The organism is Acidobacteriota bacterium (genome assembly GCA_038040445.1).
Lineage (GTDB): Bacteria > Acidobacteriota > Blastocatellia > UBA7656 > UBA7656 > Onstottus_A > Onstottus_A frigus.
In genome coordinates this window covers 1-115,343 of sequence record JBBPIG010000011.1, presented here as the reverse complement: position 1 = coordinate 115,343, position 115,343 = coordinate 1, and the positions used below count along the sequence as shown (strand labels likewise).

Sequence of the window (115,343 nt, the reverse complement as noted above, 5' to 3'; positions counted from 1 at the left end):
TGGCTACGACTTCAGCCTGGCGAGACGCATAGAAAGTGCGTTGAGCGTCGAAGTATTGACCGCTGTCGTAAGCCGCGCGCCGCCGCGGATCGCTCAGCACTTGATAGGCGCGGTTGATGCGCACAAAGCGCGCGGCGGAATCGGGCGAAGCGGAAACGTCCGGATGATATTTGCGCGCCAGCCTTCGATAAGCCGACTTGATTTCGTCGGAGGTCGCGCGAGGAGTTAGTCCAAGAATGCCGTAGAGGTCCGTCATGGTTCCAGCATCAATCCATAAAGTGGGCGCTCTACCTTTGAGGGCCTGCCGGCGGTGCTACTGATCGCGCTTTAGGAACTGGATGGTTCCGAAAGCGCTCGCCGTTCGCAACCTGCCTCGGGGAAGCCACCTGGCCCTGTTGACAAGCTTATATTACTACCGGTGTGCGCCGCGCTCAATAGGGCTAAACCGTGCCGCGGTCGAAGCCGTGTTTGCGTGGCAGATCGCCGTTGCCAGCGCATCGGACGCGTCGAGCGGGCGAGGCGGCTGCTCCAACTTCAGAAGCAAGCGCACCATCTCCTGCACCTGTTGCTTTTCGGCGCGCCCGTAGCCGACAAGAGCCGACTTTATCTCGAGCGGCGAGTACTCAAACACCTCGACTCCCGCCCGCGCGGCCGCCAGCAAGACCACTCCGCGCACGTGGCCGAGCTTGAGCGCCGTATTCACGTTGACGGCATAGAACGTCTCTTCAACGGCGCAGGCCTGAGGCATAAGCCGCGCGATTACTTCTTCCAGCTTCTCGCTGATGACCAGCAGCCGTTCGGCGAATGCCAGCCTGGCCGGCGCGCGTATGCCCGCGTATTCAATCAGCTCGTAGCTGCGCCCGTCACTTTCAATGACGCCATAGCCCGTCGTATCGCTCCCGGGATCAACGCCCATCACGCGCAGGAGAGTTCCCTTTGCCGCGAACGAGCGTCGTGATACAGGCTCATTGCCGAAATTGGAAGTCAACCCGCCGCCTCCATCTCCTCCGCCGGTATGTCGAAGTTGGCTGCAACGTTCGAGACATCGTCGTTGTCTTCGAGCGCTTCCATCAAGCGGAGAACCTGCTGAGCCGTGGAGCCGGTGACTTGAACGGAGTTTGCCGGACGCATCATGACGTCTGATGAAATCGGCTCGAGGCCGGCGGCTTTGATAGCATCGAGCACCGCGTTGAAGTCCTCAGGCGAGGTGATGACTTCCCAGGCCTCTTCATCGCCCGCAACATCTTCGGCGCCGGCTTCGAGCGCAAGTTCCATCATCTTCTCTTCGTCGGCCGCGTTCTTTTCGATGATGATCGCGCCCTTCTTCTGAAACATCCACGCGACCGAGCCCGACTCGCCGAGGTTGCCGCCGTTCTTCGAGAAGATGTGCCGAACCTCGGCGACCGTGCGAACGCGATTGTCAGTCTGGCACTCGACAAAGACGGCAACACCGCCGGGCCCGTAGCCCTCATAGGTAATGTCCTCGATGGCTGCGCCCGCGATCTCGCCGGTGCCACGTTTGACCGCATTCATCATTGTGTCCTTGGGCATGTTGAGCGCTTTGGCGTCGTCCATCGCTTTGCGAAGCCGCGGATTGCCAAAAGGATCACCGCCGCCTCTCGCCGCTACTGTCAATTCCTTTATCAGCTTCGAGAAAGCCCTGCCGCGCTTGGCGTCAAGCGCTCCCTTCTTATGCTTGATCGAACTCCACTTTGAATGTCCCGACATTGAGTCTACCTCCCTAGCGCCTCATTAACGCGCCGGGCGCTGATGTCGCGAATGCGAATCACCTTGTCGCGCGATGAATCTCCCGAGATGATTTCAACCGATGTTGCGCTCACCTTCAGCAGCTTTGCAAGGAAGCGTCTGCATTCTTCGTTCGCCTTGCCGTCGACGGGCGGCGCCGCGACCTTCAACTTTAGCCCGCCGGCGTACTCGCCGGCTATTTCAGTTCGTGGCGCGCGAGGTTGAACTCTTAACTTGATAGTGACCGCGCCATCTTTTTCATTGAGTTCGAGCACCGTCTCACCAACTTGATCGGCCTACCAGCTCTGCCAGGAAGCCGGTGAGAATCTGCACAAGGAACATAGCTACGATCGGTGAAAAATCAAACATGCCTGCGACGAAAATTCGGCGAAGCGGCTTAAGTAACGGTTCGGTGATTACGAACAGGAAATGAAACGATTTGTTCCTATAGCCAACGCCGAAGAATGGCAGGAATAACCTTAAGAAAATCGCCACAACATAGAGGAGTCCCACCAGCCTTATCAGCTCGCCCACCATCCCGCTCGACGCTATTGCGCCCAACTGAGTGTTCCTTCCGATAGCGCCAAGAATGCTGCCAAGCTGTCCGATCGTGCCGGAGATGAACAAGCCTGTGACTAGAATCAGCACGCCCATCACGAGCGGGATCAAATCATAGCGCAGGTAGCGGCCGCCGCCGAATTGAGCCCGTGCCGGACGAACCAGCGGCTCGGTTATGCGCGTCAGGTGATAAGGGATTCGCCCGAACGGATTCGCTCCCAGCCATGTCAGCAGCACTCGCAGGAATAAAAGCGAGGCGACGGCAATCGTCCCCCAGAAGACAACCAGTGATATACCGTATAACGCAAGTACGATTAGATTCAATCTCACTCCTCAGTAGTTAGAAGGCAGAAGGCAGGAGGGAGAAGGCAGAAGGCAGAAGGCAGAAGGCAGAAGGCAGAGGACAGTTTGCCGACCCGCGGCGTGCAACTGCATTCTGCCCTCTGCATTCTGCTTTCTGCCTTCTGCCTTCTGCATTCTCCCTCCTGCCTACTCCCTCCTGCCTTCTGCTTTCTGTCTTCTGCCTTCTGTCATTCCCGTGATCCAAAAATCGCAGTGCCGACTCGAACCATCGTCGCGCCTTCCTCGATCGCTTCCTCAAAGTCGTGGCTCATTCCCATCGACAGTTCGGTCAGCCTTTGCTCCGGCCGGCGACCCCGGTTCATGCCTTCCATTATCTCGCGCAGTCTTCGAAAGTAAGGTCGCGTCTGCTCGGGCGAATCGAAAAAAGGCGGCAATGTCATCAGTCCGCGGAACTCGAGGTGACTAGCTGAATCCAGAGCTTCGATGATTGCCGGCAACTCGCCTTCGTCAGCGCCCGACTTAGTCGACTCGTGTGCGAGATCGACCTGCGCAAGCACCACGGGCCTTAGCCCCATCTCGCCTGCGATTCGGTCGAGCCGCTCGGCCAACTGGCCGCTATCAATCGTATGAATCACATCGAAGGTCTCAACTGCTTGCCGGGCCTTGTTCGACTGCAAATGGCCTATTAGATGCCACCGGACGTCTCCCTTGATCATCGCAGCTTTCGAGATGCCCTCTTGCACGCGGTTCTCGCCGAGGTCGCTCGCGCCTGCAAGCACCGCCTGCTGCACGGTCGCTGGATCGAATGTCTTGGAGACGGCGATGAGGGTTATGTCTTCGGCGCTTCGGCCGGCGCGTTCAGCTGCTCGCGCGATCTGATCACGAACTCGCGCGAGCCGCTCTCGGATTTCTTCGGACATTGCGCGGGAATCTTATCAGCGGCCGTCAGATGGTGACAAGCAAGCTGACATTGGCGCGACTGGGCCAAGCCACAGTTATGTTGAAAACCTCTTCGTGTCGGTGCAAAATGCCCGCATGCCTGGCGTCGAAAAGCGCGAAGATCTGGTCGTGTTCATATTGCGCCGCACCTCCTCAACCTGCGGGGAGTGCGGAAGGGATCTGCTTAAGGGAAATCTGATCCGGCTTCAAGGTGAGAAAGGTGCGCTGTGTTTGGAGTGCGCGGATCTGGATCATCTCGAGTTCCTGCCGCGAGGTGACGCGGCAATAACGCGAAGATCGACAAAGTATTCAAAGCTCTGGGCTGTCGTGGTCGAGTGGTCTCGCAGCCGCAAGCGCTATGAGCGTCAAGGAATCCTTGCCGAGCCAGAAGCCATCGAGCGCGCGCTGGCCGAGTCGGAGGCCGACTCCGAAGAGCGCGCCAGGCGTCGCGAGAGAGAAGCGGTGCGCCGTGAGAGTCTCGATCGCAAATACGTAGCCGAGTTTGCTCAGGCGATTCGCGAACAGTTTCCAAGCATCCCTTCCGGGGCGGATATCAAGATCGCAGAGCACGCTTGTTTGAAGCACAGCGGACGAGTCGGCCGTTCCGCTGCGGCAAAGTCGTTCGAGCCCGACGCTGTGTTCCTCGCAGTTCGAGCTCACGTGCGGCACGCGTACACCGACTATGATGAGCTACTGTTCAAGCACGATGATCGGCAGCTTGCGCGCGACAGAGTGAGAGACAAAATTGAAACGGTCTTGGATGAATGGAGGATGTCGACTTGATCGACTTGGGGTGCCGGGTACCCTATTTCTTATTTTTGCCTTTTTACTTTCTTGCCCCCATCCCCCGCCGCCGGGCGTCTCGATGCGAATGCGATCGCCCGCGTTGGCGTGAACGGAATCCTTTCCAGCCAGGACTAGCTCGCCGTTCTTGGTGACCAGCACAGTTCGGCCCGGCGCCCCCGGCTCGCCGCCGTTCAAACCATAAGGCCGGGTCTTTCGCCGATCAGAAAGGATCGTCACCCGCGCATCGGTTAGCAATTCCAGCTCGCGTACGATTCCGTCGCCTCCCCGAAATTGGCCCCCACCGCCGCTTCCGCGGCGTATCGAATATCGGAGCACACGCATCGGGTATGCGTATTCCATCGCCTCGGCAGGCGTGTTAAGCGAGTTGGTCATATGCGTATGAATCCCGTCTATGCCATCTAATCCGGGCCGCGCACCCAGGCCGCCCGCAACGGTTTCGTAATAAGCGAACGGCTTACCGGTGCGCCGGTCCGTTCCGCCTATCGTGAGATTGTTCATCGTTCCCTGGCTCGCCGCGGGTACGGGCGCGCCGGCTTTCGACAGCGCGAGCAGCACCGTGTCTACTATTCGCTGAGAAGTCTCAACATTCCCACCGGCCACCGCGGCAGGCGGACGAGCGTTGACCACCGTTCCCATCGGAGCGATTACCTTGATCGGTTGCAGGATGCCCCAACTCGCGGGAACGTTCATCGGGATCAAGCAGCGAAAGACGTAATAGACCGCCGAAACGGTGATCGCTTCGACGGCGTTGATGGGGCCGCGCACTTGCGGGGCGCTGCCAGTGAAATCGACGGTGGCGCGATCGCCTTTAATCTCTATGCGAACCGCTATGCGCACAGGATCGTTCGAATAGCCATCGTCGTCGAGAAAGTCTTCGGCCTCGTAAACGCCGTCGGGCAAGTCACGAATGACGCGGCGCATCATCTCGGCGGTGTAGTTGACCAGGTGCGTCGCGTAAAGATCGGCTTCTTTGAAACCATAGCGCTCTACTATTTCGAGCAGCCGCTTTTGGCCGGTTGCAATCGCGCCGAGCTGCGCGGTCAGATCGCCTTCGCGTTCTTCGGGGATTCGAACGTTAGCGGAGATCAGCCTCATCACGTCGTCGTTGACCAGGCCGCCGATCATCAATCGCACTGGAGGAATCCGCAAACCCTCTTGATAAATCTCATCCGCGCGACCCATCGAGCCCGGCGTCGCGCCTCCGATGTCCGCGTGGTGAGCCCTGTTGGCCACGTAAAACAGGGGCCGGTCAGAAGGCAGAAGGGGTTCGTCAGAAGGCAGTCGTTCGCTTCTACTCGCCTGCCTCCTGCCTTCCGCCTTCTGCCTTCTGCTTTCTGCCTTCTGCCTTCTTTCGCCGTACACCGCGGCCACCATTGTTACATCGGGTAGATGAGTTCCCCCTGCGTATGGGTCGTTGAGAACAACGATATCGCCGGGGCCGAGATCGACGGTCTCAAGCGCGGCCCTCACGGACATAGGCATCGAGCCGAGGTGAACAGGCATGTGATCGCCCTGCGCGATGAGCGTGCCTTCGCTGTTGAAGACGGCGCACGAGTAGTCTCGGCGCTCTTTGATATTGGGCGAGAAGGCCGAGCGGCGAAGGCTAACGCCCATCTCTTCGGCGACGGAGGAATAGAGTGATTTGAAGATTTCGAGCTTGACCGGGTCAGCTTTCATTAGAGCGACAGTTTACCACGGAGACTTCAAAGACGTATCCGCGCAAATCAGGCGAATCAGCGGCATCCGTGGTCTATTCGGCGTTGGCAATGCGATTCTCACGAACTCATAGACCACCGATGACGCGGGTTTGACGGATTCGCGCCGATTTTTGATCGCTTTGCGACCCGGTAGCTTTGTGTTGAAATTGTGCCTTGTGAGCAAGAACATCACTCCGCGAATGGGCGTTCACACCTCGATAGCCGGAGGCCTGCTGAACGCGATCACCCGGGCCGACGCGCTAGGCTGCGACTGTCTTCAAATCTTCGCTCGCAATCCCCGAGGTTGGGCGGCTCGTGAGCTGACGCATGCCGAGATCACCGAGTTCCGCGATGCGCGCGCGAAAACCGGCCTGTGGCCGCTGGTGATTCATTCGGTCTACCTGATCAACCTTGCTGCGACCGACCCAATGCTGCTGGCAAGGTCTCGCGCCGCATTCCGAGAAGAGCTCGAACGTGGGCTGGCGCTCGGGGCTGATTACCTGGTCGTTCATCCGGGCAATCCCGGAGTAGCGCCAGTCGATATCGGAATCGCAACCGCCGTCGAATCAATCCGCGAGGCGGCGCGGGGTCTCAAGTTGAAAGGCGCTGCGCCGAAAGCCGCCGGCGCTGGGCGCAAGAACGCTCTTACAATATTGATCGAGAACACAGCCGGGCAAGGCACGTCTATCGGCAGCGACTTCAATCAAATGGCGAGCTTGCTCGAGGCGCTTGGTGATCTGCCGGTGGATGTATGTCTCGATACCGCGCACACATTCGCATCGGGGTACGACATCTCGACGGGTGTTGGATTGAAGACGACAATCGCGGCAATCGACCGGTCGTTTGGAGTCGACCGGATCAAGGTCATCCATTGCAATGACTCAAAGGCTCCGCTTGGCTCGCGCGTCGATCGACACCAGCATATCGGGCTCGGTCACATCGGCGCGGATGCGTTCCGGCGTGTGACGCATAACGCTAACCTTCGGGGAATCCCTTTTATCCTGGAGACTCCCGTCGACAAGGAGAGAGGTTACGAGTGGAATCTCGCTCGCCTTCGCGAAATTGCAGAAGAGCATGGAGTTCAGCTTTAGCCTGCGTTCGTTCTGATTGACCGAGCAAGAGCAGGCTAAAGCCTGAACTCCATGCTCTTCTGATAGTCTCGAGTATCAGCGGATGTAGATTGGGTTCGAGTAGATCCACGGGCGCTGCTCGCCGTCCACCTCGAGCCAGGCTTCGATGCGATACACGCCGGACGTCTTCACATCGAAATCGACGCGGCTTGTCTTCGCGGACTGAATCACCTCGCCGTTGCGGATCAGCTTCATTGTGCACTCAACGGGAGTTGCCGCGGTCAGCTTGAGCTCACTGCCGAGCTTAACCTCATCGCCCATTATCAAGTTGGGTTGCTTGCCGGTTCGAGCAATGAACGCGAAGCCGGTCGAGTCGCAGAGCCAATCGTGCGCGACGTAAGCGTGACCGCGCCTGAGCGCCTCGCGCACGGCGGGTTCCGTAAGCTCGCGCGCCAGAATATGAGTTGATACGTAGCTCAAGCTGCGCTCGTAAGGATCGAAGTCTAGTCGCGCAATCAACTCGCCCGGCTTTCTTCCTTTCACCAGCGCGGCTACGCCGGGAAGCTTGTCGACAGTCACGCGAGTCGTCGTCGGTTTGCTTGTGATGTAGCCGACTTCGACTGTGTTCTCATCGATCGCGGTAACGGTGAACACCTGGTTGTGATGACAATCGTTTGCCGCGACTCCGGTGAGCTTATGCTGCTGCGCATCGCGGTCCCACTTGGCGATGATGTCTGCCAGGTAATCCTGCTGCGCGCCGAAGACTTCTTCCGGGTATTCATTGAGCGCGGCGACAAGCTCCGGCAGCCGCACCGCATCGGTGAGCGAGCCTTGCAGCCAGAGGTTGAATGCGCCCTCGCCCTTCACATCGGTGTGATGATTGTAGATCTCGAGCCCATCGAGTTGATCGGTTGGCCAGTCGGCGCGCTCTTCGACGTGAGACAGAAAGATGTTTCCGCCGCCCTTGCGAACCAGTTCGACATACTGTTCGCGTGAACCGGGTTCCAATCCCTTGATCGACTTGATCGGGAACGACAAGAAACCACGGTCTTCGGAGCCGGGAATGAACAGCACTCCTTCGTGAAGACCCCGCCAACTGTCGTTGATAACGTCGCGTTCGGGCCGGACGTGATCGGTGAGCATCACGATGTGAACGCCGGCTCGCCTGGCCGCGGCAAGCAACTCCGGCCGCGTCCCGCCGGTGTGCGTCGAGTCCTCGGCGTGAGCGTGCAGGACGGCGCGATAGTCGTTGTAGCCGGTTTCCAGCGAGACTGGTTTGCGTTCGGCGGCGAAACGCGTGCGGTCGGCGTGAACGGCTCTGAGTCGCTCGATCTTCATTCGTTCGATGCTTGTGTATTTTCGCCCGGGTCCCAGGCGCGGCGCGGTCTGCGCAGCGAGTGACCCGGCAAAAAGGGTGGCTATCAACAATGCCGAATTGGTTTGCTTGATCATTGAGCGTATTGGGTCGAAGCCTGTCTCGTCGCTAACGTAGTATCGGCATTCGCACGCGCGTCCACAAGAGCGTGAGCAATAACTTTCGCGTTCAGACGACCGGAGTCTGCTGGGTGAGCCGGTGAACAGGGCCAGCCGGGTCACGGGAGTTTTTGAAGACGCCTTTCACCTTCACGTACCTTGAAGTTCCGTCGTGTACCATTTATCTTAGAGACTCCTGGGGATAAGGAGCGAGCTACGACCGGAAGGTTGCACGACGGCGTAAGTTGGCTGGTTTAAGCGGAGCGTCGATGGCAGATGATGGCCGGAACATACATCCCCACGCATTACCGAATTACCAGAATGCCGAGATCGCTCGCGAGAAGCTCGAAGGCTATGCACTGAACCCAAATCATGAGGCCGCGCGACCTGATGGCTCTAGTGGCAAGGATAAGGCAAGAGTATTCAAGGCTGCGCTTGGATTTGATCAGTCAAATTGGGAAATCCTGAAGCAACGCATATTGGATGAGCTACCATATCACGAAGCCGTTTTTGAGGCTGAGAGGAAAAACTGGGGGAAGGCGTATCGGGTCGATATGCCGATATTGGGAGTAAATGGCAGCACGAAGAATGTGCGGACGGCTTGGATAGTAAGGCACGGTAAGGATGATCCGAGCCTAGTTACCCTGTTGGTACTCCCATAAAGGAGGTTGACCATGCTCAAAACCAGAACAGCGAATCTGCTGGATAACGTGGAGTTGGTCGAGGATCTGCCTGAGTACGGTGTGACGCGTGGCGAGCAAGGGGTTGTAGTCGAAGTCTTTGATGAGCCTGAGGAAGGGTATATCTTGGAGTTCGTGGACCCATCGGGAACGTCATCGAGACTCGCCTACTGGGTGACGCCGAGCCAGATCAAGAGGGTGACTCCAAGGAAAGCCCAGGAGCTTGAGGTCGTAGAACTCGCTGAGGATTTGCCGGAGTACGCCGTCAAGAAGGGGGAGCGAGCAGTTGTCACAACGGCATTTAGCGAGCCGGACGAAGCATACGATCTGGAATTCGTCGATGAGTCCGGCACGTCGTCGAGGTTCGCCTATTCGGTAAGGCCGAACCAAATCCGGACGCAAGAGGAAGTCGCCAAGGAAGTCTTCGAAGCGGGTAGAACTCTTTTCGGTCAAGGCAACCACCTGGAGGCGGAGTCGAGGTTCAGAGAAGCCGTCGCGCTAAGCCCAGGTTACATAGGCGTTCTGCACAACGACCTCGTTAGAACTCTTAGCGATTCCGCCGATTGGCCGCGTCACATTTGGGCTATGCGATTCGTGCTTAGAATCGATAGTACCTACGAACTCGCGCGATATAATCTCGCAATTGCATACCTCAAGTATGGTGTTGAACAAGCAGGCCAGGAGAACCTAAGGTTTGCGGGAGAGATCTTTCTAGAAGCGATTGCTGTTCAGCCAAACCCGGATCCTGGGTTTGAAGAACTGATACAAACAAACCTAGCGTGTGTTCACACGTCGTTAGGAATTCAGGCGTACGAGCAGGGCAGGTTGGAACAGGCTGTTGCAGATATGCTTCGGGCTTGTGCGTATCGACCGGGCGAGGCAACCAGACGGAATGTTGGATTGGCTCATGCGATGCTGGCCGTCTCCGATGTTGAAGCAAACAGATTCGAGAAAGCAATCCAAGAGTTTGAGCGGGCCGAAGACGCTGGTTTCATTGCGCCTGAGTCACTTAACGATTATGGCGTCGCGCTAGCTAGAGTAGGGCGGACTGCTGAGGCTGTCGCAACGTTCGAGAGAGCATTAGTGCTGGCGCCAGACGACGAAGTTGTGAAGGCTAACCTTGGTTTAGCAGAAGCCCAACAGGCAGCCGCGTTAACCTTGTCTGTCATCCCAGCGAAGTTCGAGCCCACTCTCGCAGCGCAGACCCGGCAATATGAATTAGCCGCATAGGCGACGACTGATTATGGCAGGATGAAAGAAAAATACTTCCCCCAAGAGATCGAACAAAAGTGGCAGAAGCGCTGGGCCGATGAGAAGACCTTTGAGGTCAAAGAAGACCCCGGCCGTGAAGAGTTCTATTGCCTCGAAATGCTCGCCTACACCTCCGGGCGCGCGCACATCGGGCACGTCTCAAACTTTGCGATCGGGGACGCACTAGCCTGGTACAAGCGGATGCGCGGCTTCAACGTGCTTCACCCGTTCGGATGGGACGCGTTCGGCCAGCCTGCTGAAACCGCGGCAATCAAGGACGGCACCGATCCCGAGAAGTTCACTCGCGACGCGATCGCTTACATGAAGTGGCAGTTTCAGCGCATGGGCCTCAGCTATGACTGGTCGCGCGAGATTGCCACTTGCGATCCCGAGTACTACAAGTGGAACCAGTGGTTCTTCATTCGAATGTGGGAGCGCGGGATGCTCTATCGCAAGCTCGCGCCGGTCAACTGGTGCCCCAAGGAAAATATCTCGCTGTCGAATGAGCAAGCGTCGGGCGGAGTCTGCTGGCGATGCGACACGCCGGTCATTCAGAAGCAGTTGTTGCAGTGGTTCGCGCGAATCACCGACTACGCGGATCAACTGCTCGAAGGATTGAATCAACTGGAAGGCGGCTGGCCCGAGCGCGTGCTCTCCATGCAACGCAACTGGATCGGCAAAAGCCTGGGCGCAGAGGTTCGTTTCGAGGTTGATGCCGCAGACGAGTCGATAACAGTATTCACGACACGCATCGACACGATCTTCGGCGCCAACGCGATCATTCTGGCGCCCGCGCATCCGTCGCTGTTGAAGATCCTCGAAGGCAAGCCGCAGCGCGGCGAAGTGTTGGCCTTCGCCGAGAAACTCAAGCAAGAGCAACGCAGCGGCCGCATCGACGAGCTCGAGAAGCACGGCATCTTCACCGGATGCTACGCGATCAATCCGTTCAACCAGGAGCGCGTACCGATATGGATCGCGACCTTCGTGCTGATCGAGTACGGAACGGGCGCGATTATGTCCGTGCCGTCGGGCGATCAACGCGATTTCGAGTTCTCGCGCAAATACAACTTGCCGTTTCGCCAGATCAAGCTGAACGCCGAGGGCCGAGAGATTCCAGCGGAAGAAATGGAATCGGCCGACGAGGCGTGGACTAATACGGTGAACACCGGTGAGTGGAGCGGGTTGCCTTCAGCGGAAGCGAATCGCTTGATGATCGAGTACGCCGAAGCTCACGTGTTTGGACGCGCGTCGATCACCTACAAGCTGCGCGACTGGGGAATTTCCCGCCAGCGATACTGGGGCACGCCGGTGCCGATGATTCACTGTGAACGCGACGGCATCGTTGCGGCGCCGGACGAGCAGCTTCCAGTGGTCTTGCCCAAGGGAGTCAATCTGAAAGTGGAAGGCGGGTCGCCGCTTGATCACGTGCCCGACTTTGTAAACGTGAACTGCCCGAAGTGTGGCGGCCCGGCGAAGCGCGACACCGATACGATGGACACGTTCGTCGATTCGAATTGGTATTACTTTCGTTACTGCGATCCGCACAACGACCAGATGTCGTTCGATCCGGCGAAGGTCCACTACTGGATGCCGGTCGATCAGTATATCGGCGGGATCGAGCACGCGGTGATGCACCTGATCTACACGCGTTATTGGTGCAAGGTGATGCGCGATATGGGGCTGGTGAAGTTCGATGAGCCGATCAAGAGACTGCTCACTCAGGGGATGATCTGCAAGGAGACTCTCAAGTGCCCCGAGCATGAATGGCTCTTTCCCGAGCAGGTGACCGAGGAGAGAACTTGCCGGATTTGCGGAAAGCCGATCGAGGCCGGGCGCAGCGAGAAGATGTCAAAGTCGAAGAACAACGCGGTCGACCCGATCGAGATGATCAACATTCACGGCGCGGACCCGCTGCGCATGTTCGTGCTGTTTGCCGGCCCTCCCGAGAAAGACAAGGAATGGTCTGACACCGGATTCGAAGGCGCTTCCAGGTACTTGCAACGCGTCTGGCGAATCGCTTACAAGTGGCAGAGCCGCTTTGCGGGAGCCAGCGGCGGATCGACGAACCAAATCGAGCTTGACGAGCTTAACGGGCATCAGCGGGCTCTGCGTCGCCGCACGCATCAGATCATCCGCTCGATAACCGAGAACTTTGAAGAGCGGCTGCACTTGAACACGTGCATCTCGTCGTTGATGGAGCTGACCAACGCGATCTACGCTTTCGATCAAGCCGTCGAAAAGAACGGCGCGCCGGGCGAACTGGATGCACAAGTCGCGCGTGAAGCATTCGAGGCCTTGATGCCGATGCTGGCGCCTTTCGCTCCTCACATATCCGAAGAACTGTGGGAGAGCTTCGGCCATTCTGAGAGCCTGTCGCGCGCCAGATGGCCGGAGTTCAGCGCCGAGCTTGCGCGTGAAGAAGAGATCGAAGTCGCCGTGCAAGTAAACGGCAAGCTGCGCAGCCGCATCGTCGCAAGCCCGGACGCCAGCGAAGACGAGTTGCGCGCGGCGGCGCTCGCCGATGAAAAAATCAAAGCCGCCACTGCCGGCAGCGAAGTTGCGAAAGTGATTGTGATCCGGCGGAAACTCGTTAATGTCGTGGTCAAGTGACCGACTGGAACGATGTTTACTTCGAATGAAGGCTGCAAAGCTCGCCAAGATCAGAATAGATTCTCGGATCCTGGCGAGCTTGCCGTATTGGTCGCAGAACCGCGAAACTCGAGCGATGTGAGCATCGCTAGTTCTACTTGCTCTTGTCCTCCCTCTGGCTTGCCTGCCTGGGTGTTTCTCCGGGCTCAGGAGGCGTCTGCGTCTGCTTTGGAGACTTCTGTCCTTCTTCCGGCGCTTTGCCAGCCGAGCGGATATTGATAACTTTATTGAGCATGTCGAACCAGAACGGCGCGCCCAGGGAAACGGCTATTGCCGTAAGCAGCAGACCAAGAAGCTTCTTTAGCCAACCTCCCCAGTCAAATGGATTAACCAGTGGCGGATATCGGGGATCCTGGACATCCGGGTGGTTAGGATCCCTCTGAGCCCAGCCGATAGGAACGCCGAGGTTTTGTATCTGCTGTTTGTACCCGTCTAGTTTCTTTTTAGCTTTAGCCTCCTCAGAATCTGCCGTAGGCTCTTTTGGAGTCAGAAGCGTAGCTTTATTTTCCTCAACAAATTTCTGCGCTTCGGCGACAACTGAAGCGCGCAATGCGGGGTCGCTTGACAGGCTCTTGCCAATCAGGATGCTATCGGCATTGGCGAGTATCGTGACCAGAGCGGCCAGGATGATGGTTATTATTTGCGACTTTCTCTTGTACCAACCAGAAACGCGTTCCATCGCGTTATTGAACCAGATTTCGATAGCCTCCTCGAACTTTTTGAGGTCATGCCCAGCCTCGTCCAACAATACTGCAAGCGTTTTCTTGAGGTCACCATTGGGCAGCCCATTGATCGCATCCTGAACCTTGGCTAAGGCTCTGGGGCCTGAGGGATCAACAGGGCAGATGATGTCCAACAAAGAAAGAACAAACGTGCGAGAAGGGATATATGAAGGCCCCTTCTTACCCTTGTAGAGGCTCTTGACCAGAGGATGCTCGTAGAGCTTCTTCGCGAAATCCTGATCACCCGCACCATTGAGGATGTTTCGGACTCCCACAGCAAGGTTCGTCGCCCGCCATTTCAACCAGGCGGCAATCAACTCGCTGAGCGAAGTGACTATCAAGGCCAACAGCAAATAGATGAAGATCATGCCGGTGGCAACGTCAAGTATCGCTGAACCAAACATCGGTTTTTCCTCCTTCACCCACTAATGCCATTGGGTGTGAATTCATTTCACTTTTGTTTAACGAAAACGCTAAAGGACAATGTAAATGGAGCAGCCCGTTTTTGTCCTTTAGAAAGGCCTCATAGATCGCGACAAAAACCACATTTCAAAAGAAGGGGGGCAAGGATAGCATCTCCCCGGTTTGAGTGCAATCTGATGCTCTCAACGTAGTTCTCATCTGATCTCGTATGGAGTTCGGTGACGACTCAAGCGATCGGCACATCCGGGGTGCCGGCGCACTCAGCGGCTCTTTCCCCTCGTTCGGTCAAGTCCGCAATCATTTAAACTACGCGAATGAATCTAGTCAGTTTGACCGAAGACTGACTGCGACGATCTTCAACGCCTTCTACGGCGCTCAAGATCTCGGTCGCGTCGCCGGTCAAAAGCAGAGTTACCGCCCTCGTAAGTAGGCTGGGTTAAGTGTTTGCTTCTGTGGGAGAAAGCTGGGCCTTTATTAGCTGCAACTTGCGTTAGCCAAGCCGGTCAAAGCGTCTGTTCAATCCTTTCGGCGATCCTTCGATTCATCCGGCACGGGTCTTGATAAAGACAATCTTGCTGATTGCAAATACCTCTGGGATCAGCAGCAGTGAACGCGGTATCGGAGACCACAGAATGAAATTCCCCACGAGATGGTTGATAGCAGTTCTGCTCGTGTCCCCCACGATGACAGGCATTCCGTTAGGGCAGCTCCTCACGCCCAAAGTCCACGCCGAATCCAGCCCGCAAGAAGAGAGGCGGGCGCGCAGGATATCGGACGACGTGCGGGAAGCCGTCAACCAAGTGTCGGATGAACTGGTTTCAGTTATCATCGACACCAAGGCCCACGGAACCAGTCGGGCGTTCAGAACCCTCTCAGCGAGAGTGAGCCAGTTAGGCGGGACTGTTCCAAAGAGCTTGAACAATGATCAACAACTCGCGGCGCGCGTGCCCGCCTCGGTCATAGACCAGTTGGCTTCCGACAGCGCGGTTAACTATATTTCGCTCGATCGACCGATTCAAGTGACCGGTCATCTCGAAACCACGACTGGCGCTGCTTTAGCCAGAAACTCCGGGTCGCCGCGCGCGATCACCGGCTCGGGGGTTGGAATTGCGATTCTCGACTCCGGCATTTATTCATCCCATCACTCCTTCAAAGGCGGTCGAGTGGTCGCCAGCGTTGACTTTACCGGTGAGGGAAGAACGGATGACCCATACGGTCACGGCACCCACGTCGCGTCAGTTGCGGCAGGCAACGATCACGTCTCGGGCGGCGCATATACCGGCATAGCTCCCGGTGCGAAGATCATCAACGTCAGAGTTCTGAACTCCGAGGGTCAAGGTTCGGTCTCGAGGGCGATTGAAGGGATAGACTGGTGCATAGCTAACAAGGACGCCTACAACATTCGCGTTATGAATCTCAGCTTCGGCGCTGTTGCTGTCGATTCCTACGTCGACGATCCCCTGTGCAAGGCGGTGAGGCGAGCCTTCAATGCCGGAATCGTCGTATGCGTTGCGGCTGGAAACTCGGGCAAGGACGCTGGCGGGAACAAAGTCTACGGCGCGATACACTCGCCGGGTATTGAGCCTTCGGCGATCACCGTAGGCGCGGCCAACACATTCGGCACGGACGCGCGGGCCGACGACGGCGTCGCAACTTACAGTTCTCGCGGGCCGACGCGCGGATACTACACCGATGACGCCGGGGTCAAGCATCACGACAATCTGATCAAGCCTGATCTGGTAGCTCCAGGCAACAAGATCATCGAGGCAGAGTCTCCCGACAACCGAATTCTGAGCCAGTCTCCAGCGCTGGGCGCTAACGTAAGCAGCATAGCCGTCCACGGGATGATGTATATGAGCGGCAGCTCGATGGCGACGCCCGCGGTTGCCGGAACGGCGGCTTTGCTTATACATCGAAACCCGAGCTTCACTCCCAATCTGGTCAAGGCTGCGCTCGAGTACACCGCACAGCCGCTTGCCGGATTCAACATGCTCGAGCAGGGCGCGGGTGAATTGAACGTGGAAGGCGCGGTTCGTTTGGCGGGGCTCATCAAGTCGAAACTGTGGAAGCTGAAGTCGGGTGCGCCTATGCTTGTGGGCGCGGCGCCGAATGAGTCGACCACGATAGCGGACGCAAGCTTCGAATGGGGCGGCAAAATCATTCAGAGGTGGAACGTCGTTTCCGGAGCCAAGCTGATGCTCGAATATCAGGGCATCTACGCCGAGGGAGTGTTGCTATCGGACGGCGTGCTGCTGTCGGACGGAGTGCTGCTGTCGGATGGCGTGTTGCTTTCCGACGGGGTGTTACTATCGGACGGCGTGCTGCTTTCGGATGGAGTGCTGCTTTCGGATGGAGTGTTGCTTTCGGATGGAGTGTTGCTGTCGGACGGGGTGCTGCTTTCGGATGGAGTACTGCTGTCGGATGGCGTGCTGCTGTCAGACAGCTACCTTGCATCGATGCTTGCAGCCTCAACTTCAAGCGCAATGGCGATGGCGGCGCTTAACGGCGACAACAGCGAAAGCATGTCTCCGGCGCCTGACTCTGATTCGTTTCACTGATACCAGGCGGCTTTCGCGCCTTTGCGAGACGTTCTTACGCAAAGGCGCGAAGCCGGCGCCCGACACCATGCTTCTTCAACTCACCCTGCTTGCCCAACTCACTTAACAAAAGCTAGTATCAAGGCGCAATGTTCAAGCCGGTCGTTTTAGCTCTTGCGCTGGGTATGATTGTCGACGTGTGCGGCTACAAGCAGGCCGGCAAGGGCAAGAGCCTGCCAGTCAACATCAAGACGATTGCCGTCCCGGTCTTTCAGAACTCGAGCCTCAAGTATCGCGTCGAGCAGCGATTCACACACGCGGTGATCGACGAGATATTGAAGCGCGCCCGCGCCCTTCGCGTGGTCAACGACCAGGAGGATGCGGATGCCGTACTCAACGGTGACATTCGCGGTTTTCGAGCAGTGGGTTCGATCCTCGACGATCGCGGCCGCACTCGCGTGTGGGATGTTCGAATCGTCGTCAGCATCGTAGTACGCGACCTCAAGACTCACAAGATCATTTTCGAGAACCCTCGCATGGCTTTCGAGGGCGAGTACCAGCTTTCAGACGATCCACAATCGTTTTTCAACGAAGAGAATCCCGCAGTCGACCGCATCGCAAAGGATTTCGCGCAGACCATCGTCTCCACGATCATGGAAGGACTGTGAGCGGGCGCCCCAGGAAGAAAACCAGCGGACGTACGTACGAAGATCTTCGCCGTGAAGTTGAAGATGGGCGAATCGAACCCCTGTACCTGTTTGTCGGCGAAGAACAGTACCTTCAGGAGCGCGCGCTTCGACTGCTGCACGACACCGTTGACGAAACGCTCCGGGTGTTCAACCTGTCGGCATACTCTATAGGCGCGGACAACGGCACTGGCACAAAGACGACCGCGGCAATGGCGTTCGATACCGCTAACCAGATGCCGATGATGTCCACCCGCCGCATAGTGGTCGTTCGTGATTTCGACAGGATCAAAGAGGACGAGCAGGAGATGGTCCTCACCTATCTAAAGCATCCGGCGCCCACAACGACAGTAGTGTTTCAAGCCGTTTCGCCGGACAAACGTCGCAAGCTTACGACCGCGCTCACGAAGAGCTGCGCGGTTGTAACGTTTGATTTGCTTGACGAGGCTCGCGCTGCGCGGTGGGCCGAAGACCGCCTGAAGCGGAACGGATGCACTATCGAGCCGGGCGCGCTTCGACTATTGCTTGGGCTTGTAGGCACCCGGCTAAACCGGCTGGTGAACGAGCTCGACAAGCTTTACGCCTACGCGGGCGGCGGCGCGATCACCAGCGCAGCGGTTCAGGAACTTGTGCCGCGTGCCCGCGAACACACGAGCTGGGAGCTCTGGGACGCAATCAACGCGCGAGACCGCAAGCGCGCGTTCAAGCTTATGGAGCGCTTGCTGGACGATAGCGATGCGCTTCCCATACTCGGTTCGCTTGCCAGTCTTTATCGAAGGCTGCTGACAGGAAAGGAACTCATCGATCGGGGCGCGTCGGCGCAGGAGGTAACAAAAGCCACGGGGCAATGGAGCCCGGCTTTTTTCAAGAAATTGCGCGGCACGCCGCGCGCCGAGCTGGTCCACGGGCTTCGCCGCATCGCCGAAGTTGACAATGCGATAAAGAACTCCGAGGCGACGCCTCGGCTCCAGATGCAATATCTGGTCGCCGAACTGACTTTGCCCCCCACCACGAGGCCGTAGAGTGTGTTTTCGGGTGAGCCGTTTGCAGCTTGGTCGAAATGAGGTTCTAGTTCGGCAGGAAATTCGCGGGTGCGTATGCCAGCGCGCGCTTGGCTACACAGACATCCCGTTCACGCTGGAGGTAAGCCGCGATTTGTATCTGGCGGCGGCGTTCTGGTGAATGATCCCCTTTTGAATCGACTTGTCGATCAGCGATACGGTCCCGCCTAGCAGGGACTTCGCCTCTTCTTGGTTGCCCGCCTCGATTGCGGCGCGAAGTTTCTTTATCTCGGTGCGGAGCCGGCTGCGATTGCGGCGATTAGCTTCATTCCGTCTGTCCGCCTGCCGCGCGCGCTTCTCCGCTGATTTGTGGTTAGCCATGCTTCCAGTCTCTCCTCGTTACTACTGCCAGATTTGCTCAAAAAGACCAGTAGGATAGCGGGCCGAACAAGAGAGTGTCAAGCAATACCCTGACAATGCGACTGAGACAAAGCACGATCATCTCTTGATCTTCGCTTCACCGAAAACTGTCGTCGCGTCGATGTGAAGGCGCCGCGCTGCATTAGCGTAATCTGGCGTCTCGTAGCTGTTCAGGCTGAAGATCCCGTTGTTCAACTCACGCCCTCGAACTTTGACTCCGCCAAAAACTGAGACCCCGGTGACGCGAATGGCTACATCGTCCGGAACAAACACCTCTGTCCCGCCGAAAACTGAAATAACACTGATCCTCGTCTCGCCGACTGCGAAAGGCGCGGCGGTCAGGTCGAGCCTAGTGCCGCCGAAAACTGATACGGCCGTGTGCCCGTCGAGGTCCCTTTCGTTCGACAGCTTCGAAGAGTGAAACAGATTCAGTGTCGTTCTACCGCCAAGGGCTACGGTGCGCAGGCGAGATGGTTCACCTTCCCCGAGTGCGTTCGACACGACAGCCAGGTTAGTGCCGCACGATCTGCAGAATCTGGTGGTACCGGCTTCGGCGCCACATTTTGGGCAGAACATTGTGACCTCCGTTTAAGCTTGCGCTGGCTTATGCTACTTACCGGAGCAATTAGTGACAAGTGAAGATCGTGAAGTTTAAATCGTGATTTGCGCGAGGCGGGTGACCGACCCGCACTACCCGCGGCGAATAACATTTCCGCCTGCTGACTTCCGGCATTTTGGTTTATAATGTCCCCACCCAGGGCCGGCGGAGGGACATTCCTATGAAGCGGCAAACATTCCTAATTGCATTCGCGCTCGCGTCGCTATTCAACTCGGCTGCTTTCGCGCAGACTAACACGCTTCGGGGCAAGGTTCGTTCGACCAGCGGCGTAACCGTCAACAACGCGATAGTGGAATTAACGGTTGGCGGGGGAGGAATGATCGGTCAGACGGTGACTCGCAACGATGGAGACTTCGCTTTTTCAAACCTGAGGGCTGGAGAATACGAGGTGGCGGTGACCATCGCGGGATACGAGCCGGCAGTTCAAGTGGCTCGCTTCAATAACGACGATCGGATGGGTTTCGCGGCGGTGATGAACATTGAAGTATTGATAAGAGCTAAGAAGGAACTTGTGCTCCCCCCTCCCGGAACAAATTTCGCCCAAGACGTTCCTAGGCCCGCACGCGCAGCTTACGAAAGAGCCGTGGCCCGGCTCCGCGAAGGCAAGTCCGATGAAGCAGTGGCCTCGTTTCGAGAAGCGATCGCCAGTTTCAATGACTACTTCGACGCGCACTTCGCGCTCGGCGCGGAACTGTTCCGCACCGGGAAAGACAAGGAAGCCCTCGATGCGCTCGAGCGCGCGCGCCAGATCAACGACCGTCAGGATGCCGTCTACTACCTGTTCGGTCTGGTGATGATGAGGCAAGGAAAGTTCGCGGTTGCCGAATACGCGTTCCGTGAAGCAACACAGCTCAACGCCAATAGCTACGCTTCCCGGTTTTATCACGCGTACGCCCTGATCGAGCTTGCGGTTCGAGGAAGCGACGCGCAACAGAGCGCGGCAGATCTAAGCGCAGCCGAGAAGGAACTGGATCGCGCGTGGGAGACAAGCGGGAAGCGGTTGACCGCTGTTTACCTGCAGCGCGCTCGGATACACGAACAACGGGGTGACAAAGAAGCTGCCGCGCGCGACCTTGAGACTTACTTGAAGGCAGAACCTGACGCCAGGAATGGCGCTGTCATCCGCGCGGCGATAACCAGACTCCGTAGTCGATAACAAGTAATCCTATCAGTCGGTCACGCTAGCCATTCCTCTTTGCCGGCAACACCCTAATTCTTGTTCGCGGCTTCGACTCTCGCGAGCATCCCATCGAGCGATGCTCTGTCAATCAACTTGCCGCCGACGATAACAGCATTGATCTTTTTGGTATTGCCGATGTCTGCCAGCGGATTCGCATCGAGCAATACCAGATCGGCCAGCTTGCCTTTCTCCACTGTGCCGAGAGAATCGAGCAGACCGAGATAGATGGCGGCGTCGCGGGTTGCAGCTTGCAAAGCCTCCATCGGCGTCAGTCCGGCTTTCACAAGAAGAGCAAGCTCGTCGTGCAAACTGAATCCGGGAAACACGTAGGGATTGGGCGTGTCGGTGCCTGCGATTATAGGAACGCCAGCGCGTTTCATGGCTCCGACTATCTCGATGAGTTTCTGAAAGACTCGCTTCGCGTTTGCATCATCTTCAGAAGTTCGGCTCTTGAGCCCGAAGGCATCCGCTCCCCACATCGTATTTCTCAGGTAACCCGGAATGTAATTGAGCCGCGGGTCATTTCTGAAATCGGCGTTGCCTACAAGCACGATGGCCCGAAGCACTGTGAGTGTCGGAGTCATCCACGTACCGTTTTTGACGAAGCGAGCAAACAGCGCATTAGCCTTCTTCTCGCTGAAACTGTCCAGAGCTGCTGCCTGGTCTCGAATGTAGGAAGTTATGATTCGATTAGCGCCTGAAAGTTTTCTTTCGGCGGCTTCCTGTCTAACCTGGTCTTCTTTTAATGAGCACGCGAGCAAGACACCCGTAAGGTGCTCGATGCTCTTTTGTCTTGCGTCGGATGCTTCGGCTGCGGTTATCGAATCAGGCACGTGCCCGGCGAAGCCCATGCCCTGACGCTTCGCTTCGTTGGCAATCGCGAAGTACGCATCGCGAGGAAGCAGGCTGTAGACTTTTACGAAATCGGAGCCGCCTTGCTTGACCGTGTTCACGGCTTTGACACCTTCGGCTGCGTTACTCACGGCGATCGAGCCGGGCACCACAGGCTTGGGTCCATCGACGATCGGTCCGGCGGCGACGATTTGCGGGCCGATGAGCGTTCCGGCTTTGATTTCCTTCCGCCATTGGTTGATCGCCGCAAGCGGGCTAAACATATCGCGGATTCCAGTGATTCCGTTGGCGATGAACAGGGGAGAGAACAGATTCTTGTCAAATGCGTGGACGTGCATATCCCACAGCCCGGGGATCAAGAACTTTGCTGTGGCGTCCACAACCTGAGCGTTTTCCGGAACGCGAACTCTCTTGCTTGAATTGATACTGGCGATACGATCGCCAACAACGACGACGGTCATGTCCGGCTTCGCCCGCGCCCCTGTCGCGTCGATGATAGTCACGTGAGTGAAGACTAATGGCCTGGGCGCAGTTTCCTTCGTTTGCGCGAGGCTGCCGGCGCTCAGAACGAGCAGAACTATGATGGAGTGAACCTTTGTCACGAGCATCGCCTCCGTTTGTGAGCAAGAGGTTGATCAATATGCGTCAGGTTTCTCATCACTGAACCGCTAGAGTCGACGTGCCTCAGGATCCGACTTAAGTGTAGTGTGCCCGTTACAACTGCGCCAGGAACTCACGCACCACTTCTTTTACATCGCGCTTCTCGCCGTCAACCGCATAGTTCAGCTTGCGCATCTGCTCGTTGGTGATCTTTCCAGCCAAACTGTTGATCGCCTCTCCGAGTTGCGGGTAGCGCTCAAGCGTTTCGCGTCGAACGACCGCAGCCGCTTCGTAGGGCGGGAAGTAACGCCTGTCGTCTTCGAGCTGATAAAGCCCGAGCTTATCGATCACCCCGTCCGTTGAGTTGCCGGCTATCAGATCAACCTGGCCCCCAGCCAGCGCGCGATAGGTGAGCGATAGGTCCATCTCGCGCGGCGGCTCCGAAAACTTCAATCCATAAGTGCGAGCGAAACCGGGATAGCCGTCTTCTCGTGACATGAAATCCTGGCCGAAGCCCGCGCGCCAACGCGGCGCATATCTCGCGGCTTCAGAGATCGTCTTGAGGTTCAATCGGCGAGCGTCTTCGCCTCGAACCAGAATCGCGAATGTGTTGTTGAAACCGAGCGGCTCGAGCCATTCCAGGTTGAAGCGTGACTCGTAGTCGTGTTTGACCTGATTGTACACCGCAACTGGATCGCTGATGGGCGGATGCTTCAGGATAGCCGTGAAAGCCGTGCCGGTGTATTCGACGTATGTGTCGATCTCTCCAGCAAGCAACCCGCGATGGCACAGATCGCCGCCCAGCTCGAATCGACGCTCGACTTGGAGATCGGTCCTCGCTTCGATTGTTTGGGCGATCAATTCGCCGAGGATTACTTGTTCAGTGAAGTCCTTCGATCCGACCACCACGCGCCGCTCACTCGAAGAAAACAATCCTCTGCTCAAAGAGAAGACCACGACGACGGCGATCAGGCCGGCGCATGTTGCCAGCGCCAACCTTTTGGCTCTGCCGGCAGCGGCGGCAGTTCCGGGGGAAAGCACGCGCTCGATCCAGCCTAGCGCGAAATCGGCGCCCAGAGCCATTAGCGCGGCAGGGACCGCGCCCGCAAGTATCAGCGTGTTGTCATTCATCCGCAGACCGCGGAAGATGTAGGTGCCCAGGCCCCCGGCTCCTATTGCAGCCGCGATGGTAGCCGTTCCGATTGAAATCACCGTCGCCACCCGCACGCCGGCAACGATCACGTTCATCGCAAGCGGAAGCTCGACCTGGGTCAGCATCTGCCAATCGGTCATACCCATCCCGCGCGCCGCTTCGCGCACCGCCGGATCTACTCCGTTGATTCCGGTGAAAGTGTTTCGGATTATTGGAAGCAGCGAATAGAGAAACAAGGCTATGATTGCAGGCACTCGCCCGATGCCGTAAGAACCCAGCACCGGTATCAGAAATCCGAAGAGCGCCAGGCTAGGAATAGTTTGAAGCACGTTCGCAATGGCGAGCACCGGCTTCGCAAGCGACGTTCGGCGAGTCAACACGATGCCGACGGGCACACCGACTACTGCCGCCGCGCCGGTTGCGACGAGGACAAGCAGCAGGTGCTCGAAGGTGAGCTGCAGCACCTCGCTGCGATTGCGAATGAAAAAGTCCAGTAAGCTCATGCTTCAACACCGACCGCCGACCACCGACCACTGACCACTGACCACTGACCACTTCTCACTTCATCGAATCGTTGAACGCCTTTGCTTCGGGATCAGTCGAAGCCGCGAACTGCTCGGGTGTTGCAAGCTCGATCAAGCGGCCGTCCTTGAACAACCCAATTCGCGACGCCAGCGTAAACGCTTCGCGGATGTCGTGCGTCACGAACACAATGGTCTTGTTGAGTCTCTTCGTAAGCGCCGCAAACTCGCGCTGCAGCTCGGCACGTGTAAGCGGATCGAGCGCGCCGAACGGCTCATCCATCAGCACGATCGGAGGATCCGCGGCCAGTGCTCGCGCGACGCCCACGCGTTGGCGCTGGCCGCCCGACAACTCGCGCGGATAGCGATGAGTGAATACCTCGGCATCGAGCCCCACCAGGTCAAGAAGCTCGCGGACGCGCTGGTTAGTCTTCTGCTCCGGCCAGCCCTTCAGCCTGGGCACCAGAGCAACGTTGCGCTCGACGGTGAAGTGCGGAAACAACCCGGTGTCTTGAATGACGTAGCCGATATGCCGGCGGAGCTCGATCGGGTCCCAGTCGATGGCCGGCTTGCCTTCGACTCGAACCTCGCCGCTGGTCGGTTCGAGCAAGCGATTTATCAGTTTCAGGGTAGTCGTCTTTCCGGAGCCGCTTCTTCCCAGCAGCACCAAGGTCTCGCCTCGGATGACGTCGAAGCCCAACTGCTCGACAAGCGGCTTTCCGTCGCGAATAGTGAGGCTCACTTTGCGAAACTGAATGGCGGGTTCGGTTGAGGACTTCAAATCTCGGATTGCCGATTGGTGGTCGTGATTGCGAGGTTCGCTCAACGCGTCATCCTTCTAGTTATTTTCCTGTGCGACGAACAGATTGAAGCTGAACAGACGGCCGCTGTCGAACCATGTTTTCGCAAGCGAGAACCCGGTGTCTCGTGCGATGACCGAGAGCAGTTCCAGGTCGAACTTGTAGGAGTTCTCGGTGCGGATCGTCTCGCCCTTGTCGAAGGTTACTTCGAGATCGATCGCCCGGATGCGGACGATTTGCGGCTCGCGGCTTACCAGGCGTATCTCGATTCGCCCAAGTTCGTCGTTGTAGGTGGCGCTGTGCTGAAACTTCTTTACATCGAAGTTTCCCTCGAGCTCGCGATTGATTCGCGCGAGCAAGTTGAGATTGAACGCGGCAGTTACGCCAAGCGCATCGTCGTAAGCCGGTATGAGAACCTCGGGCGATTTCTTCAAATCAGCGCCAAGCAACAACGCGTCTTGCGGGCGGAGAAGCTTGCGGACCGCGCGCAGAAATTCGCGCGACTCGTCGCGGCCAAAGTTTCCGATGTTTGACCCCAGAAACACCGCGACGGTGCGGCCATTGGGGTCCGCCGGCACCCGCCTCGCCAATGCTTGCAGCGCGGTGAAATAATCTGCGGCGAAGGCTGTGATGCGAAGCCCCGGATAAAGACGCAACAGCCGCTGGCTTGCGATCTCGAGGCTTGAATCCGAAATGTCTACGGGCAAGTAGTGAAGCTCCGGCTGCTTTGCCAGCAACGCTTCGATCAAGTATCGGGTCTTCTCGGCACTGCCGCTGCCCAACTCCAGAAGCCGAGCGGGTCCGTCAACCGCCGCGACTATTTCACCGGCGCTGGTCCGCAGAATCTCGCCCTCGGCTCTTGTCAGGTAATACTCGGGCAGAAAGCAGATCGCTTCAAACAGACGCGACCCGAGCTCGTCGTAAAAGTATTTCGGCGAAAGCGACTTCGCTTTTGCTGAGAGCCCGGCGCGAACGTCGCTGGCGAAGGCGTTCGAGTCCCCGCCTTCGGCGAGGCGGTGAATCGTAAAGCGGTCGTCCGCAGGGGAAGTTGCGTTAGGGGGCATCCTCGATCTCCTTAGCCGGCTGTCCACGCAAACGGTAATGCTATATTACAGGCCGCTCGCGTGGCTAGCCGTCAAAGGTCAGATCCAAGATTAAATTGAAAGACGGAAAACGCCTGTCGTTCTGTCCTGCCGCGCATCAATCTTCTACGGCAGAGCGCTCGTGTTCAAGCAACGCCTGCTTGCGCTCGATGCCCCAGCGATATCCGCCGAGGCTCTTATCTTCACGAACCACTCGATGACAGGGAATCGCCAACGCGACCGGATTCGTCGCGCAAGCGCGAGCCACGGCGCGGGTTGCCGTTGGACGGCCCATAGCGCGTGCAATGTCGCTGTACGAGCGCGTACTTCCGTAGGGAATCTCTCGCAGCTTTTCCCACACGCGCCACTGAAACGCGGTCGCTCGCACGTCCAAAGGAAGATCCAGATGAGGAGATTGACCATTGATGTGACTCAAGAGTTGCGCAACCCACTTGCTCAGAGTTTCGTCGTCGCGGTGAACATCGGCGGCGGGATACTCGCTTAGGAAGTCCGCTTCAAGCGCGGCGTCGGAGTCTCCGAGACGTATCGCACACACACCTTTCCCGGTTGCCGCTACGAGCAGCCGGCCCAAAGAGCAGCCGGCAATCGTGTAGTTGATTCGCACCCCTTTGCCGCCGCGGCGATAGTCGGCGGGCGTCATCCCAAGCTGATCGGGCGCGCGCTCGTATAGTCGGCTGCTCGAACCGTAGCCGGCATCGTACATCGCTCCAGTCACGGTTTCTCCTTTCTTCACATTCGCTTTGAATCGCGAGAGCCTGAATGCGCCTGCGTACTGACGCGGCGTGATTCCGACTATGCGTTTGAAGACGCGCTGCAAATGATAAGGGCTCACCCCGGTGTGCGCGCTCAGGTCCTCTAGAGTCGGTGACTCGTCCAGGTGACTTTCAATGTAGCTGCAGGCTCGTCGAGCCATCTCGGCTTGAGGGTCAGTCGTTGCGGCGGCGCGAGGACGGCAACGCCGGCACGAACGAAAGCCAGCGCTTTCGGCGGCTTCGGGAGCGCGAAAGAAAACGACTTGTTCGCGGCGCGGTCGTCGCGCAGGGCACGAGGGCCGGCAGTAGATCCCGGTTGAGCGCACGGCGAAGAAGATCGTCCCGTCAAAGCGTGGGTCTCTCTGGAGCACTGCTTGCCAGAACGTTTCGTCGTCTTCAACCTGCGCGCCCGCATAAGTGTTTCGTTTCGCGTTTACCGGCATCGCTTGGCTCACCTTAATTACCTCCACGAGCATACTAAAGCAAAGCTCGAATTTGAATCTATCCGGTTCTTGCGCTCAAACTGCAAAGGTTGGCCGCGCGTTTGCCTACTCGCAATGTTCATCGTAGAGTACACGAACAATGAGAACAATCATCTCGCTGCTCATAGGAGTCATTCTGCTTTCAGCGGCTGCCGCTGCCCAATGGGTAACGCAACCCTTCGACACGCGAGCGCGCTTCCGCGGAGTTAGCGCCGCGAGCCGAGCGGTCGCCTGGGCGGGTGGCAGTATTGGCACGTATGCGCGAACAACCGACAGTGGCGCGACCTGGCAAAGCGCTGTCGTGCCCGGCGCATCGCAGCTCGACTTCCGCGATGTGCAAGCCGTCGATGCGAACACTGCGTATTTGCTCAGCATCGGCCCCGGCGAAGCGTCGAGGATCTATAAGACTACCGATGGCGGACGTGGTTGGACTCTTCAGTTCACCAATCAGAATCCGAAGGCGTTCTTCGATGCTTTCGCTTTTTGGGATGCTCGAACCGGCATAGCAATGAGCGATCCGGTGGATGGGCGATTCATCTTGATCAAGACAACCGGCGGCGGCGCGACATGGAATGAGCTTCCGCAAGAGACTTCGCCTCCGGCGCTTGAAGGTGAAGGAGGGTTCGCAGCGAGCGGCACCTGCATAGCTGTTCAAGGAAGAAGGAACGTTTGGTTTGGCACGGGCGGCGGAGCTACGGCTCGGGTGTTCAGGTCTACGGACGGCGGCGGCACGTGGAAGGTCGCTTCGACGCCGATCACCGCCGGCAACCCGTCGTCCGGGATATTCTCGATAGCGTTCAAAGACGCGAGAACCGGCGTGATAGTCGGCGGCGACTATCAGAAGGAAAACGAGGCGAGTGACAACGTGGCGACGACAAGCGATGGGGGCGCGACTTGGACTCTCGCGAAAGGTCCTCGGCCGGCGGGATTCAGATCAGCGGTAGCTTATATGCCTGGAACCCGCGGCCCGCTGCTTGTAGCTGTCGGGCCAAGCGGTTCCGACTACTCGGTTGATAACGGCGCAAGCTGGGCGAGTATTGACTCGACCGGTTTTCACGCGGTCAGCTTCGCCGGAGTTGATGCTGGTTGGGCCGTTGGAGAGGGCGGGCGCATCGGGAAATACACAGGCGCGCTGCCGGGCAATCGCAAGCGTTAGCAGGTCCGACGATCGATGACTAGAGGCAAAATGTTGACTCGCCCACGTACTCAGCCCGCAAGCTAAAGCTTGAACTCTGAGCTTCGGATCACTTGCCCTTGAAATGCGGTGCGCGGCGCTCGCGAAACGCAGTCATCGCTTCTGCAAGATCCGCCGACTGCAAGAAGGCCGAGTTCCAAGCGGCGACGTAACCTAACCCGTCCGCTACTGACTTGTCCGCGCAATAATTCATCACTCGCTTGATACCTTGCACAACGAGCGGCGGATTGTCAGCAATCTCACGCGCGAGTTTGCGCGCGGCTTCCAGCATCTCGTCTCGCGTTTCGCACACCTCGCTCACAAGCCCGATTTGAAGAGCGCGCGAAGCAGAGATGTCTTTGCCGGTGAAGGCGAGTTCGCGCGTGGCGCCCTGGCCGATGATTTGAGGCAGACGTTGAAGGCTGCCGAGGTCCGCGACTATCGCGACCTTCACCTCGCGCAGGCTGAAGCGCGCATCAGACGAGCACAAACGAACATCGCACGCCGCGATCAAGTCGAGCCCGCCTCCTACGCACCAGCCGCTGATGGCTGCGATGACCGGCTTGCGGCAAACGGCAACGTTGTCGAAGGCTCTTTGCATGTCCCCCACAAGATCGAGCAAGCGCGTGCGCTCGGCAGCGAGGTTCTCTCTGCCGAAGTCGCCCAGGCCGCCCATCATCGCCGGGAGGTCGAGCCCGTAGCTGAAGTTGTCGCCCTCGCCTCGAACGACGACTGCGCGCGTGTCGTCGTCGCGGTCGAGCGCGGCGAACAGCTCAGGCATGTCGCGCCAGAAGTCCGGCCCCATCGCGTTGCCCTTGCCCGGACCGATCAACGCGACTTCAGTTAAGCCTTCGTTGGTTTGAAGCTTGAGCGACTTGTATTCGGCGGTCATTGTGCATTGCTCCTTGATTGAAACGATTGAAACTTGAGCAGCTAGGCTGCCGTGAATGCGGCTCCAAGTCAAGGTGAAGGGCTCGGCCGTAACGCTCGGGTGTGATCCGCGAGAAATAGCCTGCCAAAAATATTCCGCCCTTCGCGTCATCTGCTTCGTCTTATCAAACGTCAGACGGATGCCTCGATTCTATGAAGAGAGGTAACGGAGTATGAGAAAGATAGTCAGTCTTTTTTTCGCAGCCGCGTTTGTTCTTGGCGCGAGCGCAGTGTCCATGGCCGGTTCCCGTGGGATCAACAAGCGCGAGTACCGCGAGCAGCAACGTATTAATCAAGGCATCCGCAGCGGCGAGTTAACGCGGCGCGAAGCCGCGCGGCTCCAAGCCGGGCTCGCCAGGATCAGAATTCATGAGAGGTTTGCCCGAGCTGATGGCAACGTAACCCCGCGCGAGCGCGCTCGCCTGGAGCGCGAGTTGAGCCGTGAAAGCCGCGCAATCTACCGTCAGAAGCACGACGCGCAGGATCGCAATCCGTAGAGTAACCCAACCTTGAAATGGTGAAGCGCAGAGAACGATCTCGCGCTTCACCATTTCGTCTGCTTGCCTTATGTAGGCAGGCAGTTCTATCAACCCAACTAAATCAGGAGGAAAAATGAAGAGATTCGTTAGCATTTTAATATCGGTTATGTTTGTGCTTGCGCTTGGAGCCAGTGTGCCGGCGCAAAGAACGCCGAGCGTTGACCGGCGCCAGCATCGGCAGCAGGGGCGAATTCGGCAGGGAGTAAGAAGCGGCTCATTGACGAGACGCGAAGCCGCGAGGCTGGAGAGACAGCAAGCAAGGACGCGGGCCCTCGAAGCCAGGGCGAAATCTGATGGTACAGTTACTCGAAGGGAGAGAGCGCGTTTGCAAAGACGGGAGAATCGAACCAGCCGGCGTGTCTACAGGCAAAAACACGATCGTCAGAGACGTCCGTAGCTCGAATAAGACTCGAATAAGAAAGGTGAAGCACGGACGAGTCTGTGCTTCACCTTTTTCTTGCGTGGCTGATGGCCCGCTCCTAATCTGCGCCGCTCGGCGCTAAAGTCGATTCTTCCGCTCCCAGTGCTACTCTCATCTCTGCCAGCAACTCGTCGCGGCTGAAGCTCCCTTTCTGGATTATTCGCGCGGTGCCAATGTCGAGCGCCCGGCGTTCCTCGTGTGAGAGGTCACGCGCGGTCAAGAGTATCACCGGTATCGTGCGCCAGTCGGGATTCAGGCTTAAGCGATGCACCACTTCGAAGCCGTCTATTTCCGGCAGCATCAGATCGAGAATAATCGCATCAGGTCGATGGCGCTCGATCGCGTCCAAAGCCTCGCGCCCGGTGGTCGCCGTTTGTGTCTCGTAGCCGCTGTCTTCGATCATCGCGACTACCAATTCGAGCGCATCCGGATCGTCGTCAACCACCAGTACGCGTTTCTGCGAGGGCGACTTCGCTCGTTCGAGCACCGCGATCAAAGCTGACCGCTCGACGGGCTTGCGCAAGAAGATTCTCGCTCCTGCGCCCAGCGCGCGGCTTTCAGCGACGGCATCGGCTGAGAAAGCGATTATTGCGCTCGCCTTATTACTGTTGGCTATGCGCTCGATGATGCCGGCATCGCCGTCAAACGCGTCCAGATCGATTGTGATGACCGCGGGTTTCGCCTTGCCGGCGATCTCAACTGCGCGAGCGAGGTCGTCCGTAGCGGCAACCGAGTAGCCCGCTTCGGTGAGATATTTCTTGGCCAGGTAAAGCGAAGCCGGATCGGTGTCGATCACAAGAGCGGTGCGCTCGGGATCGGTTAGCGGGATTTCAGCTTCACTCGCCGGCGCCACCCGGCCTGCTATCTCGAACGGCAACGTCACGGCAAAGACCGAACCTTCGCCCTCGCGGCTCGATACGCTTATCTCTCCGCCGAGCATTTCCACCAACCGCCGCGTGATCGCGAGGCCAAGACCGGTTCCCGTCCTTGCGCCGCGTCCGGTGGTCGCAATCTGCCGAAACTCTTCAAAGATTCTCGCGATGTCGGATTCGGCGATCCCGATGCCGGTGTCGCTCACCGCTATGCGAAGACGCTCGGGAGAGACGCTTTCGGCGGTGACTTTCACTTCGCCTTCACGTGTGAATTTGATCGCGTTCGACAGCAGGTTGATCAGAATCTGCTGGAGCTTCGTTCGATCAGTGCGCATCGCCGGCAACCCGTCTTCCACATTGAAGCTGAGTTTGACAGGACGTCCTTCCTTGAGCTGTTCGACCACGGCGAGAGCGCGTTCGATCAGATCGCGCGCGTCGGCAGGCTCGGAATAGACATCCATGCGTCCGGCTTCGATCTTCGATAGATCCAGTACGTTGTTGATCAGCTCGAGAAGATCGCGCGCGTTGCGCGACACGCGTTCGAGGCTTCGGCGATGGCGCTCGTTTAACTGGAGCGAGCGATCGTCAAGCAGCAGCGACGTGAACCCGATGATTGCGTTCATCGGCGTTCGAAGCTCGTGCGACATGTTGGCTAGAAATCGCGCCTTGGTCTGGCCGTCCAGTGCCAGACGGCGGTTCTGCTCAGCCAGCACGCGATTGCGTTGTTCCATTTCACCGCGTGCCGCCTCGCTCGCTTCCGCGCGGCTGCGCAGCTTGAGCGCGCTGTCTTCCAGCCGCGCCGACAACGACTCGAACTGCGCGACTACATCTTGAAGCTGGGCATGCGCCTGCGTGAGCGTCTCGTTCTCCCGTTCAAGCTCTGCCGCGCGAGACTTCAGACGCGCAGCTTCGCCTTCGAGCTGGGTGCGAGTCTGGATGAGAATCGCGTTCTCCTGCTCGAGCTCCACCAGTCTTCCCCCGACAAGCGTATGAGCCTCTTCGAGTTTTTTGCGCAGCTCGGCGTGGTCTCTCTCGAGGCCGGCCGCGCGGCTCTCGGCGCGAGACTGAGCCTGAGTCAGCTCGGCGTTCAAGACAAGAAGCCGCGCGTTGTCTTCGCTGATGCGAGTCCCGCCGCCTTGAAGACGGGCGATCTCCTTGTTCAGCCGCTCGGTTTCGGCAACCAGTTGCTCATTCTCCCCGCCGGTCCTGTTGCTCTCGATCCGCAAGCGCTCGAGCTCTTCGATCAGGCCGCTGACTCTTTGGTCGAGCGCCAGGTTCGCTTGCTCCAATCGCGATCGCGCGTCCTCGGCCATGCGCAACGAATGCTCGAGGTCCTTGGCGCCGTCGGCGACTGAAGCATTCTCTCCGCGCAGCATCACGTTGGTGACCTCAAGCGCGGAGTTGCGGTCCTGAAGCGCGTTGAGGTGGACCTTGAGCTGCTCGACTTGATGGGTGCGCTGAGTCACTTCGTCGATCAGTTGCTCGCGGCCTCGACTAAGATCGCTCGCGCTTGCGTCAAGAGCGGCAACGCGGTCTTTGAGTTTGGCGTTCTCTTCTTCTAACCCGCGGCGGGAGGCTTCGACCTCGTAAGCCATCGCAGAGGCCTCTTGCCCGCTCTGTTGATGAGCAACGATGAGCAAGTCGAGGCGGGCTAGAAGCTCGCGATTCTGCTTTTCAAGCTGCGCCGCGCTTCTGATGGATGATTCGCGCTCGACTTGAAGCTGCGCGACCTGGCGGGTGAGCTGAGCGACTGCGTCTTCGAGCTCGCTCTCGCGATGGGTCGGCGCTTGCTGAACGGCCGCCGGCGCCGCGCTGTCCTTCTCGAGTTTTGTTCGCAGCGCAGTGCATCGCGATTGAAGTTCGGCTACGCGAATGGCGGCGACTGCGGCGGGCGCCAGGTGCTCGATCATCCGCAGTTCTTCCCGGCGGAATTGCCTGTGGTTGAACACTCCGATCAAGCCGACCGTGCCCGACGGGCCCCGCAACGGATACAGCGCGTACGAATCTGAACTTTGACCTGGCGTGCTGCGTTGGAGGCCGAATAGCTTGTCGCCCGCGTCCGGCGCATCGCCGAACCCGGCAGTACCACCGCGGGTTATCAGCGGCGCGGTGAAAACCGAAAGCGGTATTCGAGGGTACTCGCGATCAACAACTGCGCCGCTGGCGGCGATCAGATGCATGCACATCTGCCGGTTTGCGCACGAGTCAGCGAGCGGGCAATGATCGCAAATGTCGCCGCGCTTGACGACCCAGATTTTGCAAGTCGGCGCGCCGATGTCCGCGGCGAGCTGGTCGGCAATCAAACCGAGCGCCTGAGTCAGACTCGAGCCTCGGCCGACTTCGTCAAGAATCTGGCTTATTCGGTTTTCCCTAGATGTAGGCATGATGTAGGCATTGAGAAGCGCCTGGGCGAAAAGCCGTTTGGGGGCAAAGCAACAGATCGCTCACGGTTCCCGGTGATTCTAGTCTGTAAGCATGTAGACGTCAATTATCCGAACAGGGTTCGGGAGCGCGTGGTGCAATTTACGGTTGGACTTGTTTGGAAATACCACCAACGAGAAAGAAAACGCCTCGTTTCCCCATTAGGCTGAACTTAAACTTCCCCCAACTGAAGTTGGGGGTTTTCCTAGTAAGGACCTGAGTCCCACTTTTGAATTGCACCCGGGAGCGCGGGCATTCCTGCCTGCCTCTTTCCGCTAGCGTCAATTCTCCTTCTCGCACAACGCCACGCGGGCAGGGAGGCCAGCGCTACCAGGAACGCGCGGAGGGACTCACTACACTGCTATTGCCCCTCATCCTCCCGAGTGTATAATCGAACGCAAGCGTCGAGGTCACGCTCGGGTTCAAGTCGATGGTTGGAAAAACCATACTCCACTACCGCATATTGAAAGAGATTGGAAAAGGCGGTATGGGTGTGGTCTACAAAGCAGAGGACACAAAACTTCACCGCACGGTCGCCATCAAAGCGCTTTCCGCAGACCTCGTCGGAGACGAGAAAGCCCGCACGCGCTTCTTGCGCGAAGCCCGCGCCGCCTCAGCCATCGATCACCCGAACATCTGCATCGTCTATGAAGTCAATGAAGTCGAAGACCTTCTGTTCTTCGTCATGCAGTACGTCGACGGCAAGACGCTCAAGAAGTTCATCGGCGGCCGGCCGCTTCCCCTCGATCAAGCGCTGGAGTTCTCGCTCGAGATTGCCGACGCAGTCGCCGAAGCACATCGGCGCAACGTCCTTCACCGCGACATCAAGTCCTCGAACATCATGCTCAACGAGCGAAACCAACCGAAGATTCTCGACTTCGGTTTGGCAAAACTCATGCAGCCGGGCGACGGTTCCGGAGCTCATCCCACAGCCGAGCTGACTGCGCTCGGAACACCCTTCGGCACTGCAAGCTATATGTCTCCCGAACAGGCGAGGGGCGATCGGGCCGACGCGCGCTCGGACATATTTTCGCTCGGCGTTGTAATGTATGAAATGATCACCGGACGCCTGCCCTTCAAGGGAAAGACCTCGGTCGATGTGATGCACGCGGTGATGCACGACGAGCCCGCGGCGCTTGGGGAAGGTGTGCCGCCGCGCCTTCAGGAAATCGTCTCCAAGGCGCTGGCAAAAGGCGAAGCGGCACGCTATCAATCGACCGAGGTGCTGCTCGAAGATCTCCGCTCGCTGGTTCGCAGCCATTATGCCCAGAGCGGCATCGTCCCTGCGGACAAAACAGCGTCACTGCGCGCTTCGAAGCAACCGCAAAAGAGCGGGGGACTTCTCGATCGCATTTCATCGTGGGCTCAACGTGCATTCAACATGACGGCGCCGGCCAGGGAGGAATCAAGCTCCCCCTCCACGTCGGCGACTCCCGACGTCACACCGTCGATGTGGCAGTCGCGTGACAAGAAGGCGATCGCGATACTTCCGTTCAAAAACCTGTCGGGGGCCCCGGAGAATGACTTCTATGGATTCAGCCTCGCTGACAGCGTAATCACCGAGCTCGCCCAGTTGCACGACCTGATCGTCCGGCCTTCGTCTTTCGTAGCCCAGTATCAAAACAAGGACGTGGACCCGCGCGCGGTCGGAGTCACATTGGCCGTGGACGCGGTGTTGATAGGCGGCTACCTGAAGTCGGGAGATCGCTTCCGATTGACCCCGCAGTTGGTAGACACGGCTTCCGGGGAGATCGTGTGGAGCGAGAAGATCGACGTCGAGTCGAAAGACATAATCACCGTTCAGGACACCATCTCGCGCCAGATCGTCGAAGGGCTGCGCGTAAAGACAAGCCCCAAGGAGCAGGAACGTCTGGTCAAAACGCCGACCGAAAGCGCCGAAGCTTATGAATGCTATCTCAAAGCGCGCACGTTGCTTTACAAGTTCGTCACTCAGACGCTCGACGTTGCGGACCTCGAGTCGGCGATCGATCTATTCACGGAAGCCATCGAGCGAGATGCGGGGTTTGCGCTTGCTCACAGCGGGCTTGGCGTGTGCCAGGTCAACTATGTGCTGAAAGGTATGGGCGGCGTCGAGCATCTCCACAAGGCGAAAGAGAGCTTCGACCGCGCGCTCGAAATAGACAAGAACCTGGTCGAGCCGCGCGTCAGAATGATCTACATCGACTTGATTGCGGGACGATCGGAAGAAGCGCGCCAGCAGATCCGCCGGCTTATGCGCCGCGCGCCCAACGAGCCGTCGGTCCATTCGGTGGCGGCTTATGTGTATCGCGTATCGGGCCAGTATGATCGCGCGCTTGCGGCGTGGGACCGGCTGCTGAAGATTTCGCCGACCGACATCGTGTACGCAAGCTCGAACCGCGCGCGAATTTTCATCTATCAGCACGACTACGACAAAGCAGAGGCGGAGCTTGCGAAGGGATTGGCTTTTGAGCCGCATCATCCGTTGCTGCGTACATACACAGCGGTGATTGACTACTATCGCGGGGAGATCGAGAAGGCGACGATGGTGATGGAAGACATCCTGGCGAAGAATCCCGACCTGCACTCGCAGAAAATATTCCTCGCTTACTGCTACCTCGCGCGCGGCGAACGCGAACGCGCGTTTGAGATGATCGACGATCGAGTCATCGAGATCGCCCGCGCTGATCAAGACGTCGCTTATCGGTTGGCTACGGCTTACGCGCTGTCGGGCAGGAACAACGAAGCCATCGAATGGCTGGAGTGTTCGATCTCGATGGGAAACGAAAATTACCCGTGGATCTCAGGGAGCCCGAACTGGGAAGGCCTGCGTGATGAACCGAGATTCAAGGAGATTCTGGAAGATCTCAAGGCAAGGTGGGAGAAGCTCTCAGAGCCCGGGGAATAGCGTACGATAGTCTCTTGCATTGCTAACGCCTCTTATCAGTGGGCGTGTCGCGTAACACTCAGGGAACCAGCAAGACTCGCCCGCCGCGCTCCGCTGCCTGCGGTTGTTAGACGCCGTATTAAAGCAATATTCTCTTAATCTTTCACTTCGTGTCTTGTTGAAAATGGCTTTCGAGATAGCTGAGAATAGTTGATTTGGAATCCTCGTTTCGCAGAAGCTTATGGAGTGTTTCAACTTGGCGAGCATAAAAGTAAAGCCCCATTGCTGTAAACTGCACGAGCATGGCAAAAATTTCCGCCTGATCTTTCCCCACCAGAGCTTTCTTATTATACTCACGAACTCGATCCTCGATTGATCTTAACTTACTTTGTGAAAGAGCACTAAACGTTGACGTTGCAAGATTGTGAGCAAAGTCATTCCTTATCGAGCGAATTAAATCGGCACAAACGAGCAAACGATTCGGAATGAGTCTCAAAGCTCTCAATATTTCAATTCGAATAGAAAGAGTAACATCCCTCTTGTCTCTGAGCGTCTTGAACCCAGGCATGACGCTGTTAGAACTGTGTCGATGGCATTCTCGGCCACTAATGTTCCTACCAAAACGAGTAATCGCTCATCTCTGAAGCTTTGTATATGGTGCAACTCTGAACTGATTCGCGAGATCAGATCATCAATATCGGGAGAATGGAGATAAAACGTTCTTAACTGATAAAAAATAGATTCTTGGCTTGGCCCGTCAATGTTTATTCGGTCCTCTTCCTTAGTCTCATCTCCATCCATTAACGACATTCTCCTCTTTAAGCAGGCGTTTAACGTAGGGATCACGCGGCGCGCTTTTTGCGCTCGCGTGCATCGCCGAGTTCGGCGTTGTGCACATTATAGTAATTGACACTCTCTACACCATCTGAATCCCCGGTAGTAACGGCTCATTAGAGCGAAGGATCTTGGGGAAGGAAGCTCCCCGCAAGAACCGTTCTTTGGTTATGACGCCGAGCGATGAACCTCAACCAGCCGCGCTCTTTGCGACTTGGTTCAAGCGGAGAGTTGGGGGAGTCAATCACAATCGACCACTCTTCGCGAAGGTGAAAAGCTGCACTACTTGTTCGAAGGATAAGACTTTATCTTTGCCGCCATTGAAATAGTACCATCGTAGAAGTTCTACATTGCTTATGGCATTCGCCGCCGTCTTCTTATCGCCATGGAGCATCAACCTTCGATACACATCACGGATATGGTCCTCCGTAATTCCAATGTCTCGGACTAGATTCTGCACATCCCTGTTTTGAAGAGCCCTCTGTATTATTCTGTCAGTTTCTTCTCTTTCTTTCATTCGTCTCTTCTCTGGCCTGCCGCTAAAGAGATCGTCCGCAATCTGTTCAGCATCAAAGTCTGGTCTACCTGACATGCTCTTCAATAATCGTCTAATGAATGACATTGTTCATCCCTGTTTCGATCCGGATGGGTCAAGAGAAACCAAGCGATCAGCGCCAAGACAATAAGCAGAACAACCCATCCAAGTGATGAGAGGCGGCGTGGGATCCCCTCTGCCTGAAGGCTACCTCGCCAAGCCTGTGTTAGACCCTGTTTCGTGTCAGGTGCCTACGTCTGTCCTTTGTGCCTTCTTCTGTATCAGAACGTTCCTGATGAGACTCAAAACTTCATCCTCCGGTTCCGAGTTTAATAATTCTGCTCCTTGCCCGTAAACAGAAACAAATACCGCATCAACCAAATTCCTATCTTCTTTTTGTAGAGCAACATTTGCAAAAGGATTAGTTCGGATGAATTTATGCTGAGACTCGAAGTGTAAGTATGCAGCCCCGGCTAACGCAGCCGTTTTCTTGAGAGAGTCATCACGCATTCTTTCAAGCTCTGCTCGGTCAAGCCAAGGGATTGCTTTGACGACCTCCTCAAAGTGTTCGTGGAGCGCGGCTGAGTACAGAGAGGAGTCCTTCATCTGGTAGAGGTAAGCAAATGTTTTTCGGAGTTTGTTTCTTTCAATACCCTTCTTGCGTGAGTCATAAAACCATATCAGAATGACTGCGGCAATTATCGCAAGAAGTATTACACCGTCCATATAACCTCCAATAGTTGGTCTGCGCCGCTTGTCGTCAAGGGGTCTAACATGAATCATACGGGGGGGGCTGCATAAAACCGGCGTAGGCCGGATTATGCAGAAGCCGACGAGAAGATAGACGCATTCTTGTTTCCAGTATCATCTTTTCTGGCGTGTCAGTAGAATGAGTTTAACTTCGGCTGATCTTTCAACTTTCCTTTACGCCAGGAATCTTCCAATACATTTCTCACTGCTTGACTAAGCAAGTGCCTGGGCATACCTGAGCTGCTAGACCAGTGACGCTGCGCCATATCTATGCTTTCTGCTACTTGCTTGTCATCCAAGTAGCGGCCTTCTAATTGTAAAGCTCCGTCATATCGGTCGAGCCCTACGTAGTGCAACACTTCTGTGTGGACGTCTTGAATAAACCAAGAGACAAGATTAACTGAATATGTAGCTCCGCCGTAGTAAGTTGTACATATCCACTTTTCTTGAATCTTATCTATAAGCCTCTTAAGGCTCTCTCCATCAAAGGCACTTTGCACTGTAGTTCCCTCCATTCCTATTCTTCTTGATAACCAATGAACTCTCGTCCTTCAGATGTCCTGAGGATAGCGTTTTCGTCGCGTGCTAGCTCCAGAAGGTTCGTCACGGATGGAAATCGTCAGACACATCCAAAGTTCTCATTGTATGAATTCGCGGCCAGGGAAAAACGGGAAGCTACGCTGCCTTCTTCGCACGCATGATGATCGCGTCTTCGATATCGAGACCGAAGAGTTTCGAATGTTGGACACGGACTTCGCCGTCATCCACTGCATAAGCGGAAACCACCGCCTTAAGCGAAGGGTCACGGGGATTCAACGTTACAATGCGGGCGAACTGCCGCAGAGACTGTCTGCCTATCGACTTCGTCAATAACTCAATGAACTCTCCAAGAGGTTTCAACCGGCGTTCTTCCAGCCACGGGGCCGAGACAACCAGGTCCCAGGTACCCAGCGCGTCAGCCCGCAGGAAGATCCCAAAAAAAGTAAAATCGCCCTTTGCCGCGGCAATCTCTCGCATCGCCTTTCGCAGCTTGTTGGTTGAGATCATAGGGCCCCCAGCAGCTTAGTCACCGCTGCAATCATATCCTTTGCCTGCTGTTCCGTAAACTTGCCGGATGTCTGGTAGCGTTTTTCGGGATCCCAGTCGAGAACCTGAGACCATTCTCTGGTGAACCGCGTTCTGATTTTCCCTTCGACCCCCGACAGCCGCAGCAGAATCTCCAGATTGTGAGTCTTGATCGACTGCAATCCCTGAAACTCTGCTCCGGTCTCGGGGAAACCGCTCCATTTGAGCGTACGACAGAGCCGCGCTTTGAGCGCCATCTCGACGGCGTAACCGCATAGATAAACGGCGCCATCGAGCCGACGTCCTTTGAGGAGGACCTTCGCATCGTTCAGTCGAGCACGCGCGATCGACTTTAGATCAGCGGTTGGGATCATCCGCGTTTCCTCTCATCTCACGGTACAAACTCGCTTCCGCAAATAAACAGGATGTTATGCTTTTTGTTGTCACTCGTCTAGCGTATGGAACCTAGCGTATAGACCAATGATATATTTCAGCCAGGTTATTTGACGAAGGTAGAACAACCTTGACGAGAACCATGACAAACAAGTCAAAACAAGCCAATGGAGCAAAGCGGAAGCGACGGCGCAAGCCAGCGGCTCCGAAGCTTCCTGAGAAGACCAAGAGGCTTACATTGAAGGCTTTGGAGCTGGCCTACGAAGCCCATCACTCCAAAAGCTCGTAATGGCGGTCTATACCTTTGACACCTCAGTCATCATTGCCTACAGGGTGAGGGAACTGGCGCAAAACTCCCTGAACTACCTCGTGGTTGCCTCATAAACAACTCGCGAAATGTCCGCGATCAACCTGTGCGCGAGCTTCTCATCTTCAATCCCACGCTCCAGCACTACAAGCACGTAGGGCTTCCGGCCCGGCGGATAAACAATCGCACCGTCGTGATTGACCTTGGTTATCGATCCTGTCTTGTGTGAGACGCGCGCGCCGGGCGGCAAGCCTGCAGGAATCCCCTCATTGAATTTCTGATCGAGCATGATCTTGATCATCTCATCCGAAGCCTTCGCTGAGACCGCCCGGCGCTCCGCTATGCGGCGCAGGATGATCATCAGATCGCGCGCCGTAGTCGTGTTGTTCAAGCCTTTCTCAAACGCTTTGCCATCTTCAACGCCTCGCAACACGCGAATGTTATTAGCCCCGATCGTGTGCATCAGGTCCATCACCCTCTCCGGCGTGACGCGCTCGATCAAAAGATTCGTAGCTAGGTTGCTGCTCACCGTTATCATCAGTCTAATGAGCTCGCGAATCGTCGCGGTCTGACCAACCCTGGTGTAAAGCGACTGATCGGAATCGTCTTCGGGCTTTAACGGGTAATGGCTGCCGTCGACGATGCTTGCGAAGCTGTTCTTAATCGCGATGCGCCTATCGAGCGAGAGCTTGCCTGCCGCCGCTTGCCGAAAGATCTCCATCATCACCGGCACCTTCATCGTGCTCGCCGCGTGAAACGTAGCGTCAGGATTGATCAGGAGCTCGTCGCCAGTCGCGAGGTCATAGTAAGCGACGGCGACTGTTTCAGCGCCGCTCGCTCGAATCAGTTCTTCGACTTTCTTATTCAGATCGTTGGGTGCAGCAGGGCTAACCGTGATCGCGCGCGATAGCCCAAACGAGCTAATCACAAGGATCCCAATAAGGGAGAGGCAAAGGAGAAGGCAGGGTATAGGAATTGAAGACTGGTAAGGCGGTTGATGGTATCGCATCGTTCAGGAACTCTTCAGAGCGCGGGCCATCAACCCAAGCCCGGCTGCAAACATCGTGAGCATCAGGATGACGTTGAATAGCGTCGTTTGATGAAAGTAGATTTGCAGGTTTGCGAGAATGCCTACGAAGATGATTACGGCTCCGCCGCCGGCCAGCACCCAGCCGGCTATCGATCTGCCGTTGAAGAATAAAAGCCCAATTCCTATCACCAGCGGAATGAGCGTCAGCCCAAATGTGTTCTGGCCCCACCAACTCCAGTAACCGCTGGTCACCTGGACCTGATTCATTATCAAGTAGCCGCCGGCGATTGCCAACGCGAGGCCAAAGATGAACATGCCGAGCCCGCCGGGAGTGCCTCCCGGGCCCTGAAACTTTCGCGCGGCATTATGTTGTTCGGATTCCTTCTCGGCAGCCACGGTGCGAAGGGTATCATCGACAGTACTTACCGTCAACGAGCCCTAAAAGCCAATCGTAGGTTCGCGCAGAGCGGCCAAGACGCAAAGATCGTCAAGATTCACATTGGCGATCTTTGCGTCTTTGCGCGAACTGATTCTTCTCCTGCTAGAGTGACGCGAGCCTATCACGAGTCACGCATCGCGTCACGGATGTCGCAAGCTGAGATCGCCCGACACCGATGACATCTTCAATCGCCGCGATCCTTCACCGAGTTTGCCGCGGGCCCAGTTGCGCGAGCCATAGCGTTCCGCGCGAACCTCAACCGGGAAGTCGGTCTTGATCGACCCGCTGAAGCTCGATATGTCAACGTCGGCATCGAGGCTGGCTGGAAGCAGCACGCTAACGTCGCCGCTGACCGTAGAGAACTTCATGTCGTCGGAGCCGTCAAGCCGATTTATCTCGACGCTGACGCCGCCGCTGACCGCTGAGGCGCTGACAGACCCGGATACGTCGTTGATGTGAACGTCGCCGCTGACCGCGGAAGCGTGCAACCGGCCGGTCACTCCGGTAACCCGGACATCGCCGCTCACCGAGCCGATGTGATCGAAGTCGTAGTTCACCGAACGCGGCACCTGCACCTCAAACTTGATACTCGCTTCGCAGTTGCGGTGCTTAGGATAGCGAACTCCGACATCGACGTTGCCGCTGCCGCTGCGGTCTTCGACCTCAACCTGATCGCGGTCCCGGCCTTTCTTCGTGCCCTTGACGATGATCGCATCACCGTCGTAGCCGGTCACTATTACGTCGCCTGATACGTTGCCAATTCGAATCTGGCCACCCGCGCCAATCCGGTACGACTTCTGAAAATCCTGCGCGTCGACGGTAGCGGCCAGCGCAAATCCGAACACCATTGTCGCAATCGATAGTCGAATCAGTTTCTTGTTCATCTCTGGTAGAACTCCTCCCGAACCGTTTTCACTAACTGTCACGCCGAGTGAGTGGCAGCATGGCCGGAAAGGTTTCAGCCTCAGGTTGAAACTCTCTTTGACGAGTGCTCTCACGAAGGTCCGGGGTCGCGGAGGTTGACTCGCGCTGGACGGGATAACACAATGGTTGCTGAGGTATTCTCCGGGGATGATGATGCTCAAGTCCGCTGTTATCGCACTTTTTCTGTTGGCTCTCGTCTCTTGCGGCACAGCGCCGGCTCCGACGCTCTCCAACGCGCAGCCTTTCTCGGTGATCTCCGAGCAAGCCGATTCGGTCGCAAGCAGCCTGACGTTGTTAATCAATGTGTCCGGACCGGCCACACAGTCGAACGTGAAGTCGATAGCGGAGTCGGTGATCGCAAACCGAAAAAGCGAATACCGGCACATAATCGTGAAGTCATATGCCGAGGGCATGACCGCCAGCGACACTCCTTTTGCCATTTCCAGACTTGAAGACGGCGCTATTACCCATCGCTTCAACTCGCTTTCTGAATCTCAGAAGATACAGACTCATTGAATACATGACTTGCAGCGCGGCCACACCGAAACTGAGCGAAGAAGAAATCAGCAAGCGGCTGCCGCGGCTGAACGGATGGTTGCGCGGCGAAAACTGGATCGAAAAGAAATACGAGTTCAAGAACTTTGTGCGCGCGATGTTGTTCGTGAACGCTGTTGCTTACATCGCCGAGTCGGCGGACCATCACCCGGACATTGTCATTCACTACAATGAGGTGACGGTCAGGAACTGGACGCACGCAGTGGGCGGTGTAACCGAATACGACTTCGCCCTGGCTGAGCGGATCGAAGCGCTGATCGAAACAGAGGAGAGTTCGTAGTCCCGCCTTCAGGCGGAAGTTGGGGGATTGGCACTCAGGCAGGGCGGCTACCAACTTCCGCCTGAAGGCGGGACTACGAACCTTCTTCATAGGAGTAAACAATGGGACTGATATCTGAAACCGACAGAGAGACAATACGCAACCACTTCAGTGAGAGTCTCGACGGCGACGTCGAGATTGTGATGTTCACCGAGCGCGAATCGCCGATCATTATTCCCGGCAAGCAGCCTTGCGAGATGTGCACTCAAACCGAGGAACTGCTCGAAGAAGTCTCGGCGTTGTCGGATAAGCTGAAGTTGACGGTGCATGAAATCTCGACGGCAAAGGAAGAAGCGGACGCGCTGGGCATTGATCGAGTGCCGGCGTTTGTCTTCAAAGGCGCGTCGCGCGGTCGAGTGCGCTTCTTCGGAATCCCGTCGGGCTACGAGTTCTCCGCATTGATCGAGGATTTGGTCGATGTCTCCAAGGGTACGACTGATCTCTCGGAGGAGACGCGCGAGTATCTGTCCACGCTAACCGAGGATGTGAACATCAAAGTCTTCACGACACCTACCTGACCGTATTGTCCCGCGGCGGCCAGGATGGCCCACCAGATGGCGGTTGAGAGCGCGCACGTGACGGCTGATGTTATCGAAGCGATGGAGTTCCCGGATCTCTCGCGCCGCTACGGTGTCAGGGGCGTGCCCAAGATTGTGATCAATGAAACAACGGAGTTCGTCGGCGCGCTGCCCGAGGCGCAGTATCTGGCCCATGTTCGGGCAGCGGTGGAAACAGACGGAAAGGCCACGACTGACGACTGACGACTGACGACTGACGACTGACTACTCACTACGGACTCCATGCTCTTCGCTCCAAAGGTTGAACTCTCGCCATTCATCAACTATCGTGATGGCCTCTCACTCATAACCAAGAAAGGAATCCATATGCACTTCGAATACACAGACAAAGTCAAAGCGCTTCAGACGAGGCTTCTCGCATTCATGGACGAGTACGTTTATCCAAACGAGAAGGTCTTCTATCAACAGATCAATGAAGGCGACAGATGGCAGCCGACCGCAATCATAGAAGAGCTGAAGCCCAAGGCGCGCGCCGCGGGTCTGTGGAATCTGTTCCTGCCTGAGAACCCTTTTGGCGAGGGGCTGTCCAACCTGGAGTATGCTCCGCTGTGTGAAATCATGGGCCGATCCACAATGGCGCCCGAGGTGTTCAACTGCTCAGCTCCCGACACCGGAAACATGGAAGTGCTCGCCCGTTACGGCAGCGAAGAGCAGAAGGAACAATGGCTGAAGCCTCTGCTCAACGGTGAGATTCGTTCGTGCTTCGCGATGACCGAGCCGGCGGTCGCATCATCAGACGCGACCAACATTCAAGCTAGCATCGTTCGCGACGGAGATCACTACGCAATCAACGGACTCAAGTGGTGGAGCTCAGGCGCGGGCGATCCACGCTGCAAGATCGCGATTTTCATGGGCAAGACCGATCCCACGGCGCCGTTGCACAAACAACAATCCATGATTCTCGTCCCGATGGACGCTCCTGGAGTGAAGATCCAGCGGATGCTAACGGTGTTCGGCTACGATCACGCGCCGCACGGCCACGGAGAAGTTTCGTTCGGAAACGTTCGCGTTCCCGTTTCGAACATGCTGTTGGGCGAAGGGCGCGGATTTGAGATCGCTCAAGGGCGGCTGGGGCCGGGCCGCATACACCACTGTATGCGATTGGTCGGATTGGCGGAGCGTGCGCTTGAAACGATGTGCAAGCGAGTCCGCTCGCGCGTCGCGTTCGGAAAGCCGATCGCGGCGCAGGGGACCATTCGCGCGGACATTGCTACGTCGCGCATGGAAATCGAGCAGTCGCGGCTGCTGACTTTGAAGGCGGCTTATATGATGGATACCGTCGGCAACAAAGCCGCGCGTGCCGAGATCGCGATGATCAAAGTCATCGCGCCGAGCATGGCTTTGCGAGTGATTGACCGAGCGATTCAAGCTTGCGGCGGCGGCGGCGTGTGCCAGGACTTCGAGCTCGCGGCGGCGTGGGCGGGCGCTCGCACGTTGAGGCTCGCGGACGGACCGGATGAGGTTCATCGCGAGTCAATTGCCAAGCTTGAACTTAAGAAGTACGAGTAGCGAAGAACAGACCACGGATAGGACAGATTTAACAGATCATCACGGATCAGAACCGTGCTGATCCGTCGAATCAGTGTCATCCGTGGTCTAACCGATCTTGGAGACGAATGAAACTCAAAGACAAAGTCGCAGTCGTGACCGGTGGCGCTAACGGGATCGGGCGAGCGCTGTGCGAACGCTTTGCCGCGGAAGGCGCGCGAGGCGTTGTTATCGGGGACCTCGACACCGAGCGCGCAGAGGCGCTCGCGAAGGAGATCGGCGGACTGGCGATCAAGACCAACGTCGCCGTCGAAGCTGACATCGTCAATCTTGTAGCCCGTGCGATCGAAGCTTATGGCGCGATCGATCTGTTCTGCTCAAACGCAGGCATCGGCACTCCAGGCGGCATCGATGAACCAAACGAGATCTGGCAGCGCATCTGGGAAGTGAACGTGATGGCTCACATCTACGCTGCTCGTCACGTTTTGCCGGGCATGCTTGCGCGAGGCGAAGGGTACATTTTGGCGACAGCATCAGCAGCCGGCTTGTTAGCTCAGATCGGCTCGGCACCCTACTCGGTGACCAAGCACGCGGCGGTCGCGTTCGCAGAATGGATAGCGATCACTCACGGCGATGCGGGAATCAAAGTCTCTTGTCTATGCCCTCAAGGCGTTAACACCGATTTGCTGAGGAGGTCAGCGGGCGGACCGGGCGAGTTTCTTCGAGCGAATGCACTCGAGCCTGAAGACGTCGCCGAGGCGGTGGTGAAGGGTTTACACGAGGAGCGGTTCTTGATCTTGCCTCACCCTGAAGTCGCGGAGTACTTCAGCCGCAAAGCCACCGATTACGATCGATGGCTTCGCGGCATGAGGCGGCTTCAAGCGAGTTTCAAAAACGCAGAGTTGAAAGAGCAATGACGCTCGGCTCTGGCCAAGCTACTTCTTAACGAAAGTGAGCTTGGCTTCCTGCGTGCCTCGCGGGGTTTCCTGTGTGCGGTGAACCTTAAGCGTCTTCCCGCCGTCCGCAAGCTCCCAATGTTCGGTCGTGGTTATGGTGACGTCGTTGCCTTGAACGTTCGTCTTGAGAACCGAGCTCAGCTCGAGGATGCTGCCATCACCCTGCCACTTTGCTTTCAGGGCAGCTTTGCCAGGCATGCGTCCGGTCATCTCCTGGGTCGTTTCGCTGCCGTCCAGATTGTAAGTTGCCTTTTGCGGTGGCCTTGGCTGCTCGCCGCCCGAGAACGTCTTTTCAACCGTGAACGTCTTGGCGTCCTGAGTGACCACCCACGTTTGGTCTACGCTGGCCATCTGGCCTTGCAAACCCTCGGTCTTGGCTTTATCGAGCGCCCACGTGCCGGCAAAGTTCGCCGGCGCTGCGCTCACTGACCAGAAGCCAACCATCAAAACACAACACAAGCTCAGAAATACTAGGGACCTCTTCATAATCAACTCTCTCCTTAAGGTTGTACTGAGAATTTTTCGCGGAGACTTACAAACTGAATGCTGATAGAACCTGATAAGAATTCCGCTGTAGGCCAAAACGCCGGCGAGCGCCGTTTGGTTACGACGAAGTGGCGAAACACAGGCGTAGTCCGATTGGCAGGCTCCTGAAAAAGTCGATAGCACACATAAAGTGTTCCGGTAATCCCACCAACGCAGTTGGTGGTGCGTTCATACTCAGCCTACACGTCTATTGGAGCCGACGCAGCTCCCCGAATCCCACCAACGCAGTTGGTGGATTGTTCATACTCAGCCTAAACAAAAGGACTGACCGAGGTGAGCGCCGCCATTGTAGGCTAGGTATGAACGCACCACCAACTGCGTTGGTGGCGACCAACTGCGTTGGTGGGATTCCGAAGGGCGCGCGCCAGTCCTTTTGTAGGCCGAGTATGAACGCACCACCAACTGCGTTGGTGGGATTATCGGCAACCGATGTGAGAGATGTGCGTCCTTTGTAAGCATCGTTTTAGGCGCGATGCTTCAATCGTCATAGTGAGTGTCGCGAGATTTCAAGACCCATGTCTTCGCCATCGTCCAAATGCTAAGGGCGCTTCCACGCCAGCATCATCCCGTCGCGCACCGTCAGGCAGACATTCTCGACTCGCGGGTCCGATTGCACGAGCTTGTCGAACGCGACGATGGCATGATCGTCGACGCTTTCGGGATTAAGCACGCGTCCGCTCCACAGTACATTGTCGGCCACAATCAACCCGCCCGGCTTCACCAAAGGAAGACACGCCTCGTAGTAGCTCGAGTAGTTGCCCTTGTCGGCATCGATGAAGACCATATCGATTGGACCGCTCAAGGTCTTTATCGTCTCGAGCGCGGGTCCTATTCGGATCTCGATCTTGTGACCGTGAGGGCTCTCATTGAAGTAGCGCCGCGCGATGGCTTCAGCCTTCGGGTCGACGTCGCAAGTGATCAGGTGTCCGTCATCGGGGAGACCCTCGGCCATCATCAGCGCGCTGTAGCCGGTGAACATTCCGATCTCCAGAATCCGCCGCGCGCCAGTCAAGCGCACAAGCATCTTGAGGAATTGGCCTTCGATGCGGCCGACCTGCATCTGCGGACAGTTCATGTCGCGATACGTTTCTTCGCGCAAACGAACGTACAAATCAGATTCAGGCTTGGTGTGATCGTGAGCGAATTGCTCGACGGCTTCGTCTATGAAACTAACCACGGTATTCTCTCCGGTGAGTGCTTCGTTTGGTAAACGTGTGCAAGTGAATCAAAGGTCAAGCGACGTAATATCCAGCAAGCGCGATCCGTGGATTACCCTTATATTGGAATTCCGTGGGCATGCTTGAACTCTTGCAAAAACTGCCCCATTTCACTCTCGCGACCGGCGGCGATGTCTTCCTCAGCGGGAGCAAGCAGTCTCGCCAGATTGCTCGCCTTCAGATGCTTCTCAAAGGTCTTCGCATCGAGCAGGACAGCATCCGCCTTACCGTTCTTCGTCAGGATGACGGGCCGGCCGGTCTTGTGCATGTGGTCGAGAATCTTCTGTGCATTCCGCTTCAGGTCAGTTACTGAGCGAATGTCTTCAGTTAGACTTATTGCCATGGTCGCTTAAACTCCTTGATCAGATCCTGCGCTGAATCTAGCACCAGATACAGCGCGATTCAATGCAGTTTACGGAGATCGCAAACTGCCGCTTCACTTCCCCGCCCTCTCTTTCATGTCCGCCGACGTTTTGTACTTCTCCTTCTCTTTGTCTTTCTGAAGGTACGGTATCCCCTTGACCATCCATTCGGGCGCGGGTGCCCCCTTCAAGAAGTGATCGAAGAACTGCTGCAACCGCATCGTGTAGTCTTTCTGGTTTTGCCGCTTGCGCAAGCCGTGAGGTTCGCCGTTGTAGGTGAACAGATACGCTTCTTTGCCCAGCCGCCGCAGCGCCAGATAGTACTCGATGCCTTGATACCAGGGCACAGCGTCGTCTGCGTCGTTGTGAATCATCAGCAGCGGCGTTTGCACGCGATTGGCTTTGAACACCGGCGAGTTCTCCAGGTACAGCATCGGCGCTTCCCACAGGTTTCCGCCGATACGGCTCTGGGTGTGTTCATATTGGAACTGCCGCGGCAGCCCCGTGCCCCATCGGATTCCACTATACGCGCTGGTCATGTTAGCGACGGGCGCTCCTGCCGAAGCCGCTTTGAAACGCGTCGTCTGGGTGATCATATAAGCGATCTGGTAACCGCCCCAACTGTGGCCCTGGATGCCGATCGCCTTCTCGTCGACGAAGCCCTTATCGACGACGGATTGAATCGCCGGCAGCACGCAGTTGAGCGCGCTCTGTCCGGGATGCCCGATCGTGTAGACGATGTCAGGCTCGAGCACAAGATAGCCGTTGCTCGCGTAGAACGCTGGATTGATGCTGTGGCCGGGCCGCGGATCCACGAAGCGATGGACGTTCTCCGACAGCGTTTCGTAGATATAGACCATCATCGGATACTTCTTGTTCGGGTCGAAGTTCGGAGGCTTAATCAGCATCGCTGAGAGCGGAACGCCGTCGAGGTTCTTGAATCGGACCAGTTCCGAATTGCCCCATCGCAACTGAGCCTTCTGCGGATTCGCGTCGCTGACCTTCTTTAACTCCTTGAAGCTGGGCGAGGTGACCAACAGGTCGGGAAACTCATTGAAAGTTGACGCAGTGAGCAAATACACATCGGCATCTTTGGCTTTCGAAGGCGGGCTGAAACTCTTCGCCGCCATCATCAACTTCTCAGGCATTCCTCCATCGATCTTGTCCCTGTAGAAGCCCGAGTCTCGCGTCCACTCATTCTCGGCTCTAAGCAGCAGCGGCTTCGTCGAGTCGATGCCCTTCTCCTGGGGATCGAGCTTGACGTAACGAAACTGAATCTTCTCCTTTCGGCCGGCGCCGTCGGTGAGGTTCTTTGCGCCGGATCCGTCGGGCGCAATCTGCCAGATGTCGTACTGATCGTAGAGCAGAACGTATTTGTCATCGGAGGTCCAACCCGCGCTGCCATATGATGGCGGAGTGCTTGGCGAGTCGTGGTTTTCGCGCCAGAACTTCACGCCGAGGTTTCGCGTCAAGTTAACGACCTTGCCGTCGGGGATTGAGAGCGTGTTCCAGTCCTTGCCGTCGTAAAACAGCGCGTACCGTCCGGCTGGGGACCAGGTGAACCCCCGGCTGTGTTTCTTCATGATCGGCTTGCGGCTTCCGTCGGCAGTGTTCAGGATAAACACGTCCGCGGCATTAGCATCGTCATCGTACCCAACCAGGATGCGATATGGGCGATCGTCGGAGCCCAACGCCCATCGCCCGTCACTCGCCGGATTGACGCCTGGCATAGTTTCATCGCCCAACTGAACATACTTCTTATCGCCGATGTGGAATACCGCGCGGTATGAACGGTTCCTTTCTTGTTCGGCGCGCACCTTCTGCATGGGCTGGATGTAGTCATCTTTCCAGTGCCAAAGGTCTACGGAGACCTTGTCGTCGGCCGGCGCGTCTTCGGTCTCGTCCTTCTCCGGCTCCACTGTTGGAGCTACACCAAAGAAGACCCGGCCGCCGTCGAGAGAGAAGTTGATCTGGCCTTTGTCGCTGATAACGTAGTTGGCTCTGAAGTTCGGAGTTGCCGTCGAAACCAATTCGGCGGCAGCGGCGCTCTTGCGGTCCCAAAGATAAAGTTTCGGTCGAGGTTGAACTGAGGCGGCGTCATCGCGGTCGCTGAGAAAGGCGAGCTGCGTTTGCTTGTCGTCCCATGAGAGCTTTGAGTACTTACCCTTGCCCATCAGCAGCGCGACCGGCGCATCGGTCGAAGCCGCCGCAACTGCGTAAGCGCCGTTGGTCTCTTCTTTTCTTGACGATACGGTGAAGGCGACGTTCCTGGCATCCTTGCTTATCGTGTATTCGAGAACATCGGAGAAGGTCCGCTCGCTCTTGTCGGTCAAGATGCGAAGCACGAGATCGCTACCATATTCCTTCTTCTTATTGTCTCTCCTCGTTCTGTTCGCCGGAGGAGCCGACGCTGCGTCAGGCTTTTTGTCGTCGGGCTTTTTCTCTTCGGGCTTCGTTTCGAGCAGATAAGCCATAACGCCCGCGCCTTCTTCGGGCACCTGGAAACTCTTCACTCGATCGATGCGAGTCACCTCTCCGGTGCGGAGATCCATAATGCCCATCGCGTTCTTGGGCATCTCTTCAGGCTTCTTCTTTTCCTTCTTTGCCTTTTCGGTCTCTGCTTTGGCCGGTTGGATCTGGAACGCAACGAAGCGGCTGTCGGCAGTGAAAACAGGACGGCCGCCAAACGGCGGTGGTCCGGCTGCGGGCTCGGCTTCAGGCGACCGCTGCGGAGGATTCACCGGCTGCGCGCCTCGCGTATGCCGCCACTCGGCTCCGGTTGCCAGGTTGCGCACGACTACCTCGCCGTCGCCGTCCTGCGGCACCAGCGCGTAGACTACGAACTTGCCGTCGCGAGATAGGGACTGACCTTGAATCGCGCGCCAACCATCGTAGTCGTTATGCGTCAGAGGCCGCTTCGACTCGCTTTGCTGCGCAACCGCTGAACTTGAGATCAAGAGCGCGAGGATGAATAGCGCTGTTAGATACTTCCGGATGTCGATGCGATTTGTGCGAAGCCGTGAATCAGTGTTCATAAGAATCACTCCTCAATCCCGGTATTGCCCGGTATTGCCCGGTATTGCCCGGTATTGCCCGGTATTGCCCGGTATTGAATGATCTACATCGCGAGGCTGTTAAGAGTCTGTTGCGAAGGTAACTCCATCCACTGGTCTGGGAGACAATAATGCAAGTTTGAACCGGCCGTCCAGCCCTCGTTTCAAAACGGCGCGGCGTGACGGGAGGCCTCAATAAAACTTTCCCCTTGACAGTCTACAGGAGAGGCCCGTATTATCCCGTCCTGTAGATTATCTAGGAGGCTCGCGATGGCAAAGGCAACCGACCTTTTACAGGGCACGCTCGACATGCTCGTCCTGAAGACGCTGGCTCTTGGGCCGATGCACGGCTGGGGCATTTCTCAGCGCATCCAGCAGGTTTCGGAAGAAGTGCTGGTCATCAACCAGGGCTCACTGTATCCGGCGCTTTACCGGCTCGAGCAACAGGGCTTGATAAAGGCCGAATGGGGAAGCTCTGAAAACAACAGGCAGGCGAAATACTACGAGCTTACCCGCACGGGAAAAAAGCAGCTTGCCGAGGAGACTGAAAACTGGGAACGGTTATCGGCGGCTGTCGATCGCATCTTGCAAACGACCTAGTCGCAAGTTCTGAGTCAACTCAACGGACGGGGCGGCCACTGAGTTGACTCTCGCTACTCGTTGTGTGCTGGTAAGCCGGAGGATGGTTCTTATGTTCCGAAAGATCTCAGACGCCCTGCGCTCGCTTTTCTCAAAGGACGAAGTGGAGCGCGACATGGACGCAGAACTGCGTTTCCACCTCGAAATGGAGATCGAAAAAAACGTCGCGCGTGGAATGAGCCACGCCGCGGCTCGCCGTGAGGCCTTGCGCAGCTTCGGCGGCGTCGAAAAATTCAAAGAGGAGTGTCGGGATGTGCGCAGCGGCGGCTCAATCGAGTCGCTCATGCAGGACACTCGTTACGGCGCGCGCATTTTGCTGCGCAACCCCGGGTTCACTGTAGTTGCCGTTTTAACCCTGGCACTCGGCATCGGCGCGAACACCGCTATCTTCAGTGTGATCTACGGCGTGCTGATGCGGCCGTTGCCTTACAAGGATGGGACCCAGCTTGTGATCGTCCAGCAGCAGGCTCCGCTTGCCGGTGTCCTTAAGTTGCCATTCTCCGTCAAGGAAGTGCTCGATTACCGCGAGCAGAATCAGACACTCGATGCGGTTGTTGAGCACCACACGATGAGCTTTACGCTTCTCGGTGGCATCGAACCGCAACGCGTCCAGACCGGCGTCGTATCGGCAAACTTCTTCGATGTGTTGGGCGTGATTCCCATTGTCGGTAGGACGTTTGTTCCCGGTGATGAAGAGCACGGCTCTGACGCCGTTTTGGTGCTCAGCCACAAGTACTGGCAACAGAGTCACGGCGGCGATCCGGGAATCGTGGGCAGGGTTTTCCAGATGAACAATCGCCCGCATACCGTTATCGGAGTTCTGCCGCCAATACCGCAGTACCCTGTAGAGGAAGACGTCTACATGCCCACGTCGCAGTGTCCGACTCGCTCCTCCGAACAGTTCATGGCTAATCGGAACGCGCGAATGATGAGCGTGTTCGGCCGTCTCAAACGCGATGTCCCGGTCGCTCAGGCTCAGGCTGATCTGAGCACGATCGCCGCCAACCTGCAGAAGCAGTATGCGGACTCCTATCCTACTAATCGCGGATACGGAGCAGTCGTGTCTCCGCTTCAAGAAGAACTGACGCGTCGAGCGAAGCCGACTTTCTTGATCCTGTTGGGGACGGCCGGTCTGGTGCTGCTCATTGCCTGCGCGAACGTCGCTAATCTCACTCTTGCCAGGCTGATGCGCCGAGAACGCGAGATGGCGATTCGCGCGGCGCTGGGCGCAGGACGTGGCCGTCTGATCAGGCAACTGCTTACCGAGAGCACCCTGCTTTCGCTTGGCGGCGGCATACTTGGGCTGTTGTTTGCGGCGGGAGGATTGCACCTGCTCGTAAACTTCGCCGCCAGGTTTACTACTCGCGCCGGCGAGATCCGTATCGATGGTCTCGTGTTGCTGTTCACGCTGCTGGTTTCCGTAGTGACCGGACTGGTGTTCGGATTGGTGCCCGTGTTCTCCTCGGATCAAAACTTAACCAACGCGTTGAAGGAGGGCGGCGGACGCACCAGCGCCAGCGCGAGCCGGCAGCGTGTTCGAAATCTTCTGATAGTAGCGCAGGTGGCGGTGTCGTTCATGCTGCTTATCGGCGCTGGGCTGATGGTTCGCAGCTTGATCAAGCTGCAGAGCGTGAGTCCCGGATTCGATCCCGAGAAAGTGTTGGCGATTAGAGTCAGTCCAAACTGGTCGAAATACAATACGCCGGACAAGACACTGGCGCTGTTCGAGCGGCTACTCGACAAGGTGAGGTCCCAACCGGGCGTGCAGTCCGCGGGATTGGCGTCCACATATCCTTTGAACCAACTCGGCATCACCAACGGTCCGTTTAATAGGGGCTTTCAAATTGAAGGACGCCCGATTCCTGAAGGGGAACTTGCACCTCAGGCCGATTTTCGTTCGGCGAGCCCGGGCTATTTTGAGACCATCCGCCTGGCTCTGGTTAAGGGACGAACCTTTGAAGAGGCGGATAACGAAAAGTCGCTGAACGTGGCCGTGATCAATCAATCGACAGCTCGCCATCGCTGGAGCGATGAAGACCCAATCGGCCGGCGAGTCAGCTTCGATCGCGGTCAAACGTGGGTGACCATCATCGGAGTGGTCAGCGACGTCAAGCAGTACGGGCTGGATCGCGACCCGACCGATGAAATATACATTCCCCTCGCGCAGAACGGCTTTGCAAACAACCTTCTGGTGCGCACCGCCGCCGACCCGATGAGCATTACGAGCCTGATGCGCGAGGCTATCTATGCGGTTGATCCGGAGACGGCGATTGACCGAGTTCAAACGCTCGAGCAAGTGCGGACTGATGCAGTCGCTTCGCCTCGGTTGACGGCGATGCTGCTGGCCCTGTTTGCCGGGCTGGCTCTGGTGATAACCGCTGCGGGAATAGCTGGGGTAATGGCGCTGTCGGTGAGCCAGCGCCGGCGCGAGCTTGGCATTCGGCTCGCTCTGGGGGCAACGCCCGGCCGGGTGCTCAGTATGGTGATGCGGCAGGGAATGACCTTCGTGCTGATGGGATTGTCAATTGGCGTAGCGGGAGCGCTGCTGTTAGGCCGGCTCATGTCCTCGCTGTTGTTTGCTGTCGAGCCTACTGATCCGATCACGTTTGTTGCCGTGTCAGGGGTGTTGATGGTAGTCGCCGCGGCTGCCTGCTTTGTGCCTGCGCGTCGCGTCACGTCGATAGACCCGATGCTGGCTTTGCGAAGCGAGTGAGTTTTGGATTAGCTCGTTGGATCTTTCAAGTTCGTCGTTCGAGAAAACCCCAAGCGCGCATCTCTGGCCGCGATGCCACCGCGTCATTTTTACGAAGGAGATGGATGACTGGCAAATACCAGCCATTAGCACTCCACTTCGCGCGACCGACTCGTGCATTGAAGGGCTCTCCATCCGTCGAGCAATGGACGACAGAGCCCCATGTGATGGAAGCAATGCGATCCAGAGCGAAATCCCTCGGAAGAGGTATTGATTTCATTCCGCGGCGCAGTTTCTTGAGAACTTCAGAAGAGATTGTCAGCGTGATTATCTGGGGTTCGGTGCCCGGCCATTCAGTAACAACGATCGGTTGATTCCGTTCTTGAGATTGCTTTAGAAGGAGTGAGCCGACTTCGTATCGATGACAGAATGGATTTCCATCCTTCACTTGGTAGGCGCAGGCGCAGAAAAACACGATTCGACGTCTTCTACTGCGCTCACTGATGGCCAGGTTGAGCAGAGATCCCGCAGCGGCCGGATCTGCGATCGTAACCTTCTCCCCGGTGTTCTCTATCACGGCTCGGTTTCCCAGTTCGGGCATATGAACGTAGCGTTCCTTTCCTACGAGCTTTTCGAGCGCACGGTTATTGAAACCCGGTGCTCTAACACTACGGGAAATCCGAACGTCTACGAGAACTGGCGGATTGAAGCCTCGACTTCGCTCAAGGGCATCGAAAGCCTGGACAAGGTAATCTGTCGAGGTGCCCCACCCCCAGTACCCGAAGGAATAGAGCGTAATGGCGTCTTCTCTCATCATGGTCAAACATAGTTCGCCGCGAGCTTGTACGTTGTCGACGATTCTAGTTGAGCCGGTCGTCTTCGGATGGGACTACGTCTGGTACGGCTTTCATGTAATGCTCGAAATCTTCGCGACGCCCGGAAGCCGCTTCGCGGCGCAGATAGTCCATCGTCATCATCACCGCCAGCTTTTCACCGGCGGCGCTGGCCAAAAACTGGCTCACTGAATAGCCCTCTTTTGCAGCGAGTTCTTCGATGCTCTGCTTCAGCGAATCCGGTAGTTCGATCGTCAGCGTGCTCATGGTTGGCTCCGAATCAGGTTCAGGAAATTGCCTGGAGTTATGGCGGTTACGCCGAGTTCCTCCGAGCCCTGAAAGTCCTTCACATTGTGAGTAACAATATAGCGGCAACCAGCAGCGAAAGCCAATTCCAATATCATGTCATCATCAGCGTCGGGAAGAAACGGCCGCCACAAGAAATGAATCTCCTGCAAATGCGCCTGACTTGCGAGATAGCGAAGAAACCCAAGCGCGTCGTCGGCTGTGCGGTCTGGTGGCAGATTCTCATCTCTTGTCAGCACGGCCTGCCATTCGACGTAAAGCCCGACTGATAGGCATAACTGGAATTCTGCCGCGGGAATCGAACCGATAAGCGCGAAACTCGCGCCCTGTCGCGAACGCGCGGCGGCAACCAGGATGTTTGTGTCGAATACGACTCTCACGGCTTTGCGATTATCTGCTTCACCTCAGCGGCTTGCCCCACTCAGTCTCTCTTCTCAACACCGGCTTCAGCATCTTGCCCCCGGGATTGCGAGGCATTGGCTCCGTGCGAATCGCCACGAACTGTGGGACTTTGAAATCCGCGAGATGGTCGCGCGCGAAGGCGATCAGATCGTCGACGTCAACCTTTTGTCCGGGGCGCGGGACGATTACTGCCCCGACCTTCTCGCCCATCATCGAATCGGCTACTCCGATCACTGCTACTTCGAACACCGCCGGATGTGCAGCTAGTGCGTTCTCAACTTCGACGCAATAAACATTCTCGCCGCCGCGACAGATCATGTCCTTCTTGCGATCAACTATCTGCACGAAGCCGTCTTCATCCAGACGCGCCATATCACCTGTGTGCAGCCAGCCGTTGACGAACGTCTCGGAGCTCGCCTCCGGTTTGTTCCAGTAGCCCTTCACGACGTTGGCTCCGCGCACGAGTAACTCGCCCGCCCCGGTCGAGGGATCTTTCTCGAAAACATCCAGGTCCACGACCGGGGCGGCGAAGCCAACGGTCTCCGGCCGGTCGTGCGCGTATTCGTGAGGAAGGAAAGTTGCAACCGAGGACGTCTCTGTCAGGCCAAAGCCGTTTCCGACGCGAGCGTTTGGAAACGCTTCCATGATTCGGGCAACGAGCTCCGGCGCGATCGGCGCTCCACCGTATGTCACCCAGCGGATGTTGGCTGCGTCCACCTCGTGAAAGTCCGGTTGGTTGATCGCAAGCCAGAAGACAGCGGGAACCGAGGTGAGCAGGTTGATCCGCTCGTCACGGATCGCTCGCAGGAACGCCTGGACTTCGAAGGCTGGCATGATCACCAGCGCGTCACCGGATTCGCAGGTCGGCAGCAACTGGCTATTGCAACCGGTGACGTGGAACAACGGGACCGATACCAGATTTCGTAGGCTGCCATCATCCGGGAGCTTCACCACGCGACGGCAGTTCTCGGTGTTCGCAAGAAAATTCTCGTGCGTGGTCATCGCACCCTTCGGAAAGCCAGTGGTGCCGCTGGTGTAGAAGATCGCGGCCAGATCGCTCTTGGTCAGGTCTTCGACGGCGAAGGGCTCGCCATCCGGCAACGGCTGCCCTGGCAGGAACGAGAAGAGAGAACCTGAATCACTCACAACGTACTCGACTTCGGACTCGCTGAATCTGGTGTTGACGGGAACGGCGATGGCGCCGGCCATCTGGACTCCAAAGAACGCCAGGCACCAGTCGAGCCCGTTGCAAAGTCGAATCGCGACCCGATCGCCTCGATTGATACCCGCGCACTTTAAGCCACCCGCAACCCGCGCCGAGCGATCCCAGAGCTGGCGATAGTTGACTCGCTCGCCCCCCAGTTCCACGAGGGCTTCGTGATCCGGAGACTTGTCGACAGTGGCTCGCAGCATCTCGACCAGCGAGTTTGGCCGGTCGTCGTAATGAGCTATGCCGTCCGCGTCGCGAGTGATTCCTGAATAGTTGAAAGGACGAATCATCTTGAGTACCTCACCTGTGATCTATTGATATCGGTCGGGTTCAGCCTACGACAAAGAGATCGCGCTACTTTGCGGCATCCCGGTACGCCCGGGGGGCGAGGCCGGCAACCGACTTGAACATCTTCGAAAAGTGGCTTTGACTTTGATAGCCGACCATCGCAGCAATCTCGCTTATGGGAAGCGCGGTCTCCGCAAGCAGTTTTCGCGCACGCTCCAACCGCAGGTTCGCAAGATAGACGTGCGGCGTAACCCGGGTAATCTGCTTGAACAGCCGCGCGAAATGATACTCCGAAAGGTACGCTGCCGAAGCTATCTCCTCGACCGCAAGCTCGCGCCCGAAGTTATCGTGCATGAACTCGATCGCGCGGCGCAGCCGCCGGTCAACCGGTCCGGCGCGCGAAAGCTCGATCTGCTCCGACATTCTTACGGTGAGATGCGAGCGCAATAGGTGAATGACGAGCTGACGCACCAGCGCGTTGAGCATCTCGTCGTGTCCCCACCGCTCGTCGGATATTTCGGTCGCTATCAACCCGGCCGTTTGCGTTATGGTCTGGTCTGTAACCACGCTTGCGCGAAAAACTATGTCCGCGGTTGTGCGCGTGAGACCGATTTCGGCGACCAGCTCGTTCACCAAAACCGGGCCTACTCCAATAGAAACAAACTCGACCTCCGAAGCGCGCGCGGAGTGGTTCTGACCAACGTTGGTCAAAGCTGCTTCGCCGGCCGACAACTCAAAAGTGCCCTCGCCGATTGTCGCCTGGATCCGTCCCGCAAGCACCGCCGTAATGGTGAACGCTGAGTGAGAGTGCGGCTCAAACTCGCAATTGTCCGTTGCTGTGTGGCGCACCGTGAACTGGGGCCGCGAAACGAACCTCTGGGACTCCATAGAATGACCGGGCCGCGAGACCGGATCTCCGACTGAGGCAAGCATATGGGTTTCGTTCGGTACCGCTGCGCTCTTCATCATCGTTACTCGCGCCCACGGCGTCGCCGGCTCAACACCGATATTGGACCCGGCGAAAGCGAATCAAGAACGCCGCGCAACCGATTGGGGAAGTTTGTCATGATTGAATCAACTCCGCACGCGGCGAGCCGCCTCATCGCCAGCTTGCTGTTCGCGGTCCAAGCCGAAACGGATATGCCGCGCTCGTGCAAAGCGTCTACAGCGCGCCTCGACGCGAGCCCGAAATGAAGCGCGACCTCATCGACGCCTGCGCTCTCGGCAGCGCGTACGATGGAACGAGTCGAGATGAGCCTGCGGCCTTTCGCCGGAAACGTAGCCGCGGTTCGAATATCGCCGGCAATCTCTTTCGCGCTGCGAACGATCGCGTGGTCGAAGGACAACAGCGTTACGTTGCGCTCGAGTCGAAGCGCTCGCACCACCGAGAGAACGGCTTCAAGCAAAGCTCGTCTTTTTGCCGGGCCGCCTTTCAGCTCGACGTATATTCGTCCAAGCCCAGCCGGCGCCAGCAGCGAGAGTACAACTTCGAGCGTGGGAACCGGCTCACGCGAGAAAGTCCGGAACGAATCACCCGTCTCGGCTGAGAAGCGCCGGACCATCGCGCGAACGCGAGGCCGCATACTCAGCCGGCGCTCGAACCAACTGCCGGCGTCGAGATCCTGGAGCTGAGCGAGCGTGAGACGCGCGACATTACCCGAGCCGTCAGTCGTGCGATTGACCCGCGCATCGTGTATGACTACGGGAGTCCCGTCCGACGACAACTGAACGTCCATCTCGACACCGTCCGCGCCGAGCGCTACGGCGAGCTTGAACGCGGCCACCGTGTTCTCAGGCGCGAGGCCTGAGGCTCCGCGATGGGCGATGACCAGCGGCCTGCACGGATCGAGAGCGGACTGGCGGTCATTGGCGAGAGGCATCAGTGTTCTCACGGATGAGTTGATAATAGATTCGAGCGATGAAGCTGAGCAACTCGTTAAGCGAACCGGCTTTGATAGGGAAGGGAAGAGCGTAAAAGGGCGTCTTCTATTTGGAGGAAGCCTTGGCCTTCGCTGCGGCGGCTTTTTGAGCTTTCTGGCAGTCCGAGCAGATTCCGAATATTCGATGGCTGTGATGAAGCGGCTTGAATCGGTAATGGCGGACGATCTCATCTTGCAGTTGCTCGATCTGTTCGCTGTAGAATTCGATCAAAGCGCCGCAGCCCGTACAGATCAGGTGGTCATGGTGAGTGTGCTTGTAGTCGTGCTCGTAGAGCATCCGCCCGTCGTGGAACTCGAGCTCGCGAGCAAGGCCACACTCCTTGAAGAGCTTCAGTGTGCGATACACGGTGGTGAATCCGACCGACGGGTCTCTGGCCTTGATGAGGGAGTACAGATCCTCGCTGGAAACGTGCCCTTCGGTATCCAGAAACACATCCAAAATCAAATCGCGCTGACTCGTTCGCTTAAGCCCGGCGCGCTTGAGATGCTCTTGGAATATCTGTTTCTCTTCACGTTCCATAAAACTCCGGCTGGAATCATCAGGATTATACACTCGCGGATTGAACTGGCAAATCGTTGGCGCGTCCGTGAAGAGAGCAAGTGGGTTTGTGAGGGGACCGGCAGCGGCTTCAGCTTTCTTTGAGGACTAACGAGCATCTTCTATTTGTGGCAAATCAGGCCCCACAGAGTGGTGCTGGGTTTGGTGAACAAAACATTGATGAAGTTAAAAGTAGAACTTCAGTCCTGCCTGCGCCATCCTCGGACTGCTGGGCAAAATGCCTCGCGCACGATCCACAATGAAGGTGCTATCGAGCAGGTTCTTAACCGTAAAAAAGAAGGTCGCCCGCATAGCCTCGACTTTGTAATTTACCGTCGAGTTCCATACCGTGTAGCCTGGGATCAATCCGCGCTGACCATCCGAGGTGGGCGTTATCGTGTTGAGATCATCGCCGAATTGCTCGCTCACCCCAACGGCTTCTACCAGCGCGTCTATGCCTGCTGGATTCGAGTAGCCCACGCTGAAGTTCAGCAAGTGCCTGGGCGCATAAGGCAACCGGTTGGCAGTGATGTCTACGCTGACAAACCCGGGCACATTGCTGAAGCGTTTACCGTCGAACCGGACTAGTGGCAGATATGTGTATGCCGTGCGAGCGTAAAAGTTGTGTTTCGACTTGAAGATGGTCCCTGAATCTACCCGCGCCGTCAACTCCGCTCCTTGATGCAGTGTTTCACCGCCGTTGGTTAGCGCCGCGCCAATCCCACCCGCAAGGCTCGCGGGGATGATTTGATTTTCATAATCCATGCGGAAGAAAGTTGCCTCGACTCTCACGCCTGGATGGACCAGAGCCCGCGCGCCGATTTCGTAGTTCCAGCTCAGTTCGGGATCGAGGTCTACGCTGCCGCCTGTGGTGTTGCTGATAATGTCTTCGGTGCGCGGCGGAGCGAACCCGCGATGAACGCCGCCAAAAAATGTCGTACCTGGCCGAGGACTGTAGGAGACGCCGAGACCGGGAACAAGTTGTGTCAGGTCCGTCTTGCCGGCAATTCCAGCGCCATTGTTCGCGAGCCTGTTGGTGCGTTCGTACTTGATATGCTCCAGTCGGATTCCCGGCGTTATTGTCCAGTCTCTCCATTGAAAGCGGTTCTGCACGAAACCGGAATAAGCCTGATTCTTACGTTCGTTATCTTCTACGATGACTCCAGTGCGCGACGTTGGCCGGTTGCCATTCTCCTGCCGCCGGTCCTGAGTCTCGAAGTGCATCCGGAAACCGAAATCAGCTTCGTTTCTCAGGCCGAACAGACGGTGGCTTGCGCGCAAGCGTGGCTCCACCCCCCAGACGTAATACTTACGCAAACGGCCTTCGTTGCCGCAGGTAGTGTTGAGGTTAGCCATGTCGCCGCAGGCTGGGTCCGCCGAGTCGTTTGGCCGCTGATTGGAATTGCTCGATTGCCGCCACCAGTGGCGCTGGAAGATTTGCCCGTAAGCATTGGTAGTGAGCGCCAGGTTGTTGTTGAAGATGACAGCGTGGCTGGCAGATGCGCCATAACGATCGCCGTAGAAGAAATCGTTTCTGAAAGGATTCTGGCGCGGGTTGGCCCGGTACTCATCCTCCCTCAGGCCCGAATAAGTGACGTTCGAATCTTCGCCGTAGTAATTCGCCTTCAACGTCAATGCCTGTCTCGATCCAATGGCGGCGAGCGCCTTGAAGTTTAAGTCGTTCAGGCTGGAGCGAGTGTTCTCGCGCGAGCCACGGCCTTGCTTGTGCGTGTAGTCGAACAAGAGGCCCGTGCCGTTCCAGGTCCCACCATAGTTAATGTGGCCGTTTAGGTAGTCGCGGTTTCCTCCGATTAACGTCACGTAACCTGAAGGCTTTTGCGGCGGTGTGGGCGTAATGTAGTTGATGACTCCGCCGACCGTGCTCGGGCCGTAAAGGATCTGCCCTGAGCCCTTCAACACCTCCAGGCTTTCGAAGCGATCAATTGGCGGATGGTAATAAGAGGCATTGTCGCCATAAGGCGCGTAGGTGAGCGGTATGCCATCTTCCAGCAACAGCACCTTGGTGGAGCGGGTGGGGTTCAACCCGCGAATACCAATGTTGGGCCGCAGTCCGAAGCCTTCTTCGTCGCGCACCTGAACGCCCGCCACTTTGCGCAGTGCTTCTGTAAAAGTGAAAGCCCGGCTCGTTTCGAGCATCTTTTTGTCGATTACGTCTACTGAGCCGGGTATCCGCTCCAGAACCTCCGGTGTTTCCGCGATGCGATTGACCGAGATTACCATCTCTTCTGCGAGCGCCGCGGGGTGAAGCACGAAGTCCGCGCTATCGGTCCCGCCGGCTGAGACAACAATCTCTCGCGTGAGAGCAGAGAACCCACTGCTGCTGACGCTGAGGTTGTACCTGCCGCCTAAGACATCGCGAAAGAGAAACAGACCGCTGTTATCCGTTTTGGCAATTTGATCAAAGCCCGTTGAGTGCTGCCACAGCCTTGCTGAGGCGCCGCTGATCGCAGCGCCACTCTGGTCCGATACCTGCCCGGAAACACTTGCGCTTTTTGCCTGTCCTATGACGCTTATCGAGTTTGCCAGGATGAAAGCCGCCAGAGGGAAAACTGCAATTGAGACCTGATGCCAAAAGCTTCGTGAAGGAACTTTGCTGGAGACCATAATTCTTACCTGCCCTCACCAACTGAGCGGAATTGAAAACCGTTTTCAATTTCAGAACCGCCAGTATACGCAAGCCGTTATCGAGAGTCAACGGTTTTTTTTCTGGGGGAGCGATTTGCAAAGGTACGCCGTTGATGATTCAGCTTCGCATCGGGATTCTGACTTGTGGTTTCGCACCGGTTGATTTGGTATATGCCTGTGCTTTATTCTCGTTAGTCTGCTCCTGAAGCGGGCTTGCAAAACGTGATAACGAAATCGGCGCTGCTACATCTCTCCGGAAGCGAAGGCTTCAAGAAGTTCCTCACTCGCTTCCGATCCTTCAACAACGTGACTCGGAGATTTGTCGCCGGGGAAGATTTGGCCGATGCTGTCGAAGCTATTCGCCAACTCAACCGCAAGGGGATCAGCGCTTCCTTCGATCATCTCGGCGAGTCGATCACCGCCGAAGCTGAAACCCGCAGGGAAGTGGACGAGTACACCCACGTGCTCGAGAGCATAAACAGCAGCAAGCTCGACTCGAACGTGTCGGTCAAGCTTACTCAGCTTGGCCTCGATGTCAGCCACGAGCTGTGTTACTCGAACACACGCGCGATTGTTGAGACGGGGCTCCGTTACAACAACTTCGTTCGCATCGATATGGAAGACTCGACCAAGACCGACGCAACGCTCCAGGTATTCAAGAGGCTAAGGAGTGAATTCGAGAACGTCGGCATCGTCATTCAAGCCTATTTGTATCGCAGCGAGAGGGACGTCGAAGAACTGCTGAAGGTCGGCGCGAGGATTCGGCTATGCAAGGGTGCCTACAAGGAGCCTCCCGAGGCCGCATTTCCAAAGAAGGCGGACGTTGATGCAAACTTCGTCAAGCTCATGGAACGGCTGCTGCCTTCGGGCATCTATCACGGAATAGCGACTCATGACGTGAAGATGATTGAGGCGACCAAGGAGTTTGCGAAAGAGCGTGGGATAGGGCCGGACAAATTCGAGTTTCAAATGCTGTACGGCATACGGCGCGATCTTCAGCAGAAACTCGTGCAGGAAGGCTATCGCATGCGAGTCTATGTTCCGTATGGCCGTTATTGGTATCCTTATTTCATGAGGCGGCTGGCGGAGCGTCCTGCAAACATCTGGTTCGTTTTGAGGAATACGCTCAGAGGGTAAGCGGACTCAGTACTAAATAAGAAAGCCGCTTCGCGAGAAGCGGCTTTTCAAAGCTATCTTTTTCGCCCGAACTTCACACTAAGTCGAAATCCGAACATCTTGGGCTGCCCTGGCAGGAATCGGAGCGACCTTGAGCACAGCGCGTTTCTGCGCAGCCTGGGCCTTGAGCGGTGTTTGCTTGATTATCTCAAAGGCCTTCTTGAGCTGAACGTCCTCGACTGGCTGAGCAGGTTTTGGAGGCGTCACCTGGGGCTGTTGCTGGTCGGGCTTCTCCTCACTATCGTCATCGTCGTCGCCTGCAGGCAGGATGACTTCAGCTTCGACGGGTCGGTCAACTTTTACCGTCGGGTTTACGGGTTCTTCCATGAACGCCTTGCCAGTGGCCGGAGCGTATTTCGCGGTGGTAATAAGCAACGCGCCCTCATCTGACAGCCGGAATAGTTGCTGCTCAGATCCGGTTCCAAAAGTTCGCTCGCCAACAAGCTCACCGCGCTTTTGGTCCCGCACCGCGGCGGCGATGATTTCAGCAGGCCCGGCCGTGCTGCGATCGATCACGACCGTGAGCGGCCCGTTGAACACAACTTTGCTTGCATCGGCGGTGAATGTGTCGGTCTCTTTCTCTCCCTTGCCCAGAACTCTGGCGAGCGTCCCCGAACCCGCGAACAAGTTGGCCACCGCCACTCCTTCTTGAATCTTGCCGTTGGCGGTCCCACGCAGGTCGAGCACTATCTTCTGAGCGCCCTTTGACATCAAATCGCTCAACACCGTTTTGACTTCGGACGCTTTGCCATCCGCCAGCGTAGTGATCTTTATGTAGCCGACGCCCGGCTCCTCGATACGCGACTCGATCGCAGGTTGAGCGAGCTTTGCGCGCGCGAGCGATACCTTTCGCGATTGTCCCTGGTGAAGGATTCGAACCTCGGCGGTAGATCCGGCTTGACCGCTCAAGAGTTGTTCGATGTCATACAGGCTCAAGTCACGCGACGGGACTTTCCCTACATACTCGATGAAATCGCCTGATCGTATCCCAGCCTGCTCAGCAGGCGAGCCCTTAAGCACTGCCACCGTGTAGGCGTACCCACCCACCTTCGAGAGCAACAGCCCGGTCTCCGCGCGATTGGCCTTCGGATCGTATTGCTTTACCTGTTCCGGCGTCAGATAGGCGCTGTATGGATCGAGCCCTTCGGCGAGTCCACGCAGGCTGCCGATCCTGACTTTCTCCAGATCGGGTTGATCGACGTAGTCGCGAATGATGTGGCTGAGCACTTCGTCAAAAATCTGAAGCTGGCCGTACTGGCTTCCGCGGGCGACCACCTGGCCCGACTTCGACATGAAGCTGCCGACGATAGCGTAGAAGGCAATAATCGTAGAAAAGACGACGATGGCTATCTTGGTCTTGAACCGCATCTGATACTCCTTAGTGGGCTTTTGGCAGAACCTATATTAACCTGTGAGAAATGCTCGGCGCAAGGATAAGGGCAAGGAGCAAAGGGCGAAGAGCAAAGCGGGACGGTGCTCTTTGGTCTTTGTCTCTTTGCCCTTTGCCCTTTGCGCTTCGCTTTCCTATACTTCCCTTAATGCGTGTGCTTGCCATTGACCTTGGAACTAAGAACATAGGAACGGCAATTTCGGATGCGCTGGGCATGACTGTGCGTCCGGTCGAGACTATTCGCAGATCGAGCAACAAACGCGCCATTGCACGGCTGAAATTCCTCGTTGAGGACCTCGAAGCCGAAGCGGTGGTCGTCGGGCTGCCCCTAAGAATGGATGGCACCGTAGGCGACGTCGCCGCTGCCGCGTTGCGATTCATTGAAACCCTGAGAGCCCAACTGGACGTCGCGGTTTTTGCGCAAGACGAGCGGCTGACCAGTTATGAAGCGGAACAGATGATGATTGAGCGCGGCTTCGCGAAGAGCAAACGGCGCGCTCGATCGGACGAGTTCGCAGCCATGATAATCCTGCAGGACTACTTGTCGGCAACGAAACCGAAGAACTAGATTCAGCCCAAACCAGGTATGAACTTTCTCTGAGCCTCACATGACTTCTTCTCGTCGGCGACCGCTTCGACGCTTAATCGCGCTGCTCTTCATCGTCGTTCTCGCGGGCGGAGCATTTGCCGCGTGGGTGTGGAAAACCTCGACGACTCCTGTCGAACACCAACCGGACGGGATAGTCACCATCGACCAGGGCGCTGGAACACAAGCAATCGTTGCCCGCCTGGCTGAGGCTGGAATGGTGCCCCATCCGCTCGCGCTAAAGATTTATCTGCGGATCACCGGCCGAGGGAGCAACTTGAAGGCCGGCGACTACAAGTTTCCCTCGCCAATCTCACCCCTTCAAGCCATCGAGAAGATTCGCCGGGGCGAGGTCTATCTCGAACGGGTGACGATACCCGAAGGCTTCAATCGGTTTGAGATTGCTGAAGCCTTCGCTACAAAGACCGGCAACGCCACCGCCGAGGAGTTTCTTCGTTTGATGGAAGACCAGACTCCCATAAAGCGAATCGCGCCCGCGGCCCGCAACCTGGAAGGCTATCTGTTCCCCGACACCTACAACTACAACTCGAAGACGACGCCGGAGGATCTGATTCAAACGATGGTCAATCGTTTTGATGAAGTGTTCACACCTGAGTGGTCAATGCGAGCGAGCCAGCTAGGCCTGACCGTGCATCAAGTCGTCACTCTCGCTTCGATCATCGAAAAAGAAGCGAAGGTTCCCGACGAACGACCGCATATCGCTTCAGTCTTTTTCAACCGGCTTAAGCTCGGGATGCCGTTAGCGAGCGATCCAACTTTCATCTACGCCGCGATACTGGCGGGTGACTACGACGGCAACCCAAACCAGCGACGGTATCGAGATCGTCCTTCGCCGTACAACACCTACCTGGTAGGCGGGCTGCCTCCCGGTCCGATTGCCTCCCCGGGACGGGCCTCATTGGAAGCGGTGCTCCATCCCGCCAACACCGATGACTTGTATTTTGTGGTGAACGGGACCGGCGGCCGGCATAAGTTCTCACGCACAGCCGCCGAGCACGACGCTGCGGTCGAAGAGTATCGGCGCCAGCAGCGCGAGACCAGACAGCAGCCGAGCGGCACTCGCTGACGGCGCAGCGAGTAGCTGAGAAAAAGGCGAAGACCCACCTCGTCGTCTCGACTCTCTATCTCAATTCCGGCGGACGCTCGCTCAAGCGCACGGGCACGGTAATCCTTTGACCGCCTCTGAGAATCTCCACGTCGACCGTCTCGCCTGGCTTCTTATCTTGAAGCGCATTCTGAAGATCGTCGGTGTTCGCGACCTTCCGGCCACCGACCGCCAGCATCACATCGCCTAGTTGCTGAAGCGAGATACCATAGATCGTGTCGCGCACCGTCGCCGCGCGAAGCCCCGCCGCTGCCGCGCCGCTGCCACGGTATACCTCACCAACAATGATGCCTTCTTCGACTGGCAGCCCGAAGGCGCGCGCGATGCGCCGGTCCAAAGGCATGGTAGAAACCCCCAACCACGGACGCGACACGTATCCTTTGCTTATGATCTCCGGAATGATCCGCTTCGCCAGGTCCACTGGCACGGCGAACCCAATGCCGATCGAACCGCCGCCGGCGTTCGGTTGAATTGCGGTATTGATGCCAATCATCTCGCCCTTCGCGTTCAGAAGCGGTCCTCCGGAATTGCCAGGGTTGATTGCGGCATCGGTTTGAATAGCTCCATTGATGATGCGTCGCGCAACCGGATCGCGGAGCGGTCTTTGAAGCCCGCTGATGATCCCGGTGGTCAAGGTTCGTTGAAGCCCGAACGGGTTTCCGATAGCCAGCACTTTCTGTCCGACGTCAAGCCCCTGTGATGATCCAAGCTTGACCACAGTCAAACGCTGGCCGCGCGGATCAATCTGGATCACCGCCAGATCGTCATCTCTATCGGTGCCGACGACCTTCCCGGAAAACTTCTCGTTCTCGACCTGGACCTCGAGCTGCGTCGCGCCCTGGATCACGTGGAAGTTGGTCAGGATATATCCGCGCTCGTCGATGATCGAACCTGAGCCGCTCCCCTCGGAAGGTAACGCACCCCAGAAGCCTTCCTGATAGCCGCGATTCGTGATGTTGACGACGCCGGGACTCACAGCCCGATAGATCTCGATGTTGTTCTGTTCGTCGCTCGCAACCGTGGGGTCCGCGATGGCAGTGAGTTCAACAGCCACCGGACGGCGCTCGAGCGCGCGCTGAGCGCAAGCGACGATGACGCCAGCCATCAAGGCTGAGAACAACGCTACCGAAACTAACTGTTTGGCTGAGACCCTATACATAGTCAACTCCTCCTTCATCCGTTTTGCACTGAGCTAATGTTAGTCGAAAACCCCGTGTCTCATCCACCTGTGGATGACCAATTAGATAAACGCAGGGCGCGCGCGTCGGGTTGCCTTTCTTGTTTTGACTAGATGGGGACTGGCTGGCGCAGACCCAGTCGAGCGCTCGATGTAAAGGCGATGGCGGTACGCAATGGTCTTCAGAGGCTAACGTGCGGATTTCTTTTCGCCGACGATGATGTGGCTTCGCTGGCCGCCTGCCACTTCAGTCACATCTTTTGAATAGGTCGTGCTCACCGGCCGGTATTCTTTGATCAGGTCAATTATGTCGAGGGACGTCGTCGCTAATCCTAGTTCCTGATACTCGATCGCCCAGGTCTTGAAGTGCGGGGCGAGTCTCAACAGCCGGTCGATCGACGCGAGATATGATTGCTTCGACTGAGGGGCCGTCGCGAGCCTGGTTCCGCGATCCGCTTCATCAGGCGTCGACCCGCTAATCCACGACTCGCGCCACTCCGATCTTGCTTCCGCGCCTCCGCGATCGTGATGTGAGGGAGGCAAGCTCAGGTAAAGCAGGTCCGCTCGCGCGCGCTTAATGAAGTCCTCGGCCGGCTGATTGAAGCTGCGATTCTGTGGTTGACCCGCAGGACCCGCGAAAGCGCGGCCGGCCAATCGCCAGAACACCGTCGTGAGCGGGCGCCTGAGATCGAGAGTCTCTTGATCAAACGAAAGCGCGTAGTCTCCAGTGTGAAACCCGAGAGTCAAAGCCTGCGCGCGCGTGAGCTGATCATCCAATAAGTCGATATTGCTTCGCAGATTGTCCATCCACCACGCGTCGGTCTCGCTGAACCAGCGCCGCAAGCCGGGGTTCGCCAGTCTCACTCGCGGAACGTAAACGTCTTCAAGTATGCGAGCGATGGTGTCTTCGCCGAGCGGTTCGGTGGCTTCGACCGTCGCTTGCGCGACAGTTCCGGCCCAAGCGCGTGGATCGTTCACAAAGATGAGCTTGCCCCACGCTTTCAGGTACCAGTCCAACCGCGCCTGGTTCCAGAAGGGAATCGCGATCGAGCGAAACTCGATCTGTTGCAGCACGCTTGCCTGAAATCCTAGGAGCGTTTTCTTGTTGTAGTGAGATCCTTGCCACCCGCCCCATCGCGGCGAATCGCGCCCGGCAGCATCAATTGATCGCGCGCGCGACAACAGCATCTCGCATGGAGGAAGAGCACGAGGTGTCTCGCGATCTGCCGGCCCGGTTGGCGTAACGATCTCCGTGGTATGCGTGCCGCCGAGTGTTGGCTCGGACGGGTGGTATTCGCTTCGCACGTGAGTCGTGTTAGCGATCGCTTGCACACCGGCGCTCGTCGGTTCGACAGAATGCGAGTCGGAGTTGATGCCGGCGCCGGAGATCGGGTCAGCGACGGTCAGATCGCTTGAGGGCTCGGGCGCAATCAACACCGAAGCCAATGATTCAGCAGCGGGCGATTCCACAGTGGCGGGTTGATCAGGAAGGGGCGACCGCCCGGTCTCGCTTGTAGCCGCCTCGACGCCGTGCGCGGGGAGCGGCTCGCGCAACTCATTCAGCAACGCCAGCAGCGCTGTGACTACGTACGGATCGCACTCTATGCCGGCCGATGATGTGAGCGCTTCGAGGGCTTGCTGCTCGTCGAGCGCGGCGCGATAGGGTCGATCGGAAAGCAAAGCCGCGTAGAGCTCAACCGCTCGCAGAATTCGCGCGCCGATGGGAATGTCTTCGAACGCGAGCATGTCAGGATAGCCCGATCCGTTCCACCACTCGTGATGCCAACGCACGAGCAACTGCGCGTGACGCATAGCATCGCGTTTTTGCATTTGCTGCTCGCCGATGACCGGATGCCTCCACACGTCAAGGCGCGCTTCGAAGGTCAGCGGGCGCGGAAGCGAAAGGTAAGTGGGAGTGGGAGACATCGCATATAAGCCGATGTCGTGGAGCATGCCGGCTTCAGCGATCGCGTCAACGTCGGGCGCCGTGAGTCCGAATCTGCGAGCCAGATGGGTGGCAAGCTCGGCTATCAGTCGAGAGTGCGGACGGGTGTATTTTTCGAAGCTGTCTATTCGGTCGGCGAGCCGGTTGATGATTTCTTCGCGGGTCTTACCCTTTGCCGTCTCCACGCGTCCTCCTGCGAGTGCTCGACTGTAACGTACAGCCTAACTATGACCGAGTCAAGGCAGGCACTTTCAGGGGTGCGCGTCAGGTTTTCGCGTTGCGTGGAGTTCATACCCACCGCTTCGCGAGTGGGTACGCGCGAAAGTCTGACGCGCCCGCCACTTTCAGAGATGTTTGCGGAAATGGATAGGTCTGACTGGCTTGTTTATCTGATCAGAGGCAGGCGCGACCGCGTGCGATTGGACCAACCTGATTCATTGCTGCTGCCCTGGCTTAGGTCCACGCATTAGGCGGCCGCTTTGCTTAGCTTTTGCTTAATAGGGCACGCTGGCTGAAGCAGGACTCACACCAACCATACAAAACGCCGTCGATTAAGTGGTAGGCGACGGTGCGCTCCTCTGCGATATGTTGGTGGCATTGTTTGCATTCCCACGTGTGCTTGCAAATCCCGGCTACTTGTTCGAATAAGGCCATTTTCGTTTATGGTAGCTTGCTGCGCTACCTCTCCCTTAATCAGGTTCTCTTGCTCAATAGCACAACTAATGAGTCTGTTTGGATAGGTTCAAACGCCGCTGACTGGCGATAGTTCCACCAGTGTCTGTAGTCATTTGACCCGTAGTCATTTGACCTTCCGGTCGGCCTCAAGAGTTGCTAAGATACTACGGCCCCAGGAGAGCTGATGATCGAGATAAAGACAGTACCGCCTTCGACCCGGACGAAAGAATTACCATTTACTAAAAAGTTCGACACCCACCTACCGCTCGCCGAAGAACCTCGCGAGCATCGAAAGGCTGCCCCGAGTGTTAACCCAAGAATCAAGAAGTCAGCCAAGCTCATACCGTTCGTATTGATGCATCTCGCGTGTGTCGCAGTGGTGTTCGTAGGGATCAGTCTTCCGGCGGTGCTGGTTTGCATTGGCCTCTATGCGCTGCGCATGTTCGCGCTGACGGCCGGCTATCATCGCTATTTTGCGCATCGCACATTCAAGACCAGTCGCGGCTTCCAATTTGTGTTAGCGTTGCTGGGCACGATGGCAGTTCAAAAGGGTCCGCTGTGGTGGGCCGCGCATCACCGCAGGCATCACAAGTACAGCGACCAGGAAGGTGACATTCACTCGCCGGTGCAAGAAGGATTCTGGTGGTCGCACATCGGCTGGATAGCCAGCCCCAAGTTCGACCCTACTGAATGGGACGCGATCAAAGACTTCGCGCGCTACCCTGAGCTGCGATGGCTTAACAAGTTTCACCTCGTTCCCCCAATCGCGCTGGCGGTGCTTTTGTTCGTGTTGGGCGGAGGGCAGTGGCTGGTATGGGGCTTCTTCGTCAGTACTGTTGTTTTGTATCACGGGACGTTCTCGGTCAACTCGCTATCGCACATCTGGGGCAGCCGAAGGTTCGCGACAACGGATCAAAGCCGTAACAACTTCTTGATCGCTTTGTGGACCTGCGGCGAAGGCTGGCACAACAATCATCATCACTACATGTCGTCTGTGAAGCAGGGCTTCTACTGGTGGGAAGTTGATGTCAGCTATTACATATTGAAGGTGATGTCGTGGATTAGATTGGTGAGCGACCTGAGGGTTCCGCCCAAGCATCTACTAACCGAGGCGCGCGTCAGCTAGCGCCTCTCGCGCGAGCATACCAGCTCCGATCACTCCGGCGTCGTCGCCCAGCCCGGCGCCGATTATCTTCACATTCTTTGTGTTGATCTCGAACGCAATGTCACGAGCCGCCCGCTCGATGCGATCGATGAAGTCCTCTCCGAATGCTTCGACGACACCTCCGCCGAGCACTACCATCTCCGAGCCGACCACATTGAGCAGGCTCCCAATGCCGATGCCGATAAACGTGGCCGCCCGATGAACTGTCTTCCTTACAAGCTCATCGCCGGAGTCATAAGCCGATTTCAGATCTTTCCCGGATAGCAGGTCGGTTTCTTGCCTCAGTCGTTTTGCAACAACGCTGCGATGTCCCCGCTTGATCGCTTTTCGGATGTCGCGAGTGATCGCGGTGCGGCTGGCGAGAGCTTCAAGGCAGCCACGGTTGCCGCAGCCGCAACGCGGGCCGCCCGTCTTGACGATTATGTGGCCTACTTCGCCGGCGCCCTTGTTGAAGCCTCGAAAGAGTGCGCCGTTTACTATCAATCCGCCGCCGATGCCTGTCCCGACGAACACGCCCAGCACGTCGTTTACGCCCAGGGCCGCGCCCGCTTTGAACTCGCCGTACACGCCGGCGTTGACGTCGTTCTCGACGATCGCCGGACAGTCGAACTCTTCGGCAATGCGGGGACCCAGCGGAAAATTCTTGAATCCCAAATTCGCGGATTCGATGATGTATCCAGTATCAAAATCGATGGGGCCCGGGGCGCCGATGCCTACCGCGGCAAGTCGTTGGACGGCGATGCCCGCGTCTTCGATAGCTCGATGACCCACCTGCGCGATCGTCGCAAAGACCGCCTGGTCATCGCGCCACGCTCTGGTTTTGGCGCGCGCGCGCGAGATGATACGGCCCTCGGCATCAAGCACCGCGGCCATCACCTTCGTTCCGCCCAGGTCTATGGCCAGGATATGTGATCTCATCCGTCGTTGGATTAGACCACAAAATGGTAGCCGGGGTCGATTTCCTGATGGGCGATCAGAATCTCGTGGATGGCATAAGGGTTCGTGTGGCCGCTAGTGAGCTTGTGTTTGAGGACGTGAAACAGATGTTCTATTCCGGCTGCGTCGTCGATGTCGATATCCGCCACCCACTCATCGCCTTTCACGAAGAAGGTGAGCTGCAAGTTGCCATACTGGTCTCGCGTTTTCCAGCTTCCGGCTTTTTTGAAACCCGAGGGCGGGGTGTGAAGCGTGTCGGGCGCGTCCTTGAACACATCTTCATCCACGCTGTTTTTGGTCTCTTCTCTGAGCTCCCTCGAAACGTCGGCAAAGAAGCGTTCGCTGCGGATCTCGCGTATCTTCTGGATGTACGGCAGAACCGTTTTGCCGTTGCTCAGACGAGTTGCAGCGCACTTGGCGGCGATGTTCAGCATACAGGCTTTGCGCAGGTCATCGAACGCTTGCGCGGTGAAGAGCGACTTCCCAGTCGTACCCTCAAACGAAAACACGTTGTCGCTGTTTTCCAGTATCCTCTGAAGATCATCGGGCAGCCCCGCGTACTCAGGAAACACCGCCGTGACTTTCTTGGGGTCTATTGGAAACACGATCCGCCTCTCGGTGAAGCCGCTTGCCGCGATGGTGACGAACTGATTCACCTGAAGATAGGCTGCCGGATCGATTTCAACCATGTAGAGCCCCTGCGGAACTGCGTGCAGCCCTTTGATTTCGATCCCCTGAGACGGGTCTAGGCCGTTGAAGCGTGGAGAATGACTGAGCACCTGATGGCGCAGCAGCACGTCAACCCTTCCGCCTATTTTCTGTCCATTGAGATCGACCAGATCCAATCGAAGTATTCCCGGTCTGTCGTCTGCGCTCATATCTGATATCCTCCCTTTCGCGCGCGGCCCGTTTTGGTCATCTGCGGCCGCGCGCCGGTTCGTTCCTATCATAAACAGACGGAACTCACTAGGCCGACGATGCAGGCAGGGCAACTTTTCTGAAGCAGTGAATCGTTGTCGCAGGCAACAGAGACGCGCCCTGCTGCTTAATGCCGCTTAATGCCGCTTGATGAATTACTCAAGATTTGTTTTGCGTCTATAGTAGTGGACAAAGATCGGGGAGAAGAATACTTTCGATCTGCCCGGGTAAATCGGTGTTTCAGCTTGCCGGCGACTACTTACGAGGAGGGGTCACGACAATGTGCGCGGATATCTTATTCGAGCCGTTGAAATTCAAGAACCTGACAGTTAAGAACCGCATCTTCCGCTCGAACGTCTCCGGCCGGTTCGACAACTACGACGGCTCGGGCAATCAAGCTCGAATCAACTGGGAAGTGAAGTTCGCGCGCGGAGGAGTCGGGGCCATCATCTCGTCGTTTGTGCCGGTGCAGATGCGCGGGCGCATCGTTCCAAACTACGCGACCATAGATCGCGACGAACGCATTCCGTTCTGGCGCGAGCTTGGCAAGCGCGTTCACGAGCACGATTGCAAGTACATCCTCCAGCTCAGTCACGGCGGAAGGCAGCGTGACATTCAGGGCATCGAGTACCCAAAAGGATTGAGCTCGACCGACAAATCCGAGCCTATTCACGGGTTCCAGTGCGAGCGAATGACAATCGAGCAGATCAACGAAACCGTCAACGCATTCGCCGAAGGCGCGCGCAGGGCCAGGGAAGCAGGGCTCGACGGAGTCGAGTTGCACGGAGCGAACGGCTACCTGATAACTCAATTCCTCAGCTCGGCGATCAACGATCGAAAAGACGACTACGGCGGCCCGCTTGCGAACCGCGCTCGATTCGTGCGCGAGATAGTGCGCGCCATCCGGGCGAAGGTCGGCGCGGACTTTCATCTGCAAATGAAGATCAGCGCTACCGAATACAACAACGCGATGCTTCCATTCGAAGGCAAGGGCAACACCATTGAAGACTCGGTTCAGGTGTGCAAATGGCTCGAAGAAGACGGCGTGGACGCGATACATGTTTCGACGGGCAGCTCATTCCCGCATCCGCGCAACCCTGCCGGTCCGTTCGCGCTCGAAGAGCTGATCAAGACATATGACTCGTTGATTTCGAGCGGCGAGCATACTTATCGAAACTTTGTACTGTTTCGAACCTGGCCCGCGAACAAGCTCTTCCAGCAGAGATGGAATCGCGCGACCGGCGATCAGATAGAAGGCATCAACTTGCCAGACGCTCGTGCCATCAAACAGGCGGTGAGCGTTCCAGTCATCTGCACGGGCGGTTTTCAAACGGCTTCGGTTATACGAAAAGCGATCAACGACGGGTCGTGCGACGCGGTCTCGATCGCTCGCCCGTTGATTGCAAACAACGATCTTGTGAAATTGTTTGCCAAGGGGCTGGACCGCGCGCCGCAGCCTTGCACCTATTGCAACAAGTGTCTGGTAAACGTGCCGGAAAACCCGCTCGGCTGCTACGAAGAGTCGCGGTTCAAGTCGCGGGAAGAGATGATCGAACAGATAATGTCGGTATTCTCTCCGCCGCCGTTCGCATGACCGGCCTGGGAGCGCAGGCATCCTTGCCTGCATGGCGTTCGCGCGAGAAGCAATTGGAAAGAGAACCGCCGATTGCGAAAAGAGGCAGGCAGGGATGCCTGGGCTCCCAGGTGCGCGCTCCCAGGATGCGCTCCCAGGATGCTCAAACCTGCCGCTCAAGATGAGCGACATAGTTGACCGGCGCATGGTCAGCCAGCGGTTCCGGCGCGTCCGTGAAGAGTTTGTGCCAATCTCCGGAAAAGAAGGGAAGACGATCTCGCTTCAGGCGATCCCGAGCCACCGTATCGTCATCCGGGTTAGTCAGCATACCGCCATCGTGAGTTATATAGTGCGCCTCACCCAGGTGATGAAACGGCAGAGGCGGAGGCACCGTCGTCACAACGTCACGATTGTTGACCACTCGGAAAACTTTCACCCCGGCGAGTGTTTTGGCAAAGTCCTTGTCGCCCACTCGCGGAGATCCGAAAGTGTATAGCGCGCGAGGCTGACGCAAAGATGCCGCCAGCGTAGCCAGCGCCGCCCCGAGACTGTGACCAGTGATGAAGAGCGGACAATCCGAAGGAATCTTGTCATCGATCGACGTGTTGACCTTATCCCAAACCAATTGGAGCGCTTTCGCGAAGCCCTTGTGGACAAGCCCGCCTCTTGACCAATCCTGCGGAATTGCGTTGAAGTCAGTCAGCCAGTCCATCAGGTCATTGGTCCCGCGCAGGATCAGGGCCGCGAACTGAACTCCAGACGAACTCGTGGTTTTGACTAAACCGGCCTCAGTGTTTCCCTCATCGAAGAAGGCCACCTCGTCCAGCTTCACCCCGGCGAGCACCTCTTTCCGGGTGAGCCCTGACCCGTTCTTTACTTCGTCGGCGCCCTGCCGGTAGATCAGGCGACAAAGCTCGGCCAGCCACCATGCATTGACCTTGCTGTATGAAGTTGCTTCGACTTCAAACTTCGTTTGACCTAGCTTGTCAAAGTACCCCGTCGCCTTGCCCGGCTTGAGTAACGCATCCCAACTGTTGTCGAAATTCATAGCAGACCTCCCATACTCATTATTTTTTGGGCCACGGCATGAAGGCATTGTCCACGTTCTCGAGCAGCGGGCCGAGCGCGGGGATATGTCGTCGCAGCACCGTGCGCATGTTGTTATCCTCGATCCACTTGAGTCCGACCTTGGTGTAAGTCTTCTCGTTGTAGTCGGTCGTGAAGAAGCGGTCGCTTTGTAAACGCCGGGATGCCATCAGGATGAAAATCCGAAACGCCGTCTCGCTGAAACCGAACCCTTCCGGCAAATCCTCGGCGTACATGCCGACCATCAAGTCCACTTTGTTGATGTCCCCGCCGTAAACACGCCTGATCTCTTCCACCCATTCTTTATTGCTCGACAGCTCTTCGAAATTCTTTACCGGGTCCTTGTCGATCAGCTTGAGAAAGTCGTTGTAGCGCGGGACGCCGCGTTCACGGTCGCGCAGAATATCCACCGCCGCCAGATCAATCGTCGGACCGTCCGTTCGCTCGAGCATTTGCAGAAAACGCGGGAAGTTGTGCAGCCTGATTGCGCCGGGATGCATAGTCCCGAACGAATAGAAGAGATCAGCCATCGACAACCTGGTCATCAGATCGCGCGCCTTACTCGAAAAGACTTCGGGAAACGTATGTTCTTCTACGACCGCGCCGGTCGAAAGAGAGCGAAAGCTGTAGTCGTCCGGCATCAGCGGATGCATTCGATAAACCGCGACGAACTCTTCTGTGATCGAATAGGGCGCGGCGTGATGATCGGCTTTTGACTTGCGGATCAACTCCCAGTTGAGTTCCATGCCTTTAACGACCGTCGGGTGCGCGACAATCGCGCACGTCCACTCGACCGTGTGAATCTTTGCCGTCAACGCAGCGTTGATCAGCCGCGCGCGGTCGAACAACTCCTGGTCGGACCATCCGGGGAATTCCGCGCGGAGGCGGTCGCAGATCGCATTGTGTTCGAGCGTGAACAGCGTGTGAAGCATCGCCAGCCCGACCCACCAGTTTCCGGTTACTCCGGAAATATCTATCCCGGTGTGCGGATCAACCGGGAGCAGGTTATCGCCCCCAAGCTTGAGCTTGCCGTCGACACCCAACCGCACTTTCGTTTGGGTCTCGAGATCGCTACCGTAAATCTGCGAGCAGTCCCACCAGTGCGTCTCGGTGTTGGCAAACGTCGGGACTGGATTGGTGGATGCCGGCGGCCGCGTTGGATCGCGTCGAGTGCGGCGCACCATCATCGGGGGCTCCGGCCAGGAATCATCGCTGCTAAGAGGAATCTGTATTTGATTCTCCTTCTCGTTGCTTCCGTGGCTCATCCAGTCGTGAACCTCGAACTGGATCCACGCGGCCGCCAGAAGGTTGAGCGTCGTGGCCGGCTGAAATTCCTTACGCGTCATAAGCTCGAGGCTAACGGTTCGGGGGTTTGGCGTGAGCAGCGAGCCCTGGTCGGGAATCACCCGATCGAGCGGAACGTTGCGACCGAAGCGGGAGCCGGCGCTTCCCATCCTCGGTTGGCTCAAGTCGTTGTAGGTCCCGTCGATTGTGCGCGACATGCGCTGACTCGTGCCCGGCTTGCCCAAAGGAGGCTGATCAATGGGTTCAATCTTCCCTGTGTCGTAGAGGTTGTCCGATCTCAACTTCGCGCGAATGCGGAAGACCCTCGGGAGCCCGAGGAGTAACGGCACCTTGTACCAGGGGATCCACCCGGTAAGGAATTCCGTGACTCGTCCAAAGGAATTCGAAAAGATGTTAGCCATTGCGGTAGTCCTTTCTTGTGAGATCAATCAGCAAGATTGCTTATTCTGCGGGCCAACACAGGTCAGTCGAAACTAACCCTCCCACACGAATAGACGGAACTTGAGGCTGAAATAATGCAAGACTCTCATCCCACGTAGCATAGACTTTAGTCTGTGTCCGGCGATTCTTCTGGTAGCGTGTTTGCCGACACAGACTAAAGTCTATGCTACGCCGTGGGCGAGCGCTTGTTTCAAATGCTCAATCGACGTGTTGCCGCCAGAGCAGACCACCCCGACTTTTTTTCCGGCAAGCTCATCTCGCATCCGGTAAGCTGCGGCCAGCGGGGCCGAGCCCGCTGCTTCGGCGAGCGTGTGCGCACGTTCGATCATCCACACCATCGCGCGCATGATCTCCTCATCGCTGACCAGGATGAATTCTTTCAGGCGCTCGCAGAGAATCGCCTGAGGCAACGCGAACGCGGTGCCGGTCGCCAGACCTTCTGCAACGGTTCGATTCGGCGCTTCGACCAGCCGCTTCTGCCGCCACGACTCGAAAGCCGCCGGCGCCGCTTCGGACTGCACGCCGATGATTCGAATGTTTGGATTGATCGCGTTCGCGGCGATGCAGACACCCGCCGCGCCGCTTCCTCCGCCGACCGGCACGACGATCACCTCGAGTCGCGGCTCATCCTCGAGCATTTCGAGCGCTTCGGTTGCGACGCCCGCGATCAGCAAAGGCTCGTCGCCGGAGTGAATGTAACGATAGCCGTGCCGGCGTGCGAGCTCTTCGCAGTGCACCCGCGCTTCGTCGAATTGCGCGCCATGGAAGATGACCTCTGATCCCATCCCTCGCATCGCGGCGACCTTTCCCGGGTTGGCGGCTTCGGGCACGACGATTCGCGCTTTGACGCCAAACAAACGCGCGGCATACGAGACCGACTGGCCGTGATTGCCAGTCGAAGCGGCGATCACTCCGCGCGCTCGTTCTGACTCGCTGAGTTGAGAGATCAGGTTTATGCCGCCGCGCACTTTGAACGCGCCGATCGGTTGATAATTCTCGTGCTTGATGAAGACCTCGGCGCCGACTAGCTCGTCGATCGCCGGATAGGAATGCATGGGCGTGGGCTGAAGATAGGGCCGGATTCGCCTGCGCGCCATTAAGACATCATGAAAATCAGGGCTTCTCACTCCTTATACCTCACCCGCGGACTAGGCGCGTTCAAACGGTCTTGCGCTCACCATCAAGGCTCAGTCAGCCACTATCCACGCTGGTAACCTTTGCGTCAAGCTCAGGCTACTCTGAGTGCTCTCTCAAGTCTGCCCGGCCCGCCGCCGGGCCGCGTAGTCTTTGGCACAGAGTTGATAGACTTCTTTGAGAACGCCCATTAGTATCGCTCGTCTTTGACTTCGTGCTGGTACAGGATGGCGACCTCGAACACGATCCCGCGGAGTATGCCGTGCTGCTCAAGCCTCTGGGTGTTCTATCCGTTTTCGCGCGTTCCCGTCCTGCAGGAACTGTTCACTTATCGAATTGTCGCGCCCTGCGAAAGCCCCCGGCTGTTGCTGATCGGGGACGATCTCATTTGACTTTGAAGTAATAGAAATGGTGATAGCCCGTGGCGTATATTCCGGGCAACAGCGCCATCCACTGACGGCGGATTTTTGGCTTGAATCTCACAAACAGGTCCTCTCGGATCAGGCCTGGATCGCGCCTCACTTCTCTATAGCTGGCGACGTGCCCGGCCTCGTTTTGGAACTTCACGCCGAAGGTTGGATCATACAAATGCCACTCTCCATCGTAAAAGACCTCGACCACTGCGTGAGTGCCCGGCGGTTGCCTCCCATCACTCAGGTGCACCGCTCTCGTACTGTAGCCACCGATCGTCAACAAGGTTTCCATCGCCGTACTCAAATGTCCGCAATACTGCGAGCCGCGATCGAGCACCCGGCGCGGCGTTCCCAGCTCCCATTGCGTCTCGTCATAATTCAGCTTGCCGGCAACATGGTCGTTTATCGCGCTGATCTTTTCGTCATCGGATTGCTTGCCGGCGGTTAACTCGTCGAACAGCCCTTTGTAGTAGTTGCTGTTCGCGGAGTCAAAATCTTCGCGGGTGATTGAATTGACGCCGGCCAATGATCCAAGCTCAATTTCTGCGCCGCGCCTGGAGTCCAACTCGCCGACGCTGAATACTCCGCTGTCGGGAAAGTCGTCAGGCGCTCGCACCTTGATCAGTTTCCCGTTGAGCTCGTCCTCTGAGATTACGAGTTCATAGCCCGCTCCCGGATACCACATCACATCAGGCAGCACGAATCTTCCATCGCGGCCGGCAAGCGTCGCCCAACCCGAACGCGAGTCGAGTGCCTGGATCTGGGCGCCGGGAGTGTTCACAATTCCAGCTATCGAAATCAGCCGCGGTTGGTGGCCTCGCCATCCAGCCACTTTCATTTCGCTTTTGACGATCGTTCGCTTGAGTGTGTGGCGAACCCGGCCCGCCCACGGCAACCCGGGAAGAAACAGGATCAGCATCAACAGGGACAGGCAGACCAGAAAAATTGACCAGCGCTTCCAGCGGAGCCGCATGAACTGCTTCTACATTATCCAACGGTCAATGGCAACGTGAATCTTCCACTGCATTCCGAGCATCGTCTCGAGCCTGTTGTACAATCCCAAAGAGAACCGTGACTATTAAAGCAACGGGATTGATTCTTATTGGGATGATTGCCACGCTGATGTTCGGCAGCATTGGCCGGGCGCAGCCGCGTTTGCAACTGGTCCACAGCGATGGCCCGGCGACTGACGCCCCAGATACAGCTCAACGTCCAGCTCAACGGCCAGCGCACCGGGCGCCGCTGCTGGGCACTGATATGTCGTTTGCTTCGACACCATCTCCGCTTATCGAAGGATGGCTCGACAAACAGGAAGGCGATGCCATGGCAGCCGCGTTCAGCGAGGCGGGCGTCAAGAGCTTACGCTTTTCCTTCGGCGGCTGGTATTCGCCTCGCGGGCCCGAAGCGACCGCAAGAGTCAAAGCCGAGAACAAGACGACCAACCAGTACGCCTGGTTTCCGCTGGATGCGTATGTAGACTTCATCGCCGCGCACGACTTCACGACCATCGTCGGCATAAACGTTGAAGAAGGCGCCGATGTCGCGCGCGAAGCGATTCAAAAGTTCATCGATCGCGGATTGAAATCCAGGATCGTCGCAGTTGAGTTGTCGAACGAACCCTGGCTCAATCATCGCCCGTGGCTGCCGGAAGACTACGCCGCCCGCGCCGCGGACGTGATTGAAGGACTGACGCCGATGGGCGTGCGATTCGCTTTGCCGCTGACAGCGGGCCGCGACAACAACACGCCCACAAAGCTTTCAGATGATGTGTGGGTCACACGAATGCTTCGGGCGCTCTCGACTCGAATCGATTTGAAGAAGCGTCCCGACGTTTACGGCGTGCTGCACCTGTACTCGAAGGGCGTGAAGGGCAAGACGGTGGACGACTTCAACAGGGTGGTGAGACCCTTCGCTCCCGATATGCGCTACGTCGTAACTGAATTCAACATTCGCTTGAGCCTTGAAGGCAACCCGCATCTGACGAACAAGTACGCGATGGAATTCGCACGCAAGCTCGCCGACGTGATGAGCCGGCCGGAAATCGAGGAGATGTACACGCACTCGGTGCCTTCTCACTCGATCGTCTATTGGTCGAACGGCAGGAGGTACGCGACGGTCGTGGGACAACGCGACGACAGGTTGACCGGAGCCGCGATGAAGCGCGGCTGGCATATTACGCCAACGGGAAAGGTGTACGAGCTCTACTCTCGTCTTGCGTGGAACGGCGACGTGATCGCTTATAACGGAGGCGGCAAGCAGAGCTACTGGGCAGTCAGATCAAACGACGGTGGAGTGGTTGTGACTCTGATCAACGATAGCGGTAAGGCTACGAAGAAGAAGGCTAACATTGGCGGCCGCGAAATCATCTTGATCGCGCCACCACGATCAATCGTTTGCCTGGACTTGAATGGAAGAGAAATCGAACGAATCGAGCTACCCTACTGAGGAGCGGTGACCAACGAGAAATGGAATACGAGGCCGGATCGGCGGCTGCCTCATCGCCTTCCTCATGCTCAGGCGGAGCCGACTTTCATTCTCCATAGTTTGCCCTCCGAAGTTGAAGGATTGAATGCTAATGCTACTATTACGATGCTGCTTTCAGAAAGCAAACAGAGAAACCGAAGGTTACCTGAGATAGGACGATTGAGATCTTCGCGCGGAAAGCAGTCGTCGCTCGCTTAAGTTTCCGCCGCGACTCCACATATCCCCTTGTCACGTTTGCGCGTCGTCTGCAAAAATGCACCGAGGCCGCATGGAACTTTTGGCCCCGTGCGTCGTGTCCATGCGTGTGGCTTCTTAATCTGGCAGGCAAGCTCGAGCTTCGAGCGCTTCACATTCTCGGATCGCAACCGACTCGAAAAGAATGCAGAAGTCGAAAGCAGCTAGAAACGCGGAGGAACGAAACGCTGCGCGGGTCATCCTGCTGTGTTTCTTTGCTTCCGGAGTGAGCGGCCTGGTCTATCAGGTCGTCTGGGTGCGCGAGCTGGTGCTGGTATTCGGCGCGACCACCTTCGCTGTCAGCACCGTGCTTACTGCTTTCATGGGCGGCCTTGCCTTAGGGAGCTACTACTTTGGCCGCCGCTCGGAAAGAGTCGCCCGTCCGCTCAGGCTATACGGGCTGCTCGAGATCGGCATCGGGGTGTACGGTCTGGCGGTCCCGCTGATTTTCGCCGCGCTTCCGACAATCTACCATTCCTTCTCGCAGTGGCTTCATCTTTCCTTTTTCATGCTCAGCATAGTCCGGTTCGTGTTTGCTACCGCGGTGTTGATCGTTCCGACGGCGTTGATGGGGGCGACGCTGCCGGTGCTGTCGAGCTTCTACTCGCGCGACCTCGGCCGAATCGGTCTACGAGTCGGCTCGTTGTACGCGCTGAACACATTCGGCGCGGTGCTCGGCGCGGCAGCCACCGGCTTCCTGCTGATTCCTGCCTTGGGCATGAGCGCCGCCACAATAACCGCTGCGGCGATGAACATCCTTCTCGGCGTCGTAGCCTTGACCGTGTCTCGCAAAGCCGAGGCTCGACATACACCAACATCCGCCCTGGAGATTGCTGACGGTCCGATGAATGCGAAAAAGACTTTGCGCTCCTCAGGCAGCCGCCCCGCGGAACGCGTGCAGATCACAGTCGTCATCGCGGGTTTCGCAGTGAGCGGATTCGTGGCGCTCTCCTATGAAGTGATTTGGAGCCGGGTGCTCGCGCTGATAATCGGATCGTCGGTTTATGCCTTCAGCATCATGCTGACGACCTTTCTCGTCGGGCTCGCCGCCGGCGCCACCATTTCATCGAGGCTCGTCGACAGAATCGGTAGACCGGTGCGGATGTTCGCCTTGATCGAGGTTGCGGTCGGCTTGATGACGTTAGTCGGCGCTTATCTGTTTAATGATCTGCCCTATGTCTTCGTTCAGCTTTACCGATGGGTCGACAGCAGCTCATTCGGGCTTCTGTTGTTCGCGCGGTTTTTGATCGCGGCATTTGTGATGATAGTCCCGACAGTTTTGCTCGGCGCGTTGTTTCCCCTGGTCGTCAAAATTGTTTCCAGCGGCAAGCTCAATCACGCTACCGGTCGAACGGTCGGCGACGCTTATGCGGCAAACACGGTCGGGGCAATCGCCGGCTCATTTGCGAGCGGCTTTATTCTGATCCCGTGGCTGGGACTACTGGGAAGCTTAAGACTGTGTGTCGCGTTAAACTTCATCGTAGCGGCCGCCGCGTTCCTCACGTCAACTCCGCCTGAGAAACGCAATCGGCCGAAGCGCATGAATGTCACCGCGACTCTGGGCCTTGCGGCATCCGTGCTTCTTATCATCGCGGTTGTGCTGGGCGAGCCGCCCTGGGACCCTCAGGTGATGTCGAGCGCGGTTTATCGCTACGCGCCGTCGCTTATCGATAAAAGCAGGCAGGAGCTGTTTGACTTTCTGAAACGCGACCAGGGCGAAACGATTTTTTACAAAGAGGGTATCACCGCGACCGTCGCCGTCCAGCGCCAGGGCGGCGGCCGCGTGCTCAAGGTCAACGGCAAACCGGAAGCCTCCACCGCGGGCGATATGCCTACGCAGATTTTGATCGGCGCGCTTCCGTTGCTGGTCCGTGAACGCACCGACGACGTCCTGCTGATAGGCCTGGGCAGCGGAGTCACCCTCGGATCGATTGAACAGTTTCCGGTCAAGCGCGTCACCTGCGTCGAGCTCGAGCCCGCGGTGATCGAAGCATCTCGCCACTTCGAAGACGTCAACAACCGTCCGCTCGACGATCCGCGTTTGAGGTTGGTCTCCAACGACGGCCGCAACTTCATCTACACCACAGATGAGAAATTCGACGTGATCGTGTCCGAGCCGTCGAATCCATGGGTAACCGGCGTGGCAAACCTGTTCACCCTCGAGTACTTCAAGCGCGGCGCCGAGCGATTGACCGATGACGGGCTGTTCAGCCAGTGGCTTCAGATCTACGAGATGGCTCCCGAGGACGTTCGCACCCTGGTAGCCACTTTCCGCGCGGCATTTCCTCACGTGTTCCTGTTTCGCGGCGCGGAAGGCGACTTGATGTTGCTGGGCAGCAAGAGCGAGCGGCGTCTTGACCTCTCGGTTCTAAAATCTCACCTGGACGATCCGAGGATCGGTGGCGAGCTCAAACGCATCGGCACCACAAGGGCGGCCGATATTATCTCGCGGTTTTATCTCGGGCCTGCCGAAGTGACCACCCTCTCAGAGGGCGCCAGGCTCAACACCGACGACAACGCGTTGATCGAGTTTAGCGCGCCTCGCCGCGTGGGCACGTCGGAAGAAACAGTGGTGCGCAATCTGAAACAGTTGCTCGCCCACGCCGCGTCGCCCTTGAAGTATCTCGACGGCAACAAGTCTTCCGTGGGTAGTGAAGCGGAGATCTTGACTGAAGCCGCGCTCGGCTCTGTTAAGCGCGAGGATCGAGATCGAGCCGAGCAGTTCGTGAGCTACGCCCTCGAGTTTGGGCAGACCGCGCAGGCACTCGACATATTGGGCGAGTTGCGACAGGCTCGCGGCGATGAAGCGGGGGCGATCGAGTCGTGGCAGACGGCGCTGGCGCTCGACCCCAATCACTTCTTCACGTTGATCGATCTCGGCAAGGTTTATCTGACCAAACAAGACGCGCCGCGAGCGGTCCCTTATCTCGATCGCGCCATTCAAGTCGATCCGAGCAGCGCGCGGGCACATCATCTTCGCGGGCTGGCGTATCAAGCCTCGGGCGACCACGCGCATGCAGCGCTCGAGTATCGCAAGGCGCTTCCCGACGCGCAGTACGCTCGGTCGATCCCGAACTACTATCTGAACTTCGGGACGGCGCTGATGCAAATTGCTCTGTACGAAGAGGCGGCACAGATGCTCGAGCAGTTCACGCGGCTCGCGCCGAACGATTTCGACGGCCACTTCCAGCTCGGAGCGGCATACGAGATTCAGTCGGAACGCACACTGAACGATTCAATGACCAGGCGCGCGGTCGAGGAGTTGAAGCTTGCGCTGTCGATCCAGCCCCGGCACGCGATGGCGCATTACTACTTGAGCAAGGCTTACCGGAGACTCGAGCAGTATGAGCTTGCGGACGCGGAGTTCGAGTTGTATGAGCGATTGTCTCCGTGAACAGTGCCGTGCCTGATTGAATGACCGTCACCGCCCCACAGTTCTTGACGCGTGCCTCGTCCGGCAATATGGTATTAACCAGCTTGCGTTTAGCGCATCGAATGGGAGTCAAGAGTATGGACATATCAGCGATGTCTTCGCAGTTTGCAGAGCACGAAGATAAGTGGGTAGCAATCAACGAGACTGATAACACCATCGTTGCCACGGGAGACAGCATCTTCGACGTAGATCGAGAGGCTGAACAGAAGGGTTATGACAATGTCCTGCTCTTCAAAGTGCCTCGCTTCGATGTTGGTTTCATTCCGTAGATGCCGACCTATAACTACACTCTGTTCAGGAATCTTCAGGAACCGCACCAGCCCATTCTCAGGCCGTACATCGGTGTGCGATTGCTCCACGGCCATAAGCAGAAAGACATGGTCGCTCTCATCGATTCAGGCGCTGACTTGTCGCTGGCCCATGCCGACATGGGACGGCTTCTAGGCATCGACGTCCAGACAGGACGGCGCTGGTCCTATAGCGGGGCAGTCGACAGTCAGGTCGGACGCGCATACATTCATCGCTTGCATTTGATAATACTCAATTTCAGTTCGCTGGATATCGACGTAGCGTTTAGTGAACAGGTTGCGCCTGGGACCTTCCTGCACGGGCAACGTGACTTCTTCGAGAACTACGACATAACCTTCAATCTATCGAGCAGGACATTCACGATCGAAGAGACGGCTGGTGCAGCGCGTCATGGCGCAAACTAGCAAGCAACGGGTCTCGCCTTCTAATTAGAGCAGCTCGAAAATGAGCGCAGAATTCTGTTGGTGTTTTCCCGAAATGGGTATACATTAGTCCAGCCGCAAATCTCCTCCAGCCCGTGCGTTCTCAGGATGCGGCGTTAAGTCCTGTGCCCATCATGTCAGATCGAACCGGAGCAGCGAATGGCGAGCTTCAAAAGAATAATCATCGTGGTTGGCGTGATCTTATTCTTCGCGCAATCGCCGCTTGCTCAAACCAGACCCGCTTCATACCAATCCATTCTCGAAAGACTCCTCGATAACCGGCACGTCATCAACATAGTCGACGACTTCCTCGTCTTTTGGGACCAGGCAAAGGACAAAACGCCGAGGACCCAGCGAAGACTGTGGAAGCGGCTGGTTGAGAACAAGCATCAGGACTACTTCGATCGAGCGGTTTATCGCACCCCGGACCCCGGCGTCCGCCGCGCGATGCTCGACGAGTTCCTCATTCGCGTGCCGAGTCAGGTTGAAGCCATTCGCGAGTTTAACAAGACGATATCCGATCTCGGCGCCAGCCCCCTTGTAGAGGCGGCCATCTTTTTCAAGGTGCGCTTCCGCGACTACCACCAGCAGCACGATATCTACATTGGCCTGAGCATGTATCGATTCGATGGGGCCGTTCGTCCGGTTCAGAACGAAGCCGGCGTGCCCGACACCCTGTGCCTTGGCGCGGAAGTGCTCTCGGGCTACACGCGCGAACAGACTAAGATTGCGATCACTCACGAGTTCTTCCACCTTTATCATTTCGGGTTTCTGTTTGAAGACCCCGAAGATATCTCTCCGGACGAGTTTCGCACGGCGCACATGCCGTTGATGATCGAGGGCATGGCCGCGGCCGGCGCTGAAGAAGTTTTTCCCTTCGAGTCTCGCGACATGTATCTACACTTCGGAAAGGAAGAGCTCGCTGCTCAGCAACAGGATCTTACCCAGAACGCCGGCCAGTACCTCGATCTGATCCGAGAGGGCGCGTACCCCGAGCAGTACGAGCCGTGGTTCACCAACACCCATAGCGGCGAAGCGCCACCGCGCGGAGGCTATTTGCTCGGCTACGAAGTGGCCCGCCGAGTGATGTCCGCATACGGGATCGAGCGGATGGTGCGCATGACCCCAGCCGAACTTCGCGAGCACGCCGAGGAACAACTCGCTGCGATGGCCAACGAGCGCGTTCTTTTGATGGCCGCGCATTGAACCGCTTCCGGCTCGACGCAAAGCCCGGCAAATCCCGGCAAATCCCGGCAATTCCCTACTGACAACAATCCTTGAGCGTGTGCGTGACAAACGCTATCATAAGGCGCTCTTTCATTCGGCTCGCCTCGCAAGACCGAGCGGAGAAACCAAGACCGAGCGGAGAAACAATGTCGAAAACCCTCGTCTCAGCGCTCGTATGCATGCTGTTGTTCGCACAGCTCGGCGCACTCTCACCCGTGGTGAACGTCGAGAAACGCGGCTTGAAGATCGGAGTCGCGGCCCTACCGATCACGCCTTTCGGACCAAATTCTGACTGGAACGGAACGATCACCGATTCGGGAGTGTGGGGTGAGAAGTTCACCGACGCCAATCACAACGGACGCTGGGATTCGGGCGAGCCTTTCGAAGATGATCCCGGCAACGATGCGCTCGACTCAAGCTCGAAGGGCAAGTACGACGGAATATACCTCGCGGGCTTTGGCAACAATCGGCCGGCTACAGGCAAGCACGATGATTTGTGGGCGCGCGCGATCGTGATGGAATACGGCGAGACCAAAATTGCGATCGTATCGATTGACGTCATCGGGTATTACTCGAAAGCAAACTTCTACGGAGTTGACGAGATCAAGAAGCTGATCGAACCCCGGCTAGGTTTGAACGAGATTCTGGTCGCCAGCACTCACAACCACGAGGCGCCTGATACCATCGGCGCGTGGGGGCCGAACGCGCTCAGCGACGGCAAGTATCCGAAGTACCTTCGATTTGTCGATCGGCAGATTGCGAAGGCGATCAACCAGGCTGGCGCTTCGACTGTGCGCGCGGTGATGAAGCTCGGGCGGACTGATCCCCGAAACTCTCCGTCAATCGCAGGGATGCAGACCCGCACTTACGGGCGGCCCCCGAACTTCTTTGATGAAGAACTGCGAGTGATGCAGTTTTTCGACGGCTCGCGAAACCGGCTCGACAGAGTAATCGCGACCCTCATCAACTGGAACACTCACCCGGAATCGATGGAGAGCAAAAACACCGTGATCACATCGGACTTTCCTCACGCGGTGCGAGCGGCGGTCGAAAAGAAGTATGGCGGCACGGCGATCTACATAAGCGGCGACCTCGGCGCGGTGGAGATCATTGGCGACTCGAATAACAAGCTCGCCGATCGCGCTCGATTCGATGGCAAAGACTATCCGTTGAAGCCTGACAGCAAACGTCCCGAGTACACCTTTGAGCGGACTGAAGCTATAGGGCGCGATGTAGCAAAAGCGGTATTCGAAGCTCTGGAACGAGGCGAGTGGAGCAGCACATCCGGAATCGATTTGAAGAAGGCTACGCTGCGAGCGCCGATGGACAACTCGGGCTATCTATTCCTGGCGAGCAAGGGCGTTCTCGATACGATGCCGATGCCTCGCCCGGGCGAACGGCCTGAGCTCGAGTCCACAGTCTATGCCATAGTTATTGGCGATGCGCAGATCGTCACGACTCCCGGCGAATTGTTTCCGGAAGTCTTCTACGGGGTAGACAAGCATCGCCGCCGCGATTGCGTTGAAGCGGATACCAGGCGTCCGGCTGAACCGAGCGTGCGCGACCTGATGACCAAGAAGTACAAGTTCGTGTTTGGGCTGTGCCCCGACGAGTTTGGCTATATCGTGCCTGGTTACGATTTTATCGCGCCGTCTCCCGACCCGGCGCGGGGGCTTCGCGAGGCGCAGGACCCGTGCAAAGCGACGGGTATGCCTGACCACTATCACGAGACGAATTCCGCGAGTTCACAGCTTGCTCCGCGGTGGGCGTGCGTGGCGGCGACGTTGCTTGGTGGAAGGACACCCGACTCGGCGGCTTGCAGGAAGTAAGTTGCTCTTTGCGTCCTTTGCGAGTCTTTGCGTGCTTTGCGCGAAACGGCTTCCTAATCGCGAAACGACTTAACATGCTAACGGCAATCACTCGTCAGGTCAGCCCGAGCATCAACGATTGCGAGCTGTCGTTTCACGCCAGGCAGCCGATCGACGTTTCCAAGGCAATCGCGCAGCACACAGCATATCAAGACTGCCTCGCAGAACTCGGCGTTCGCATTGTTTCTCTTCCCGCCGAACCGCACCTTCCGGATGCCGTCTTTGTGGAAGACCCTGCTTTGGTTTTCAATGAAGTCGCAATCATCTCTGTTATGGGAGCGCCAAGCAGACGACCCGAAGCCAGGAGTTTGGCGGACGCGCTCTCGCGTTATCGACCGATCAAGTTTCTGGCCGAGCCGGCTACTTTAGATGGCGGTGACGTGATGCGAGCCGGCCCTGAGGTGTTCGTAGGTTTGTCGCAGCGCACCAATCGCGAAGGCATCGCCCAATTGAGCGCCATCCTTCGGCCGTACGATTACCAGGTGCACCCCGTCGAGGTGAGAGGCTGCCTTCATCTAAAGAGCGCGTGTTCTTACATTGGCAACGCTACTGTCTTGGTGAATCGGTCGTGGATAGATGCAGAACCACTCCGTCGATTTGAACTGATCGATGTTCCCGATGAAGAGCCGGCCGCAGGGAACGCGCTGCTGGTCAAGGATGTTGTCGTGCTTCCTGCTTCTTTCCCTCATACCCGCGCGCTGCTCGAGCGGCGAGGCTTCCGCGTGCGAGCGATCGACGTGTCTGAATTGCAGAAAGCAGAGGCAGGCGTGACCTGCACGAGCTTAATCTTCGAGGACAGCGGATTGGGTTCGGGTGAAAACTAGTTCGTGATGTTTGCCGGTTGATCAATGAGGTTGCAGCTTCCAGCCGGGAAGAAATCTGAGGTCTTCGGTCAACCCTCCGAGCTTGACCACTTTGCTTACCTCTGAGTCCACCATGCGACTGCCAGTAATGGCGTTGTCCCTCAAGCTCGCGGTCGGGAAGGGTGGCTTGCCCCCGCTATTCTTGCTTAAGCAGTCTCCGGAAAGAGCGGGGGCAAGCCACCCTTCCCGACTGAAACCTGAGACAGGTCTGGTGACAGCCCTCTGTGGGTCTATCATCGTTTATCTTTGGTCGCTGCTGCTGCGTCTCCCGGGACACCCTTCACATCCCAGATCATCACATCCTGCCACTGGTTTCTGCCGAGAAAGCTCACGTACTCCTTCTCGCCTTTCAAGTAGTAGCCCAGAAAAGCCACGCTGTAGGAGTTGATGATCCTGTAAGTCGTCTCCATCGAAGTGAACTCGAAGGGCTCATTCGTTTCTCGGCGCTTTCCCTCTCCGACGCCGTCGCCAAAGTGTTTGTTGATCTTGAACATGTCGGTGAACGAAAAGTGCCCGCCGTTCTTCATCTCGAGCAGAAACGACGGACCGGTGTGCTTCGTGTGATTGTCGCGAATAGCGGCGTTGCCCGCGGGGCCAATCGTCCTGTCCTCTGTCCCAAGCATGCGCAGCGACGGCACAGCGAGGTTTGTGTGCGACGGTGGAGCGCCCGACATCGCGATGACTGCCTTGAATCGCGGCTCCTGGTCCGAAGCCCAGTGCGCCGTGTACGAGCCAAATGACATACCGGTGATGGCTGCGTGGTCAGTATCGATGCGGCCGGTGAATCGCTTATCGGCGCCCTTATCCCAGCGAATCATCTGGTCGAGCAGGAATCTCACATCGATAGGCCGGTCTTTCGCGGAGTTAGTACGCTCCGATCCTTGAGAAACAATGGGCTTGCCGTCGATGATCGTCCATCTGGCGTTGCCGGTGTGATCGGGCGAGACCACAATGTAGCCGTGGCTTGCCAGGTAATCGCACCAGAAAGTGTTTTGATTGCGTGAGCCTCCGTTGCCGTGCGAGAAAACCACCAGCGGAAATCGCCCTTTGCGCACGGCGGCATTTCGATGAGCCTCGTTCCAGTAGATCTTGTCGATCTCGGCTGCGCTCATCTTGTAAGTCTTTTTGATCAGCTCATCGATTTCAGGAGTCACGCCCCCGGTTATGAAGTCCGAGTACTTGTTCTTCGGCATGCGCCGCGCGTCGTCTGTCGCCGGGTACCAGATCTCGGTCACCAGCGTGCGTGGCTGTTTGGTGAGGTTGTCGGTGCGGCTGGTATCGACGAAGACGCTGGTCGTCACGCCGACCGGGAGGGGTCCCATCGAGAGCGGGTCTGGCGTTTTGGCTGGGCCGCTTTTCCCGACGCCCGAGACAGTAAGCACCAACGCCATCGCCAACGTGACTGGCATGGACTTCGAGGTTACGCGTGTGGACATTCAGTGATCTCCCTTGCGGTTGACATTCAATCGCCGCCAATGAGCGAAGCCGGCTCCGCCATTTGATCGCGACCGCAAAAGAGCTTAGTTCGCGGACTGGAGTTGAGCAAGGCGGCGTCTCGCCTCGACGCTGTCTGGGGCATACGGAGCAAGCTCGATGTATTTCTGATATTCCGACAAGGCTCGGTCGCGCTGACCCAGAGCGTCAAAAGTCTTGGCGAGCTGAAGGTGTATCGGCGCATATCGGCGGGAGACTTGTGGCAAGCTTTGCTCAAGTAATTCTCGCGCTTCTTCGTAGCGGCGGCGATCAAGATAGAACTGCCCGAGTGCAATGAAAGTTTTGGCGCACGGAAGAGTATCGGCCGCAAGACGGAGGTTCTGCTCAGCGCGGTCGAACTCTTTGCGCTGCTCGTAGTAAAAACCCAAATCCGAGTGAATCCTTCCCAGATACCGGTGTTTCAACCTTCTCTCCCCTACCAAAGACTTCGCCTGCTCCAGGTATTTGATTGACTGATCGGATTTGCCGTTGTTGAAGGCGAACGCGGCGAGGCTGATGTACGCATCGACAAATTTAGGATCCAGCTCGAGGGCTGTCCGCGTCTCGGCCTCAGCCTCTTGTCGCCGGCCTGCGCCATAATACGTGCTGGCCAGTTCGTTGCGCGCGAGCGGAGAGCGCGGATCGACCGCGACAATGTGCTGGAACAAGCTTATCGTGCTCCGCCAAACGAGGTTCTGATTGAGGTGGACCGCTCCCAGCGCAATCACCATCGCAATCAACAGCATCGCCGCGACAACGCGACCGGACACAGCAGCCAACCTGCGCGCTGCCAGCCACTCGATCCCGAGTGCTACCGCCAGGCAGAAGCCCATTGATGGAAGATACAAATACCTTTCCTGGATCGAATACTGCGGGTCGAACACTCGCAACCCGGCGAGAGGCGGCGCAATCCATGCCACGAACCAGACGGCTGCAAACATCAGCGCGCGCGATCTACCAATCAGAATCGCAACGACGGCTGCCGCTATCAAAGCGAGCGGTCCGTAGAAAGCGGCGAACGTGAGCGATTCAACCGGCAAGGTGTAATGATGCACGCTGTAGTCCGCGGGTACCACAAGCAGAGTAAGGTACTTCATCGCCGCCAGCGGCGTCGTCAGAAGTGCTTCGCCCCAGGTAAATCGCGGATTGGTCCTTAAGAAGAACGCTTCGATGGCGTGGTTGCGCAGTAGCAAATAGATCAGCGTAGGCACGGCAAACAAGGCGCCAATCATTGTCAGGGCGATCGCCTTCTGCCGCAGCGAGCGCGAATCCTTGAAATGCACGAGCTCGCAATAGGCAACGACCACCGGCAGCACAATCGCGGTCTCTTTGCTCAACAGAGCGAGAAAGTAGAAACAAAGCGCGGCTGCCATCAGGCGCTTTCGCCCGTCTTTGTGGTATCGCAGATAGAAGTAGAAAGCAGGCAGAACGAACAGCGCCAACCAGGGATCGGTGACACCCGATATCCAGGCGACCGGTTCCGCATGTACCGGATGGACCGCGAACAACGCGGCCGCGATGGCTGAAACCCCCTCGCGATTTGTAACTTCTTTGAGCACGAGCCAGACAAGCAGAGTTACTCCCGCATGGACTAACACGTTTACCAGATGCCAACCCCAGGCCGTCGTGCCGAATACGGCGTAGTTTATTGTAAACAGAGTTGTAAACAGCGGCCGGTAATACGCGTCTGGATTCAGCGACGCAGTGTCGCCCATGAACGACCATACACTCGTAGTGAATGCGCCCGGCAGATTGGCGAGGCTTTTGATGAACTCATTCCTCAGCAGTTGCTGTTCGTCATCGAATGCGAAGCCGTTCCTGAGACTATTGATCGACGTGATCAGCGCGAGCAACGGCGGGATCAATGCATAGATCGGCCGCCACACTAAACGGGATGGTGGCGCAGAGTGATGCGCGCCCGCGTCTCCAGACTCCGCGGCTAGAGGAGTGACGACATTCGACTCGGGCGTACGCCCTCTTTTCACAGCACGTGAGGCACTATTTGACCGCTTGTTTTTGGGCATCAGGAAATACGGGTAGAGTCCTAATCTTGTGTTGGTCGACTAGGACACTATCAGAAATTACGATGGCTCGGATCGAATGACCGGAGCTAATGTAAACTAGCTTCTAAACTCACTGCGGGCTGACATCCAAAGGCAGATCAACGTCTCCGGGGGCTTTTAATCTAATCTCTCGACAGCCATCGCGACGGCGTTGCCGCCTCCCAGGCACAACGCTGCGAGCCCGCGCTTCACATCGCGGCGTTGCATTTCGTAAAGCAACGTGACCAGTATTCTGGCGCCGCTTGCCCCGATCGGATGCCCGAGCGCGACCGCGCCACCGTTGACGTTCAGCCTCGAAGGATCGATCCCCAGCTCGCGTGTGATAGCAACAGCTTGAACCGAGAACGCCTCATTCAACTCGATCAGACCGACGTCAGCCAGGTCCCACCCGGCTCGTTCGAGAGTCTTCTGGATCGCGGTCAGCGGGGCCATCATCACCAGCTTCGGTTCCACGCCGCTCGTAGCTTGCGCAACTATGCGAGCCATCGGCTTGCGTCCCAGTTTTCGGGCAACGTCAGCCGAAGCGACCACGACCGCCGCCCCACCATCGTTCACGCTCGGGGCATTACCCGCGGTCACGGTTCCGCCTTCCTTAAATGCGGGCTTCAATCTTGCGAGAGCTTCGAGCGACGTATCTTCGCGCGGACCTTCGTCAGTTCGAACAACCAGCGGTTGGCTCTTCTTCTGCGGAATCTCGATCGGAATAATCTCGCGATCGAAGCGCCCTTCTTTGATGGCGGCCACTGCTTTACGATGCGAGTCCAGCGCGTACTGATCTTGTGCTTCTCGAGTGACACTGTAGCGTTCGGCGACGACTTCGCCGGTGCAGCCCATGTGCCAGTTGTCGAACGCGCACCACAAACCGTCGTGAATCATCGAGTCGATCAGCTCCCCGTTGCCTAACCGGTAACCCTGCCGCGCGCCTTTGAGCAAATAAGGCGCATTGGTCATCGACTCCATACCGCCCGCAACCGCTACGTTAATCTCGCCGACGCTAATTCCATTTCTTGCCAGCATCACGGCTTTCAAGCCCGAGCCGCAAACCTTGTTGATCGTAAGCGCCGCAACACTGTTGGGAATGCCCGCGCCGAGCGCTACCTGGCGCGCGGGGTTCTGTCCATTTCCAGCTTGAACTACGTTGCCCATTATGACTTCGTCAACCAGATTCGGATCGATACCGGCGCGTTCGATCGCGGCGCGCGCGGCGATCTTTCCCAGATCAACCGCGCTGAAATCCTTCAACACGCCGAGTAGTTTTCCGACCGGTGTCCTTGCTGCCGAAAGAATAACTGCGTCCGTCATTTTGTATCGCCTTTCTTATGCGTGAATCGAATTTTATCACACCGCTGGCTCGGCCCGAACCTTTGTCACGTCCGCGCGGCGGTGATAGACTTCTGCTTAATCTTAGCTCGTTACAGATCATCGACAGGAGCTACGGGTTCAATGCAGGCATTAATACTGGCGGGCGGAAAGGGCACTCGCCTCCGGCCGCTCACGATGCACACTCCCAAACCGATAGTCCCAATTGCCAATCAACCCTTCCTGCTTTATCAACTCGAACTGCTCAAGCGGGCCGACGTCCGCGATGTCATTTTGTCGCTCTCATATCAGCCGCAGAAGATCGAGGACAAACTCGGAGATGGGACCGACTACAACGTTCGTGTCAGCTACGTCGTCGAAGCGTCGCCGCTGGGAACCGCGGGCGCTTATCGAAACGCCGCAGCTTTGATAAGCGAGACGACCGTCGTGTTCAACGGGGACGTGCTGACTGACATCGACTTGAACGAAGTGATTCGCTTTCATCGCGAGCGCCAGGCTGCGGCGACCATCGTGCTGACGCCCGTGCCCAATCCGACGGCGTATGGTCTGGTTGAGACGGAGAAAGACGGCCGCGTGCGCCGCTTCCTCGAGAAGCCGAAGCCGGAAGAGGTTACCTGCGATACGATAAACGCGGGCATCTACATACTCGAGCCCCGGGTGCTGGACTACGTTCCGGAAGACGAGCCGTTCATGTTCGAGTACGGAGTCTTTCCTCAACTGCTCGAGCGCGAAGAGCCATTCTTTGCGTACACCTGGCGGGGCTACTGGCGCGACATCGGAACGGCTTCGAGCTATTTGCAAGCGAACCTCGATGTGATCGCGGGCCGAGTAAACCTTCTGCCGCCGCTGCCCTCCAAGCGGGGCGAAAAGTTCGATGCGACCGCCGAGATCGAAGCGCCTTCTGTCGTTGATCCCAGTTGCACATTGAAAGCGGGCGCGCAGATAGTCAACTCGGTCGTAAGCCGCAACTGCTACATCGAAGAGCGCACGCGAATTGAGAACTCAGTCGTGCGTGCCGGCACTCGCGTGGGCGCGGGCTCGACGGTTCAAGGCTCGGTCATAGGAAAGGGCTGTCACATCGGCCGGTCGGTCGAAGTTCGAAGCGGAGCGGTGCTCGGGGATAAGACGGTGTTAACCGATTACAGCCAGATCGGGGTCTAAACGAATTGCGGATGCGGATTGCGGATTGCGGAATGCGGATTGAAGAGCGAACACTCGCTGGGGAATTTCGCGTGTCGAATGGCAAATCCAAGGCTATCACCGCGCCAAAATCCGCAATCTGAATTCCGCAATCCGCAATCCGCAATCTGCAATCTCTATGAACCCTCAATCCATCAATCGCGTTATGATTCGGCTGCCCAACTGGGTCGGCGACGCAGTGATGGCGGCGCCGGCGCTAAGAGAGTTGCGCCGCATCTTCCACGACGCTCGAATCACATTTGTTGCGCGGCCCTGGGTGGCGGGATTGTTTGAGGGCGAGGGACTAGCCGACAGCGTAATCCCGGTTCACGACGCGCCGGGCCTTGTTCATACAGGACGCAACTTCATTCGCGAAGCGCGGCAATTGAGACGCGAGCGATTCGATCTGGCGGTGTTACTTCAAAACGCGGTTGGAGCGGCGCTGCTCGCGCGAGCCGCCGGAGCAAAGATGATCGCGGGCTATCCAACCGACTCTCGGCGAGCGCTGCTCCACTTCGTCGTCCCTTTCGAGCAGAACCACAAGAGAGCGCACCAGGTCCGTTACTATCTAAACATCGCCGCGAAGCTCGAAGAAAAACTAAGTGGCGTGAGTTGCGTCGAGATGGAAACGCTCGGGCCGCAGCTTCACGTTGGCCGCGATCAACGGGAACGCGCGCGGTTGATGTTGGAACAGTCTGGCATTCGGACTGACGCCGCGCCAATCCTCGCGCTGTGCCCCGGCGCTACAAACAGCCGGGCCAAGCGCTGGCCCGCGGAGCGCTTCGCTGCGACCGCAGATAGACTCGCCGAGCAAAACGGTTTTCAGACGGTCATTGTTGGAACAGCCGGGGATGTTGAAGCAGCAGAAGAAGTCGCGCGACGCATGCGATCTCGGGCGGCGGCGCTTGCCGGCAGGACCAACATCGCTGATTTGAAAGCCGTCCTCGCTTGCACATCGCTGGTCATATCGAATGACACCGGCACCGCGCATGTCTCGGCGGCCTTGGGGGTGCCGACCGTTGTGGTGTTCGGACCCACCGAGCACGTTTCCACGCGCCCGCTTTCAGATGCGGCTACGGTCGTGCGCCACGACGTCGAGTGCTCACCTTGTATGCTGCGCGACTGCCCGATCGATCACCGCTGCATGACTCGCGTTGAAGTAGATGATGTTTATGCCGCCGCTCAGGACCTGCTGGTCAAAGCCACCAGGTGAGCCGTGTCCAGACACAGCGTGCGAACTCTCATACTCAAGCGAAGACTCGTTCGAAGACCTTGTGTATCGCGCCGGTCTGATGGACAAACGCAAGTTCGAAGTCTTCACTAGACGACAGACCCAGCGCGCGAGTGATGTCCCCAAGCGCGATCGATGAGGCTGGCAACATCGGGCTCGGGCGATCCAAAAGCAGCCGCATCCAGTGATCGAGTCTTCTCAGGAAAGTGTAGCCCTCAAACAAGACTCGAGCCTCGTCACGATCGAGCGCACCATATTCGCCGAGATGCGCAATCAAAGCGGTCGTGCCCATCTCGGGCGGATAGTAGATCCGGTCGCGAAGCTGCAAATACCTGGTCACGAGATAAACATCGATCATTCCGCCACGGCCCCACTTTATGTTGGGCCTTGCGCCGCGCGCCTTCTCCTTCACAAGCCTTGCGCGTATGTCGCGCAACTCTTCTCGAAGCGACTCGTTTCGCGACGCCGCATCAAAACTCGCATCGCAGATCGCCTTCCGAGCTTGCTCGCCGAATTGCGAATTGCCGGCAACCTCTCGAGCTTTGAGGTAGGCGGAATGCTCCCACGCCGAAGCTCGATTGGTGATGTAGGCGAGCAAGCCGCCGAGCCCAACGGCCACCGGTCCGCTCTTGCCCTCGGGCCTGAGCCGCAGATCGGTGCGATAGAGCAAGCCTTCACGGGTGATCGACGACAGCACGCGAACAATTTGCGATATGAACCTGGCATAGAATTCGTTCGAGGTAGTCGAGCCCGAGACGGCCCCGCTCGCGCTCGAAGCCAGCATAGCTGAGGGCCACGGCTGGTCATCGTCAAACACAATTAGCAGGTCCAGATCAGACCCGTAGTCCATTCCCGCGTGTCCGAGCCTGCCAAGCCCGAGGATCGTGAACGGCAATTCTTCCGGGTTTATCCCGTCGATGCCGAGTGATTCGAGCGCGATCTCTGCCGCGATACGCAGCACGGCTTCGGCGAGAGCTGTCTGAGCCAGGTTGTTTGCGCGAAGTTGGTCATTAGTCCGTGGTCCGTCGTCCCGTCGACCGTCGTCCGTTGACCGTCGCCCGTCGCCCGTCTCCGGACCACGGACTACGGACATGTCTTGGTAACCGATCTCGATCACGAGACGGTACCAAGCGCGGCGCAATGCGTCAGGTTTCGAGGCCGCGTCTTTCTCTTTCTCAACCGCGTCGCTCAGGACGCGAATGAAATCTGCCGGTGTGTGCGCGGGCTCATCTTCGATAAGCGCGCTCGCAAGGACCGGGCGTGACACCAACAGATGTGACAGGTATTGACTGCTGAGCACTAGAAGTAACCTCTCGATCAGTCTTTCCCAGTCGCTTACGCGGACCGCCCAGCCGCTCGCGCGAATCTGATCGTTTGTGTAGGTAGACAATGAATCAGCCCACGAGCCCAGGTTGCGCAGCGCGCGCGAGGGGTTGATTGCAGAGGGCAGCGCCGGCGCAAGCACGCGCTCGATCGCTTCCCGTCCGGTGAAGATCTGTTTGGTCTGATCGGAGGCGGCATCGATTAGCTTGATCAGCCGCGCGGCAGTTTGCTGGATCAGCCGCGAAGCTTCATCTTCAGGTCCACCGGACTCACCCGGAGCTTCATCAGGCGGTTGCGGCCGAGCCACTTCTACAAACACCCGACTGTAGACGGCGCGCACCGCGGAAGCGTGGCGTTCAAGGTCGCGGATGAAGTGAGTCGCCGGATCGTCCGCTTGAGTGTAGCCGCAACGCCGGGCGAGCAGCTCCAGCCTCGGCCGAGCGGCAGGCAACGTGTGAGTTTGCGCGCCGTGCTCCATCTGCAATCGGTGCTCGACCGTTCGCAGGAAGGTGTAGGCCGCCGACAATCGCGCGCGCTCGGGCTCAGTCAGATAATGCTTTTCCGCAAGGCGCGCGAGTACGATCAGGGTTTGGGCCGAACGCACCCACGGCTCACGCCCGCCGTGTTTGAGCTGCAGCGCCTGAGCGATAAACTCGATCTCGCGAATGCCGCCTGGTCCAAGCTTGACGTTGAAGCCGCGCCTTCGAGCCGCTTCTTTTCGGTCGATCTTTTCTTTTGCTCGCCGCACTCCCTCCAGCGTGCCGGGCAGCGCATCCCGAGTGAAGATCGCGTCGCGCACCAATTCGAGGAAACGCGTCACAACAATCTCACTGCCGGCCGACGCTCGCGCGCGAATGAGCGCCTGCCGCTCCCAGTTGTGGGCGCTATTGCGGTAGTAGTCGGCCGCGCGCTCGATTTCGCTGACCGTCTCGCCGTCGCGCCCATACGGACGCAGCCTCAAGTCGATGCGATACACCGCGCCTTCGGCCGAGCTGCCGCCGATCACCTGAACTACGCGCCGAGCTACGCTGGCAAAGAACTCCTTGTTGCCGATTACAGACTCGCTGCTTCGTCCGTCTCCGGATGTTTCTCCGTTTCCTGAAAACAGAAACAACAGGTCGATGTCCGAAGCATAGTTCAACTCGCGGCAGCCGAGCTTGCCGAGCGCGACGATGGCAAATTCTGCTTTCTCGATCCGGCCGCGCCGGTCGTGAGTCAAAGGCGACCCGTGAAGGTTGACCATTTCCTGGCTCGCTCGCGCGAGACCGTAGCCGAGTATCACGTCCGCAAGGTTGGATAGCTCCTCAGTCACCTCCGACAGCGTGGCGATTCCCAGGCAGTCACGAAGATAAATTCTGAGCAACTCTCTGCGCTTGAATCGCGCCAGCCGTGTGGGGTCGTCGGCGTCGATGATTCGCGTCACGAATCGGGCGAGTTCTTCCGACAACTGCTCGGTTGATTTGACCCGGTCAAAGCCGCGCCCGCTTTCGGTCTCGAGCCATCCGATGTGTTCCGGATGGCGGAGAAGAGTTTCAGCCAGGTACGGACTATGACCGGCAAGCGTCAGCATTCGGGAGAGCAAAAGGGGATTTCGGTTGTGGTCACTGGCGCGCGCTGGACCGAGGGCTTCCAGCCGGCTCATGAATGCGCGCGCGCCTGCCGGATCGGGCAGCGTGTTGATGAACGCGTCGATGTTTTCTGACTGGCTCTTCGGCATTGCGCGAATAATTTAACACACGGTTCGGGCAGCAATCCCCCAACCGGAACCGGTTGGGGGATTGGCGCGTGAGCACCGGCGATCTGTAGGCGAGAAACCTCAGCCAGGCAGGCGGTTCGGTTCTGCACGAGGCGCAATAACGATGAGTTGATAAAAGGAGAACCGCGCGACTACAATCTGCGATCAACCATCTCTAAGAGGGAAACGATGCAGCTTTTCATAACAGGCGGCGCAGGTTTCATAGGCTCGAACTTCATCCGCCATATGCTTGCGACTCACCCCGACTACAAGATTGTAAACTTCGATAAGCTCACCTACGCCGGCAACCTCGACAACCTCCGCGATGTCGAGGCGCACGACAACTATACTTTTGTCCGTGGTGACATCTGCGACCGCAAGGCGCTGGACGCGGCCCTGCCCGGCGCCGACGCAGTGATGAATTTCGCAGCCGAGTCACACGTTGACCGCTCGATTGAACGCGCGGCTGATTTCGTCGAAACAAACGCGCTTGGGACACAGACGTTGCTGGATGCGGCTAGAGAAGCTCGAGTGTCGCGCTTCGTTCAGATTTCAACCGACGAGGTGATGGGCTCGTGCTCCAACAGCGACTACTTCACCGAAGCTTCGCCGATGCGTCCCAACAGCCCGTACGCCGCATCAAAGGCTGCGGCCGAACACCTTGTCCGCGCGGCTCACGTCACCTTCGGGTTGGACGTGGTGACAACGCGTGCGTCGAACAACTACGGCCCAAATCAGTTTCCGGAGAAGCTGATCCCGCTGATGATCACAAACGCGCTCGAGGGCAAGAACCTTCCTGTGTACGGAGACGGGTTGAATGTGCGCGACTGGCTCTACGTCGAAGACTGTTGCCGCGCAATTGACGCCGTCCTCCACGCCGGCCGCAGCGGCGAGGTCTACAACATAGGTTCGCGCGCTGAGAAAACCAACCTCGAGATTGTGCATACGCTTCTGGACTTGCTGAACCGGCCGCACTCACTGATCACCTTCGTAACTGACCGGCTGGGTCACGACCGCCGCTACGCGACCGATCCTACGAAGATCGAGACCGAGCTCGGCTGGCACCCTCAAGAGAGTTTCGAAAGCGGCATCGAAAAGACCGTCGGTTGGTATCAGAACAACGCCGAGTGGGTCGCTCGCACGCGGTCTGGCGAATACCTCCAGTACTACGAACGGATGTACGGGGGAAGATGAAGTACGATTCTGGTAATATCCGAGTCATCTATGATTGAAATAGAAAGCGCGAGCGACCCAGAGGTTAGCGCTCGCGCGTCGGTTCAAGTCGTGTTGTCCGAACCGCGAACCGCGATGATAACCGGCGCGGGCGGCTTGCTGGGGCGGTCGATGCAGTCGCGCCTAACGGAGTCTGGCTGGCGAGTCGTTGCCTTGCCGCGTAGTGACCTTGATATCACCAAAGAGGAGGATGTTCGGCGCGCAGTCGAAGCGGTTCGCCCGCACGTATTGATCAACTGCGCCGCGACCGCCGATGTCGATCGCTGCGAGGTTGAACCTGACTGGGCTTACGCGATCAACGAGAGGGGTCCGAGGTTCCTGGCTCGCGCTTGCGGTGAGTTCGGCGCGGACATCGTCCACGTAAGCACCGACTACGTGTTCGACGGATCGAAGGAAGGGTCCTACACCCAGGAGGACGAGCCAAAGCCGCTGAGCGTTTACGGCATGGCTAAGCTGGCAGGCGAGTTTGCGGTGCGCGAAGAAGCTGAGCGGTTCTACGTCGTCCGCACTTCGTGGTTGTTCGGCGCGGGCGGGAAGAACTTCGGTAGCCGCGTCGTCGAGTACGCGCGCAAGGGAGCAAGACTGAAAGGCGTGATCGATCAGACTTCGATTCCGACATACGCGCCCGACCTCGCCGCTCGCATTGAAGAGATCATCGATCTGGGCGCGCACGGTTTGTATCACGTCACCTCTACCGGCCCGGCCACTTGGTTCGACTTTGCCCGGGTGGCGCTCGATCTGGCAGGGCTGGGCGAAGTGGAGATCGAACCGGTTACCCGAGCTGCGCTGAATCAACGGGCGCCTCGTCCGCACAACTCGGCGATGCGATGTCTGGTATCTGAAAAGCTGGAGCTCGAGCCGCTGCGGCATTGGCGCGACGCTCTTGTCGAGTTCGTGAGGGAAGGCCAGATTTTCTAAAAGACGTCCGTCGCTGGGACGCCGCCTCGGTGAGATTTTAGGCTCTGGAGTTAGAGTGGAGGGGTGCCCACTGAGGGCCATCGATTCATAGCTTCAGCACATCTCGCTTTTCTGTTTCCAACTAAAATAGGCTTTGCGTATAATGAGCGGCGGGAACGGCCGAAGAAGATCCATTAAGATAAGCCCCTAAATAAGAGAATGATCACTTGTCCAAACTGTGGAGCGGGAAACAAGCCGGGGTCGTCTGTCTGTCGCATGTGTGCGACCTCGCTCGCGGGAGTCGCCGAAGCGCCAGCCGCGCGAGTTCAATCGCCCGCCTCGAGCCCCCCCGCTGCCGTCAAGCCAGACAGCCATCATCGAGAGGAGGCGAAAGCACCAGTGGAGCAAGAAGGAATAGTCTGTTCAGAGTGCAACACGTTGAACGAGGCCGGTTGGTCATTCTGCCAGCAGTGCGGCAAGAAGCTTGTTCAACCGCAAGCGCCGCCGCCTCAGCCTCCTGCTCAGCCACCTCCTCAGCGGCCGGCAGAAATACCGATTGGGCTCAAGACCGTTCCGGAAAAACGGCCTGTTATCGAGCAGAGCCCCGCGCGGAACTTCGAGACCGTCGTGGAGAAGCCCTCCCATGGATTGAGGACAAATGCGGACACTCCCACTCCGCTGGAACGTGAATTAAGAACCGTTGTGGCACAGCCGCCTCCGGTCGATCAGGAAGCAAGAACCCTCGAGCAAGAAACTCCGGTGGTCGAGCCCGAGATTCCCCGAGAGACGCCCGTAAGGCAGCCGCGGTCTGGTGCGCCAGCTACCATTCGAGAGGCGCCGGCTTCAGAGCAGCCGCCGCCAACGACCAAGTCCGGAGCTGCACCGCCCAAGGTCGTCGAGCCTCCGAGGGTTGCCGCCAAGCAGCCACCGCAATCAAAGCCTGCTGCGCCGGCTCCCACTCCGCCTGTTCACAAGCCCAGCGCGCCGGCTTCCGAAAGCAGATACGAGCCGGCGATTGAACACAGGGAATCGGTGTCCGGAGTGCTTTGCACTCAGTGCGGTCAGGCCACCAATGTGGGCAGCTCCTTTTGCGCGAACTGCGGCGCGCCGGTCACCTACGGGAAGACAATGGTGATCTCTTCGGAGCCCGCCGCTCCTCCCAAGGGCCGGCTGCATCTGGTCATGGAAGGCGGCCAGCCGGGCGACGTCTACGAGTTGAACGATGAGACGGTGATCGGACGAAGCAATGGTCAGATCACGTTCCCGCATGATGGCTTCATGTCCGGGCGGCACGCGCGAATCGAACTGCGAGACGCCAGCTTCATATTGACTGATGAAGGCAGCCGCAACGGCACCTTTATCAAGATCAAAGGAGAGCTTGAGCTCGTGCCCGGCGATACGATTCTCGTCGGCAAGCAACTCTTTCGTTTCGAGCTGGTGGACGGGGCCGGAGGTGCGCAGTCCGAGGACCCCGGCTCACTGACTAAGAAGAGGTAACACCGGCAACGGACTCCCTTATGAACGAGGTTCTAGTCTCAGTCTTTGCCCGCACGGACGTGGGAATGCATCGCAGCGGCAACGAGGATGCGTTCCTTGTAGCCGATCTAACGGCGGGCAAGGTAGGCCTCGCCCCGGACGTGAGCACCCACCAACTCGGCGAGCTCGGCAGCTTGATGATCGTGTCCGATGGAATGGGCGGCGCGGCAGCGGGCGAAATAGCCAGCGAGATGGCGGTGACTACGATTCGCGAGTCGCTTGTCGAGATGACCCCGTCGATGGACTTTCCCGAACGGCTGAAGACCGCCGCCGAGATCGCAAATGAGCGAATCTGGAATCGTTCCCAGGACGACCCGGAGCTCTCGGGAATGGGCGCGACCCTCACAGCCGTGCTCGTGCAAGGGACGACGGCCTACATCGCCCAGGTAGGCGACTCCCGCGCCTACCTCATGCGCCGCAAACAGATCAAACAACTGACAAAGGACCAGTCGCTCGCGCAGATGCTGGTCGATTCAGGCGCCATCAAGCCGGACCAGATGGACTCGGTGCCGCAAAACGTAATCATGCAGGCAATGGGAACCCAGCCCGCGGTCAAGGTAGCAATGTCCGCGGTCCAGCTCTGCAAAAACGACTGCCTGGTGCTCTGCAGCGATGGGTTATCGAACAAAGTCCCACCGGACGATATGCGCGATATGATTCAAGGCGTCGATGACCTGACCGAGGCGTGCCGCGTCCTGGTAGACAAGGCCAACGAGCGCGGGGGGGAAGACAATATTACCGTGGTTATTGCGCGCTTCGATGGAGAAGCGCTGCACTCGGCAAACGAGACCGGCTCGATCACCGGAAGTCTTAGCGCTTTGAACCAGGGTTACTCCTCCGAGTACTTCGCCGGAGGCGCGAAGTCGCTGACCTCTCCGCCGCCTGACGAGCCGCCGGCGGAGACAGAACAGAAACAGATTACCAAGATGCTTAATGTAGCCGATCTTGCTCGGTTTGGAGCGGTGGGCCCGCCTGCGGCAGCGACAGACGATACCGCGCAGTTCGAGGCGCCGGTTTTAGCTGAAGCGGCAGCGATTGATGACGATGACTTCGGCTCGCGGCCGACTGCGGAAAGACCAGCGTTTGAGGCCGCCTCGAGTGACCCGGCCACAGTTCAGACCGAGCACCCCAAACATCGATACGCCGTTATTCTGATCGTCGCGTTGATCTCGTTGCTTCTGCTTGGCGCGACCGGGTTGTTCGTTTATTCGAGATACCTGAAACAGAAACCGCCGCCGACAGACGTCCAGCAGCAGCCGGAGTGATTGGGCGGGTGACACGTGCGAGATCTGAGCTTGAAGGTCAATTTTCAATTTTCAATCCGTTCGATTCCCATCAAAGCTTCCCCTTAAGGAACGATGAACGATAATCCCGACGAAAAGACTCCTCCTCCAACTAAAGAGCATGCGCGGCTCAGAGAGAATGTCGGGCTCGTACCGCCCTGGCGTCGCTGGGGTCCCTATGTAACCGAGCGCGCCTGGGGGACCGTTCGCGAAGACTACAGTGCGAACGGCAATGCCTGGGAATATCTCACTCACGACATGGCTCGTAGCCGCGCTTATCGATGGGGAGAGGACGGGCTGGCTGGAATCTGCGACCGCTACCAGTTGCTTGTGTTCGCTCTCGCGTTGTGGAACGGGCGCGATCCGATCTTGAAAGAGCGCGCATTCGGCCTCGTACCTTCGGAAGGCAATCACGGCGAAGACGTAAAAGAGTATTACTTCTATCTCGACAGCACGCCTTCGCACAGCTACATGAAATACCTGTACAAGTACCCGCAGGCTGAGTTCCCTTACCGGCGTCTGATCGACGAGAATCGAAGCCGTGGGGGCCGAGGATTTGAATACGAGTTGCTGGACACCGGCGTGTTTGACGAAGACAGGTACTTCGATATCGTCGTCGAGTATGCGAAAGCCTCCCCCGAAGACATATGCATAAAGATCGAAGCCTTCAATCGCGGACCTGAAGACGCGCCGCTTCACATCATCCCTCACCTGTGGTTTAGAAACACGTGGGGCTGGACAAATCAGCGGAGCGCCGAGCCTTCAATATCGCCAGGTCCCGCGGGCGATGATCACCAGGGCCTGATAGCCAGCGATTGCACGGCACATATACTGAAAAACCTTGCATTCAGCTACAGCCTCGGGCCTCGCTACCTGTATGCGGACGCCGGCGCCGAGATGCTGTTCACCAACAACGAAACGAACCCGTCGCGCGCGCACGTTGTGGGATCGCCCAGCCCCGAGCCCTACTACAAGGATGCATTCCATCGCTACATCATCAACGGCGAAGCGGCAATCAACCCGGCGCGCGTGGGCACGAAGGCGGGCCTACACTATGAGCGCATGGTTCCCGCAGGCGGTTCGATTGTCCTAAGGTTGCGCCTCACTTCGGAGCAATTGGACGCGCCGCTCAAGAGTGTGAACAAAGTCATCCAGCAGCGTCTCGCCGAAGCGGATGAGTTTTACGACTTCATTCACCCGGCCAAGGCCAGTGAAGACGAGCGCCGCATTCAGCGTCAGGCGTTCGCGGGCCTGCTGTGGACCAAGCAGATTTATCTGTATGACGTGCATCGATGGATGGAAGGCGACGACCCCAGTAACCCTCCGCCCGAATCGCGGCACTCGGCTCGGAACGCCCACTGGCAGCATCTGAACTCGATGCGCATTCTTTCGATGCCCGACAAGTGGGAGTACCCGTGGTTTGCCGCATGGGACCTCGCGTTTCACACCGTGGCGCTGGCGCTTGTCGATGCCGAGTTCGCCAAGGAGCAACTGTGGCTGATGCTCTTCGAGCAGTTCCAGCATCCGAACGGCCAACTCCCGGCTTACGAATGGGAGTTCTCGGATCTGAACCCGCCAGTGCACGCCTGGGCCTGTTGGCGAGTGTATAACATGGACCGGATAAGGACCGGGCGCGCGGATCGCGATTGGTTGGAGAAGTGTTTTCACAAACTGCTGATCAACTTTGCGTGGTGGGTGAACAAGGTAGACAGCGAGGGCAACAACATCTTCGAAGGGGGCTTTCTGGGGCTCGACAACATCACGGTGATCGACCGGAGTGAAAAGCTTCAAGCCGGTGTCGTGCTGGAACAGAGCGACGCGACCGGATGGATGGGGATGTTCTGCTTGAACCTGATGCGCATCGCGCTCGAGCTTGCGAAGGAGCACAAAGTCTACGAGGGTCTTGCGACGAAGTTCTTCCAGCATTACATCTACGTCGGCGCCGCGATGAAGCACCGCGGCGGCCGCGACTATTCGCTGTGGGATGAGAAGGACGGTTTTTTCTACGACGTGCTGCGCTATCCCGACGGGAGCTTCCACAAGTTTCGCGTCCGCTCGCTTGTAGGGCTTATTCCGCTATACGCGATCGAACGGCTCGAGGTTGAGTGGATGAAGGGCTTTCCAGAGTTCAGCTCCAACCTTGAATGGTTCACCGAAAACAGGCCGGAGCTGGTGGAGCGCGTCTGTTACCACATACAGCACGAAGGAGTCGACGTGCACGTTCTGGCGATTGTCGACCAGGATCAAACCAAACAGATTCTTAAGAGACTGATCGATCCGGCCGAGTTTCTATCCGACTACGGAATCCGCAGCCTGTCGAAGTATCACGAGCAGCACCCGTATGTGTTCGGCAACAGCGAAGTGCGCTACGAACCGGCAGAGTCGGACAACAAGATAAAAGGCGGCAACTCGAACTGGCGGGGCCCGGTGTGGTTTCCAACGTCGTTCTTGATGATCGAGTCGCTCAGAAAACTTGGCAAGGCATACGGACCGCACTTCAGTGTGCCGCTCTCGGATGGATCGGGCCGCGAGGCGACCTTGACCGAGATAGCAGAAGGCATTGCCAATCGGCTGATCCGAATATTCACCAGGAATGAAGAGGGCATCCGGCCGGTCTACGGCGGGACGAAGAAGTTTCAGGAAGACCCGCATTGGCGCGACTACATTTTGTTCTACGAGTATTTTCACGGAGACAATGGGGCGGGCGTGGGCGCTTCGCACCAGACGGGCTGGAGCGCGCTGGTCGCTTCGTTGATAGATGAATGGCGCCGGTGAAGCAACTAGTGGCCTGTAGCATGCGCTTCAGTAGTAAACGGGGTATCCGCGTGAATCGGCCGAATCAAGTGTCATCCGTGGTCTATGCGGCGCGGGCAATGCGATGCTTACGAACTCATAGACCGCCGATGACGCGGGCTTGACGGATTCGCACCGATTTCGTCTATCGACAAGTAGCGCTACGCGGCAGGCCAAATAGCGACCTCCTTTCCAATGCCTGAAGATTGACACCCAAAACGTTTAGATGTAAAAGAGAGCCATCTAACGAGCCAAATGCTGCTTCTAACAGCATACCGGCCGGAATCGAATCTAAAGGATCTTGCGGGAGTAGCATTGCGGTAAGAGAGCTTGCTCGCGTGAATAACTCCGAGCTGGCGCCTCTGCGGCGGTGACGCGGCCATCAGCAGACCGAACTGGCCGCCCGGCAAGGTGGAGGTAGGGTCATGAATCGAGACTCGACATTCAGTGTAGCCTTTGTGCCTCTTTCTTCCGTTCGGCGCGCACAACATCGAATCGGTACGACGGTTCTTCATCAAGGCTGCCTGGTCGCGGCTTTGTTATTCGCGCTGCTCATTCCGACGGCAGCCTACGCTCAAGACGCTTCAGCGGAACTGCACGCGGCAGCCAAGAGAGGAGACGTCGATGCTCTGCGCGCGGAGCTTGCCAAGGGCATAGATGTCAACGCGAGAAGCGCCGACGGTAAAACCGCGTTGATGGACGCGGCATTCCTGGGCCGCCTTGATGCCGCGAAGCTGCTTCTTGAAAAAGGAGCCGACGCCAATGCAAAAGACAAGGAGGACCACACTGCCTTGATTGAGGCGGCAGGACCTGGCCACATTCAGGTTGTGCTGGCGCTGCTGGAGAAGGGTGCGAACCTGAACTCGAAGAGCAAGGATGGCTCGACGGCGTTGATTGAGGCCGCTTCAAACAATCGCGCCGAGGTTGTGAAGGCGTTGCTCGAAAAAGGCGCCGGCCTTGATGATAAGGATAAAGAGGGCCGGACTGCGCTCATACTCGCAGCCAACTGGGGTCACGCCGATGCAGCGCAGGCCTTGATCGACAAAGGCGCAAACGTGAACGCGAAGGACAAGTACGGCTACACCGCTTTGATGTACGCCAAGCGCGAAAACCACGCCAACGTCGCAGAAGCGCTTGCAAAAGCCGGCGCGAAATAGCGAAACGTTCAAGAACTCGCAGCGTTGAAGTTTCGACGGCTGGAGCGCCCCGCGCACATCATTTCGATGCTGTTGGAGGTGGGTCCTGAGGTGCTCGTAGACCGATGCGGGCTCGGCTGGAGCGGCGAGCTTGATGTTTGGTTTTTAGGCCGTGACTTGCTATCATCGGCGGTCCAAGAATGAGGCGGTACAACAGACTTTGGTTTGTGTTCATCTCATACACCAACACTACAATGACGAACCCGAGGAGAAATAGCAGCCACATGAAAAACAGCACGAAGTTCAAGGGATCGATTTCTCTAGCAGCAATAATTCTCTCGGCGTATGTTCTGACCACCGGCACACCGGCAGGCACCCCCGCCCCATATCCGGTAGCCGACGGCGCCGCGCTTTATACAGCAAAGTGCGCGACCTGCCACGGCAAGGATGGGCGTGGAATTCCGAATTGGCGCAAGAAGGGGCAGCCGGATTTCACTGATGCGGCGTGGCAGAAGTCGCATACGGATGCCCAGATCACCGAGGCGACGAAGAACGGAAAAGGCAAGTTCATGCCTGCGTTCAAGGCCAAGCTATCGGACGAAGAGGTCGCTGCCGTCGTGGCTCGCGTTCGCGCCTTTGGGAAAAAGTAGCGACGAATTAGACGAAGAGATCCTCGAGATTGCCGTTCAACACGCAGTCGGAAGTCACGGACACGAGAATACTCCCGAGCTTCGCGAGCAATTGAGATCGCTGCTGCACGACGAGTAGCCCGGGCCAGCCTTACCGCGAAAAAGAGAGACGACCGCCGAGCCGGGGTAGCGTGCGCCTCCGCCGTGGTTAGGAACTGAATCATGAGCGTTGAAGCAACCGCACGACTAGTCTCTATCGATCAGTTTGTCGCCGAGCTGTGTGCCATACCTCAGGAAGACTTTCGCGCCGGCGTGGTCTACGATTATCTAAAGCAACATCCGGTTGATGAAAGCTCCCTCGCTCAGTACCTGTTCTTCAGCAATAACCACTATACGCGCAACCTGATTTTCAAGAATGACCTGTTCGAGCTGATCGCGATTTGCTGGGATATCGGGCAGGTTTCGCAGATCCACAATCATCACAATCAGAGCTGCTGGATGGCGATTCCGACGGGCAGGCTTAGGGTGCAGAACTTCCGCGTGCTCGATCAGAACGCTTCGACCGGATACTGCAAACTGCAACCCACCGATGCGCTCGATATACACCGCCTTGTGCCTGCCGAAGTGGACGCCGCTGAACCTGTGCATCAAGTGCTGAACCTCGCCGAGTTCAATCAGCGGGCGGTAAGCTTGCACATCTACTCGCGGCCTTTCGACCGTTGTCTGGTGTATTGCCTTGAGACTGCCGAGTATCGGGAAATCCCTCTTCACTACTCCAGCGAATACGGTAAGCTTTGCGAAGGTGAAAAGCTGTGAGATGAAAGTCATCTAATGTGGCGAGTCATCAGTCCAATCATAGAATCATCGTGAGTTGAGGTGGAGCATGTCAGCTTGATCACCGCAAGGGGAAGTCGTAAGATAGCGCCCGGTCCTGATTGACGACGGTCCTTATTGAATCTCGACGTCACACGCACAGACTAGAGATAAGACTCACCGAAAGGAGCGCGCTATGCCGAACGACCCCGGTCTCGCAGCCGACACTTGCATATTCATGGAGGCACTACCAGGCGATGGAGGAGCACATAACAGCACCGACACTTGGTGGCTTAGCCCCGACATCAGCCTTAGCGGCCCCTCGGGCCCCAACATCAGTGTAGCGGTGAAACTACATAGGAAAGCTGCCGGCAGCGGCTGTACGACGCCCTTTGCCGAGAGCGTTACTGCCGAGTTGTGGGTGGCCGGTCCGTCCCTGGCGATGGCCCCGAATAATCGAGCCAGCGCGAGAGAGATTCAAAGCATCGGCACGCCTTTCCCCGCCGAGGGCGCCACCGCTACTCAGGTAATGGTGGTGAACCAGTCCCTTGGGTTTAATCGGGCTGATCCTCACAGTCCTGGTGACCTGTGCATGGTTGCGAGGTGCTATCCTGATCCTCTGACGCCGAGTGCCCAAAACTTCTTCGCGCCCGGCGACCCGCACGTCGCGCAGCATAATCTCTGCGTTGTAGCTTCCGGCGGCGGGATCGTTGTTAGTCCCCCTGTTCCCCCCGGTACGCAGAGTTCTCAGGTGGCGACCGTCAATCCGGACCCGGTCAACTCGCAAGAAGTCACGCTTCGCGCTGTGGTCGATCTCAAGCCGAACAGTTTCGTCCAGAAAGTCGTATCGGCACGGCTTCAAGGGGCACACGGCTCTAACCGGCTGACAACCGCGCCGCCGCGGAGCTTCAAATTTGTGCTCCCTGATTTTCCGAATGCAGAAGTGACCGATCGTAGCCGGCCCGGCTTGCTTAGCGCGATCCTGGCTCGCCAGCAAAGCTATGAAGCGAAGATCAAACTGGGCGCCGGGCAATTCACCGAGTTTACCTTCACGGCGACCTTGTCCGGAGCGCAGACTGGCGATGCGTACATCTTCCACCTCCGCCAAATCGGCGCTGACAACCGTGATCAAGGGGGCTTGACGCTGTTGATGGTGGCAGCATAGCGGGCGGATTATTGTAGCTGGCGGGTGTTACCTCCACGAAGTGGCTCTCCCAATTGCATTAGAGATTCGCTCCAATATTTCAAAGATAGATTCTATCGCGCGGTGTGACGCGCCCACCGCGAATCCAGCACAGTCTCGAGAAAGAGAAGATGTCGTGGACACAGGTTTATGACCCGTTCGGCGTGTGGTGGTTATCGACACTGGCGGCCGCGCTGCCGGTCGTCGTGTTGTTAGGTTTGCTCGCGATCTTTCGAGTAAAGCCGCATTGGGCAGCCATTGCGGGAGCGGCGACCGCGCTCATTGTCGCCAGTGCCGTGTTTCAGATGCCGTGGTCGCTTTCGACCGCGAGCTTGTTTTACGGCGCCGGGTTCGGCATCTTGAAAATCGCCTGGATCGTCGTTGCCGCGGTCTTTCTTTACGACATATCGGTTCATACCGGCCAGTTCGAAATAATGAAACAGTCAGTTGCGGCGATCACTCCCGATCGCAGATTGCAGGCGCTGCTGGTCGCCTTTTGCTTCGGCGCGGTGATCGAGGGCGCGGCGGGATTCGGCGCGCCGGTCGCGATAGCCGGCGCTTTCATGATCGGGCTCGGGTTCAAACCGTTTCACGCAGCCGCTCTTAACCTGATCGCTAACACCGCGCCAGTAGCGTGGGGAGCCATAGGCACGCCAGTCCACACGCTGGCTGCCGTATCGGGACTGCCCGAAGCGGATTTGAATTCCATGATAGGCCGCATTCTTCCCATCACCGCCATCATCGTTCCATTCTGGCTGGTGCGCGCGATGGTTGGCTGGCGCGAGACGTTCGAAGTGCTGCCCGCGATACTGGTCGTTGGATTGTCATTCGGCGCGACTCAGTTCGTGTGGTCGAACTTCGTAGACAGCAATCTGGTCGACATCGCCGGCGGATTGGTGTCGCTGGTTTCAACCGTAATGTTTCTTCGCTTCTGGAAGCCGCGCCGCATCTGGCGCTTCGACGATGATCCCGCGCATGAAGCTGAGGCCGCGAGCGAAGACGCTGAAGCGGCGGCCTCGGCCGCCGGGACATCCAGCGGTTCGAATTCGCGGAGGCCGGCGCAAGTCGCGCGAGCGTGGATGCCTTTCATGGTGCTCACCCTCTTTGTGTTGTTGTGGGGACTGCCGGCGATCAAGACGGCGCTCAACCAGACGTCCACTCCCGCGTTTGAGCGAGGCGGATGGGACGTGCCGGTGCTGCATCTGGCAGTGACCCGCGCAGCTCCGGTAGTTTCAAAGCCCGAGCCCGAAAAAGCGAAGTTCGACTTCAACTGGCTCTCGGCGACCGGCTCGGCTTGCTTCATCGCGGCAATCTTCGCGGGGATTCTGCTTGGTGTTTCGCCGGCGGAGCTTGCGAGAATCTTCTGGCGCACGTTGGTTCGAATGAGATTCGCGGTGTTGGCGATCTCGTTCATGCTTGGGCTTGGATTTGTGACTCGCTATTCGGGGATGGACGCTGTACTCGGGCTTGCGTTCACGCGCACGGGATGGCTGTTCCCGTTCTTCGGCACTTTTCTTGGATGGCTCGGAGTAGCGCTGACCGGCAGCGACACTTCTTCGAATGCGTTGTTCGGAGGACTGCAACGCATCACCGCCGAGCAACTAAACCTGAGTCCTATTCTAATGTGCGCGGCCAACAGCGCGGGCGGAGTGATGGGCAAAATGGTGGACGCTCAATCAATCGTCGTAGCCACAGCTGCTACGAATCAGGTTGGAAACGAAGGCGTGATATTCAAGTTTGTGTTTTGGCACTCGATCGCGCTGGCTTCGATAGTGGGTCTTATCGTAATGGCGTACGCTTATCTCTTCCCAGGTGCAATACCACATTGAGCCACAAAGGACAGTTAGTAAGGATCACAGGTCGGGAAGGGCGGTTTACCCCGCTCTCTTGTTGGTGACTGCGAAACGGAAGAGTGGGGGTAAACCGCCCTTGCCGATCTGTGATCCTGCCCTACGTCCTTCAAGGATCATTTTTGTTCGCTGACGCTCTCCACTGCGAGCACATCATGAAACGCATTTAGTCCCACGCGTTTTGGCCGTTGCGGTAATTTCACCCTGAACTCCGGCGTCGTTGAATTCCCGGTGATCCTCGCTTCGCCTAGCCGCATCCACTTGCCATCGAAATCCAGATAGATCGGTACCAGCATCTTGAAGTTCTCCGAAACTCCGCTTTGCGAGACCGTTAACTTTAGCAGTATCTTCCCGTCCGTTTCCGTGGCGAGCGTGTACTCGAGCCGGTACCGCGGCAGCTCAGTCCCGTACACCCACTCGTTGAAGAACCAGTCCATTCGCTTGTTACCGTCGAGGTCCATATTTGGCTTCATATGTTTTTCGACCACGCGTTTGAAGCTCTCAGTCGAAGCGTTCTGGTTGAAATGGGTCTTGACGAAGTCGTGCATCATGTCGATGAACCGTTGATCGCCGGTCTTGTTGTCGTACATGATCGCGCGAAGCATGTGCAAGATGTATCCGCCCTTCGGATAGACGAGCCGATACCCGCCCGGCGTCTTGAAGGTATTCAACCTGAGGCCCATCCAAA

The 115,343-nt window shown here is 57.5% G+C and carries 96 protein-coding genes and 1 pseudogene (1 of these 97 running past the window's edge); 46 read left to right on the top strand and 51 right to left on the bottom strand.

Annotated features, from left to right (window positions below):
* The 6 genes from AABO57_14015 to AABO57_13990 form a co-directional block, all read right to left on the bottom strand.
* On the bottom strand, positions 1–256 hold the 5' end (the start) of the coding sequence (locus AABO57_14015) for a J domain-containing protein (GenBank protein MEK6286850.1). 515 nt of this gene lie to the left of the window's left edge; the window shows 256 of its 771 coding nt (coding positions 1–256); it begins with the start codon at positions 254–256; its stop codon lies beyond the left edge, outside the window.
* 156 nt (positions 257–412) lie between these two features.
* Positions 413–925, bottom strand: coding sequence for a crossover junction endodeoxyribonuclease RuvC (gene ruvC, locus AABO57_14010; protein MEK6286849.1), 513 nt, complete (start codon positions 923–925; stop codon positions 413–415).
* A gap of 59 nt (positions 926–984) precedes the next feature.
* Positions 985–1,728: a YebC/PmpR family DNA-binding transcriptional regulator gene (locus tag AABO57_14005; GenBank protein MEK6286848.1), complete on the bottom strand. Its 744-nt coding sequence runs from the start codon at positions 1,726–1,728 to the stop codon at positions 985–987.
* A gap of 5 nt (positions 1,729–1,733) precedes the next feature.
* The gene (locus AABO57_14000) at positions 1,734–2,021 is read right to left on the bottom strand and encodes a DUF167 domain-containing protein (GenBank protein MEK6286847.1); all 288 of its coding nucleotides are present in this window, start codon (positions 2,019–2,021) and stop codon (positions 1,734–1,736) included.
* 4 nt (positions 2,022–2,025) lie between these two features.
* Complete coding sequence (locus AABO57_13995) at positions 2,026–2,628, bottom strand: YggT family protein (GenBank protein MEK6286846.1); 603 nt, start codon at positions 2,626–2,628, stop codon at positions 2,026–2,028.
* 206 nt (positions 2,629–2,834) lie between these two features.
* Positions 2,835–3,527 carry a YggS family pyridoxal phosphate-dependent enzyme gene (locus AABO57_13990; protein MEK6286845.1) on the bottom strand — a complete coding sequence of 231 codons (693 nt, stop codon included), beginning with the start codon at positions 3,525–3,527 and terminating at the stop codon, positions 2,835–2,837.
* A 94-nt stretch (positions 3,528–3,621) separates the two neighbouring features.
* Here AABO57_13990 and AABO57_13985 point away from each other — a divergent pair, with 94 nt between their 5' ends.
* Positions 3,622–4,329, top strand: a complete 708-nt coding sequence (locus AABO57_13985; protein MEK6286844.1) for a DUF2293 domain-containing protein — start codon at positions 3,622–3,624, stop codon at positions 4,327–4,329.
* Here the strand turns inward: AABO57_13985 and AABO57_13980 are convergent.
* Positions 4,237–6,030, bottom strand: coding sequence for a hydantoinase B/oxoprolinase family protein (locus AABO57_13980; GenBank protein ID MEK6286843.1), 1,794 nt, complete (start codon positions 6,028–6,030; stop codon positions 4,237–4,239). The genes AABO57_13985 and AABO57_13980 overlap by 93 nt on opposite strands.
* 196 nt (positions 6,031–6,226) lie before the next feature.
* On the opposite strand from AABO57_13980, the gene AABO57_13975 reads away from it, so the two are divergent.
* Complete coding sequence (locus AABO57_13975) at positions 6,227–7,141, top strand: deoxyribonuclease IV (protein ID MEK6286842.1); 915 nt, start codon at positions 6,227–6,229, stop codon at positions 7,139–7,141.
* Between the two features lie 75 nt (positions 7,142–7,216).
* Here the strand turns inward: AABO57_13975 and AABO57_13970 are convergent, their stop codons facing one another.
* Positions 7,217–8,572, bottom strand: a complete 1,356-nt coding sequence (locus AABO57_13970; GenBank protein ID MEK6286841.1) for a histidinol phosphatase — start codon at positions 8,570–8,572, stop codon at positions 7,217–7,219.
* Positions 8,573–8,862: 290 nt separating this feature from the next.
* On the opposite strand from AABO57_13970, the gene AABO57_13965 reads away from it, so the two are divergent.
* Genes AABO57_13965 through leuS form a run of 3 tightly spaced genes read left to right on the top strand, consistent with a single transcriptional unit; the run spans position 8,863 to position 13,134 of the window.
* Positions 8,863–9,255 carry a DUF6883 domain-containing protein gene (locus tag AABO57_13965; protein ID MEK6286840.1) on the top strand — a complete coding sequence of 131 codons (393 nt, stop codon included), beginning with the start codon at positions 8,863–8,865 and terminating at the stop codon, positions 9,253–9,255.
* A 12-nt stretch (positions 9,256–9,267) separates the two neighbouring features.
* Complete coding sequence (locus tag AABO57_13960; protein MEK6286839.1) at positions 9,268–10,503, top strand: DUF4926 domain-containing protein; 1,236 nt, start codon at positions 9,268–9,270, stop codon at positions 10,501–10,503.
* Between the two features lie 21 nt (positions 10,504–10,524).
* Positions 10,525–13,134 (top strand): leucine--tRNA ligase, encoded by a 2,610-nt coding sequence (leuS, locus tag AABO57_13955; protein ID MEK6286838.1) that lies wholly within the window; start codon positions 10,525–10,527, stop codon positions 13,132–13,134.
* Between the two features lie 133 nt (positions 13,135–13,267).
* On the opposite strand, the gene AABO57_13950 is transcribed toward leuS, so the two are convergent.
* The gene (locus AABO57_13950) at positions 13,268–14,317 is read right to left on the bottom strand and encodes a hypothetical protein (GenBank protein MEK6286837.1); all 1,050 of its coding nucleotides are present in this window, start codon (positions 14,315–14,317) and stop codon (positions 13,268–13,270) included.
* 633 nt (positions 14,318–14,950) lie between these two features.
* Between AABO57_13950 and AABO57_13945 the strand changes: the two genes are divergently transcribed.
* The 3 genes from AABO57_13945 to holA all read left to right on the top strand — a co-directional run bounded on the left by AABO57_13945 (position 14,951) and on the right by holA (position 18,563).
* On the top strand, positions 14,951–16,876 hold the full coding sequence (locus AABO57_13945) for a S8 family peptidase (protein MEK6286836.1): 1,926 nt from the start codon (positions 14,951–14,953) through the stop codon (positions 16,874–16,876).
* A 128-nt stretch (positions 16,877–17,004) separates the two neighbouring features.
* On the top strand, positions 17,005–17,523 hold the full coding sequence (lptE, locus tag AABO57_13940) for an LPS assembly lipoprotein LptE (GenBank protein MEK6286835.1): 519 nt from the start codon (positions 17,005–17,007) through the stop codon (positions 17,521–17,523).
* Entirely contained in the window at positions 17,520–18,563 is a 1,044-nt protein-coding gene (gene holA, locus AABO57_13935; GenBank protein MEK6286834.1) for a DNA polymerase III subunit delta, read from the top strand. Before lptE ends, holA begins: the two co-directional genes overlap by 4 nt.
* Positions 18,564–18,656: 93 nt before the next feature.
* On the opposite strand, the gene rpsT is transcribed toward holA, so the two are convergent.
* Positions 18,657–18,923 carry a 30S ribosomal protein S20 gene (rpsT, locus tag AABO57_13930; GenBank protein MEK6286833.1) on the bottom strand — a complete coding sequence of 89 codons (267 nt, stop codon included), beginning with the start codon at positions 18,921–18,923 and terminating at the stop codon, positions 18,657–18,659.
* 117 nt (positions 18,924–19,040) lie between these two features.
* Entirely contained in the window at positions 19,041–19,538 is a 498-nt protein-coding gene (locus AABO57_13925) for a LiaF domain-containing protein (GenBank protein MEK6286832.1), read from the bottom strand.
* 203 nt (positions 19,539–19,741) lie between these two features.
* Here AABO57_13925 and AABO57_13920 point away from each other — a divergent pair, with 203 nt between their 5' ends.
* A complete protein-coding gene (locus AABO57_13920) occupies positions 19,742–20,737 on the top strand; it encodes a carboxypeptidase regulatory-like domain-containing protein (protein ID MEK6286831.1) in 996 nt (331 codons plus the stop codon).
* 53 nt (positions 20,738–20,790) lie between these two features.
* Here the strand turns inward: AABO57_13920 and AABO57_13915 are convergent, their stop codons facing one another.
* The 5 genes from AABO57_13915 to ada all read right to left on the bottom strand — a co-directional run bounded on the left by AABO57_13915 (position 20,791) and on the right by ada (position 26,997).
* A complete protein-coding gene (locus AABO57_13915; GenBank protein ID MEK6286830.1) occupies positions 20,791–22,215 on the bottom strand; it encodes an amidohydrolase family protein in 1,425 nt (474 codons plus the stop codon).
* Positions 22,216–22,327: 112 nt separating this feature from the next.
* On the bottom strand, positions 22,328–23,869 hold the full coding sequence (locus AABO57_13910; GenBank protein ID MEK6286829.1) for a glycine betaine ABC transporter substrate-binding protein: 1,542 nt from the start codon (positions 23,867–23,869) through the stop codon (positions 22,328–22,330).
* A 55-nt stretch (positions 23,870–23,924) separates the two neighbouring features.
* Positions 23,925–24,668, bottom strand: a complete 744-nt coding sequence (locus tag AABO57_13905; GenBank protein ID MEK6286828.1) for an ATP-binding cassette domain-containing protein — start codon at positions 24,666–24,668, stop codon at positions 23,925–23,927.
* A 57-nt stretch (positions 24,669–24,725) separates the two neighbouring features.
* Positions 24,726–25,751: an L-histidine N(alpha)-methyltransferase gene (gene egtD, locus AABO57_13900; protein ID MEK6286827.1), complete on the bottom strand. Its 1,026-nt coding sequence runs from the start codon at positions 25,749–25,751 to the stop codon at positions 24,726–24,728.
* Between the two features lie 136 nt (positions 25,752–25,887).
* Positions 25,888–26,997, bottom strand: a complete 1,110-nt coding sequence (gene ada / locus AABO57_13895; GenBank protein MEK6286826.1) for a bifunctional DNA-binding transcriptional regulator/O6-methylguanine-DNA methyltransferase Ada — start codon at positions 26,995–26,997, stop codon at positions 25,888–25,890.
* A gap of 127 nt (positions 26,998–27,124) precedes the next feature.
* Here ada and AABO57_13890 point away from each other — a divergent pair, with 127 nt between their 5' ends.
* Complete coding sequence (locus tag AABO57_13890) at positions 27,125–28,180, top strand: glycosyl hydrolase (GenBank protein ID MEK6286825.1); 1,056 nt, start codon at positions 27,125–27,127, stop codon at positions 28,178–28,180.
* A gap of 88 nt (positions 28,181–28,268) precedes the next feature.
* On the opposite strand, the gene AABO57_13885 is transcribed toward AABO57_13890, so the two are convergent.
* Positions 28,269–29,090 carry a crotonase/enoyl-CoA hydratase family protein gene (locus AABO57_13885; protein MEK6286824.1) on the bottom strand — a complete coding sequence of 274 codons (822 nt, stop codon included), beginning with the start codon at positions 29,088–29,090 and terminating at the stop codon, positions 28,269–28,271.
* A 211-nt stretch (positions 29,091–29,301) separates the two neighbouring features.
* Between AABO57_13885 and AABO57_13880 the strand changes: the two genes are divergently transcribed.
* Complete coding sequence (locus AABO57_13880; GenBank protein ID MEK6286823.1) at positions 29,302–29,625, top strand: hypothetical protein; 324 nt, start codon at positions 29,302–29,304, stop codon at positions 29,623–29,625.
* Between the two features lie 521 nt (positions 29,626–30,146).
* Here the strand turns inward: AABO57_13880 and AABO57_13875 are convergent.
* A complete protein-coding gene (locus AABO57_13875) occupies positions 30,147–33,344 on the bottom strand; it encodes a response regulator (protein ID MEK6286822.1) in 3,198 nt (1,065 codons plus the stop codon).
* A gap of 467 nt (positions 33,345–33,811) precedes the next feature.
* Here AABO57_13875 and AABO57_13870 point away from each other — a divergent pair, with 467 nt between their 5' ends.
* Complete coding sequence (locus AABO57_13870; GenBank protein ID MEK6286821.1) at positions 33,812–36,268, top strand: protein kinase; 2,457 nt, start codon at positions 33,812–33,814, stop codon at positions 36,266–36,268.
* A 1,057-nt stretch (positions 36,269–37,325) separates the two neighbouring features.
* Here AABO57_13870 and AABO57_13865 read toward each other — a convergent pair.
* The 8 genes from AABO57_13865 to AABO57_13830 all read right to left on the bottom strand — a co-directional run bounded on the left by AABO57_13865 (position 37,326) and on the right by AABO57_13830 (position 42,484).
* A complete protein-coding gene (locus AABO57_13865) occupies positions 37,326–37,703 on the bottom strand; it encodes a hypothetical protein (GenBank protein MEK6286820.1) in 378 nt (125 codons plus the stop codon).
* A gap of 156 nt (positions 37,704–37,859) precedes the next feature.
* Positions 37,860–38,342, bottom strand: coding sequence for a hypothetical protein (locus tag AABO57_13860; GenBank protein MEK6286819.1), 483 nt, complete (start codon positions 38,340–38,342; stop codon positions 37,860–37,862).
* Between the two features lie 155 nt (positions 38,343–38,497).
* Complete coding sequence (locus tag AABO57_13855; protein ID MEK6286818.1) at positions 38,498–38,881, bottom strand: hypothetical protein; 384 nt, start codon at positions 38,879–38,881, stop codon at positions 38,498–38,500.
* Between the two features lie 160 nt (positions 38,882–39,041).
* On the bottom strand, positions 39,042–39,413 hold the full coding sequence (locus AABO57_13850; GenBank protein ID MEK6286817.1) for a hypothetical protein: 372 nt from the start codon (positions 39,411–39,413) through the stop codon (positions 39,042–39,044).
* Positions 39,410–39,805, bottom strand: a complete 396-nt coding sequence (locus AABO57_13845; GenBank protein MEK6286816.1) for a HEPN domain-containing protein — start codon at positions 39,803–39,805, stop codon at positions 39,410–39,412. The genes AABO57_13850 and AABO57_13845 overlap by 4 nt, the downstream gene beginning before the upstream one ends.
* A gap of 381 nt (positions 39,806–40,186) precedes the next feature.
* Positions 40,187–41,059, bottom strand: coding sequence for a serine hydrolase (locus AABO57_13840; protein MEK6286815.1), 873 nt, complete (start codon positions 41,057–41,059; stop codon positions 40,187–40,189).
* Positions 41,060–41,143: 84 nt separating this feature from the next.
* Positions 41,144–41,593, bottom strand: coding sequence for a hypothetical protein (locus tag AABO57_13835; GenBank protein MEK6286814.1), 450 nt, complete (start codon positions 41,591–41,593; stop codon positions 41,144–41,146).
* A gap of 147 nt (positions 41,594–41,740) precedes the next feature.
* A complete protein-coding gene (locus AABO57_13830) occupies positions 41,741–42,484 on the bottom strand; it encodes a DUF4097 family beta strand repeat-containing protein (GenBank protein ID MEK6286813.1) in 744 nt (247 codons plus the stop codon).
* Between the two features lie 187 nt (positions 42,485–42,671).
* On the opposite strand from AABO57_13830, the gene AABO57_13825 reads away from it, so the two are divergent.
* The 6 genes and pseudogenes from AABO57_13825 (at position 42,672) to AABO57_13800 (ending at position 46,381) form a co-directional block, all read left to right on the top strand.
* On the top strand, positions 42,672–43,040 hold the full coding sequence (locus AABO57_13825; protein ID MEK6286812.1) for a hypothetical protein: 369 nt from the start codon (positions 42,672–42,674) through the stop codon (positions 43,038–43,040).
* A gap of 4 nt (positions 43,041–43,044) precedes the next feature.
* A complete protein-coding gene (locus AABO57_13820; GenBank protein MEK6286811.1) occupies positions 43,045–43,359 on the top strand; it encodes a 4a-hydroxytetrahydrobiopterin dehydratase in 315 nt (104 codons plus the stop codon).
* Between the two features lie 101 nt (positions 43,360–43,460).
* Positions 43,461–43,916 (top strand): thioredoxin family protein, encoded by a 456-nt coding sequence (locus AABO57_13815; GenBank protein MEK6286810.1) that lies wholly within the window; start codon positions 43,461–43,463, stop codon positions 43,914–43,916.
* A gap of 12 nt (positions 43,917–43,928) precedes the next feature.
* Positions 43,929–44,159: pseudogene (locus AABO57_13810) on the top strand (thioredoxin family protein).
* Positions 44,160–44,282: 123 nt separating this feature from the next.
* Positions 44,283–45,485: an acyl-CoA dehydrogenase family protein gene (locus AABO57_13805; GenBank protein MEK6286809.1), complete on the top strand. Its 1,203-nt coding sequence runs from the start codon at positions 44,283–44,285 to the stop codon at positions 45,483–45,485.
* Between the two features lie 107 nt (positions 45,486–45,592).
* A complete protein-coding gene (locus tag AABO57_13800; protein MEK6286808.1) occupies positions 45,593–46,381 on the top strand; it encodes an SDR family oxidoreductase in 789 nt (262 codons plus the stop codon).
* A gap of 18 nt (positions 46,382–46,399) precedes the next feature.
* On the opposite strand, the gene AABO57_13795 is transcribed toward AABO57_13800, so the two are convergent.
* The 4 genes from AABO57_13795 to AABO57_13780 all read right to left on the bottom strand — a co-directional run bounded on the left by AABO57_13795 (position 46,400) and on the right by AABO57_13780 (position 51,580).
* Complete coding sequence (locus AABO57_13795) at positions 46,400–46,906, bottom strand: hypothetical protein (GenBank protein MEK6286807.1); 507 nt, start codon at positions 46,904–46,906, stop codon at positions 46,400–46,402.
* 598 nt (positions 46,907–47,504) lie between these two features.
* Positions 47,505–48,143, bottom strand: a complete 639-nt coding sequence (locus tag AABO57_13790) for a class I SAM-dependent methyltransferase (GenBank protein ID MEK6286806.1) — start codon at positions 48,141–48,143, stop codon at positions 47,505–47,507.
* Positions 48,144–48,241: 98 nt separating this feature from the next.
* Positions 48,242–48,526, bottom strand: a complete 285-nt coding sequence (locus tag AABO57_13785) for a type II toxin-antitoxin system Phd/YefM family antitoxin (GenBank protein ID MEK6286805.1) — start codon at positions 48,524–48,526, stop codon at positions 48,242–48,244.
* A gap of 93 nt (positions 48,527–48,619) precedes the next feature.
* Positions 48,620–51,580, bottom strand: coding sequence for a prolyl oligopeptidase family serine peptidase (locus AABO57_13780; protein ID MEK6286804.1), 2,961 nt, complete (start codon positions 51,578–51,580; stop codon positions 48,620–48,622).
* A gap of 288 nt (positions 51,581–51,868) precedes the next feature.
* Here AABO57_13780 and AABO57_13775 point away from each other — a divergent pair, with 288 nt between their 5' ends.
* The 3 genes from AABO57_13775 (at position 51,869) to AABO57_13765 (ending at position 55,758) form a co-directional block, all read left to right on the top strand.
* Positions 51,869–52,198 (top strand): PadR family transcriptional regulator, encoded by a 330-nt coding sequence (locus AABO57_13775; protein ID MEK6286803.1) that lies wholly within the window; start codon positions 51,869–51,871, stop codon positions 52,196–52,198.
* A gap of 91 nt (positions 52,199–52,289) precedes the next feature.
* Positions 52,290–54,950, top strand: coding sequence for an ABC transporter permease (locus AABO57_13770; protein ID MEK6286802.1), 2,661 nt, complete (start codon positions 52,290–52,292; stop codon positions 54,948–54,950).
* 400 nt (positions 54,951–55,350) lie between these two features.
* Complete coding sequence (locus AABO57_13765; protein MEK6286801.1) at positions 55,351–55,758, top strand: hypothetical protein; 408 nt, start codon at positions 55,351–55,353, stop codon at positions 55,756–55,758.
* A 31-nt stretch (positions 55,759–55,789) separates the two neighbouring features.
* Here the strand turns inward: AABO57_13765 and AABO57_13760 are convergent, their stop codons facing one another.
* From AABO57_13760 to AABO57_13730, 7 genes are all read right to left on the bottom strand, one after another.
* Positions 55,790–56,029, bottom strand: coding sequence for a ribbon-helix-helix protein, CopG family (locus AABO57_13760; protein ID MEK6286800.1), 240 nt, complete (start codon positions 56,027–56,029; stop codon positions 55,790–55,792).
* A complete protein-coding gene (locus AABO57_13755; protein MEK6286799.1) occupies positions 56,026–56,448 on the bottom strand; it encodes a PIN domain-containing protein in 423 nt (140 codons plus the stop codon). The genes AABO57_13760 and AABO57_13755 overlap by 4 nt, the downstream gene beginning before the upstream one ends.
* Before the next feature lie 19 nt (positions 56,449–56,467).
* Positions 56,468–57,970: an AMP-binding protein gene (locus AABO57_13750; GenBank protein MEK6286798.1), complete on the bottom strand. Its 1,503-nt coding sequence runs from the start codon at positions 57,968–57,970 to the stop codon at positions 56,468–56,470.
* Positions 57,971–58,034: 64 nt separating this feature from the next.
* Entirely contained in the window at positions 58,035–58,937 is a 903-nt protein-coding gene (locus AABO57_13745; GenBank protein MEK6286797.1) for an AraC family transcriptional regulator, read from the bottom strand.
* A 2-nt stretch (positions 58,938–58,939) separates the two neighbouring features.
* On the bottom strand, positions 58,940–59,848 hold the full coding sequence (locus AABO57_13740; protein ID MEK6286796.1) for a glycerophosphodiester phosphodiesterase family protein: 909 nt from the start codon (positions 59,846–59,848) through the stop codon (positions 58,940–58,942).
* 106 nt (positions 59,849–59,954) lie between these two features.
* A complete protein-coding gene (locus AABO57_13735) occupies positions 59,955–60,428 on the bottom strand; it encodes a transcriptional repressor (protein ID MEK6286795.1) in 474 nt (157 codons plus the stop codon).
* Between the two features lie 204 nt (positions 60,429–60,632).
* Complete coding sequence (locus AABO57_13730; protein MEK6286794.1) at positions 60,633–63,071, bottom strand: TonB-dependent receptor; 2,439 nt, start codon at positions 63,069–63,071, stop codon at positions 60,633–60,635.
* Positions 63,072–63,314: 243 nt separating this feature from the next.
* Here AABO57_13730 and AABO57_13725 point away from each other — a divergent pair, with 243 nt between their 5' ends.
* Positions 63,315–64,229 (top strand): proline dehydrogenase family protein, encoded by a 915-nt coding sequence (locus AABO57_13725; GenBank protein ID MEK6286793.1) that lies wholly within the window; start codon positions 63,315–63,317, stop codon positions 64,227–64,229.
* Positions 64,230–64,307: 78 nt separating this feature from the next.
* On the opposite strand, the gene AABO57_13720 is transcribed toward AABO57_13725, so the two are convergent.
* Positions 64,308–65,636 (bottom strand): S41 family peptidase, encoded by a 1,329-nt coding sequence (locus AABO57_13720; GenBank protein ID MEK6286792.1) that lies wholly within the window; start codon positions 65,634–65,636, stop codon positions 64,308–64,310.
* 50 nt (positions 65,637–65,686) lie between these two features.
* Here AABO57_13720 and ruvX point away from each other — a divergent pair, with 50 nt between their 5' ends.
* Both ruvX and mltG read left to right on the top strand, forming a co-directional pair.
* On the top strand, positions 65,687–66,226 hold the full coding sequence (gene ruvX, locus AABO57_13715) for a Holliday junction resolvase RuvX (GenBank protein ID MEK6286791.1): 540 nt from the start codon (positions 65,687–65,689) through the stop codon (positions 66,224–66,226).
* Positions 66,227–66,266: 40 nt separating this feature from the next.
* A complete protein-coding gene (gene mltG, locus AABO57_13710) occupies positions 66,267–67,331 on the top strand; it encodes an endolytic transglycosylase MltG (protein MEK6286790.1) in 1,065 nt (354 codons plus the stop codon).
* Between the two features lie 55 nt (positions 67,332–67,386).
* Here mltG and AABO57_13705 read toward each other — a convergent pair whose 3' ends face one another.
* The gene (locus AABO57_13705) at positions 67,387–68,529 is read right to left on the bottom strand and encodes a trypsin-like peptidase domain-containing protein (GenBank protein MEK6286789.1); all 1,143 of its coding nucleotides are present in this window, start codon (positions 68,527–68,529) and stop codon (positions 67,387–67,389) included.
* A 207-nt stretch (positions 68,530–68,736) separates the two neighbouring features.
* Entirely contained in the window at positions 68,737–70,677 is a 1,941-nt protein-coding gene (locus AABO57_13700) for an HD domain-containing phosphohydrolase (GenBank protein ID MEK6286788.1), read from the bottom strand.
* A gap of 674 nt (positions 70,678–71,351) precedes the next feature.
* Between AABO57_13700 and AABO57_13695 the strand changes: the two genes are divergently transcribed.
* Positions 71,352–72,293: an acyl-CoA desaturase gene (locus AABO57_13695; GenBank protein ID MEK6286787.1), complete on the top strand. Its 942-nt coding sequence runs from the start codon at positions 71,352–71,354 to the stop codon at positions 72,291–72,293.
* On the opposite strand, the gene AABO57_13690 is transcribed toward AABO57_13695, so the two are convergent.
* Together AABO57_13690 and AABO57_13685 are read right to left on the bottom strand one after the other, a co-directional pair.
* Positions 72,270–73,250, bottom strand: a complete 981-nt coding sequence (locus AABO57_13690; GenBank protein ID MEK6286786.1) for an ROK family protein — start codon at positions 73,248–73,250, stop codon at positions 72,270–72,272. The genes AABO57_13695 and AABO57_13690 overlap by 24 nt on opposite strands.
* 11 nt (positions 73,251–73,261) lie before the next feature.
* A complete protein-coding gene (locus AABO57_13685) occupies positions 73,262–74,146 on the bottom strand; it encodes a hypothetical protein (protein ID MEK6286785.1) in 885 nt (294 codons plus the stop codon).
* Positions 74,147–74,466: 320 nt separating this feature from the next.
* On the opposite strand from AABO57_13685, the gene AABO57_13680 reads away from it, so the two are divergent.
* Positions 74,467–75,780, top strand: a complete 1,314-nt coding sequence (locus tag AABO57_13680; protein MEK6286784.1) for an NADH:flavin oxidoreductase — start codon at positions 74,467–74,469, stop codon at positions 75,778–75,780.
* Between the two features lie 142 nt (positions 75,781–75,922).
* Here AABO57_13680 and AABO57_13675 read toward each other — a convergent pair whose 3' ends face one another.
* The 4 genes from AABO57_13675 to AABO57_13660 all read right to left on the bottom strand — a co-directional run bounded on the left by AABO57_13675 (position 75,923) and on the right by AABO57_13660 (position 81,111).
* On the bottom strand, positions 75,923–76,807 hold the full coding sequence (locus AABO57_13675) for a lipase family protein (protein MEK6286783.1): 885 nt from the start codon (positions 76,805–76,807) through the stop codon (positions 75,923–75,925).
* 19 nt (positions 76,808–76,826) lie between these two features.
* On the bottom strand, positions 76,827–78,551 hold the full coding sequence (locus tag AABO57_13670; GenBank protein MEK6286782.1) for a peroxidase family protein: 1,725 nt from the start codon (positions 78,549–78,551) through the stop codon (positions 76,827–76,829).
* Positions 78,552–78,752: 201 nt separating this feature from the next.
* Positions 78,753–79,688: a threonine/serine dehydratase gene (locus tag AABO57_13665; GenBank protein MEK6286781.1), complete on the bottom strand. Its 936-nt coding sequence runs from the start codon at positions 79,686–79,688 to the stop codon at positions 78,753–78,755.
* A gap of 421 nt (positions 79,689–80,109) precedes the next feature.
* Positions 80,110–81,111, bottom strand: a complete 1,002-nt coding sequence (locus AABO57_13660; GenBank protein MEK6286780.1) for a transglutaminase-like domain-containing protein — start codon at positions 81,109–81,111, stop codon at positions 80,110–80,112.
* Positions 81,112–81,209: 98 nt separating this feature from the next.
* Between AABO57_13660 and AABO57_13655 the strand changes: the two genes are divergently transcribed.
* The 7 genes from AABO57_13655 (at position 81,210) to AABO57_13625 (ending at position 90,939) form a co-directional block, all read left to right on the top strand.
* A complete protein-coding gene (locus AABO57_13655) occupies positions 81,210–82,583 on the top strand; it encodes a hypothetical protein (protein ID MEK6286779.1) in 1,374 nt (457 codons plus the stop codon).
* A 418-nt stretch (positions 82,584–83,001) separates the two neighbouring features.
* Positions 83,002–86,250, top strand: a complete 3,249-nt coding sequence (locus AABO57_13650; protein ID MEK6286778.1) for a fused MFS/spermidine synthase — start codon at positions 83,002–83,004, stop codon at positions 86,248–86,250.
* Between the two features lie 116 nt (positions 86,251–86,366).
* Complete coding sequence (locus AABO57_13645) at positions 86,367–86,558, top strand: DUF5678 domain-containing protein (protein ID MEK6286777.1); 192 nt, start codon at positions 86,367–86,369, stop codon at positions 86,556–86,558.
* Positions 86,559–87,002, top strand: coding sequence for a hypothetical protein (locus AABO57_13640; GenBank protein MEK6286776.1), 444 nt, complete (start codon positions 86,559–86,561; stop codon positions 87,000–87,002). It begins immediately after the preceding gene.
* 177 nt (positions 87,003–87,179) lie between these two features.
* Complete coding sequence (locus AABO57_13635; protein ID MEK6286775.1) at positions 87,180–88,226, top strand: DUF2268 domain-containing putative Zn-dependent protease; 1,047 nt, start codon at positions 87,180–87,182, stop codon at positions 88,224–88,226.
* Between the two features lie 167 nt (positions 88,227–88,393).
* On the top strand, positions 88,394–90,076 hold the full coding sequence (locus tag AABO57_13630) for a neutral/alkaline non-lysosomal ceramidase N-terminal domain-containing protein (GenBank protein ID MEK6286774.1): 1,683 nt from the start codon (positions 88,394–88,396) through the stop codon (positions 90,074–90,076).
* A 74-nt stretch (positions 90,077–90,150) separates the two neighbouring features.
* Positions 90,151–90,939: an arginine deiminase family protein gene (locus AABO57_13625; protein ID MEK6286773.1), complete on the top strand. Its 789-nt coding sequence runs from the start codon at positions 90,151–90,153 to the stop codon at positions 90,937–90,939.
* Positions 90,940–91,211: 272 nt separating this feature from the next.
* Here the strand turns inward: AABO57_13625 and AABO57_13620 are convergent, their stop codons facing one another.
* The 3 genes from AABO57_13620 to AABO57_13610 all read right to left on the bottom strand — a co-directional run bounded on the left by AABO57_13620 (position 91,212) and on the right by AABO57_13610 (position 95,816).
* The gene (locus AABO57_13620; GenBank protein MEK6286772.1) at positions 91,212–92,414 is read right to left on the bottom strand and encodes a hypothetical protein; all 1,203 of its coding nucleotides are present in this window, start codon (positions 92,412–92,414) and stop codon (positions 91,212–91,214) included.
* An 84-nt stretch (positions 92,415–92,498) separates the two neighbouring features.
* On the bottom strand, positions 92,499–94,436 hold the full coding sequence (locus tag AABO57_13615) for a tetratricopeptide repeat protein (protein ID MEK6286771.1): 1,938 nt from the start codon (positions 94,434–94,436) through the stop codon (positions 92,499–92,501).
* Positions 94,437–94,631: 195 nt separating this feature from the next.
* Positions 94,632–95,816, bottom strand: coding sequence for an acetyl-CoA C-acetyltransferase (locus AABO57_13610; protein MEK6286770.1), 1,185 nt, complete (start codon positions 95,814–95,816; stop codon positions 94,632–94,634).
* A gap of 141 nt (positions 95,817–95,957) precedes the next feature.
* Here AABO57_13610 and AABO57_13605 point away from each other — a divergent pair, with 141 nt between their 5' ends.
* Positions 95,958–96,995, top strand: coding sequence for an NDP-sugar synthase (locus tag AABO57_13605; protein MEK6286769.1), 1,038 nt, complete (start codon positions 95,958–95,960; stop codon positions 96,993–96,995).
* A 157-nt stretch (positions 96,996–97,152) separates the two neighbouring features.
* Positions 97,153–98,226, top strand: a complete 1,074-nt coding sequence (waaF, locus tag AABO57_13600) for a lipopolysaccharide heptosyltransferase II (GenBank protein ID MEK6286768.1) — start codon at positions 97,153–97,155, stop codon at positions 98,224–98,226.
* Positions 98,227–98,260: 34 nt separating this feature from the next.
* Here waaF and AABO57_13595 read toward each other — a convergent pair whose 3' ends face one another.
* Complete coding sequence (locus AABO57_13595) at positions 98,261–101,284, bottom strand: hypothetical protein (protein MEK6286767.1); 3,024 nt, start codon at positions 101,282–101,284, stop codon at positions 98,261–98,263.
* A 207-nt stretch (positions 101,285–101,491) separates the two neighbouring features.
* Here AABO57_13595 and rfbB point away from each other — a divergent pair, with 207 nt between their 5' ends.
* From rfbB to AABO57_13540, 11 genes are all read left to right on the top strand, one after another.
* The gene (rfbB, locus tag AABO57_13590) at positions 101,492–102,496 is read left to right on the top strand and encodes a dTDP-glucose 4,6-dehydratase (GenBank protein MEK6286766.1); all 1,005 of its coding nucleotides are present in this window, start codon (positions 101,492–101,494) and stop codon (positions 102,494–102,496) included.
* Positions 102,497–102,526: 30 nt separating this feature from the next.
* Positions 102,527–103,453, top strand: coding sequence for a dTDP-4-dehydrorhamnose reductase (gene rfbD, locus AABO57_13585; protein MEK6286765.1), 927 nt, complete (start codon positions 102,527–102,529; stop codon positions 103,451–103,453).
* Positions 103,454–103,651: 198 nt separating this feature from the next.
* Positions 103,652–104,929 carry a zinc ribbon domain-containing protein gene (locus AABO57_13580; protein ID MEK6286764.1) on the top strand — a complete coding sequence of 426 codons (1,278 nt, stop codon included), beginning with the start codon at positions 103,652–103,654 and terminating at the stop codon, positions 104,927–104,929.
* 20 nt (positions 104,930–104,949) lie between these two features.
* On the top strand, positions 104,950–106,233 hold the full coding sequence (locus AABO57_13575; GenBank protein ID MEK6286763.1) for a Stp1/IreP family PP2C-type Ser/Thr phosphatase: 1,284 nt from the start codon (positions 104,950–104,952) through the stop codon (positions 106,231–106,233).
* Between the two features lie 93 nt (positions 106,234–106,326).
* The gene (locus AABO57_13570) at positions 106,327–109,026 is read left to right on the top strand and encodes a glucosidase (protein ID MEK6286762.1); all 2,700 of its coding nucleotides are present in this window, start codon (positions 106,327–106,329) and stop codon (positions 109,024–109,026) included.
* Between the two features lie 443 nt (positions 109,027–109,469).
* Positions 109,470–110,201, top strand: a complete 732-nt coding sequence (locus AABO57_13565; protein MEK6286761.1) for an ankyrin repeat domain-containing protein — start codon at positions 109,470–109,472, stop codon at positions 110,199–110,201.
* A 263-nt stretch (positions 110,202–110,464) separates the two neighbouring features.
* Positions 110,465–110,830: a c-type cytochrome gene (locus AABO57_13560; GenBank protein ID MEK6286760.1), complete on the top strand. Its 366-nt coding sequence runs from the start codon at positions 110,465–110,467 to the stop codon at positions 110,828–110,830.
* A complete protein-coding gene (locus tag AABO57_13555) occupies positions 110,817–110,948 on the top strand; it encodes a DUF1059 domain-containing protein (GenBank protein MEK6286759.1) in 132 nt (43 codons plus the stop codon). The genes AABO57_13560 and AABO57_13555 overlap by 14 nt, the downstream gene beginning before the upstream one ends.
* A gap of 83 nt (positions 110,949–111,031) precedes the next feature.
* Positions 111,032–111,625: a cysteine dioxygenase family protein gene (locus tag AABO57_13550; protein ID MEK6286758.1), complete on the top strand. Its 594-nt coding sequence runs from the start codon at positions 111,032–111,034 to the stop codon at positions 111,623–111,625.
* A 193-nt stretch (positions 111,626–111,818) separates the two neighbouring features.
* Positions 111,819–112,787 carry a hypothetical protein gene (locus AABO57_13545; GenBank protein ID MEK6286757.1) on the top strand — a complete coding sequence of 323 codons (969 nt, stop codon included), beginning with the start codon at positions 111,819–111,821 and terminating at the stop codon, positions 112,785–112,787.
* 149 nt (positions 112,788–112,936) lie between these two features.
* Complete coding sequence (locus AABO57_13540) at positions 112,937–114,634, top strand: L-lactate permease (protein ID MEK6286756.1); 1,698 nt, start codon at positions 112,937–112,939, stop codon at positions 114,632–114,634.
* 137 nt (positions 114,635–114,771) lie between these two features.
* On the opposite strand, the gene AABO57_13535 is transcribed toward AABO57_13540, so the two are convergent.
* Positions 114,772–115,343 (bottom strand): hypothetical protein (locus AABO57_13535; GenBank protein ID MEK6286755.1); only part of this gene is annotated, 572 nt, incomplete at its 5' end.

Coding starts and splice junctions, on each gene's coding strand:
- AABO57_14005 (MEK6286848.1), bottom strand. CDS start 1,728: ATGTCGGGACATTCAAAGTGGAGTTCGATCAAGCATAAGAAGGGAGCG.
- AABO57_13990 (MEK6286845.1), bottom strand. CDS start 3,527: ATGTCCGAAGAAATCCGAGAGCGGCTCGCGCGAGTTCGTGATCAGATC.
- AABO57_13980 (MEK6286843.1), bottom strand. CDS start 6,030: ATGAAAGCTGACCCGGTCAAGCTCGAAATCTTCAAATCACTCTATTCC.
- AABO57_13970 (MEK6286841.1), bottom strand. CDS start 8,572: ATGATCAAGCAAACCAATTCGGCATTGTTGATAGCCACCCTTTTTGCC.
- AABO57_13965 (MEK6286840.1), top strand. CDS start 8,863: ATGGCAGATGATGGCCGGAACATACATCCCCACGCATTACCGAATTAC.
- AABO57_13960 (MEK6286839.1), top strand. CDS start 9,268: ATGCTCAAAACCAGAACAGCGAATCTGCTGGATAACGTGGAGTTGGTC.
- leuS (MEK6286838.1), top strand. CDS start 10,525: ATGAAAGAAAAATACTTCCCCCAAGAGATCGAACAAAAGTGGCAGAAG.
- AABO57_13945 (MEK6286836.1), top strand. CDS start 14,951: ATGAAATTCCCCACGAGATGGTTGATAGCAGTTCTGCTCGTGTCCCCC.
- lptE (MEK6286835.1), top strand. CDS start 17,005: ATGTTCAAGCCGGTCGTTTTAGCTCTTGCGCTGGGTATGATTGTCGAC.
- rpsT (MEK6286833.1), bottom strand. CDS start 18,923: ATGGCTAACCACAAATCAGCGGAGAAGCGCGCGCGGCAGGCGGACAGA.
- AABO57_13925 (MEK6286832.1), bottom strand. CDS start 19,538: ATGTTCTGCCCAAAATGTGGCGCCGAAGCCGGTACCACCAGATTCTGC.
- AABO57_13920 (MEK6286831.1), top strand. CDS start 19,742: ATGAAGCGGCAAACATTCCTAATTGCATTCGCGCTCGCGTCGCTATTC.
- AABO57_13910 (MEK6286829.1), bottom strand. CDS start 23,869: ATGAGCTTACTGGACTTTTTCATTCGCAATCGCAGCGAGGTGCTGCAG.
- egtD (MEK6286827.1), bottom strand. CDS start 25,751: ATGCCCCCTAACGCAACTTCCCCTGCGGACGACCGCTTTACGATTCAC.
- AABO57_13890 (MEK6286825.1), top strand. CDS start 27,125: ATGAGAACAATCATCTCGCTGCTCATAGGAGTCATTCTGCTTTCAGCG.
- AABO57_13885 (MEK6286824.1), bottom strand. CDS start 29,090: ATGACCGCCGAATACAAGTCGCTCAAGCTTCAAACCAACGAAGGCTTA.
- AABO57_13880 (MEK6286823.1), top strand. CDS start 29,302: ATGAGAAAGATAGTCAGTCTTTTTTTCGCAGCCGCGTTTGTTCTTGGC.
- AABO57_13875 (MEK6286822.1), bottom strand. CDS start 33,344: ATGCCTACATCTAGGGAAAACCGAATAAGCCAGATTCTTGACGAAGTC.
- AABO57_13870 (MEK6286821.1), top strand. CDS start 33,812: ATGGTTGGAAAAACCATACTCCACTACCGCATATTGAAAGAGATTGGA.
- AABO57_13865 (MEK6286820.1), bottom strand. CDS start 37,703: ATGTCATTCATTAGACGATTATTGAAGAGCATGTCAGGTAGACCAGAC.
- AABO57_13860 (MEK6286819.1), bottom strand. CDS start 38,342: ATGGACGGTGTAATACTTCTTGCGATAATTGCCGCAGTCATTCTGATA.
- AABO57_13855 (MEK6286818.1), bottom strand. CDS start 38,881: ATGGAGGGAACTACAGTGCAAAGTGCCTTTGATGGAGAGAGCCTTAAG.
- AABO57_13850 (MEK6286817.1), bottom strand. CDS start 39,413: ATGATCTCAACCAACAAGCTGCGAAAGGCGATGCGAGAGATTGCCGCG.
- AABO57_13845 (MEK6286816.1), bottom strand. CDS start 39,805: ATGATCCCAACCGCTGATCTAAAGTCGATCGCGCGTGCTCGACTGAAC.
- AABO57_13830 (MEK6286813.1), bottom strand. CDS start 42,484: ATGAACAAGAAACTGATTCGACTATCGATTGCGACAATGGTGTTCGGA.
- AABO57_13825 (MEK6286812.1), top strand. CDS start 42,672: ATGATGATGCTCAAGTCCGCTGTTATCGCACTTTTTCTGTTGGCTCTC.
- AABO57_13820 (MEK6286811.1), top strand. CDS start 43,045: ATGACTTGCAGCGCGGCCACACCGAAACTGAGCGAAGAAGAAATCAGC.
- AABO57_13815 (MEK6286810.1), top strand. CDS start 43,461: ATGGGACTGATATCTGAAACCGACAGAGAGACAATACGCAACCACTTC.
- AABO57_13805 (MEK6286809.1), top strand. CDS start 44,283: ATGCACTTCGAATACACAGACAAAGTCAAAGCGCTTCAGACGAGGCTT.
- AABO57_13800 (MEK6286808.1), top strand. CDS start 45,593: ATGAAACTCAAAGACAAAGTCGCAGTCGTGACCGGTGGCGCTAACGGG.
- AABO57_13795 (MEK6286807.1), bottom strand. CDS start 46,906: ATGAAGAGGTCCCTAGTATTTCTGAGCTTGTGTTGTGTTTTGATGGTT.
- AABO57_13785 (MEK6286805.1), bottom strand. CDS start 48,526: ATGGCAATAAGTCTAACTGAAGACATTCGCTCAGTAACTGACCTGAAG.
- AABO57_13780 (MEK6286804.1), bottom strand. CDS start 51,580: ATGAACACTGATTCACGGCTTCGCACAAATCGCATCGACATCCGGAAG.
- AABO57_13775 (MEK6286803.1), top strand. CDS start 51,869: ATGGCAAAGGCAACCGACCTTTTACAGGGCACGCTCGACATGCTCGTC.
- AABO57_13770 (MEK6286802.1), top strand. CDS start 52,290: ATGTTCCGAAAGATCTCAGACGCCCTGCGCTCGCTTTTCTCAAAGGAC.
- AABO57_13765 (MEK6286801.1), top strand. CDS start 55,351: ATGACAGAATGGATTTCCATCCTTCACTTGGTAGGCGCAGGCGCAGAA.
- AABO57_13760 (MEK6286800.1), bottom strand. CDS start 56,029: ATGAGCACGCTGACGATCGAACTACCGGATTCGCTGAAGCAGAGCATC.
- AABO57_13750 (MEK6286798.1), bottom strand. CDS start 57,970: ATGATTCGTCCTTTCAACTATTCAGGAATCACTCGCGACGCGGACGGC.
- AABO57_13745 (MEK6286797.1), bottom strand. CDS start 58,937: ATGATGAAGAGCGCAGCGGTACCGAACGAAACCCATATGCTTGCCTCA.
- AABO57_13740 (MEK6286796.1), bottom strand. CDS start 59,848: ATGCCTCTCGCCAATGACCGCCAGTCCGCTCTCGATCCGTGCAGGCCG.
- AABO57_13735 (MEK6286795.1), bottom strand. CDS start 60,428: ATGGAACGTGAAGAGAAACAGATATTCCAAGAGCATCTCAAGCGCGCC.
- AABO57_13730 (MEK6286794.1), bottom strand. CDS start 63,071: ATGGTCTCCAGCAAAGTTCCTTCACGAAGCTTTTGGCATCAGGTCTCA.
- AABO57_13720 (MEK6286792.1), bottom strand. CDS start 65,636: ATGCGGTTCAAGACCAAGATAGCCATCGTCGTCTTTTCTACGATTATT.
- ruvX (MEK6286791.1), top strand. CDS start 65,687: ATGCTCGGCGCAAGGATAAGGGCAAGGAGCAAAGGGCGAAGAGCAAAG.
- mltG (MEK6286790.1), top strand. CDS start 66,267: ATGACTTCTTCTCGTCGGCGACCGCTTCGACGCTTAATCGCGCTGCTC.
- AABO57_13705 (MEK6286789.1), bottom strand. CDS start 68,529: ATGTATAGGGTCTCAGCCAAACAGTTAGTTTCGGTAGCGTTGTTCTCA.
- AABO57_13695 (MEK6286787.1), top strand. CDS start 71,352: ATGATCGAGATAAAGACAGTACCGCCTTCGACCCGGACGAAAGAATTA.
- AABO57_13690 (MEK6286786.1), bottom strand. CDS start 73,250: ATGAGATCACATATCCTGGCCATAGACCTGGGCGGAACGAAGGTGATG.
- AABO57_13685 (MEK6286785.1), bottom strand. CDS start 74,146: ATGAGCGCAGACGACAGACCGGGAATACTTCGATTGGATCTGGTCGAT.
- AABO57_13680 (MEK6286784.1), top strand. CDS start 74,467: ATGTGCGCGGATATCTTATTCGAGCCGTTGAAATTCAAGAACCTGACA.
- AABO57_13675 (MEK6286783.1), bottom strand. CDS start 76,807: ATGAATTTCGACAACAGTTGGGATGCGTTACTCAAGCCGGGCAAGGCG.
- AABO57_13670 (MEK6286782.1), bottom strand. CDS start 78,551: ATGGCTAACATCTTTTCGAATTCCTTTGGACGAGTCACGGAATTCCTT.
- AABO57_13665 (MEK6286781.1), bottom strand. CDS start 79,688: ATGGCGCGCAGGCGAATCCGGCCCTATCTTCAGCCCACGCCCATGCAT.
- AABO57_13660 (MEK6286780.1), bottom strand. CDS start 81,111: ATGCGGCTCCGCTGGAAGCGCTGGTCAATTTTTCTGGTCTGCCTGTCC.
- AABO57_13650 (MEK6286778.1), top strand. CDS start 83,002: ATGCAGAAGTCGAAAGCAGCTAGAAACGCGGAGGAACGAAACGCTGCG.
- AABO57_13645 (MEK6286777.1), top strand. CDS start 86,367: ATGGACATATCAGCGATGTCTTCGCAGTTTGCAGAGCACGAAGATAAG.
- AABO57_13640 (MEK6286776.1), top strand. CDS start 86,559: ATGCCGACCTATAACTACACTCTGTTCAGGAATCTTCAGGAACCGCAC.
- AABO57_13635 (MEK6286775.1), top strand. CDS start 87,180: ATGGCGAGCTTCAAAAGAATAATCATCGTGGTTGGCGTGATCTTATTC.
- AABO57_13630 (MEK6286774.1), top strand. CDS start 88,394: ATGTCGAAAACCCTCGTCTCAGCGCTCGTATGCATGCTGTTGTTCGCA.
- AABO57_13625 (MEK6286773.1), top strand. CDS start 90,151: ATGCTAACGGCAATCACTCGTCAGGTCAGCCCGAGCATCAACGATTGC.
- AABO57_13620 (MEK6286772.1), bottom strand. CDS start 92,414: ATGTCCACACGCGTAACCTCGAAGTCCATGCCAGTCACGTTGGCGATG.
- AABO57_13610 (MEK6286770.1), bottom strand. CDS start 95,816: ATGACGGACGCAGTTATTCTTTCGGCAGCAAGGACACCGGTCGGAAAA.
- AABO57_13605 (MEK6286769.1), top strand. CDS start 95,958: ATGCAGGCATTAATACTGGCGGGCGGAAAGGGCACTCGCCTCCGGCCG.
- waaF (MEK6286768.1), top strand. CDS start 97,153: ATGAACCCTCAATCCATCAATCGCGTTATGATTCGGCTGCCCAACTGG.
- AABO57_13595 (MEK6286767.1), bottom strand. CDS start 101,284: ATGCCGAAGAGCCAGTCAGAAAACATCGACGCGTTCATCAACACGCTG.
- rfbB (MEK6286766.1), top strand. CDS start 101,492: ATGCAGCTTTTCATAACAGGCGGCGCAGGTTTCATAGGCTCGAACTTC.
- rfbD (MEK6286765.1), top strand. CDS start 102,527: ATGATTGAAATAGAAAGCGCGAGCGACCCAGAGGTTAGCGCTCGCGCG.
- AABO57_13580 (MEK6286764.1), top strand. CDS start 103,652: ATGATCACTTGTCCAAACTGTGGAGCGGGAAACAAGCCGGGGTCGTCT.
- AABO57_13575 (MEK6286763.1), top strand. CDS start 104,950: ATGAACGAGGTTCTAGTCTCAGTCTTTGCCCGCACGGACGTGGGAATG.
- AABO57_13570 (MEK6286762.1), top strand. CDS start 106,327: ATGAACGATAATCCCGACGAAAAGACTCCTCCTCCAACTAAAGAGCAT.
- AABO57_13565 (MEK6286761.1), top strand. CDS start 109,470: ATGAATCGAGACTCGACATTCAGTGTAGCCTTTGTGCCTCTTTCTTCC.
- AABO57_13560 (MEK6286760.1), top strand. CDS start 110,465: ATGAAAAACAGCACGAAGTTCAAGGGATCGATTTCTCTAGCAGCAATA.
- AABO57_13550 (MEK6286758.1), top strand. CDS start 111,032: ATGAGCGTTGAAGCAACCGCACGACTAGTCTCTATCGATCAGTTTGTC.
- AABO57_13545 (MEK6286757.1), top strand. CDS start 111,819: ATGCCGAACGACCCCGGTCTCGCAGCCGACACTTGCATATTCATGGAG.
- AABO57_13540 (MEK6286756.1), top strand. CDS start 112,937: ATGTCGTGGACACAGGTTTATGACCCGTTCGGCGTGTGGTGGTTATCG.